The organism is Micrococcales bacterium (genome assembly GCA_016703125.1).
Classification (GTDB): Bacteria; Actinomycetota; Actinomycetes; order S36-B12; family UBA10799; genus JADKAV01.
In genome coordinates, this window is sequence record JADJCR010000004.1 from 340,661 (window position 1) to 454,635 (window position 113,975).

The 113,975-nt window shown below is 67.8% G+C and carries 111 protein-coding genes, 4 tRNA genes, 9 pseudogenes and 1 riboswitch (1 of these 125 cut by a window edge); of the genes and pseudogenes, 45 read left to right on the plus strand and 79 right to left on the minus strand.

What is annotated here, in order from left to right; genetic code table 11:
* The 3 genes and pseudogenes from groL to IPG68_08495 form a co-directional block, all read right to left on the minus strand.
* A pseudogene (gene groL, locus IPG68_08485) lies at positions 1-981 on the minus strand (chaperonin GroEL) (it extends 648 nt beyond the left edge of the window).
* A gap of 85 nt (positions 982-1,066) precedes the next feature.
* On the minus strand, positions 1,067-1,366 hold the full coding sequence (groES, locus tag IPG68_08490) for a co-chaperone GroES (GenBank protein ID MBK6763300.1): 300 nt from the start codon (positions 1,364-1,366) through the stop codon (positions 1,067-1,069).
* A gap of 161 nt (positions 1,367-1,527) precedes the next feature.
* Complete coding sequence (locus tag IPG68_08495) at positions 1,528-2,124, minus strand: hypothetical protein (protein MBK6763301.1); 597 nt, start codon at positions 2,122-2,124, stop codon at positions 1,528-1,530.
* 27 nt (positions 2,125-2,151) lie between these two features.
* Between IPG68_08495 and IPG68_08500 the strand changes: the two genes are divergently transcribed.
* Genes IPG68_08500 through IPG68_08515 form a run of 4 tightly spaced genes read left to right on the plus strand, consistent with a single transcriptional unit; the run spans position 2,152 to position 5,475 of the window.
* On the plus strand, positions 2,152-2,616 hold the full coding sequence (locus IPG68_08500; GenBank protein ID MBK6763302.1) for a hypothetical protein: 465 nt from the start codon (positions 2,152-2,154) through the stop codon (positions 2,614-2,616).
* Positions 2,617-2,647: 31 nt separating this feature from the next.
* Positions 2,648-3,757, plus strand: coding sequence for a hypothetical protein (locus IPG68_08505; GenBank protein MBK6763303.1), 1,110 nt, complete (start codon positions 2,648-2,650; stop codon positions 3,755-3,757).
* A 40-nt stretch (positions 3,758-3,797) separates the two neighbouring features.
* Positions 3,798-4,535 (plus strand): hypothetical protein, encoded by a 738-nt coding sequence (locus IPG68_08510; GenBank protein MBK6763304.1) that lies wholly within the window; start codon positions 3,798-3,800, stop codon positions 4,533-4,535.
* Complete coding sequence (locus tag IPG68_08515; GenBank protein MBK6763305.1) at positions 4,510-5,475, plus strand: hypothetical protein; 966 nt, start codon at positions 4,510-4,512, stop codon at positions 5,473-5,475. Before IPG68_08510 ends, IPG68_08515 begins: the two co-directional genes overlap by 26 nt.
* Positions 5,476-5,478: 3 nt before the next feature.
* On the opposite strand, the gene IPG68_08520 is transcribed toward IPG68_08515, so the two are convergent.
* From IPG68_08520 to alr, 7 genes and pseudogenes are all read right to left on the minus strand, one after another.
* Positions 5,479-5,841 carry a hypothetical protein gene (locus IPG68_08520; GenBank protein ID MBK6763306.1) on the minus strand — a complete coding sequence of 121 codons (363 nt, stop codon included), beginning with the start codon at positions 5,839-5,841 and terminating at the stop codon, positions 5,479-5,481.
* A 79-nt stretch (positions 5,842-5,920) separates the two neighbouring features.
* Positions 5,921-6,943 (minus strand): tRNA (adenosine(37)-N6)-threonylcarbamoyltransferase complex transferase subunit TsaD, encoded by a 1,023-nt coding sequence (gene tsaD, locus IPG68_08525; protein MBK6763307.1) that lies wholly within the window; start codon positions 6,941-6,943, stop codon positions 5,921-5,923.
* On the minus strand, positions 6,940-7,368 hold the full coding sequence (gene rimI, locus IPG68_08530; GenBank protein MBK6763308.1) for a ribosomal protein S18-alanine N-acetyltransferase: 429 nt from the start codon (positions 7,366-7,368) through the stop codon (positions 6,940-6,942). The genes tsaD and rimI overlap by 4 nt, the downstream gene beginning before the upstream one ends.
* Positions 7,365-7,918: pseudogene (gene tsaB / locus IPG68_08535) on the minus strand (tRNA (adenosine(37)-N6)-threonylcarbamoyltransferase complex dimerization subunit type 1 TsaB). The gene rimI and the pseudogene tsaB overlap by 4 nt, the downstream one beginning before the upstream one ends.
* The gene (tsaE, locus tag IPG68_08540; protein MBK6763309.1) at positions 7,915-8,373 is read right to left on the minus strand and encodes a tRNA (adenosine(37)-N6)-threonylcarbamoyltransferase complex ATPase subunit type 1 TsaE; all 459 of its coding nucleotides are present in this window, start codon (positions 8,371-8,373) and stop codon (positions 7,915-7,917) included. Before tsaE ends, tsaB begins: the two are co-directional and overlap by 4 nt.
* Positions 8,333-9,340 carry an alpha/beta hydrolase gene (locus IPG68_08545; protein ID MBK6763310.1) on the minus strand — a complete coding sequence of 336 codons (1,008 nt, stop codon included), beginning with the start codon at positions 9,338-9,340 and terminating at the stop codon, positions 8,333-8,335. The genes tsaE and IPG68_08545 overlap by 41 nt, the downstream gene beginning before the upstream one ends.
* Entirely contained in the window at positions 9,337-10,455 is a 1,119-nt protein-coding gene (alr, locus tag IPG68_08550; protein ID MBK6763311.1) for an alanine racemase, read from the minus strand. Before alr ends, IPG68_08545 begins: the two co-directional genes overlap by 4 nt.
* 92 nt (positions 10,456-10,547) lie before the next feature.
* On the opposite strand from alr, the gene IPG68_08555 reads away from it, so the two are divergent.
* Positions 10,548-11,354: an alpha/beta hydrolase gene (locus tag IPG68_08555; GenBank protein ID MBK6763312.1), complete on the plus strand. Its 807-nt coding sequence runs from the start codon at positions 10,548-10,550 to the stop codon at positions 11,352-11,354.
* Between the two features lie 2 nt (positions 11,355-11,356).
* Here IPG68_08555 and IPG68_08560 read toward each other — a convergent pair whose 3' ends face one another.
* From IPG68_08560 to rsmI, 19 genes and pseudogenes are all read right to left on the minus strand, one after another.
* Positions 11,357-12,724: an NAD(P)H-hydrate epimerase gene (locus IPG68_08560; GenBank protein ID MBK6763313.1), complete on the minus strand. Its 1,368-nt coding sequence runs from the start codon at positions 12,722-12,724 to the stop codon at positions 11,357-11,359.
* Between the two features lie 101 nt (positions 12,725-12,825).
* Positions 12,826-14,103 (minus strand): phosphopyruvate hydratase, encoded by a 1,278-nt coding sequence (gene eno, locus IPG68_08565; GenBank protein ID MBK6763314.1) that lies wholly within the window; start codon positions 14,101-14,103, stop codon positions 12,826-12,828.
* 247 nt (positions 14,104-14,350) lie between these two features.
* Complete coding sequence (locus tag IPG68_08570) at positions 14,351-14,968, minus strand: MazG family protein (protein MBK6763315.1); 618 nt, start codon at positions 14,966-14,968, stop codon at positions 14,351-14,353.
* A gap of 35 nt (positions 14,969-15,003) precedes the next feature.
* Entirely contained in the window at positions 15,004-15,324 is a 321-nt protein-coding gene (locus tag IPG68_08575) for a hypothetical protein (protein MBK6763316.1), read from the minus strand.
* Positions 15,325-15,349: 25 nt separating this feature from the next.
* The gene (locus tag IPG68_08580) at positions 15,350-15,610 is read right to left on the minus strand and encodes a hypothetical protein (protein ID MBK6763317.1); all 261 of its coding nucleotides are present in this window, start codon (positions 15,608-15,610) and stop codon (positions 15,350-15,352) included.
* Between the two features lie 66 nt (positions 15,611-15,676).
* Positions 15,677-19,119: pseudogene (gene mfd, locus IPG68_08585) on the minus strand (transcription-repair coupling factor).
* 37 nt (positions 19,120-19,156) lie between these two features.
* Positions 19,157-19,972, minus strand: coding sequence for a 3'(2'),5'-bisphosphate nucleotidase CysQ (locus IPG68_08590; GenBank protein ID MBK6763318.1), 816 nt, complete (start codon positions 19,970-19,972; stop codon positions 19,157-19,159).
* Positions 19,973-19,981: 9 nt separating this feature from the next.
* Positions 19,982-20,563, minus strand: coding sequence for an aminoacyl-tRNA hydrolase (locus IPG68_08595; protein ID MBK6763319.1), 582 nt, complete (start codon positions 20,561-20,563; stop codon positions 19,982-19,984).
* Positions 20,560-21,132 carry a 50S ribosomal protein L25 gene (locus IPG68_08600; protein MBK6763320.1) on the minus strand — a complete coding sequence of 191 codons (573 nt, stop codon included), beginning with the start codon at positions 21,130-21,132 and terminating at the stop codon, positions 20,560-20,562. Before IPG68_08600 ends, IPG68_08595 begins: the two co-directional genes overlap by 4 nt.
* Before the next feature lie 263 nt (positions 21,133-21,395).
* On the minus strand, positions 21,396-22,388 hold the full coding sequence (locus tag IPG68_08605; protein ID MBK6763321.1) for a ribose-phosphate diphosphokinase: 993 nt from the start codon (positions 22,386-22,388) through the stop codon (positions 21,396-21,398).
* 62 nt (positions 22,389-22,450) lie between these two features.
* Positions 22,451-23,830: a bifunctional UDP-N-acetylglucosamine diphosphorylase/glucosamine-1-phosphate N-acetyltransferase GlmU gene (glmU, locus tag IPG68_08610; protein MBK6763322.1), complete on the minus strand. Its 1,380-nt coding sequence runs from the start codon at positions 23,828-23,830 to the stop codon at positions 22,451-22,453.
* 108 nt (positions 23,831-23,938) lie between these two features.
* Positions 23,939-24,637: a sensor domain-containing diguanylate cyclase gene (locus IPG68_08615; protein ID MBK6763323.1), complete on the minus strand. Its 699-nt coding sequence runs from the start codon at positions 24,635-24,637 to the stop codon at positions 23,939-23,941.
* Positions 24,634-26,091 (minus strand): PAS domain S-box protein, encoded by a 1,458-nt coding sequence (locus IPG68_08620; GenBank protein MBK6763324.1) that lies wholly within the window; start codon positions 26,089-26,091, stop codon positions 24,634-24,636. Before IPG68_08620 ends, IPG68_08615 begins: the two co-directional genes overlap by 4 nt.
* A gap of 65 nt (positions 26,092-26,156) precedes the next feature.
* Positions 26,157-26,231, minus strand: a tRNA-Gln gene (locus IPG68_08625).
* Between the two features lie 25 nt (positions 26,232-26,256).
* Entirely contained in the window at positions 26,257-27,177 is a 921-nt protein-coding gene (locus tag IPG68_08630; GenBank protein MBK6763325.1) for a 4-(cytidine 5'-diphospho)-2-C-methyl-D-erythritol kinase, read from the minus strand.
* Positions 27,178-27,186: 9 nt separating this feature from the next.
* Positions 27,187-28,029: a 16S rRNA (adenine(1518)-N(6)/adenine(1519)-N(6))-dimethyltransferase RsmA gene (rsmA, locus tag IPG68_08635; GenBank protein ID MBK6763326.1), complete on the minus strand. Its 843-nt coding sequence runs from the start codon at positions 28,027-28,029 to the stop codon at positions 27,187-27,189.
* Positions 28,029-28,886: a TatD family hydrolase gene (locus IPG68_08640; GenBank protein MBK6763327.1), complete on the minus strand. Its 858-nt coding sequence runs from the start codon at positions 28,884-28,886 to the stop codon at positions 28,029-28,031. Before IPG68_08640 ends, rsmA begins: the two co-directional genes overlap by 1 nt.
* Entirely contained in the window at positions 28,883-30,421 is a 1,539-nt protein-coding gene (locus IPG68_08645; protein MBK6763328.1) for a methionine--tRNA ligase, read from the minus strand. The genes IPG68_08640 and IPG68_08645 overlap by 4 nt, the downstream gene beginning before the upstream one ends.
* An 810-nt stretch (positions 30,422-31,231) precedes the next feature.
* A complete protein-coding gene (rsmI, locus tag IPG68_08650; GenBank protein ID MBK6763329.1) occupies positions 31,232-32,062 on the minus strand; it encodes a 16S rRNA (cytidine(1402)-2'-O)-methyltransferase in 831 nt (276 codons plus the stop codon).
* A 23-nt stretch (positions 32,063-32,085) separates the two neighbouring features.
* Between rsmI and IPG68_08655 the strand changes: the two genes are divergently transcribed.
* Complete coding sequence (locus IPG68_08655) at positions 32,086-33,594, plus strand: phospholipid carrier-dependent glycosyltransferase (protein MBK6763330.1); 1,509 nt, start codon at positions 32,086-32,088, stop codon at positions 33,592-33,594.
* Positions 33,595-33,680: 86 nt separating this feature from the next.
* Here IPG68_08655 and IPG68_08660 read toward each other — a convergent pair.
* From IPG68_08660 to IPG68_08690, 7 genes are all read right to left on the minus strand, one after another.
* Positions 33,681-33,754: transfer RNA gene (locus IPG68_08660), tRNA-Ala, on the minus strand.
* Between the two features lie 24 nt (positions 33,755-33,778).
* Positions 33,779-34,564 (minus strand): hypothetical protein, encoded by a 786-nt coding sequence (locus IPG68_08665; GenBank protein MBK6763331.1) that lies wholly within the window; start codon positions 34,562-34,564, stop codon positions 33,779-33,781.
* 5 nt (positions 34,565-34,569) lie between these two features.
* The gene (locus IPG68_08670) at positions 34,570-35,232 is read right to left on the minus strand and encodes a GNAT family N-acetyltransferase (GenBank protein ID MBK6763332.1); all 663 of its coding nucleotides are present in this window, start codon (positions 35,230-35,232) and stop codon (positions 34,570-34,572) included.
* Positions 35,229-36,413: a molybdopterin molybdotransferase MoeA gene (locus IPG68_08675; GenBank protein ID MBK6763333.1), complete on the minus strand. Its 1,185-nt coding sequence runs from the start codon at positions 36,411-36,413 to the stop codon at positions 35,229-35,231. The genes IPG68_08670 and IPG68_08675 overlap by 4 nt, the downstream gene beginning before the upstream one ends.
* A complete protein-coding gene (locus IPG68_08680; GenBank protein ID MBK6763334.1) occupies positions 36,413-37,324 on the minus strand; it encodes a UTP--glucose-1-phosphate uridylyltransferase in 912 nt (303 codons plus the stop codon). Before IPG68_08680 ends, IPG68_08675 begins: the two co-directional genes overlap by 1 nt.
* A 141-nt stretch (positions 37,325-37,465) precedes the next feature.
* A complete protein-coding gene (locus IPG68_08685) occupies positions 37,466-38,203 on the minus strand; it encodes an ABC transporter permease (GenBank protein MBK6763335.1) in 738 nt (245 codons plus the stop codon).
* Positions 38,203-39,279: an ATP-binding cassette domain-containing protein gene (locus tag IPG68_08690; GenBank protein MBK6763336.1), complete on the minus strand. Its 1,077-nt coding sequence runs from the start codon at positions 39,277-39,279 to the stop codon at positions 38,203-38,205. Before IPG68_08690 ends, IPG68_08685 begins: the two co-directional genes overlap by 1 nt.
* On the opposite strand from IPG68_08690, the gene IPG68_08695 reads away from it, so the two are divergent.
* From IPG68_08695 to IPG68_08710, 4 genes are all read left to right on the plus strand, one after another.
* Positions 39,278-39,571, plus strand: a complete 294-nt coding sequence (locus IPG68_08695; GenBank protein ID MBK6763337.1) for an FmdB family transcriptional regulator — start codon at positions 39,278-39,280, stop codon at positions 39,569-39,571. The two genes, IPG68_08690 and IPG68_08695, sit on opposite strands and share 2 nt — an antisense overlap.
* 50 nt (positions 39,572-39,621) lie before the next feature.
* A complete protein-coding gene (locus IPG68_08700) occupies positions 39,622-40,209 on the plus strand; it encodes a flagella basal body P-ring formation protein FlgA (protein MBK6763338.1) in 588 nt (195 codons plus the stop codon).
* A gap of 10 nt (positions 40,210-40,219) precedes the next feature.
* Positions 40,220-40,756: a ferritin gene (locus IPG68_08705; protein ID MBK6763339.1), complete on the plus strand. Its 537-nt coding sequence runs from the start codon at positions 40,220-40,222 to the stop codon at positions 40,754-40,756.
* A 172-nt stretch (positions 40,757-40,928) separates the two neighbouring features.
* Entirely contained in the window at positions 40,929-41,759 is an 831-nt protein-coding gene (locus tag IPG68_08710; GenBank protein ID MBK6763340.1) for a DUF2817 domain-containing protein, read from the plus strand.
* Positions 41,760-41,810: 51 nt separating this feature from the next.
* Here IPG68_08710 and IPG68_08715 read toward each other — a convergent pair.
* Positions 41,811-42,576: pseudogene (locus IPG68_08715) on the minus strand (hypothetical protein).
* A gap of 184 nt (positions 42,577-42,760) precedes the next feature.
* On the opposite strand from IPG68_08715, the gene IPG68_08720 reads away from it, so the two are divergent.
* The 3 genes from IPG68_08720 to IPG68_08730 all read left to right on the plus strand — a co-directional run bounded on the left by IPG68_08720 (position 42,761) and on the right by IPG68_08730 (position 44,463).
* On the plus strand, positions 42,761-43,735 hold the full coding sequence (locus IPG68_08720; GenBank protein ID MBK6763341.1) for an alpha/beta fold hydrolase: 975 nt from the start codon (positions 42,761-42,763) through the stop codon (positions 43,733-43,735).
* Between the two features lie 53 nt (positions 43,736-43,788).
* Positions 43,789-43,864: transfer RNA gene (locus tag IPG68_08725), tRNA-Arg, on the plus strand.
* A 158-nt stretch (positions 43,865-44,022) separates the two neighbouring features.
* Positions 44,023-44,463 carry an SRPBCC family protein gene (locus tag IPG68_08730; GenBank protein ID MBK6763342.1) on the plus strand — a complete coding sequence of 147 codons (441 nt, stop codon included), beginning with the start codon at positions 44,023-44,025 and terminating at the stop codon, positions 44,461-44,463.
* Between the two features lie 8 nt (positions 44,464-44,471).
* On the opposite strand, the gene IPG68_08735 is transcribed toward IPG68_08730, so the two are convergent.
* The 4 genes and pseudogenes from IPG68_08735 to IPG68_08750 all read right to left on the minus strand — a co-directional run bounded on the left by IPG68_08735 (position 44,472) and on the right by IPG68_08750 (position 47,347).
* Complete coding sequence (locus IPG68_08735; protein ID MBK6763343.1) at positions 44,472-45,173, minus strand: FAD:protein FMN transferase; 702 nt, start codon at positions 45,171-45,173, stop codon at positions 44,472-44,474.
* Between the two features lie 26 nt (positions 45,174-45,199).
* A complete protein-coding gene (locus IPG68_08740) occupies positions 45,200-45,610 on the minus strand; it encodes an FMN-binding protein (protein MBK6763344.1) in 411 nt (136 codons plus the stop codon).
* Positions 45,611-45,613: 3 nt separating this feature from the next.
* Positions 45,614-46,934 (minus strand): annotated as a pseudogene (locus IPG68_08745) (ferric reductase-like transmembrane domain-containing protein).
* Between the two features lie 71 nt (positions 46,935-47,005).
* Positions 47,006-47,347, minus strand: coding sequence for a hypothetical protein (locus tag IPG68_08750; protein ID MBK6763345.1), 342 nt, complete (start codon positions 47,345-47,347; stop codon positions 47,006-47,008).
* Positions 47,348-47,538: 191 nt separating this feature from the next.
* Between IPG68_08750 and IPG68_08755 the strand changes: the two genes are divergently transcribed.
* The 6 genes from IPG68_08755 to IPG68_08780 all read left to right on the plus strand — a co-directional run bounded on the left by IPG68_08755 (position 47,539) and on the right by IPG68_08780 (position 51,632).
* Entirely contained in the window at positions 47,539-48,156 is a 618-nt protein-coding gene (locus IPG68_08755) for a DUF998 domain-containing protein (GenBank protein ID MBK6763346.1), read from the plus strand.
* Positions 48,153-49,055: a dihydrofolate reductase gene (locus IPG68_08760; protein ID MBK6763347.1), complete on the plus strand. Its 903-nt coding sequence runs from the start codon at positions 48,153-48,155 to the stop codon at positions 49,053-49,055. Before IPG68_08755 ends, IPG68_08760 begins: the two co-directional genes overlap by 4 nt.
* A gap of 28 nt (positions 49,056-49,083) precedes the next feature.
* Positions 49,084-49,233: a hypothetical protein gene (locus IPG68_08765; protein MBK6763348.1), complete on the plus strand. Its 150-nt coding sequence runs from the start codon at positions 49,084-49,086 to the stop codon at positions 49,231-49,233.
* Entirely contained in the window at positions 49,230-49,682 is a 453-nt protein-coding gene (locus IPG68_08770) for a hypothetical protein (GenBank protein ID MBK6763349.1), read from the plus strand. The genes IPG68_08765 and IPG68_08770 overlap by 4 nt, the downstream gene beginning before the upstream one ends.
* A gap of 445 nt (positions 49,683-50,127) precedes the next feature.
* Positions 50,128-51,234 carry a hypothetical protein gene (locus tag IPG68_08775; protein MBK6763350.1) on the plus strand — a complete coding sequence of 369 codons (1,107 nt, stop codon included), beginning with the start codon at positions 50,128-50,130 and terminating at the stop codon, positions 51,232-51,234.
* Entirely contained in the window at positions 51,231-51,632 is a 402-nt protein-coding gene (locus IPG68_08780; GenBank protein ID MBK6763351.1) for a DUF3151 domain-containing protein, read from the plus strand. The genes IPG68_08775 and IPG68_08780 overlap by 4 nt, the downstream gene beginning before the upstream one ends.
* A 15-nt stretch (positions 51,633-51,647) precedes the next feature.
* Here the strand turns inward: IPG68_08780 and IPG68_08785 are convergent, their stop codons facing one another.
* From IPG68_08785 to IPG68_08795, 3 genes are read right to left on the minus strand one after another with little or no spacing between them, the layout of a single operon-like run.
* Complete coding sequence (locus IPG68_08785; protein ID MBK6763352.1) at positions 51,648-52,007, minus strand: DoxX family protein; 360 nt, start codon at positions 52,005-52,007, stop codon at positions 51,648-51,650.
* Positions 52,008-52,009: 2 nt separating this feature from the next.
* Positions 52,010-53,272 carry a DUF445 domain-containing protein gene (locus IPG68_08790; GenBank protein ID MBK6763353.1) on the minus strand — a complete coding sequence of 421 codons (1,263 nt, stop codon included), beginning with the start codon at positions 53,270-53,272 and terminating at the stop codon, positions 52,010-52,012.
* A 28-nt stretch (positions 53,273-53,300) separates the two neighbouring features.
* Positions 53,301-54,047, minus strand: coding sequence for a DUF4184 family protein (locus tag IPG68_08795; protein ID MBK6763354.1), 747 nt, complete (start codon positions 54,045-54,047; stop codon positions 53,301-53,303).
* 220 nt (positions 54,048-54,267) lie between these two features.
* Between IPG68_08795 and IPG68_08800 the strand changes: the two genes are divergently transcribed.
* The 3 genes from IPG68_08800 (at position 54,268) to IPG68_08810 (ending at position 55,644) form a co-directional block, all read left to right on the plus strand.
* Positions 54,268-54,339: transfer RNA gene (locus IPG68_08800), tRNA-Thr, on the plus strand.
* Positions 54,340-54,447: 108 nt separating this feature from the next.
* Positions 54,448-54,855, plus strand: a complete 408-nt coding sequence (locus IPG68_08805) for a hypothetical protein (protein MBK6763355.1) — start codon at positions 54,448-54,450, stop codon at positions 54,853-54,855.
* A 150-nt stretch (positions 54,856-55,005) separates the two neighbouring features.
* Positions 55,006-55,644: a hypothetical protein gene (locus IPG68_08810; GenBank protein ID MBK6763356.1), complete on the plus strand. Its 639-nt coding sequence runs from the start codon at positions 55,006-55,008 to the stop codon at positions 55,642-55,644.
* Here the strand turns inward: IPG68_08810 and IPG68_08815 are convergent, their stop codons facing one another.
* Positions 55,645-56,541, minus strand: a complete 897-nt coding sequence (locus IPG68_08815) for a DMT family transporter (protein MBK6763357.1) — start codon at positions 56,539-56,541, stop codon at positions 55,645-55,647. It lies immediately after the preceding gene.
* A gap of 99 nt (positions 56,542-56,640) precedes the next feature.
* Here IPG68_08815 and IPG68_08820 point away from each other — a divergent pair, with 99 nt between their 5' ends.
* Together IPG68_08820 and IPG68_08825 are read left to right on the plus strand one after the other, a co-directional pair.
* Positions 56,641-57,309 (plus strand): two pore domain potassium channel family protein, encoded by a 669-nt coding sequence (locus IPG68_08820; protein MBK6763358.1) that lies wholly within the window; start codon positions 56,641-56,643, stop codon positions 57,307-57,309.
* Positions 57,310-57,552 carry a DUF3263 domain-containing protein gene (locus IPG68_08825; GenBank protein ID MBK6763359.1) on the plus strand — a complete coding sequence of 81 codons (243 nt, stop codon included), beginning with the start codon at positions 57,310-57,312 and terminating at the stop codon, positions 57,550-57,552. It begins immediately after the preceding gene.
* Here IPG68_08825 and IPG68_08830 read toward each other — a convergent pair.
* Both IPG68_08830 and IPG68_08835 read right to left on the minus strand, forming a co-directional pair.
* Entirely contained in the window at positions 57,491-57,922 is a 432-nt protein-coding gene (locus tag IPG68_08830; protein MBK6763360.1) for a hypothetical protein, read from the minus strand. The genes IPG68_08825 and IPG68_08830 overlap by 62 nt on opposite strands.
* Complete coding sequence (locus IPG68_08835; GenBank protein ID MBK6763361.1) at positions 57,922-58,848, minus strand: glucosyl-3-phosphoglycerate synthase; 927 nt, start codon at positions 58,846-58,848, stop codon at positions 57,922-57,924. Before IPG68_08835 ends, IPG68_08830 begins: the two co-directional genes overlap by 1 nt.
* Positions 58,849-58,916: 68 nt before the next feature.
* Positions 58,917-59,022, plus strand: a riboswitch (SAM riboswitch).
* Between the two features lie 9 nt (positions 59,023-59,031).
* On the opposite strand from IPG68_08835, the gene IPG68_08840 reads away from it, so the two are divergent.
* The 4 genes from IPG68_08840 to IPG68_08855 all read left to right on the plus strand — a co-directional run bounded on the left by IPG68_08840 (position 59,032) and on the right by IPG68_08855 (position 61,759).
* Positions 59,032-60,264: a threonine synthase gene (locus tag IPG68_08840; protein ID MBK6763362.1), complete on the plus strand. Its 1,233-nt coding sequence runs from the start codon at positions 59,032-59,034 to the stop codon at positions 60,262-60,264.
* A 123-nt stretch (positions 60,265-60,387) separates the two neighbouring features.
* Positions 60,388-60,600: a cold-shock protein gene (locus IPG68_08845; protein ID MBK6763363.1), complete on the plus strand. Its 213-nt coding sequence runs from the start codon at positions 60,388-60,390 to the stop codon at positions 60,598-60,600.
* Between the two features lie 137 nt (positions 60,601-60,737).
* A complete protein-coding gene (locus IPG68_08850; protein ID MBK6763364.1) occupies positions 60,738-61,007 on the plus strand; it encodes a DUF2516 family protein in 270 nt (89 codons plus the stop codon).
* Positions 61,004-61,759: a class I SAM-dependent methyltransferase gene (locus tag IPG68_08855; GenBank protein MBK6763365.1), complete on the plus strand. Its 756-nt coding sequence runs from the start codon at positions 61,004-61,006 to the stop codon at positions 61,757-61,759. The genes IPG68_08850 and IPG68_08855 overlap by 4 nt, the downstream gene beginning before the upstream one ends.
* An 80-nt stretch (positions 61,760-61,839) precedes the next feature.
* Here IPG68_08855 and IPG68_08860 read toward each other — a convergent pair whose 3' ends face one another.
* The 4 genes from IPG68_08860 to IPG68_08875 form a co-directional block, all read right to left on the minus strand.
* Complete coding sequence (locus IPG68_08860; protein MBK6763366.1) at positions 61,840-62,403, minus strand: hypothetical protein; 564 nt, start codon at positions 62,401-62,403, stop codon at positions 61,840-61,842.
* Entirely contained in the window at positions 62,404-62,844 is a 441-nt protein-coding gene (locus tag IPG68_08865) for a helix-turn-helix transcriptional regulator (protein ID MBK6763367.1), read from the minus strand.
* A 72-nt stretch (positions 62,845-62,916) separates the two neighbouring features.
* Positions 62,917-63,882, minus strand: a complete 966-nt coding sequence (locus IPG68_08870) for an asparaginase (protein MBK6763368.1) — start codon at positions 63,880-63,882, stop codon at positions 62,917-62,919.
* Entirely contained in the window at positions 63,879-64,433 is a 555-nt protein-coding gene (locus tag IPG68_08875; GenBank protein ID MBK6763369.1) for a hypothetical protein, read from the minus strand. Before IPG68_08875 ends, IPG68_08870 begins: the two co-directional genes overlap by 4 nt.
* A 782-nt stretch (positions 64,434-65,215) precedes the next feature.
* On the opposite strand from IPG68_08875, the pseudogene IPG68_08880 reads away from it, so the two are divergent.
* The 3 genes and pseudogenes from IPG68_08880 (at position 65,216) to IPG68_08890 (ending at position 67,097) form a co-directional block, all read left to right on the plus strand.
* A pseudogene (locus IPG68_08880) lies at positions 65,216-65,296 on the plus strand (DUF2497 domain-containing protein).
* 112 nt (positions 65,297-65,408) lie between these two features.
* Complete coding sequence (locus IPG68_08885) at positions 65,409-66,470, plus strand: hypothetical protein (protein ID MBK6763370.1); 1,062 nt, start codon at positions 65,409-65,411, stop codon at positions 66,468-66,470.
* A 39-nt stretch (positions 66,471-66,509) separates the two neighbouring features.
* Complete coding sequence (locus tag IPG68_08890) at positions 66,510-67,097, plus strand: malonic semialdehyde reductase (protein ID MBK6763371.1); 588 nt, start codon at positions 66,510-66,512, stop codon at positions 67,095-67,097.
* Between the two features lie 22 nt (positions 67,098-67,119).
* Here the strand turns inward: IPG68_08890 and glgA are convergent, their stop codons facing one another.
* Positions 67,120-68,259, minus strand: a complete 1,140-nt coding sequence (gene glgA / locus IPG68_08895; protein ID MBK6763372.1) for a glycogen synthase — start codon at positions 68,257-68,259, stop codon at positions 67,120-67,122.
* A gap of 62 nt (positions 68,260-68,321) precedes the next feature.
* Between glgA and glgC the strand changes: the two genes are divergently transcribed.
* Both glgC and IPG68_08905 read left to right on the plus strand, forming a co-directional pair.
* Complete coding sequence (gene glgC, locus IPG68_08900; protein MBK6763373.1) at positions 68,322-69,545, plus strand: glucose-1-phosphate adenylyltransferase; 1,224 nt, start codon at positions 68,322-68,324, stop codon at positions 69,543-69,545.
* 73 nt (positions 69,546-69,618) lie between these two features.
* On the plus strand, positions 69,619-70,218 hold the full coding sequence (locus IPG68_08905; protein ID MBK6763374.1) for a TetR family transcriptional regulator: 600 nt from the start codon (positions 69,619-69,621) through the stop codon (positions 70,216-70,218).
* Here IPG68_08905 and IPG68_08910 read toward each other — a convergent pair.
* The 4 genes from IPG68_08910 to IPG68_08925 all read right to left on the minus strand — a co-directional run bounded on the left by IPG68_08910 (position 70,196) and on the right by IPG68_08925 (position 75,026).
* A complete protein-coding gene (locus tag IPG68_08910) occupies positions 70,196-71,506 on the minus strand; it encodes an MFS transporter (GenBank protein ID MBK6763375.1) in 1,311 nt (436 codons plus the stop codon). The two genes, IPG68_08905 and IPG68_08910, sit on opposite strands and share 23 nt — an antisense overlap.
* An 82-nt stretch (positions 71,507-71,588) precedes the next feature.
* Positions 71,589-72,611, minus strand: coding sequence for a DMT family transporter (locus IPG68_08915; GenBank protein ID MBK6763376.1), 1,023 nt, complete (start codon positions 72,609-72,611; stop codon positions 71,589-71,591).
* 107 nt (positions 72,612-72,718) lie between these two features.
* Positions 72,719-73,846 (minus strand): serine/threonine protein kinase, encoded by a 1,128-nt coding sequence (locus IPG68_08920; protein ID MBK6763377.1) that lies wholly within the window; start codon positions 73,844-73,846, stop codon positions 72,719-72,721.
* Positions 73,847-74,306: 460 nt separating this feature from the next.
* A complete protein-coding gene (locus tag IPG68_08925) occupies positions 74,307-75,026 on the minus strand; it encodes a hypothetical protein (GenBank protein MBK6763378.1) in 720 nt (239 codons plus the stop codon).
* A gap of 157 nt (positions 75,027-75,183) precedes the next feature.
* On the opposite strand from IPG68_08925, the gene IPG68_08930 reads away from it, so the two are divergent.
* A complete protein-coding gene (locus IPG68_08930; GenBank protein MBK6763379.1) occupies positions 75,184-76,392 on the plus strand; it encodes a DUF222 domain-containing protein in 1,209 nt (402 codons plus the stop codon).
* A 94-nt stretch (positions 76,393-76,486) separates the two neighbouring features.
* Here the strand turns inward: IPG68_08930 and IPG68_08935 are convergent, their stop codons facing one another.
* The 12 genes from IPG68_08935 to IPG68_08990 form a co-directional block, all read right to left on the minus strand.
* A complete protein-coding gene (locus IPG68_08935; GenBank protein ID MBK6763380.1) occupies positions 76,487-77,377 on the minus strand; it encodes a hydroxymethylglutaryl-CoA lyase in 891 nt (296 codons plus the stop codon).
* Entirely contained in the window at positions 77,374-77,652 is a 279-nt protein-coding gene (locus tag IPG68_08940; protein ID MBK6763381.1) for a Dabb family protein, read from the minus strand. Before IPG68_08940 ends, IPG68_08935 begins: the two co-directional genes overlap by 4 nt.
* A gap of 41 nt (positions 77,653-77,693) precedes the next feature.
* A complete protein-coding gene (gene pstB, locus IPG68_08945) occupies positions 77,694-78,536 on the minus strand; it encodes a phosphate ABC transporter ATP-binding protein (protein ID MBK6763382.1) in 843 nt (280 codons plus the stop codon).
* Between the two features lie 20 nt (positions 78,537-78,556).
* A complete protein-coding gene (pstA, locus tag IPG68_08950; protein MBK6763383.1) occupies positions 78,557-79,456 on the minus strand; it encodes a phosphate ABC transporter permease PstA in 900 nt (299 codons plus the stop codon).
* Positions 79,453-80,391, minus strand: a complete 939-nt coding sequence (gene pstC / locus IPG68_08955) for a phosphate ABC transporter permease subunit PstC (protein ID MBK6763384.1) — start codon at positions 80,389-80,391, stop codon at positions 79,453-79,455. The genes pstA and pstC overlap by 4 nt, the downstream gene beginning before the upstream one ends.
* A gap of 4 nt (positions 80,392-80,395) precedes the next feature.
* Positions 80,396-81,358 (minus strand): PstS family phosphate ABC transporter substrate-binding protein, encoded by a 963-nt coding sequence (locus IPG68_08960; protein ID MBK6763385.1) that lies wholly within the window; start codon positions 81,356-81,358, stop codon positions 80,396-80,398.
* A gap of 225 nt (positions 81,359-81,583) precedes the next feature.
* On the minus strand, positions 81,584-82,465 hold the full coding sequence (locus IPG68_08965; GenBank protein ID MBK6763386.1) for an NUDIX hydrolase: 882 nt from the start codon (positions 82,463-82,465) through the stop codon (positions 81,584-81,586).
* Complete coding sequence (locus IPG68_08970; protein MBK6763387.1) at positions 82,465-84,192, minus strand: CYTH and CHAD domain-containing protein; 1,728 nt, start codon at positions 84,190-84,192, stop codon at positions 82,465-82,467. The genes IPG68_08965 and IPG68_08970 overlap by 1 nt, the downstream gene beginning before the upstream one ends.
* 5 nt (positions 84,193-84,197) lie before the next feature.
* Positions 84,198-86,294 (minus strand): RNA degradosome polyphosphate kinase, encoded by a 2,097-nt coding sequence (locus tag IPG68_08975; GenBank protein ID MBK6763388.1) that lies wholly within the window; start codon positions 86,292-86,294, stop codon positions 84,198-84,200.
* 33 nt (positions 86,295-86,327) lie between these two features.
* Positions 86,328-87,224, minus strand: a complete 897-nt coding sequence (gene mshD, locus IPG68_08980) for a mycothiol synthase (protein ID MBK6763389.1) — start codon at positions 87,222-87,224, stop codon at positions 86,328-86,330.
* Entirely contained in the window at positions 87,221-87,919 is a 699-nt protein-coding gene (locus tag IPG68_08985) for a response regulator transcription factor (GenBank protein MBK6763390.1), read from the minus strand. The genes mshD and IPG68_08985 overlap by 4 nt, the downstream gene beginning before the upstream one ends.
* Positions 87,920-87,981: 62 nt before the next feature.
* Positions 87,982-88,395, minus strand: coding sequence for a thioredoxin family protein (locus IPG68_08990; protein ID MBK6763391.1), 414 nt, complete (start codon positions 88,393-88,395; stop codon positions 87,982-87,984).
* A 19-nt stretch (positions 88,396-88,414) separates the two neighbouring features.
* Here IPG68_08990 and IPG68_08995 point away from each other — a divergent pair, with 19 nt between their 5' ends.
* From IPG68_08995 to IPG68_09015, 5 genes are all read left to right on the plus strand, one after another.
* A complete protein-coding gene (locus tag IPG68_08995; protein MBK6763392.1) occupies positions 88,415-89,011 on the plus strand; it encodes a DUF4395 domain-containing protein in 597 nt (198 codons plus the stop codon).
* A 1-nt stretch (position 89,012) separates the two neighbouring features.
* Positions 89,013-89,348 (plus strand): DsrE family protein, encoded by a 336-nt coding sequence (locus tag IPG68_09000; GenBank protein MBK6763393.1) that lies wholly within the window; start codon positions 89,013-89,015, stop codon positions 89,346-89,348.
* Between the two features lie 96 nt (positions 89,349-89,444).
* Positions 89,445-89,999 (plus strand): FABP family protein, encoded by a 555-nt coding sequence (locus tag IPG68_09005; protein MBK6763394.1) that lies wholly within the window; start codon positions 89,445-89,447, stop codon positions 89,997-89,999.
* A complete protein-coding gene (locus IPG68_09010; protein MBK6763395.1) occupies positions 89,996-91,390 on the plus strand; it encodes a transcriptional repressor in 1,395 nt (464 codons plus the stop codon). The genes IPG68_09005 and IPG68_09010 overlap by 4 nt, the downstream gene beginning before the upstream one ends.
* A 37-nt stretch (positions 91,391-91,427) precedes the next feature.
* On the plus strand, positions 91,428-91,658 hold the full coding sequence (locus IPG68_09015; GenBank protein MBK6763396.1) for a mycoredoxin: 231 nt from the start codon (positions 91,428-91,430) through the stop codon (positions 91,656-91,658).
* Here IPG68_09015 and IPG68_09020 read toward each other — a convergent pair.
* Positions 91,630-92,223, minus strand: a complete 594-nt coding sequence (locus IPG68_09020) for a DNA-3-methyladenine glycosylase (GenBank protein MBK6763397.1) — start codon at positions 92,221-92,223, stop codon at positions 91,630-91,632. The two genes, IPG68_09015 and IPG68_09020, sit on opposite strands and share 29 nt — an antisense overlap.
* 42 nt (positions 92,224-92,265) lie before the next feature.
* Here IPG68_09020 and IPG68_09025 point away from each other — a divergent pair, with 42 nt between their 5' ends.
* The 6 genes from IPG68_09025 (at position 92,266) to IPG68_09050 (ending at position 98,127) form a co-directional block, all read left to right on the plus strand.
* Complete coding sequence (locus IPG68_09025; protein ID MBK6763398.1) at positions 92,266-93,450, plus strand: AlkZ family DNA glycosylase; 1,185 nt, start codon at positions 92,266-92,268, stop codon at positions 93,448-93,450.
* A 63-nt stretch (positions 93,451-93,513) separates the two neighbouring features.
* Positions 93,514-94,647, plus strand: coding sequence for an AI-2E family transporter (locus tag IPG68_09030; GenBank protein MBK6763399.1), 1,134 nt, complete (start codon positions 93,514-93,516; stop codon positions 94,645-94,647).
* Positions 94,648-94,676: 29 nt separating this feature from the next.
* Entirely contained in the window at positions 94,677-95,543 is an 867-nt protein-coding gene (locus tag IPG68_09035; protein ID MBK6763400.1) for a hypothetical protein, read from the plus strand.
* Between the two features lie 69 nt (positions 95,544-95,612).
* Positions 95,613-96,590: a transglycosylase SLT domain-containing protein gene (locus tag IPG68_09040; protein ID MBK6763401.1), complete on the plus strand. Its 978-nt coding sequence runs from the start codon at positions 95,613-95,615 to the stop codon at positions 96,588-96,590.
* 92 nt (positions 96,591-96,682) lie between these two features.
* Positions 96,683-97,243 (plus strand): hypothetical protein, encoded by a 561-nt coding sequence (locus IPG68_09045; protein MBK6763402.1) that lies wholly within the window; start codon positions 96,683-96,685, stop codon positions 97,241-97,243.
* A gap of 185 nt (positions 97,244-97,428) precedes the next feature.
* Complete coding sequence (locus IPG68_09050) at positions 97,429-98,127, plus strand: hypothetical protein (GenBank protein MBK6763403.1); 699 nt, start codon at positions 97,429-97,431, stop codon at positions 98,125-98,127.
* A 161-nt stretch (positions 98,128-98,288) separates the two neighbouring features.
* Here IPG68_09050 and IPG68_09055 read toward each other — a convergent pair.
* From IPG68_09055 to IPG68_09100, 10 genes and pseudogenes are all read right to left on the minus strand, one after another.
* A pseudogene (locus IPG68_09055) lies at positions 98,289-99,216 on the minus strand (DUF91 domain-containing protein).
* A pseudogene (brxL, locus tag IPG68_09060) lies at positions 99,216-101,332 on the minus strand (BREX system Lon protease-like protein BrxL). The pseudogenes IPG68_09055 and brxL overlap by 1 nt, the downstream one beginning before the upstream one ends.
* 10 nt (positions 101,333-101,342) lie before the next feature.
* Positions 101,343-102,218, minus strand: a complete 876-nt coding sequence (locus IPG68_09065; GenBank protein MBK6763404.1) for a PglZ domain-containing protein — start codon at positions 102,216-102,218, stop codon at positions 101,343-101,345.
* Positions 102,205-103,881 (minus strand): BREX-1 system phosphatase PglZ type A, encoded by a 1,677-nt coding sequence (gene pglZ / locus IPG68_09070; GenBank protein ID MBK6763405.1) that lies wholly within the window; start codon positions 103,879-103,881, stop codon positions 102,205-102,207. The genes IPG68_09065 and pglZ overlap by 14 nt, the downstream gene beginning before the upstream one ends.
* Positions 103,874-105,262: a BREX-1 system adenine-specific DNA-methyltransferase PglX gene (pglX, locus tag IPG68_09075; GenBank protein MBK6763406.1), complete on the minus strand. Its 1,389-nt coding sequence runs from the start codon at positions 105,260-105,262 to the stop codon at positions 103,874-103,876. Before pglX (IPG68_09075) ends, pglZ begins: the two co-directional genes overlap by 8 nt.
* Positions 105,263-105,384: 122 nt before the next feature.
* A complete protein-coding gene (pglX, locus tag IPG68_09080) occupies positions 105,385-107,307 on the minus strand; it encodes a BREX-1 system adenine-specific DNA-methyltransferase PglX (protein ID MBK6763407.1) in 1,923 nt (640 codons plus the stop codon).
* Positions 107,308-107,329: 22 nt separating this feature from the next.
* Positions 107,330-110,814 (minus strand): annotated as a pseudogene (gene brxC / locus IPG68_09085) (BREX system P-loop protein BrxC).
* A gap of 14 nt (positions 110,815-110,828) precedes the next feature.
* Positions 110,829-111,440: a DUF1788 domain-containing protein gene (locus IPG68_09090; GenBank protein MBK6763408.1), complete on the minus strand. Its 612-nt coding sequence runs from the start codon at positions 111,438-111,440 to the stop codon at positions 110,829-110,831.
* A complete protein-coding gene (locus tag IPG68_09095) occupies positions 111,437-112,045 on the minus strand; it encodes a DUF1819 family protein (protein MBK6763409.1) in 609 nt (202 codons plus the stop codon). The genes IPG68_09090 and IPG68_09095 overlap by 4 nt, the downstream gene beginning before the upstream one ends.
* Positions 112,046-112,170: 125 nt before the next feature.
* Positions 112,171-112,797, minus strand: a complete 627-nt coding sequence (locus IPG68_09100; protein ID MBK6763410.1) for a site-specific integrase — start codon at positions 112,795-112,797, stop codon at positions 112,171-112,173.
* Positions 112,798-113,975: the final 1,178 nt, after the last annotated feature.

The following is a 113,975-nucleotide window of genomic DNA, read 5'->3' on the forward strand; positions in this document are numbered from 1 at the left end:
CTCGTCCTGGTGATCACGACGCGGTGAGCGGTGCCCAGCACGTCGAGGCCCACCTGGTCGAGCTTCATGCCCAGATCGGCGGTCACGACCTGGCCGCCGGTCAGGATGGCCATGTCCTCGAGCATCGCCTTGCGGCGCTCGCCGAAGGCCGGAGCCTTCACCGCCGCGGAGTTGAACGTGCCGCGGATCTTGTTGACGACCAGCGCGGACAGCGCCTCGCCCTCGACGTCCTCGGCGACGATCACCAGCGGCTTCCCGCTCTGCATGACCTTCTCCAGCAACGGGAGCAACTCCTGCAGCGACGGCGACCTTGCCCTGCACCAGCAGGATCAGCGGGTCGTCGAGAACCGCTTCCATGCGCTCGGGGTCGGTCACGAAATACGGCGAGATGTAGCCCTTGTCGAACTGCATTCCCTCGGTGAAGTCGAGCGCCAGCGCGGTGGTCGTGGCCTCCTCGACCGTGATGACACCGTCTTTGCCGACCTTCTCGAAGGCGTCGGCGATGAGCTTGCCGATCTCGGCGTCCTGCGCGGAGATCGTCGCCACCTGGGCGGTCTCCTCCGCACCCTCGACCGGGCGGGCGGCGTCGGACAGGAACTGCGACACCTGCGCCACGGCTTGGTCGATGCCACGCTTGACACCCATGGGTGAGGCGCCGGCAACGACCATCCGGATCCCTTCGGAGACCATCGCCTGCGCGAGCACGGTAGCGGTGGTCGTACCGTCTCCGGCGACGTCGTTGGTCTTGGTGGCGACCTCCTTGACCAACTGGACTCCGAGGTTCTCGTAGGGGTCGCTCACCTCGATCTCACGGGCGATGGTGACACCGTCGTTGGTGATCGTCGGGGCGCCCCAGGACTTGTCCAGCACCACGTTGCGGCCTCTGGGACCGATGGTCACGCGCACAGCGTCGGCCAGCGTGTTCACGCCGCGCTCGAGGGCCCTGCGGGCCTCGACGTCGAATTCCACAATCTTGGGCATGTTCTTCCTTCGTGATATGCACAAGCCCCCGGGACGTCCCCGGGTTCCGGGGGGTCCCAGGGGCCTGCACTGGTTTTGGGAACGACTACTTCTCCACCACTGCCAGCACGTCGCGTGCCGACAGGATCAGGTAGTCCTCACCGTCGAACTTGATCTCAGTGCCTCCGTACTTCGAGTACACGACAACATCGCCCACGCTGATGTCCAGCGGGATGCGCTTCTCGCCCTCGTCATCGAACCGACCAGGACCAACCGCGAGGACCTTGCCCTCTTGCGGCTTCTCCTTGGCCGTGTCCGGGATGACCAGGCCTGAGGCCGTGGTCTGCTCTGCGTCCAGCGGCTGCACGAGGATACGGTCCTCGAGCGGCTTAATGGCGACCGACACGGTCTACCTCCCTATTGGGATCGAAACGGACAGTGGGTACTGCGGGTCTTCCGTGATGTCCGAGCGTCGCGGTCCCGGACCTACTTCAGACCGTTAGCACTCACAGCGGGTGAGTGCTAACTCAGACAGTAATCCCTGTTAGCACTGTCGTCAAGAGAGTGCTAATCAAAGGCGTCGAGCCGGCCCGCCACCGACGCCGTGCCCAACCACGTGTGGGGGGCGCCGGCGAAACACCACCCCAGTTTCGGAGCGTTTCCGCTGATCCACAACGCCGGAACCCGCTTGTCACCGCGCGTCGAACCGGCCAGCGAGAAGCACTCGTTGCGCTGCAGGACCGAGGGGTTGTGCACGAACACACCCAGGCCCTCCTCGATGGTCACCGGCAAACGACCGCGGGCGAGGATCTGCGGCACGGCCTGCCGCGGCGGCACGTTGAGGTACTCCACCCCGGGCTCGAAACCGTGGATCAGGTAGGGGCGGTCGACCGGCACATCCGCAGCCACTGGGTGGTAGCGATCCGGATCCTCGAAGTTGCGGTCGAAGATGCCGGTCTTGCTGCCCCCGGCCAGGCGCAGGCGCGCGATCACTTCCTGTACCGGCACGAGCGCGTGCGGCAGGACCAGCACGGAGTCGCGACGCTTCACCGCTTCCAGCGGCCGCACGTCGACCGCCGCGACGTCGAAGCCGAGGTCCGCATAACGCTCCAGTTGCTCCTCTACTCCCACGCTGCGCCACAACGCAGAACGAGGGCCGTCCATTCCGACCGGCAGGCTAGCCTTACGCGCATGAGTAGAACTGTTGCGATCCTGGTCGTCACCGCGGCCGCTCTCGGCACTCCGGTGATGGCCGGTGCGGCCACCACCGACGGCACCTACAAGGGCAGCGCGCGGTCCACCGACGGCGGCACCACCTACGGCAAGGCCTCCTTCACCGTCAAGAAGGGGAAACTGGTCACGTGGGCCGTCGAGAAGGTGCCGCAGCAGTGCCAGTCGACCGAGTTCATGAACTACGGCTTCACCGTGGCGTCAAATGTGCTCAAGGCCTACGGACTGAAGTCCAAGGACGTGAAGGTCAGCAGCAAGGGTCGCTTGAAGTTCACCTACCGGCAGCCCAACCACCTCGACACCATCGCGGTCGACGTGAAGTTCACGAAGAAGAAGGCCACCGGCAGCGTGATCCAGACCGCCGGTCCCGGCGAGTCGGACACCCAGAACTGCTCCGGTTCCGCCCGTTTCACCACGAAGAAGTGATCCCGCAGGCCGCCCCCCGGGGCGGTGACTCGTGGACGTCGATTGGCTGACCAGTGACCAGGGTCGTGCCGCCGTCGCCGCCCTGCGCGACGTGGACCCGCTGCGCGCGCGTTCGGTCCAGCCGCAGCTGTCCGCACAGCAGGTCGCCGACGCACTGACACAGGTTCAGCACCGACCATCCGACTTCCCCCTCCCCCTGGTCACCGCCGAGGGCGTCCAGCAGGCCAGCCCGGTCGAGGTGGCCCGGCGCCGCGCCGCCCGCCTCGCCAGTTCCGGGATCGAGACAATCGTCGACGCCGGGTGCGGGATCGGCATGGATGCCTGGGCCTTCGCCCGAGCGGGCCTGCGAGTGATCGCCTACGAGGCGGACCCGGATACGTTCGCGGTGGCGCGGGTCAATCTCGCCGGCGCCGACGTCCGCCAGGCCGACGTGACCACTGTGGACCTGCCGCCCGGCGCCGCCCTGTACGTGGACCCGGCCAGGCGCCTCGAGCACCGGCAGACAGATGGCCGTGCGATCCGGCCGCACGACCCCCAGTTGTGGCGCCCGCCGTGGGACTGGGTGCTGACTCAGGCGCAGCAGCGGCCGGTAGTGGCGCGCATCCGGCCCGGTCATCGCGGCCTGCCCGACGGCACCGAATGGCACTGCACCTCGATCGCGCGGCACCTCGTCGATGCGACCGCCTGGTTCCCCCCGCTGGCCCAGGTGCCCCGCCGGGCGAGTGTCCTGACCGGCCCCCAGGCCCATGAACTGACCGGGCCCGCCGTCACGCCAGAGACCGGCCCAGTCGCGCGGTTCATCGTCGACCCCGACCCGGCGATCGTGCGTTCCGGACTGGTGGCCGAGGCCGCCAGCACCGCTGAAGGACACCTCATCGACGAGCACCTCGCGTTCATCACAACCACAGTCCGGCCGGACCCCTGGCTCGGGCGTTGCATGGAGATTCTGGAACCGACCTCGCTGAAGGCGGCGGTTGCGACCTGCCGGCGGCTGGGCCTGTCATCGGCGACGTTGTGGGTGCGCGGATTCCAGCGACCACCGCACCTCGCGATGCCGCAAGGCCCCGACGCAGTGGTGGTCGCCACCAGGATCGGGCCCGACCGCCGTACACATGCGTGGGTTGGGCGCCGAGTGCACTGACCGGGCGACGCCGCGACGCCCGGGGCTACCGTGGCGTGCCATGAACCGCTCGCGTGCGATCGCCGCCGGGGTCAGCGCCGGCCTGCTCCTCTCGCCCTTGATCGCCGCACCTCCGGCGAGTGCGGCCTCACAGGGCCTTCCCGCCGGTGGCGCCAAGGTCAACCGCGGCAAAGCGCCCTGCAACACCCTGCCCGACCTGAGCGGCACCAGGCCCGGCCAACTGCTCACGTACAAGGAGGTGAAGGTTGCGAAGTCACTGCTGAAAGGCGCCCGCATGTTCCGGGTCCTGTACACCACTTCCGGCGTGGACGAGCGGCACGTGCAGGCGTCGTGCGGCCTGGTGGTCCTGCCGACCAAGGCCAAGGACCGACGCAACCAGGTGATCGCCTACGCCCACGGCACCATCGGCATGCATCAGTCCTGTCAGCCGTCCAACGACCCCAAGGCGACCCTCAAAGGGCTGGGGGCGATCTCTTACGGGCAGGGCCGCCACGCCGTTCAGGGCAGTCCGCGCAAGGGTGTCCTGCAGGGGCTCATCGACCAGGGCCGCATGGTGACGGCCACGGACTACTACTCCGGCCTGGGTCAGCCCGCATCGGCGCAGCAGAACTACGTGCTCGGTTTCCCTGCTGGCGCCGCGACGCTGGACAGCGTGCGCGGGGGTGCAGTTGCAGCAGCGGCTGGGCAAGAGCCGGCCACCGGCCTCCTGGAAGCTGGCGACCTGGGGCATCTCCCAAGGTGGGCACGCTGCCATGTGGGCCGGACAGCTGGCTGGTGAGTACCTGCAAGCCACCAAGCTGCCGCAGGATCCGCAGTTCGAGCCCGTGGGCGTGGCCGCCATCGTGCCGGCAAGCTCCTTCGTGGCCACCGAGCAAACCCCGGCCGCCCTCAACGGGCGTCATCTCGGCGACTTGGAGATGCACGAACCGGCGCTGGTGGTCAACGGCAAACCTGTGGGCAACATGGGCGCGCTGCTGTTCTCGCTGGTGGTCACGTCGTGGGCGAAGTACCCGGGCAGTGGCACGCTGCAGCCGGACGCCCGCTTCCCTGGCTACCCGGCGGCGGTGCCGCTCCCCCAGATGACCGACGTCCTGACCGGCCCCGATGCCGGCAATGGCCAAGCGGTCGCCACCAGCATCGCGGCGGGTTGCCCCAACGCGGGCCTGGCGCTGCAGACCACCCCCTACAACCAGCCGGCGAAGGCGGCGTTCTTCGCACAACCGATGTGGGGCGGCCCGGGCCCGGGCGGGAAGTGGGCCGGTCAGATCGACGCCACCTGCCTGAGCCCGGGGATCGACCCCGCGTTCGACAACTGGTGCACCTGGCTGGCCTACAACCAGCCCGGACCGGATGGGCAGAACCCCTTCCCCAAGTTCCCCATGAGATCCGACGGTTCGGTCGCCGACGTGCTCATCGCGGAGGGGATGGCGGACAACGTCGTGTGGTGCATGAAGTCGGGCAAGCAGGTGCCCGCCCCGGGCGACTGCCTGGCGCGGCAGCTCTACGACTCGCTGGCACCGGCGTGTGCTGGTGCCAGCGTCAGACTCGATCTGTTCGCGCGCACGAAACGCTCCCCCGCAACTCACGGATCCACGTACATGCAACTCGCCGACAACGGCCGGGCTGCCTACAAGGGCTCGCGGCTCGACAGGTTCTTCCAGGGCGCTTTCACGGACTCGCTGTCCCCCGGCTGCAAGGCGACGGTGGTCAACCGCTAGTCGTCACCACAGGACGGCGATGACGACGTTGGCGATCGCCAGGCCACCGATGGCCGCCCAGACCGCGTTGCTGATCGCGTCCTTCTTACGGTTGGCCAGGATCAGGCCGAGCACGACGAGCAGGATGACGAACTTCACGCCGATCTTGGCGTTGTCCGGCAGCGCCCATTGATCGGGGTCGCTGTTGTGCAGGGGGTAGCGCATGCCGACCAGCAGGATGCCAGTGACCAACTGCGTCAAAGCGCCGTGCAGCATCGCGTTGTTGACCACGCGCGGACTGGTGCTGATCTGCACGAGGAAGCCACCGATCAGCGAGGCCAGACCGACGAAGTGCAGGATGACCAAGAGGTTGTAGACCAGGCTCATACCTCGATTCTCGCTGACCGGCTGCCGTCGGCAAGACGGCCCCGACCGCACCCACGCCCGGTAGGTGGTGCTAACGGCCTCACGGCAGCAGCGGCTCCATGACCGGCAGCGAGGAGTCCGCACCCAGGGACCACCCCGAGGGCGGCCGGCCACGGACCACCATCTCGGCCCCCAGCGCCGCCACCATGGCGCCGTTGTCCGTGCACAAGGCCGGGCGTGGCACGCGCAACCGGATGCCCGCCGCGTCACACCGCTGTTCGGTCAGGGCTCGCAGCCGGCTGTTGGCCGCCACCCCGCCGCCGAGGATGAGGGTGTCGATGCCGTGATCGCGGCAGGCCGCGACCGCCTTCGCCGAGAGCACGTCGGCCACGGACTCCTGGAACGACGCCGCGACGTCGGCGACCGGTGCCCCGGGGTTGGCGGCCAGCCACCGCTTCACCGCGGTCTTCAGACCCGAGAACGAGTAGTCGTACTTCGCGTCGCGCGGCCCGGTGAGCCCACGGGGGAACGCGATCGCGCGCGGATCACCCCGGCGCGCAGCGTCGTCGATGGCGGGACCGCCGGGAAATCCGAGCCCCAGCATCCGGGCCACTTTGTCGAACGCCTCCCCGGCCGCATCGTCGATCGTCGCACCGAGGGGTTCGACATCGGCAGTCACATCCCCCACCCGCAGGATGGACGAATGTCCTCCGGAGGCCAGCAATGCGACGCACCCCTGTGGAAGGGGCCCGTGCTGCAACTGGTCCACGGCAACGTGGGCCGACAGGTGATTGACCCCGTAGAGCGGCTTGTCCAGTGCCAGCGCGAGCGCCTTGGCCGCAGCCACGCCGACCACGAGCGCGCCAACGAGTCCGGGCCCGGCAGTCACCGCGAGCGCGTCGACGTCCCGCAGCGACACCCCTGCCGTCTCACACGCGCGGTGCAGGGTCGGCACCATCGCCTCCACGTGCGCCCGGCTCGCGACTTCAGGCACGACGCCACCGAACCGCACCTGCTCGGGAACGCTGCTGGCCACCGCGTCCGCCAGCAGCGTATTGCCCGAGACGATCCCGACCCCGGTCTCGTCGCAGGACGTCTCGATGCCAAGCACCAAAGGGCTCACAGGTCCAACCCCATCACGAGGGCGTCGGAGAAGTCCGGGTAGTACCGCACCCGGCGGCGCACATGCGCGAACCCAGCGCGCTCGTAGAGGCCGATGGCCGCCACGTTGTCCGCACGCACCTCCAGATGCAGGCGGCGACACCCGTGTCCGCGGGCGTGACCGATCAGATGGGCGAGCAGTTGCGCACCGAGGCCGCGGCCCTGCGCGGACGCCGCGACGGCCAGAGTCTGCACGTCGGCATCCGGGGCCAGCAGCCACAGTCCGGCATAACCGAGCACATCACCGTCGTCGGCCACCACGTAGTGGCGATCGGGTCGCGCCAACTCCCCCCAGAACGACTCCGCGGGCCAGGCCGTCGCCCCGAACACGTCGTTCTCGATGACCAGGACCCGATCGAGATCCCACCACTTCATCGCCCGGATCATGCCGGTTTCGCGTCCGGTTCCCGCAGGTACCAGGGCCGCACCGGCAGGTCGGCCGGGGCCAACAACAGATCGGCCGCGTCGAGTTCGGCGAGGGTCCCCAGCTCCGGGTACCGCTGCACACCAGGGCCCACCACCGGCACCCCGGGCCAGCGGGCGGCGACTTCCACCGGCGGGATCACCACCGGCCCGTCCACCCGAACGCCCCCTCGGCGTAGCGCGCCGCGAAGACCTCCCGGCGGCGGGCGTCGCTGACCACCACCACGTCGCCGAACCGGGCGCCGAGCCCGTCCAGCGAGCACACCCCCGACACCTGCACCCCGAGCGCGTCGCCCATGACCGCAGCGCTCACGACTCCCACCCGCAGGCCGGTGTACGGCCCGGGACCCACTCCCACGACGATCCCGGTCACCGCACCGGCGTCGGGCACCACCTCCCGGATCACCTCCGCGAGGTGTTCGGCGTGGCCCATCGGCGCCACGACACCGGCGCTGCGGCCGCCGAAGGCCGCACAGGTCCGGGCCGTGGAGGTGTCGATCGCCAGGACGCTCACAGCGGGACCCCCCTGCCGACACCGGCGATGGTGACCAAGCGGCCCTCGGGCAGGATCTCGATGTCGATCTCCAGCCGCCGGTCGGACAGCCCTTCAGCGCGGTCGCGACCCCACTCCACGCACACCACGGCGTCCTCGGCATCGACGTCGAGGTCCTCGAACTCCCCGGGACCACCCAGGCGGTAGGCGTCAGCGTGGATGAGGGCGGGCCCGCCGACTTCGGACGGATGCCGACGCGCGATGACGAAGGTGGGACTCGTGATCGGTCCGCGCACCCCGAGGCCCTCCCCGACACCGCGCATCAGGGTGGTCTTACCTGCGCCCAGATCACCTGTCAGCAGCACCACGTCGCCGGCGTGCAGGCGCATCCCGATCAGTCGGCCGAGTTCGGTCATCGCCGCCGGCGACTCGACCTCACGACGCACGATGGCCGAAGGCGAGGCGGGTGATGCCATCGGTGACCTCTTCGTGGCGCTCGAGCTGGATCATGTGCCCCGTGGCCGGCAGGATCACCCCGCGGGCATCGGGGAGCAGTTCCATCAGGGTGCGGGTGTGTGACACCGGCGTCATCACGTCGTCCTCCCCGCACACGATGTAACCCGGCACGTCGGCCATCGCCTTCAGAGCGTCGTGCAGATCGTGGGCCAGCAGTGACGGCAGGAAGTCGACGATCGTCTCCATCGGAGTCGCGTTGATCATCGCCAGCGTGAACGTGTTCAGCGAGTTGGGCGCGCCGGGACCGAAACTCGCGCGCTTGGTGAGCACGAAATTCAGATCCGTGGTGCGCACCTGCTGGACCATCGACCCCATCAGCACCTTGCTCGGCCGGATCCCCGCAGCGGCAGTACCTGCACGGTTGGCCAGCCCGGGGGGCAGTCCCAGGAAGTCCGTCGACAGGTGACCGGCGCTGGTGGCCACCAACGCGAAGCCGGCGACTCTGCCGTCGACGAACAATTCGGGGAACTGCGAACCCAGGGACATCACCGTCATCCCGCCCATGGAGTGCCCGACGAGGGTGACCGGTCCCTGGGTGAAGCCGTTGACGACCCACAGCATGTCGCGGCCCAGTTGCTCGACCGTGCTGTTCTCCATCGGTCCGCGCTCACTGCGCCCGTGGCCACGCTGGTCCCAGAGCACCAGTCGGGCCTTCCCCCGCAGCGCCTTGCGCTGGAAGTGCCAACTGTCCTGCGTCAGCGTGTAGCCGTGGGCGAACACGATCGTGGGAGCCTCCGGGTCGTCACACGGATGGACCTCCACGTACAACTGGGTGCCGTCGGAAGCCCGCAGCCAATGGGGCTCCCCGCGCACTTCGCCGAACGGCTCGTCCAGATACGGATCGGGACGCCACGGCTGGCGCACGGCCAGTTGTTCAACGACCGCTCCGGCGGCCAGGCCGGCAGCCAGTGCCAGCAGGGACCTCATGCGCCCTCCCCCACATACACGCGGGGGACGCGGGGACCGAGCCGGGTGACGATCTCGTAGCCGATGGTGCCCGTGGCCTGCGCCCAGTCCTCGGCCAGCGGCACCCCGTCGAGGCCGTCCCCGAAGAGGACCACCTCGTCCCCGGCCACTGCCGGGTCGTCGCCGAGATCGAGCACGAACTGGTCCATGCACACCCGGCCGGCGATCGTGCGCCGGCGGCCGGCTGCGAAGACCGGACCCACGTTGGTCGCATTTCGGGGGATGCCATCGGCGTATCCCAGAGGCACGACCGCCGTCGTCGCATCCGCCGGCAACCGGTACTGATGGCCGTAGGACAGTCCGGCGCCCGCGGGCAGGCGTTTGACCGTGGTCATCCGGCCCACCAATGTCATGACCGGCCGCAGGCCGAGTTGGGCGGGGGTGCCCATGCCGGCCCCGGGGGCCACGCCGTACATCGCGATTCCGGGCCGCACCAGCGTGAAGTGGGCCTCGGGCAGGCTCAGGGTCGCCGCGGAATTCGCCAGGTGCAAGTGTTCCGGCTGAACGCCGAGCGCCGCGGCGTGCTCGACCCCGCGGTGGAACCGCTCGATCTGCGCAGTGTTCAGCGGATTGTGCGGTTCGTCCGCCACCGTGAAGTGCGACCAGATCGCCACGATCTGCGCGCGGCCGGCGTCCTGCAGCGCCTTGGCCCGGGACACGAACCCCTCCCACATCCCCGGCGGGCACCCAGCCCGGCCGAGCCCGGTGTCGAGCTTCAGGTGCAGCCGTGCGAACCGGCCCGTGGCGGCCACGCACTCCAGGTGATCGGGGGTTGAGACCCCGACGTCGATCCCGGCGCCCAGCACCTCGTCCCACGGGTCCGATGGGTCAGCCAGCCACGCCAGCAGCGGCCCGCGATCACCGCTGGCACGCACCTCGAGGGCTTCCTCGAACAGGGCGACACCCAGCCATTCGGCGCCTGCCGCCCGCGCCGCCCGCGCCATGGGCAGCAGCCCGTGTCCGTACGCGTCGGCTTTGACGATGGCCATCTGCTGACTGTTCGGGGCCGCAGCCCGCAGCGTGTCGAGGTTGTGCGCGAACGCGTCAAGATCTATCCGGGCCTCGGCGCGACTCACCTCTCCATGGTAATGGCGGGATGCCAGCTTCCCGATGTTCGGCGCCCGCCGGAGCGCAGCGACTCACGCCCGCGCGGGCCTACCCTCGTCGCATGAGCCGTGAACCCGTCATCCATCGGGTGGATCTGAGTACCGGGTTGCGCACTGCGTACGTGGAACGGGGGGATCGGTCAGGTCCCACGGTCGTGATGCTGCACGCCTGGGTCGAGTCGCTTCGGTGCTTCGACCGCCTCACCGCGATGTTGCCCGACTGGCTGCACGTCCTGGCCATGGACCAGCGGGGGCACGGGCAGGCGGACGCACCCGACGACGGCTACGACGTCGCGACCCTCGCCACGGACGTGGTGGCGTTCATGGACTCGTGCGGCCTGCCGCGTGCGGTCCTCGTGGGCTCCTCCAGCGGCGGCTACGTCGCCCAGCAGGTGGCGGTCCGCAACCCCGAACGTGTCACAGGGCTGGTCCTGCTCGGATCCCCGCTGAGCCTGCACGGGCGGCCGGAGTTCGCTGACACGGTCGACGCCGTGCGCGACCCGATCGACCCGGGCTGGGTCAAGGCGTTCATCGAGGAGTTCCCGCTCTTCCACGAGGTGCCCACCTGGTACCTCGAGGACCGCATCCTGGAGGCCACTCGGGTCCCCGCCCGGGTGTGGCAGAGCGCACTGCGAGGGCTCACTACCTCACCACCACCGCTGGAAACCGGACGGATCTCGGCTCCCACGCTGATCATCCGGGGCGAGCGCGACGAGGTCCTCACGCCAGAGAGCCACGCGGCGATGGCCGACCGTGTCCCCGGCTCGACGTTGCTCACCTACGGCGGAGTCGGTCATCTGGTCCTCTGGGAGGAGCCGGAGCGCATCGCCGCCGACCTGGTCGAGTTCGTCGGACGCCTCTACGGGTGACGTCACCCGTCACCGGCGGCCCACGCCACGGCCTCTGCGACTCTGTCCGCCACGTCCACGCTGGTGGCGGGGAAACCGGCGAGTGCACCTGCCCTCCCGTGGACGAGTGCGGCGCAAGCAGCCAGGCCGGCCATTTCCACCAGATCGGGTTGCCGGCCCACGAAATGCCGGGCCAGCATTGCCCCCAACAGTCCGGACAGAACGTCACCGCTTCCAGCCGTGGCCAGGTCCGGGCTGGCCTCGGTGTTCATGAACACCCGGCCGCCCGGTTCGGCGACGACGGTGACGGCACCCTTGAGCAGGACCACCACCTGCAACTGCCGCGCCGCGGCCTGCACTCCCGCGATGCGGTCGGCGCCGGGGTGGAAACCCAGCCTCGCGAACTCACCCTCATGCGGGGTGATCACGGCATTGCCGGGGCTGATCAGCGCCAGCGCCTCCGCATCCAGCACTGCCGGGCGCCCGGACTCCAGGGCCGTGGCCACGGCTCGGGTCAGCCGGTGCTCGTCAGCCAGCCCGGGACCCACCACGTAGGCATCGGTGCGGCCGTCTGCGGCCACCACGTCGGGGAAGCCCGCCACCTGCGAGCGCACCATCCCCACGCCGGCATGGCGCGCGCCCGCGGTGCACAACTGCCCGGCGCCGGGGTATTTCTCGGAGCCGGCCGCGATGCTCACCACGCCTCGGGTGTACTTGTTGTCGGCAAGCCCCGGCCGTGGGAAATACCGGGCGGCGTCAACCCGCTCGACCACGTGGACCGTGGCGGCCGGCAGAGTCGCGTCGAGCCCGATGTCCACCAGATGCACCCGCCCGCAGACGTCCGGGCGCAGCACCACACCGGGCTTCAACGTGCCGAACGTGATCGTGTGATCGGCCCGCCACACCTCGCCAGGTACGTCGCCGGAGTCTGGCTGCAGGCCGCTGGGCAGGTCCACGGCGATGGTGAGTTCGGCGTCGACCGCGTCGCGGATGGACACCGCCCCTGCTCGCAGCGGGCCGGACCCGCCGATCCCCACGACCGCGTCCAGCACGACGTCGGCACGGCGGGGCGCGCGTACGCGGGCACCCTCCCGGCGAGCCGCCCGCAGGCCCTCGGGATGCAGCGTGTCAGCGGTGGGCAGGATGTCGACAGCCACTCCGCGCCGAGCGAGTTGGGACGCAGCGAACAGGGCATCCCCGCCGTTGTTCCCGGACCCCGCCACGACCGCCAGCCGCAGTCCGCTGACCCCACCGAACGTTTCCCGCATCAGGCGCGCCGTCCGGGCCGCCAGCCCAGTGGCCGCCCGCTGCATGAGGGCCCCGGGCGGCATCGCGGCCATGAGCGCTTCTTCAGCCGCACGGATGGTGGGGACGTCGTGGACGGGCTTCATGGTCCCATCGTGGCGCACCCGCGTACATCGTGCCGCGGTTCGGGCGCGCCCCAGTCCGTGTTGAAGGACCCCCCGGTTCCCCAATCGCAGCAGCCGGGACTTCAGCCCTGGAAGCGGGGGAAGGACTTGCGTCCGCTGTACACCGCTGCGTCGTCGAGTTCCTCCTCGATGCGCAGCAACTGGTTGTACTTGGCCACTCTCTCCGAGCGGGCCGGGGCGCCGGTCTTGATCTGGCCGCAGTCGGTGGCCACAGCGAGATCGGCGATGGTGGTGTCCTCGGTCTCACCCGAGCGATGGCTCATCGTGCAGGTGAACCCGGCGCGGTGGGCCATGGCGACCGCGTCCAGAGTCTCGGTGAGCGACCCGATCTGGTTCACCTTGACCAGCAGGGAGTTGGCGGCCTGCTTTTCGATGCCATCCGCGAGCCGGACCGGGTTGGTCACGAACAGGTCGTCGCCGACGATCTGGACTCGGTCCCCGACCGCGGCGGTGACGTCGATCCAGCCCTGCCAGTCGTCCTCGGCCATGGGGTCCTCGATGCTGACCAGCGGGTAGTCCTCGAGCAGGGATGCGTAGTACGCGGCCATCTCGTCGCTGGAACGCGAGGCGCCCTCGAACTGGTAGGCGCCGTCGGAGAAGAACTCGGTGGAGGCCACATCCAGCGCCAGCGCCACGTCGGAACCGAGCGACAGCCCGGTGGTGGCGACCGCCTCAGCGATGAGATCGAGTGCCTCGCGGTTGTTCGGCAGGTCCGGAGCAAAGCCACCCTCGTCACCGAGTCCCGTGGCCAGCCCGCGCTTCTTCAGCACCGACTTCAGCGCGTGGTAGACCTCGGCTCCCATGCGCAGGGCGGTGCTGAAGTCATCAGCGCCGATCGGGGCGATCATGAACTCCTGGATGTCCACGCCCGTGTCGGCGTGGGCACCGCCGTTGAGGATGTTCATCATCGGCACCGGCAGCACGTGGGCCGACGGCCCGCCGAGGTAGCGGAACAAGGGCAGGTCGGCCGAGTCGGCAGCCGCCCGGGCCACGGCCAGCGACACCCCGAGGATCGCGTTGGCACCCAGCTCGCTCTTGTTGGGCGTCGCGTCAAGGTCGATCATGATCTGGTCGATGAGCCGCTGCTCACTGGCCTCGATGCCCTCGACCTCACCGGCGATCCGGTCCTCGACGGCGGCCACGGCCTCGAGCACGCCCTTGCCGCCGTAGCGCTCCCCGCCGTCCCTGCGCTCGGATGCCTCGAAGGCGCCGGTGCTCGCCCCGCTTGGCACTGCGGCGCGCCCCAGGGACCCATCCTCAAGCGCGACCTCCACCTCGACGGTGGGGTTTCCGCGCGAGTCCAGGATCTCCCGTGCGATGACAGCGACGATCTCAGCCACGATTCCTCCTCAGGTCCGGCTCCTCCTGCAGCCTATCGGGCATGCTCGCCGGGCCGAACCCCGTGCGGTGACGGCCTCAGCGGAATCCGGTCAGCTGCAGCCCCTCGCGTGGTGAGCCGCGCCGGGCGAACCCGTGTGGTGAGAGATCGTTCACCTGGTTGGAGGTTCCACGCGTGGGTTCTCCAACGCCGTGCGCAACCTCCAACCACAGCGCCGGCACCAGCCGCGCTGCGCCAGGCGGTACGCGTCACCCCTGCGCCGGCCCGCCCTCGCGGCGGATCAGTTCCGCGCGCAGGCCGGCCGCAGCCCGCCTGGCGGCGGCATCGGCATCCAGGCCCCGGCTCCTCGCGGCAGCGACGATCTCCAGGATGAGTTCGCCGGCGTCATGCTCGTCGAGCAGGGCGTCCACACGCGGATCGACCGGCGGCACCAGAACCCCACCCTTGTCCGCGCGGTGCAGGAGTTTCTCGATCAGCGGCAGCGCGGGCATGGCCGCGGGCACTCCGTCCGTGACCGAGCTGCGGCCCTTCTCGCGTCGTTTGCGCTCGAACCACGCGGCTTCCACATCGTCGGCGGTCTGTGCGGTCTCATCGCCGAACACATGCGGGTGCCGGGCGACGAGTTTGTCCGCGATCCCGCCGGCAACGTCGTCGATGTCGAAAGCCTCCTCACCCTCCTGCCCGATGCGGGCGTGGAACACCACCTGCAGCAGGAGGTCGCCGAGTTCTTCGATCAACGCGTCGCGGTCGCCGGCGTCGATGGCATCGACGGTCTCGTAGGTCTCCTCGACGAGGTACTGCACGAGACTCTCGTGGGTCTGCTCGGCATCCCACGGACAGCCGCCGGGGGACCGCAGCCGGTCCATGACCGCTACGAGGTCCAGGAGGCGCTGCCCCCGGCTCACTGCTGCGGTGGGACGTCGGTCAAGGCGGTGGTGGCATCAGCCGGAACCGACAGGTCCTCCGGCAGTGCCCCGACAGCCAGTTGCTCAGCGTCCCAGGTCCCGAACCGCGGGCTCACCTTCGGATCGAGCTCGTCGCTGAGTTGCTGCACCTGGGTCAGCAGGCCGGTCTGGCCCGTTGGGTCGTCGCCGGTGATCGTGCCCTTGGTCATCGCTTCGATGAGCAACGTGGTCCGGATGACATCGGGGATCATCTCGGGCACCACCCCTGCCTGCAGAGCGCCCTCCTCCAGCGCCTGCTGACCCCCGGCGTTCTGCACCTCGTCGGCGATCGCGGAGTCGATCTCACCCCTTGGTCACGCCGATGCCTTTGCGCGCCGCGAGTTCGTCGACGAGTTCGGTCACGATCCAGCGGGAGAGGACGGCTTGGGAGACCTGCGCGCTGTCCGGGATGCCGAGCCCCTCAGTCAGTTGCGAGGTCGTCTCGGCCAGTTCGGAATCCGTCAGCCGCTGCTCACCGACCACCGCCGCGGACCCCGACAATGTCGGCCCGCAGGCGGACAGGGCGATCCCGGCCGCCACGACCACCGGCATCCAGCGCTTCATCGAGCCTCCCGAAGTCATCGCCCTCAGATTACGCGCCCGCGAGCCGCACACGCCGCACTGGTGGCATCACGACGGCAGGCGATCCAGCACCACGGACTCCAGCACCTCGCGGCACCACTGCAGCAGGGCGTGGTCGGTCAGCGGTGGCGAGCCCAGACCCCCGGCCAGGGGTCGCGGCACGAGCATCGTGCCCGACGCGGCCTTGAAGATGCTGGCCGGGTACAACCGGGACAGGCGCAGCGTCCGGCTCTCCGGCAGGTGCACCGGCGCGAAGCGCACATTGCGCCCGGCCATCACGATGTCGGCGACCCCGGCATCACGGGCGAGCAGGCGCAGGCGGGCCACGTCCACGAGGACCTTGACCGGCTCGGGCAGCGGCCCGTACCGGTCGGTCATCTCCGCGACGAACTCGTCCACGGCGTCATCGCTGCCGGCCTCCGCCAGCGTGGTGTACGCCATCAGCCGCAGCCGTTCGTCCGGAACGTAGTCGTGCGGCAGGTGGGCGTTGACCGGCAATTCAATGCGCACCTCCGGCAGTTCCTCGTCGCGCTCGCCGCGCACCGTGGCCAGCGCCTCCCCGACCATGCGCACGTACAGGTCGAATCCGATGTTCGCGATGTGCCCGGACTGCTCCCCGCCCAGCAGGTTGCCCGCGCCGCGGATCTCGAGGTCCTTCATCGCCACCGCCATGCCCGATCCGAGGTCGGTGTGCGCGGCGATGGTCGCCAGCCGGTCGTGCGCGGTCTGGGTCAGCGGTTTCTCCGGCGGGTAGAGGAAGTAGGAATACGCGCGCTCCCGGCCGCGGCCCACCCGGCCCCGCAACTGGTGAAGCTGCGACAGCCCGAAGCCGTCGGCGCGGTCCACGATCAGCGTGTTGGCGTTGGGAATGTCCATGCCCGACTCGACGATCGTGGTGCACACGAGCACGTCGATGCGGCCCTCCCAGAAGTCCACCACCGTCTGTTCCAGCGCCGCCTCGGGCATCTGGCCATGGGCGAACGCGATCCGGGCCTCGGGGACCAGTTCGGAGATCCGGGAGGTGACCCGCCCGATGGACTCCACACGGTTGTGGATGAAGAACACCTGGCCGTCGCGCAGCAGTTCCCGCCGGATGGCGGCGACGATTTGCTTGTCGTTGTAGGGACCCACGAACGTCAGCACCGGCAACCGGTCCTCCGGCGGGGTCTGGATCGTGGAGATCTCGCGGATGCCGGTCACCGCCATCTCCAAGGTGCGCGGGATGGGGGTGGCGGACATGCTCAGCACGTCCACGGTGGTGCGCAAGGCTTTGATGTGTTCCTTGTGCTCGACGCCGAACCGTTGTTCCTCGTCGACGATGAGCAGGCCCAGTTTAGGGATGCGGGTCTTGGGGCTCAGCAGCCGGTGAGTGGCGATCACCACGTCGACCGAGCCGTCGGCCAGGCCCGCCAGGATGCGCTCGGCCTCGGCGTCGGACTGGAAGCGGGACAATGCCTCCACTCGCACCGGGAAGGCGGCGAACCGCTCGCTGAACGTCTTGTGGTGCTGCTTGACGAGCAGCGTGGTGGGCACCAGGACAGCGACCTGCTGGCCGTCCTGGACCGCCTTGAACGCCGCACGCACCGCGATCTCGGTCTTGCCGAAACCCACGTCGCCGCACACGAGCCGGTCCATCGGCACCGGCTTCATCATGTCGGCCTTGACCTCGTCGATCGTCACGAGCTGGTCGGGCGTCTCCTGGTAAGGGAACGCGTCCTCGAGTTCACGCTGCCAGGGGGTGTCCGGACCGAACTCGTGGCCCCTGGTGGCCTGCCGTGCGGCATAGAGCTTGACCAGTTGCGCGGCGATCTCGCGCATCGCGCGCTTGGCCTTGGACTTTGCCTTCTGCCAATCCGCGCCACCCAGCCTGTGCACGGCCGGAGCCTCCCCCCCGACGTACCGGGTCACCTGGTCGAGTTGGTCGGTCGGGACGTACAGCCGGTCCGGCGGTTGCCCGCGCTTGCCGGCGTACTCCAGCACGAGGTACTCGCGCACCGAACCCGCCACCGCGCGCTGCGTCATTTCCACATATCGACCCACGCCGTGCTGGTTGTGGACCACGAAGTCGCCGGGCTTGAGCGTCAGCGGATCGAGGGCCTTGCGACGCTTGGCCGGCATCTTCGTGACGGCCGTGCTGACGCTTCCGGTGAGGTCGCGCTCGGTGATCAGCGCCACCCCGTCGGTGGTGAATCCGTAGGTCAGACGGGCCTTGACGATGTGGACGATGGGGTCGAGCGGGGAGTCCCCGAAGAGCCGTGCCGGGACATCCAGGGCGGCCAGTTGTTCGGCCAGCCGCTGGGCCGGGCCGGCCGCACCCATGGCCACCACCACGGGCACGCCGGTGGCGATCGCCGCCCGGGCATCGGTGGCCAGCGCGGCCACGTCCCCCCGGTAGGCCGGCGCGGGCTTCAGGCCGGGCATGACCGTGCCGAGGGTGCTGATGTCGCTGACGGGGAGTTCGCGGGCGGCAGCCTGTGCGGCCAGTTCGTCGGGGCTGCGGTACGCGGCGCGGCTGAGGTCCAGCGGCACCGTGTTGCCCACGGCGGCGTTGTGCCAGCCGGCTTGCAGGAACTCCTCGGACGTCCGCACGAGATCGACGGCGCGGGTGGCGATCCGCTCCCGGCCGATCATGACGATGGGGGTGTGCGCGGCCACCAGGTCCAGCAGCGTGATCATCCGGTCGGCGAGCACCGGCGCCAGCGACTCCATCCCCTCCACCGGTGTGCCCGCGGCGAGATCTGACAGCACATCGGCGATGTGCGGGTACTTGCTGGCCAACTCCCGCGCACGTTGCCGGACCTGCTGCGTGAGCAGCAACTCCCGGCAGACGGGGATCTCCAACGGCGCGTCCAGCACGGCGACGGTGCGCTGGTCGGAGACGGCGAATGAACGCATCTGGTCCACCTCGTCGCCGAAGAACTCGATGCGTGTCGGGTGCTCCTGGGTAGGGACGAAGATGTCGAGCAGGCCGCCGCGCACCGCGAACTGACCACGGCGTTCGACCATGGGCACCCGCTCGTACCCTGCCCGCACCAACGACTCGATGAGATGCTCGAAGCCGGGCTCGACCCCACTGGCCAGGACCAGGGGCTGCTCCTCGGCCAGTTCCGCGGCGAAGGGCTGCATCAGCGCCCGGATCGGGACGACCAGCACGTCGGGCAGATGCCCGGTAGCGATGCGGCCGATCACCGCCATGCGCTGGCCGACGGTGTCCGCCGTCGGACTCAGGCGTTCATGGGGCAGAGTCTCCCAGGCCGGGAAGACGGCGGCGTCCCTGACCGAGATCGCAGCGCGTCACGCACGTCTTCGGCCTGCCGCCCGGTGGCGGTCACGGCGAGCACCGGCCGGTCCACTCCTGCCAGCAGGAACGGTTCGGCGCCTGCGGTGACCCCGACCGTGGTGCCACCGGTGGCGACGGACGCACGCCAATCGGCGACGTCGGGGAGGGCGCCGATCACCGAAACGACGTCGCCGAGGATCACCTCACCAATCTACGTGGCGGTCCGACCGTCCCCGCGCTGGCGTTTGTCACACGCGCCCGGTGGGCCGGATGTACCCGATGACCTCCGGTCGCGCGATCACGATGTCGTCGACCCACGGCGGGCGCTTGTTGAACTCGATCGTCCGGCCGTCGAGATGGGTGCCGACCATGCCGTGATCCACCGCCACGGCCAGTGGAGCTGCGGCGTCCCACTCCCAGAAGCCGCCCTCGTTGACGTAGGCGTCCACCCTGCCGGCCAGGATCTCCCCGACCTTGGCGCCGGCCGACCCCACGTACACGAACTCCACACCGTGCGCGGTCACCCCATCGGCCGCCAGGCGGGCGGCGATCTCGTCCGTGCGGGCGACGAAGTTCTCCGGGGGGCGCGAACGCGACACCACGACCCGCAACGGCCGCTCGGACAGCGGCACGATCTGAGCAGCCACCGGGGCGCCGGTGACGTACACCTGCTCCTGGGCTGGAAGGCTGAACGCCGCAGCGATGAAGCCGCTACCCGGCACGCCTCGCTGCCACAATGAGATCTGGACGGCCCAGTCACTGCGTCCCTGGCTGAACTCGCTGGTCCCGTCCAGCGGATCGATGATCCACAGCCGGTCGGCCCGGTCACGCTCGTGGGAGTCCTTGGCCTCCTCCGACAACACCGCATCCCCGGGACGTTCCCGGCCGAGTTGCTCGGCCAGGAAGGCCTGCGAGACCGCGTCGCCGGTGTCCTTGAGTTGCTTGCGGCGGGACTTGTCCGCCGGCTCGACCGGGCCGAAGTCGTTGCGCACGTCCACCAGCAGACGACCGGCTGCCAGCGTGAGTTCCTTGGCCAGCGCGGCGTCGTCGGACAGGTTCGTCATGTGTTCCACCTAACGGTTGTAGCGGGACTGGGTGGCCTCCAGGCCGTTGCCCAGCAAGTACTCGGTGGCGTCGGCGGCCTCCGCGACCATCACAGCCACCTCGGGTCGCTCCGCGGCGCGGAAGTCCGACAGCAGGTAGTCCGCAGGCTCCTGGCGACCCTGGGGGCGGCCCACACCGCAGCGCACCCGGAAGAAGTCCCCGTGCCCCAGGGACTTGCGCAGGCTGCGCAGGCCGTTGTGCCCGTTGTCGCCGCCACCGAACTTGATGCGCAACGCGCCGAGCGGGATGTCCAGCTCGTCGTGGACCACGACCAGGTTCTCGGTCTTCGTGAAGTCCAGGGCGGCCTTGACCGGGCCGCCGCTCTCGTTCATGAAGCTGCGGGCCTTGAGCAGGACCAAGCGGCAGTGCGCGGGGGTCCCGACGAAGGCGTGCGCTTGCGCGGCATCTGCGTGCGCCCTGCGGTGGCGGGCGAACTGCACACCGAGCCGGGCGGCCAACTCCTCTACGACGAGGTAACCCACGTTGTGCCGCGTTCGGGCGTACTCCGGCCCCGGGTTTCCGAGGCCGGCCACGACCCAGGTGTCGGTCACTCCTCGGCGGTGTCTTCGCCGGGTCCGGCGGCGCCCTCTTCGGCCTCCGCAGCCTCGGCGGCATCAGCAGCGGCTGCAGCAGCCGCAGCGGATTCGGCCTGGGCCTTCATCTCGGCCTCGAGACGCTCCACCGCTGCCTCGATCACACTGTCGGCGTCGGCACCCTCCGCGATCATCTCGCTGACGATGTTCGCCAGGGCGATCGGGTCGAGCTCCTTCTCCGCAGCGACCTCTTCGGCCTTGGCGACCGCCTCGGCCTCCAGCTGCCGGGCCCTGAGTTGCGCGCGGTCGAGTGCTACGAGGTCGATGTGCTTGAGGAAGCCCTTGACGGGGTCGCGCTGGACATCGCGCGGGGCGGTGGGGACGACGTCGGAGTCGAGGTCGATCTCGAGGGTGACCTTGGGCTGCTTCAACGCCTGGGTGAGGTCGTGGTCGTCGAGGCTGAGGTGGCGCGGCGCGCCCCCGTCGCCGTAGAGGACCGCGGGCACCCGGCCCTCGCGGCGCAGGCGGCGCGAGGCGCCCTTGCCGAACTCGGTGCGTGCTTGTGCGGTCAGTCGTACTTCGGCCATGTCATCTCCCGGTCTTCGCCAACGTGCAGACCACCGGGAGGGCTCGTCGATCACGGGGCCGATGGGCCACCCTCGCCGGGCGTCCTCACCAGTGTACGTGCTCAGAGCGGCGTCACCACAAGTGGGCGGCGAGCGGCCTCGAACGCCGGGAAGCGCCCACTTGTGGTCTCACAGAATCGGACATAGCGCCCTCAAACGCCCATACTGCCCGCCACAACTGGGCGCGAACCGGACTCGTTCGCCCACTTGTGGTGAGGCAGTCGTCAGCTCTGGAAGAGGCTGGTCACCGAGCCGTCCTTGAACACCTCGTTGATGGCTCGCCCGATCATCGGCGCGATGGGCAGGACCGTGAGTTTGTCGAACCGGCGCTCGCTGGGGATGGGCAGGGTGTCTGTGACGATGACCTCGGATATCCGCGAGTTCTTCAGGCGTTCGGTGGCCGGATCACTGAGCACACCGTGCGTGGCCGTCACGACGACTTCCGCGGCCCCCTGCTCGAAGAGGGTCTCGGCTGCCTTGGTGATGGTGCCGCCGGTGTCGATCATGTCGTCGACGACCACGCAGACGCGGTCCCTCACGTCGCCGACCACCTCGAGCACGGACACCTGGTTCGGCACGTTCGGGTCGCGCCGCTTGTGGATGATGGCAAGCGGCGAGCCCAGCACGTCGGTCCAGCGCTCAGCCACTCGCACCCTGCCGGCGTCCGGCGAGACGATGGTGAGCCGCTCGCGCTCCACGTTCTTGCCCACGTACTCGGAGAGGATCGGCAGGGCGAACAGGTGATCCACGGGTCCGTCGAAGAACCCCTGGATCTGGGAGGTGTGCAGGTCCACGGCCATCAGCCGGTCGGCCCCGGCGGTGGCGAACAGGTTGGCCATCAGCCGCGCGGTGATCGGCTCCCGGCCGTTGTGCTTCTTGTCCTGCCGGGCGTAGCCGTAGAACGGCGTGACGACGGTGATGCGCTTGGCAGAGGCCCGCTTGAGCGCGTCGACCATGATCAACTGCTCCATGATCGACTTGTTCAGCGGATCGGCGTGCGACTGCACCACGAAGGCGTCGCTGCCGCGCACACTCTCCTCGAACCGCACGAAGATCTCGCCATTGGCGAAGTCGTACAGTCGCGTCCGAGACACCTCGATGCCGAGCTCGAGGGCAATCTGGTCGGTCAGCTCGGGGTGCGACCGCCCCGAGAAGAGCATCAGTTTCTTCTGGGACGGCGTGACGAGCTCAGACACTGGTGGCGACCCCTCGGGCATGTCCAACGCGGATGGCCTCAGCGTAACCACCGACACCTGCGGGCATGCGGCAAAGGTAGGGATTAGCCGGGTGAATCGTGACCTTGCGCCTGTTCGGCGGCCTCGGCGGACGCCGTGCCCCGGCGCTTGGCGACCACCCAGCCGACGATGTTGCGCTGCCGGGACCGCCCCAGCGCCAGGTCCCCTGGACCGACGTCCTCGGTGATCACGGAGCCGGCGGCGGTGTACGCACCGTCACCGATCGTCACCGGCGCCACGAGCATGCTGTCCGAGCCGATGCGCACGTGTTTGCCCACGACCGTGCGGTGCTTGGCGACCCCGTCGTAGTTGACGAAGACCGTGGCCGCCCCGATGTTGGTGCCCTCGCCGATCTCGGCATCGCCCACGTACGACAGGTGCGGCACCTTGGCGGACGCCCCGACCCGGGTGTTCTTGATCTCCACGAAGGCACCGGCTTTGGCGCTTGCGAGCAGGTGGGTGCCGGGGCGTAGGTAGGTGTAGGGCCCGACGTTGGCCCGGGGCCCGACCCGGGCCCCAAGGACATGCGACTTCAGGACGGTGGCCCCGGCCTCGACTGTGGCGTCGATCAAGGTCGTGTCCGGACCGATCACCGCGCCGGCCGCCACCCGGGTGGCTCCGGAGAGGTGAGTGTTGCGGCGCAGCACCACATCGGCCTCGAGCTGCACGTCCGCCTCGATCCAGGTGGTGGCCGGATCCTCGATCGTCACGCCCTCGCGCATCCAGCGTTCGGCGACCCGCTGCCGGAGCACCGCCCCGGCGGCCGCAAGTTGTACCCGGTCGTTGATGCCGTGGATCTCGTCGGGGTCCTTCGTCACGTGGGCTGCCACCGGGTGACCCTGCTCGACGAGCCAGCCGATGACGTCGGTCAGGTACTCCTCGCCCTGTGCGTTGTGGCTGGTCAGCCGGTCCAGCCCCGTCCGCAGGGCACCGGCGTCGAAAATGTATAGACCGCTGTTGATCTCGTCGATCGCTCGCTCGGCATCCGTGGCGTCCTTGTGCTCCACGATGCGCCGGACCCCGATGTCGTCGCGCACGATGCGCCCGTACCCGGTGGGGTCTGGCATCCGCGCGGTCAGGACGGTGGCAGCAGCGCCCGACGCGGCATGCCTGGTCACGAGGTCGGCGAGGGTACTGCCCATGAGCAGGGGCGTGTCCCCGGCCAGCACCACAATGGTGCTGGCGTCGGGCCGGACCTGGGGCATGGCCTGCCGCACCGCATCCCCGGTGCCCCGCATCGCCTCCTGGACCGCCGTCCGGGCGCCGGGTGCCACCGTGTGCAGGTACGCGGCGACCTTGTCCCGCTGGTGGCCGACGACGACCACGACATCCTCGATGCCGGCGTCGCGCAGCGCGCGCAGGACATGTCCCAGCAGGGGCTCGCCGGACACCTCGTGCAACACCTTCGCGGTGTCCGATTTCATACGCGTGCCCAGACCTGCAGCGAGCACGATCGCGACTGGTTGATCCACGCCGCGAGTCTAATGGGGTGGGCCTGCGGCCGGGCCGTCGTCACCCCGCGCTGGAGCCGATCAGGACCTGGACACCTCGCCGACCTCGAAGCGCACCATGTTCCCGCCCGCCCGCTTCGCCTCGTACATGGCATGGTCGGCGCGCGCGATGGCGTCATCGGGGGTCTCGCCCGGTTCCAGTAACGTCACACCGACACTCAGGCTCGGAGTGATGGTGATCCCCTCGAAGTCCAACGGCCGATGGGCATACGCGAGCATGTCCTCGAGGACGACGAGTCCCTGCTTCGGCTGCCGGAGTCCGGTGAGGATCATGATCATTTCGTCGCCCCCGACGCGAGCCACGCAGTCATCGGCGCGCAGCCGCTCACGGATACGGGCCGACACCACCTGGAGCAGCTCGTCACCTGCCAGGTGCCCGTGGGAGTCGTTGATCGTCTTCAGCGCGTCGACGTCGGCGAACGCCAGCATGTTGAGCGTTCCGGCGCGGGGAGGGTGGCCCAGCACGGCGGCGAGTTGACGGTACCCCGCATCCCGGCTCAGCAGGCCCGTCAAAGGATCCCTGGTGGCGCGGCGCTCCAACTCCTCGCGTTCGGCGACCTGGGCGGTGATGTCGCGCAGGCGGGCGACCCTGCCGATGCGCCGGCCCGCTTCGTCGTGCAGCGGCGTGCTGGCCAGGTCCACCCACACCGTCGAACCGTCCGGGCGCATGAGCGGCAGTTCGAAATGACCCTCCTCGTCGCTGCGGGCGAGCCGTGTCATCTCCGCGAGCACGTTCTGCCGATGCGACGGTGCCACGATGTCCAGGAGGTCGCCCCCAGCAGGTCGTGGGGTGGGCGCCCCAGCAGTTCCAGGCAGTTCGGCGACACCCACGTCACGCGTCCCTTGTCGTCGTACTGGGCCAACACGTCGGCACTGTGCTCGGCCAACTTCTGGAAACGTTCGGCGGTCTCTCGCACCATGTCCTCGCGGCGTCGCGCTTCGGTCACGTCCAGGATCTGCGAGATGAAATGCAGCACCCGCCCTTGCGTGTCGCGCACGGCGGCCACCGACAGATCCCCCCACACGATCTGCCCGTCCGGGCGCACATACCGCTTCACCAGCCGAAACGAGTCACGTCTCCCGTCGAGGAGTTCCTGCACCATCCGCCCATCCACGCCGACATCATCAGGGTGGGTCAGCGCCTGCCAGGTACTCGACAGCAATTCCTCCTCGTTGCGCTCGAGTACGTAACACAGTGCCGGGTTCACGCGCAGGAAACGCCCGTCGCGGCCCACCAAGGCCTGGCCGATGGGCGCGTTGTCCATCGTGGCTCGGAACAGGGCCTCGCTTCTTGCCAGCGCCTCCCGGTCGGCGTGAGCCGCCGAGACGTCCCGGACCCGCGCCACCCAGTGGCTGATCCCACCGTCCTCATTGCGCACGACCCTCACCGCCACCTCGGTCCAGGCGGTGCGTCCGTCTGCGCGAACGGCCGCGATCTCGGCCACTTGGTCGCCACTTCCCTTGGCGTCTGCGATCAGTTGCAGGAAGCGAGGCCGATGATCGGGGTGCACCAACTGGCCGATCCGCATCCCCACCATCTCCGCGGGTTCGTAACCGTAGATCTCCAGGACTGCCGGCGAGGCCCACTCGATGTCGCCCGATGGATGGATCTGGAACACGACATCGCCGCTGGTCTCGGCGATGAGACGGTAGGCGTCGTGCTCGCGCCGCCGGTCCTCCAGAGTGACCGCCGCCCGCAGGACGGAGGCGATGAACGCGCCGAGTCTGGTGGCGGCTGCCACGTCGGCCTCCCCGAAGGCATCCTCCTGCCGCGACGCCACGCTGAGCACCCCGGCGACCTCGTCCCCGCTGAACAGAGGCACCACGACCAGCGAACGGACCCCCGTGCGTCGCACGTAGGGGGAGAAGGCCCGGTCGTCGTCGGCCGCGTCCGGACTGATCAGAACCTCGCGACGATCGACCGCCTGCCCCGCCAGACTGCCGTGGCGGGGCAGTTGCACTTCCTCCGTGCCCTCCAGGATGCCGGCCGAGTGTGCGTGGTCGAACGCGTCGTCACGCAGCAGGCTCACCAGCGCCCCGGTGCCGTTGGTGATCTCGCACGCAGCGGCCACGATCCTGCGCATCACGTCGTGAACCGACAGCTTCTCGGTGATCATGGCGTGCTGCACGTCGATGATCGTGCGCAATGCCGCGATCTCTCCCCGGGCCGACACGCTTCCAGAGTAGGAGACTCGAACACGCCGACGCCGGACACGAAAGAGGGACGCCCGCGTCCCGATGGCTCCCCGCCCAGGACTCGAACCTGGAACGACTGGACCAAAACCAGTTGTGTTGCCGATTACACCAACGGGGAATGTGCTCCCAGGCTATCGCGGTGTTCAGTTGATGACGGCCACCGTGTGCGCACCGGAGACCGGGCCGGTGGTGATGCGGGCGCTGCGGCAGAGTCCCGTGGTCGACAAGCCCACGGCCAGTTCCAGGCCGTGCTCCGCATCGCGGGCGAGGAAGACACAGGTGGGTCCACTGCCGCTCACCATCGCGCCGAGCGCGCCGTAGTCCAGGCCAGCTTCCAGTAAGAGGTCGAGTTCCGGGCGCATGGCGATGGCGGCGGCCTGCAGGTCGTTGTGCAGGTGCTGTCCGAGGCCCACCTGATCGCCGGAACGCACCGCGGCCAGCAACTCACGCGGGACGCCCGGGGCCGGGACCTCGCGCCCGGCGCTGAGCCGGTCGAACGTGGCGTACACCTGCGGCGTCGACAAGGTGGCGAACGAGGTCGCGACGACCCAGGTGAACTCCCCGGTGGCCAGGACCGGGGTGAGCAACTCCCCGCGCGAGGCACCCAGTGCGGTTCCGCCCTGCAGGCTGAAAGGCACGTCCGAACCCAGGTCAGCGGCGATCTCGGCCAGTGCGGACATCGAACAGCCCAGACCCCACAGCACGTTGCACGCCACGAGGGCGGCGGCTGCGTCCGCGGAGCCCCCGGCCATGCCGCCAGCCACCGGTATCGACTTCGTCATCACCAGCCGGGCACCGGACTTCACCTTGTGGCGCTTCTTGAGGGCCCGGGCCGCCCGGACGGCAAGGTTGTCCGAGGCGCGGCCCGGCACCTGTTCCCCGTCGGGATCCATCTCCAGGCTGATCCCGGACTCCTGCGGCAAGGCGGTGAGTTCGTCCGCGAGGTCGAGGGCCTGGAAGACGGTGGCCAGCTCGTGGTAACCGTCCTCACGCAGCGGCCCCACCCCCAGGTAGAGGTTGATCTTGGCTGGGGCTTCCACCGAGACGGCTTTCGGAAGCGGCACCTCTCCAGGCTAGGGGCTGGACAGCCGCGACTTCGCGCCGGCGAGGGCCAAGAAGTCGTCCACGCTCAGGGATTCCCCCCGGCGGGTGGGGTCGATGCCGGCCTCCTCACAGATCGTCACCGCCGGCAGCGGCGCGGCCCACTCGCGCAGCGCGCTGCGCAGCATCTTCCGGCGCTGCCCGAACGCCGCATCCACGGCCGCGAACGTGGCCGCACGCTGTTCGGCATCGGGCTGCTCGTGCCGCACGAAGCGGACAAGGCCTGATTGCACGTTCGGGGCGGGCCAGAATACCTCCGTGCCGACCTTCCCGGCCCATGTCGCGTCGGCCCACCAGGAGGTCTTGACCGAGGGGACACCGTACTGGCGAGATCCTGGCCCGGCGGTCAGCCGCTGGGCGACCTCGGCCTGCACCATGACCACCCCGGAGGTCACTGACGCGAACCTCTCGAGGACATTCAAGAGGATGGGCACGCCGGTGTTGTACGGCAGATTCGCCACGAACGCCGTCACCTCGGCCTGGGGCTGCATCGCCACCGCGTCCTCGCACCGCACGGTCAACCGATCGGCCGCATCCGGCGAGAACTGCTTGATGGTGATCGGCAGTCGGCGCGCGAGGCGGGCGTCTATCTCGACCGCCTCCACCCGGGCGCCGGTCTCCAGCAGTGCCAGCGTCAACGACCCCAGTCCAGGTCCCACCTCCAGGACGACGTCGCCGGGACCGACGTGGGCGGCCGCAGCGATCCGGCGCACGGTGTTCGGGTCGATGACGAAGTTCTGGCCGAGTTTCTTCGTCGGTTGCAGGTCGAGTTCCCGAGCCAGGTCGCGGATCTGGGCGGGACCCAGCAGCGCCATCAGAACGCTCCGAACGCCTCGAAGGTGTTGGCCCGCACCGTCTCGCACAGCGTCCCCAGGTCCTCCTGCAGGTGCTCGGCCATGAATCGCATCGTGAGTGGGATGAGGTATGAGGCGTTCGGGTGCCCGCGGTGCGGGACCGGGGCCAGGAAGGGCGCGTCGGTCTCCACCAGCAGGCGGTCGCGCGGGACGGCGGTCAGCGCCTCTCGCAGGGGCCCCGCGTTCTTGAAGGTGACGACGCCGGCGAACGAGCAGAACCACCCGCGAGCCACGACCTCGCGGGCGAAATCGGCATCGCCGCTGAAGCAGTGCATCACCACCCGGCGCGGGGCACCTTCGTCGTCCATGACGCGCAGGATGGCGGTGTGCGCGTCCCGGTCGTGGATGACCAGGGCCTTGTCCAGTTCCTTGGCCAGCCGGATGTGGACGCGGAAGGATTCCTCCTGCGCGGCGCGCCCGGCCGCATCGGTGCGAAAGAAGTCCATCCCCGTTTCCCCGACGGCGACCACGCGCTCACCGCGAGCCAACTCCGCAATGCGTCGCCACGCCTCCTGCAGCGCCTCAGCCCCCCGGTCGGCATGGATGCGGGGCGCCTCGTTCGGGTGCAGAGCCAACGCCGCCACGATCCGGGGCCACTCACCGGCCAGCCGCACCGCCTCCTCTGAACTGGGCACGTCAACGCCGACCTGCACCACGGCATCGACGCCGGCGGCTTCGGCCGCAGCCAAGGCCGTCCCCACATCGATTCCTGCCTCACCGTCACGACCCGAGGCCCCGATGTCCAGGTGGCAGTGGCTGTCCACCACCGGTGAGGGCAGTGGCTCGGGCAGCGCGGGATAGCCCTCCGGCAGCGTCACGCGGTCTCCAGCCGCGGGAACAGCGCCGCGCCCTTGGTCACGGTCGTGCCGGGAGGCAGCTGACCCCAGATGGCCACGTCCTGAACGGACTGCGCGGCCAGGTCCTCCTGCACCCCCAAGCTGGCCCAGATCTCGGCCGTGGCCTTCGGCATCACGGCGTGGTAGAGCACGGCGATGGCGCGCAGGGACTCGCAGATCGTGTACAGGACGGTGTCCAGACGTTGAGCGTCCGCCTCGTCCTTGGCCAGCACCCAGGGCTCCTGCTCGGTGACGTACACGTTGACAGCATCGACGAAGTCCTTGACCGCCAGGATGCCGGTGCTGAAATCCAGTTGGACCATCGCCGCATCCGCACGCTCAGCGCAGGCCGCGAGCAACTCCTGCAGCGCCAGGTCTGCGTTGGCGTAGTCCCCGGGGGCGGGCAGTGAACCGGCACGGTAGCGGGCCACCATGGCCGTGGCCCGGGAGGCCAGGTTGCCCAGCCCGTTGGCCAGTTCGGCGGTATAGCGCGCAGCCATGTCCTCCCAGGAGAACGAGCCGTCCTGCCCGAACTGGATGGCCCGCAGGAAGTAGTAGCGGAAGGCGTCGGAGCCGAAGTCGTCGATGATCTGCTCCGGCGAGATCCCGGTGAGCTTGCTCTTGCTCATCTTCTCCCCACCGACCAGCAGCCAGCCGTGGGCGAAGACCTTCGCGGGCAAGGGCAGGCCGGCGGCCATCAGCATGGCCGGCCAGTAGACCGCGTGGAAGCGCAGGATGTCCTTGCCCACCAGATGCACATCAGCCGGCCAGTTCGCGGCGAACTTCCGTTCGTCGTCGCCGTAGCCGATCGCCGTGATGTAGTTCAACAGCGCGTCGAACCACACGTAGACGACCTGCTGCTCGTCCCACGGCAGCGGCACCCCCCACGACACGCTGGAGCGTGACATGGAAATGTCCTCGAGCCCGCCCTTGATGAAGGAGACGACCTCGTTGTACGCGCTGCGGGGTTCCACCGCCTGCGGATGCCGCTCGTAGTGCTCGAGCAGGGCGTCAGCGAACTGGGCGAGGCGGAAGAAGTAGTTGGTCTCGTGCAGCATCTCGACGGGGCGGTCGTGGATCGGGCACTTGCCGTCGACGAGGTCGCCGGGCCGCTTGAACTCCTCGCACCCGACGCAGTACGGCCCTTCGAAGTCGGCCTCGTACACATGGCCGTTGTCCTGCAGGGTCCGCCAGAATTTCTGCACCCCGATGCGGTGCCGGTCGCTGGTCGTGCGGATGAAATCGTCGTTCGCGGCATCGATGGTCTGCAGGACCGGCTTCCACGACTCCTCCACGAGCCGGTCGCACCACACCTGCGGCTCCACGCCGTTGTCCCGCGCGGTGCGTTCCACCTTGGTCCCGTGCTCGTCGGTGCCCGTGAGGTAGAACACCGGTTCCTGCCGCTGCCGGCGCCAGCGCGTGAGCACGTCGCCGGCCACGGTGGTGTACGCGTGGCCGATGTGTGGGGCGTCGTTGACGTAGTAGATGGGCGTCGTGACGTAGAACGCCTTAGTCATGCGGGGTCTCCTGGCTGGTCTCGCCCCAGTCTAGGCGGGGCTGTGGTCGCACCTGTCGTGCTCATCGCACTGCCGCGGGATTCACAGGCGGGAGTGATACCTACAGGCGGGAGCCAACCGTGCAGAATCGCTCCCACTGCCCGTGCTCCGCCCTGCCGGTCCCACCGGCAGCCACCCCCCGGGCCGCGGGATCCACAGGCGGGAGCGATCCAACCGCGTGTCACATCCGCCTGGCGCCAGTCCCTCCGCCGGCCACCCCTTGCGCCGCGGGATTCACAGGCGTTAGCGAAACCTCCAGGCGGGAGCGATCCAACCGTGCAGAATCGCTCCCCACTGCCCGTGTCACTCCCGCCCTGCGCTGGTCCCACCGGCAGCCACCCCCCGTGCCGCGGGATTCACAGGCGGGAGCGATCCAACCGCGTGTCACATCCGCCTGGCGCCAGTCCCTCCGCCGGCCACCCCCCGGGCCGCGGGATTCACAGGCGTTAGCGAAACCTCCAGGCGGGAGCGATCCAACCGTGCAGAATCGCTCCCCACTGCCCGTGTCACTCCCGCCCTGCGCTGGTCCCACCGGCAGCCACCCCGGGCCGCGGGATCCACAGGCGGGAGCGATACAACCGCGTGTCATCCGCCTGGCGCCAGTCCTCCGCGGCCACCTTGCGCGGGACAGGCGTTAGCGAAACCTCCAGGCGGGAGCGATCCAACCGTGCAGAATCGCTCCCCACTGCCCGTGTCACTCCCGCCCTGCGCTGGTCCGGCCGACAGCCACCCCCGGGCCGCGGGATCCACAGCCGGGAGCGATCCCGTGCTTCACCCACCCACGACCAGCGCGTACAACTCGCGGCGCGAGACTCCCGCGCCCCGGGCCACCTGCGCGACCGCCTCACTGGTCCGCATCCCGCCGGCCACCAGCGAACGCACATCGTCGACGAGATCCACGGGGTCTGGGGCCGTCTCCGGGGCGCCCGCCACCACGAGGGTGACCTCCCCGAGAAGATCCCCGGCCCGCGGCACGAGTTCTGCCGCCGTGCCCCTCAGCACCTCCTCGTAGGTCTTGGTCAGCTCGCGGCACAACGCGACCTGCCGGTCCTGGCCGAAGAACTCCGCGATGTCCGCCAGGCAGTCCTGGGTGCGTCGGGGACTCTCGAAGAAGACCATCGTCCGCGGTTCGGCGACCAGGGCCCGCAGTCGCTGGCGCCGCTGCCCGGGGCGGCGGGGCAGGAAACCCTCGAAGCAGAACCGGTCGGACGGCAGGCCGCTGAGAACCAAGGCCGTGGTCACCGCGCTCGGCCCGGGCAGGCACGTGACCGGCAACCCCCGAGCAATGCAGGCGCGAACGGCCGCCAACCCCGGGTCGCTGACCGACGGCATGCCCGCATCGGTGACCACCAGGACCCGCAACCCGTCCGCCACCTGCGCAGCGATCATCTCCGCGCGCTGGGATTCCACCGCGTCGTAGTGGGAGATGACCTTGCCGCCGATCCGGATCCCGAGGTCGGCGGCCAGCCTCCGGGCACGACGAGTGTCCTCGGCCGCCACGACGTCGGCGGTGGCCAACGCATCACGCAACCGAGCCGAGGCATCCGCCGGGTCGCCGAGCGGGGTCGCGGCTACGAGCAGGATGCCGTCTCCTCCGGACACCGCACCTCCTTATGCTGGCCCGCGTGAGCCTAACAACCGCGGCGCAACCGACGCAGGCCGCCGTGGCAGCGCCCCAGGCGGGTCCCGCCGGTGGGTGGCGCGGGTGGCTGGGGCCGGTGCTCATGGGTGTCCTGGCGGCGCTGCTGCGACTGCCCAACCTCGGCCGTCCGCACGCGCTGGTCTTCGACGAGACGTACTACGCCAAGGATGCGCTGGCCCTGCTGCTGTTCGGCCACGAGATGGACGCGAAGAAGAACGCCAACGAGACCTTGCTGGGACTGGACGGCAACCTCGATGCGGCCCGGGAGATCTTCAAGGACTCCCCCTCCTACGTGGTGCACCCACCGTTCGGCAAGTGGGTGATCGCCGCCGGCGAGAAGGTGTTCGGGGCCGATCCCTTCGGGTGGCGGATCGCCGTGTGCGTGCTGGGGATCCTCTCGGTGGTCATGCTCGCGCGGATCGTGCGCCGCATGACGGGTTCGAACCTGCTGGGCACGATCGCCGGGTTCCTGCTGGCCATCGACGGCATGGCGATCGTCATGAGCCGGACCGCCCTGCTCGATGGGGTCCTGGCGTTCCTGGTGCTGGCCGCCTTCGGCGCGCTGCTGCTGGACCGCGACCGCACCCGCCGGCTCTGGCCCAAGCACAGCCTGCGGCCGTGGCGCTGGGCAGCCGCAGTGGCGCTGGGTCTGGCCTGCGGGGTCAAGTGGAGCGGCCTGTGGTTCGTGGTGGGCTTCGGTCTGCTCACGGTCTTCTGGGACCTCGGTATGCGACGGGAGCGCGGGGAACCCAACGCCTTCGTCCGCACCCTTCTGCGCGACGCCCTGCCTGCCGCCCTGGTCATCCTGCCGATGGCCTTGCTCGCGTATCTGGCCACCTGGTACGGGTGGTTCACCAGCTCCGGATATCTGCGGACGTGGGCCGCCGACAACGGTGGCTACACCGGCGTGCAGGCCGCGCTGCGCTCCCTGGCGCACTACCACGGGGAGGCCTACAAGTTCCACACCGGACTGACCACGGCGCACTCCTACCAGGCCAACGCCTGGGGCTGGCCGGTGCTGGCACGTCCCACGAGCTTCCACTACGAGTCCGAGGGCCTGGACTGCCGGGCCGACAGTTGTGCGCAGGAGGTCATCGCGCTCGGCAACCCGGTGATCTGGTGGGCTGCGGTGCTGGCGTTGTTCCACCAGGTGTGGCGCTGGGCGGCGGTGCGCGACTGGCGCGCCGGCGCGGTGCTGTGCGGGTTCCTCGCCGGCTGGGCACCGTGGCTGCTGTTCCAGCAACGCACCGTCTTCGCCTTCTACGCGGTCGTCTTCCTGCCCTTCATGATCACCGCACTGACCATGTCGCTGGGCACCATCCTGGGCACGGCATCCGACACCCGGGAGCGCCGCGGCAACGCGGCCATCGCAGTGACCACGCTCCTGCTACTGGCGCTGGTGGCGGCCTGGTGGTTCTACCCGGTCTGGACCGCCGAGGTGATCACGTACCGGGAATGGCAGATGCGGATGTGGCTGCCGACCTGGGTGTGAGCGCCGTGGAGGTCCCGCCCGCGGGTGCGGCGTGCCACATGCGGAAGTCCCCGGCCCGCCTGCGGATGGACCGGGGACTTCTGCGGTGGAGCTGAGGGGATTCGAACCCCTGACCCCCTCGATGCGAACGAGGTGCGCTACCGGACTGCGCTACAGCCCCGCGTGCACTCAGGGTAGCAACTGGCTACTCGTTGACCGCCCGGGCGGTCTGGTACTCGTGCGGGTACGCGTACTCGTCGAGACCGAGGTCGGATTCGGCGTCTTGACCGGCACGCAGCGCAGCGGCCTGCTCCAACATGCGCTCCGCGGTCCAGGGGTCGTCGGAGTCGATCTCGCGCGGCACTGCGGTGGCGCGCGGTGCCCGCATGTACGACGGCTCCGGCGACCTGATGGGCTCCCAGGTCTCGCGCTGTCGGCTCGCCTCGGCCGGCGCGGTCCCGGACTGATCGCGGTGGCGCCGGGACTCGGCGGCCTGCGCCCGGGCACGGGACTGGGCCCTCACCAGGTACAGGTACCCGCCGAGGGCGCCGGTGGCGACGACCGCCAGCGGCAGCGGCGTGACGCCCATCATCGCGCCGGCGACCAGCAGGACGGTGACGACTGCGAGCACCGCGACGATGCGGCGCCGGCGCACGGCCGCGGCGAGGGTGGCCTGCTGGCGCATCTGCTGCACGCGGGCCCGCTGACGGTGACCGTCCTCTGCGGTGCCGACAAACGGGTCTATCCCCAGATCCAGGTGCCGGTCGATGGCGGCGTCGGCAGGCGCGGTGTCCACCCGACTGGCGCGCCGACCCGGCATGGCGGCCACGTCATGCGACCGGTGACGGCGCACGGAGACCGAACGGAGGGAGCGGCGGAAGCGCTGCGTGGTGCGGGCGTCGCGGTACTTGTCCGACGTCCCGAGCCAGCGGGGAAGGAGAACGACCGCCCACATAGCGATGACTGCGGCGTAGAGAAGGCCTGTGAGCACGGGCTTTAGCCTACGGTCCGGCCACCACCGGATCCCGGATTTGACCGGCGTGTTCGGGGGTTGATGCCCTTCGGTTCGCCGTACAGGCGCGCGAATCGGTCGGCCAGTGGTTCGTTGACCTCCTCCACGGTCAGCGCGTACGAGACGTGGTCGCGCCAGTCGCCGTCGATGTGCAGGTAGCGCTCGCGCAGGCCTTCGTAGCGGAATCCGACCTTCTCCTCGACCCGGATACTGGGACCGTTCTCGGGGCGGATGTTGATCTCGATGCGGTGCAGGCCACTGGCGAAGCAGTGGTCGGTGGTCATGGCCACGGCCATCGGCATGACACCACTGCCGGCGGCCGCCCGGTCAATCCAGTAACCGATGTGCCCGCCGCGCAGAGAGCCGAAGTGGATACTGCCGACGGTGACCTGCCCGCAGAACGCCCCGTCCACATCCAGCGCGAACGGCATCGTGGTCCCCGCCCGGGCCGACGTGCGCAGAGCGCGGACCATCCCGCGGAAAGTGGTTGCGGCGTCGGATGCTCCGGGAGGCAACGTGGCATCCCACGGTCGTAGCCAGTCGACGTTGCGGGCCCGCACTGCCTGCCATGCCTGCCGGTCGTGGTTGTTGATGGGCCGCAGGCGCACGTGTCCGCGTTCCAGCGTCGCCAGCCACAGGCGGCTCATCCGTGCTCCAACCTCATCGCCATCACAGTCTCGCCCTTGTGCAGATCCACGTGCGGTGGCGCAACCACCGCCAGGGCGTTGGCCCTGGTCAACGCCCGCACCCCCTCGCCGACCGGGGCCGCCGTGCCGTCCACGACGGCCACCGGCACCAGTGTGGTCACGTCCGGCTCACCGCTGACCGCCTCGGTCAGTTCGACCGGTTCCCGGGCCGGGAAGACCTCCGCATGCCCCATGAGGCGCCGGATGACCGGCCGGACGAACAACTCGAAGCCGACGAACGCCGCCGTGGGTTCGCCGGGCAGCGCGATCAGTGGCACGTTGGACGATCCCAGCGAGCCGGTGCCCTGCACCCGCCCCGGCGACATCGCCACGAATGCGAAGTCGACGGTGCCCATCGTGGCCAGTACCGGCCGCAGGACGTCGTCGGGCTCGGTGCCGATCCCGCCGGTGGTCACCACCATGTCGGCGCGGCCCAGTTGATCGTCGAGGATCTTGCGCAACCGCACCGGGTCATCTGCGACCGGGCCCACCCGGTAGGACAGCGCTCCGGCCTCGACCACCGCACAGGCCATCGACACCCCGTTGACGTCGGGTTTGGCGCGCGGGTCCGCGGGCATCAGGCGCACCCGACCGGTGTCGTACAACTCCGAGCCGGTCGTCAGCACAGCGATCCGGGGGCGCGGATAGGCGGGAACCTTGCCAATCCCGATCGCGGCGAGCAGTGCGACCTCCCGTGAGCCCAGCACCTGCCCCACGGACAGCAGCGTGGTGCCGCGCTTGACCTGGCTGCCGGCCAGCGCCACGTTCTCCGCCCGGACCACGGCGCGCCCCACCCGCACGATCGGCGCCCCACGATCCGTGTACTCGGCGGGGACGACGCAGTCAGAACCGTAGGGCAGCGGCGAGCCGACCCCCACCGGCACCAGGCAGCCGGGGGCCAAGGGGGCGCCCACCGGCAATTCCCGCAGCGCCAGCACCGCCTGCGGTGACGCCATGGCGATGTCCCCGGAACGCGCCGCGTACCCGACCACCGCACTGGTGTGGAACGCCGGCACGTCCGTCGGTGCGGCCACGTCCGCAGCCAGCACACAGCCATTGGCATCCAGCAATGGCAGAGCCAGTGGCTCCAGGGGCCTGACCCGGCCCATCACCATCTGCAGATGCTCGGCAAGGCTGCGCATCAGTCCTCCGCGAACTCCTTGGACGCCACGAACTCGCGCAGCCAGGCACGGAAGTCGGGGCCAAGGTCTTCACGGGCACTGGCAAGCCGCACAGTGGCCTGCAAGTAGGACTGCTTGTCGCCAGTGTCGTAGCGGCGACCTTTGAAGACGACGCCGTGGACCCCGCCGCCGTCAGCCGGGTCCATGCCGGCCAGGGTCTTCAGCGCGTCGGTGAGCTGGATCTCGTCGCCGCGGCCCGGCGGGGTCGTGCGCAGGACGTCGAACACCGCCGGATCGAGCACGTACCGGCCGATCACCGCGAGGTTGGACGGTGCCGCGGCGGTGTCGGGCTTCTCGACCAGGTCGGTGATCCGCACCGCGGCCGACCTTGGTACCGGCCTGACTGCCGCGCATCCGTAGAGGTGGATCTGGGACTCGTGCACCTCCATCAGGCACAGCACGCTGCCCCCGAGCTCCTCGCGGACCTTGAGCATCTCTGCCAACACGTAGTTGCGCGTGTCGATCAAGTCGTCGCCGAGCAGGACCGCGAAGGGCTCGTCACCGACATGCATGTCCGCGCACAGCACGGCATGCCCGAGGCCGCGCGGCTCGCCCTGCCGCGTGTAGTGCACCTGCGCGAGTTCGGCCGCCTCCATCACGGTGGCCAGGCGGTCGTGATCGTTCTTCGTGGACAGGGTGCGTTCCAGCATCGGGGCCCGATCGAAATGATCCTCCAGGGTCGACTTGTTGCGTCCCGTGATGATCAGCACATCGTCCAGCCCGGCCTCCACAGCCTCCTCCACCACGTACTGGATGGCGGGCCGGTCGACCACGGGCAGCATCTCTTTGGGGGTGGCTTTCGTGGCTGGGAGGAACCGCGTCCCCAGCCCTGCCGCCGGCACCACCGCCTTCGTCACACGATCTCTCGACATGCCACGACCCTAGTGCGAAAGGCGTGCGTCAGGAGTCATCGGCGTTGCGCAGCGTAGTCACCGCCCGGAGGCCGCGCGACCAGATGGTGGCGTCCTGCAGTTGGTGCTGGTCACTTCGCAGAAGCGGACGCGCGGACAGCCTCAGGCGTCCCGGCGACGAAGGAGCACGAACCCGAGCACCAGCAGAGCCACCATCCACGCCCCCCAGACGCCCACCGAAAGGGCCACGTCCTCGCCGCTGAACCACGTCTGCATGGACCACAGCGGAAGCACCTGCGGCAGCCATTCAACCCGCCCGCCGAGGATCGCTATCAGCGCCGTCTCCACCAAAGACAGCAGCAACGGCCCGATGATCCCCAGGGGGTGGTTGCGGGTGATCAAAGTCAGGCAGAAGGCCAAGACCGCGTAGGTGAGGACAAAGACCGGCATCTGCCAAAGGGCGTCGGGCCACGTGATCGCCGGGTCCCCGAGAGCAGCGGTGTCCGTGGAGCCCAGAGCCACGAGCAAGCCGTACGAGGCGGCCACCGCAACGGCGAGCACCAGCAGGGGGATGAACAGCGTCGTGAGCAACTTCGCGAAGAAGACCCCCGTGCGCCGGGGGAATGCCGTGAGGGTCAACCGGATCGTGCCATACCGGTACTCATGACCGAAAGCCATCGCACCGAGGCTGGCCACCAGGACCATCACGATGGGGTTGCCGAGCACCGACTGCGACACCACCTCGGCCGCCGGCACCTTCACCGGGTTCCCGTCGGCGTCGGTCCCGGCGATGCTGATCAGGTAGGAGAACCCCACGACGGACAGGATCACGAACAGCGAGGTGATCCACGTCGTGCGGATGCTGCGGGCACGACGCCATTCGTACGTCAACAGATCCATCAGGCCATCCCTCCGATCTGGAACTCCTGGCCCGACTCCGTGAGTTCGAGGAAGGCTTGCTCCAGGCTCGCGGTGCGCTTGGTGAGGTCGGCCACGGGGACCTGGTGCCGGAAGGCGATGTCGCCGATCTGGTCGGTCGACAGGCCCGTGACGGCCACGCCGTCGGGCGGTTCTGGTCGGGGCTGCAGACCGGGCACCTCCTCGGCCAGTGCCCCGACCATCTCATCGATGCGCGGAGAGCGGATCAGCACGTCGTTGCTGGTCGATCGGTTGACGAAGTCGCCGACCGATTCGTCGGCCAGCAGTCGTCCTTTGGCGATGACCACGACGTGGTCGGCCATGATCTCCATCTCGCTGAGCAAGTGGCTGGACACGAGGACGCTGCGGCCCTGCGACGCGTAATGCTTGAGGTAGTCGCGCAGCCAGTGGATCGACTGCGGGTCCAGCCCGTTGGCCGGCTCGTCGAGCAGGAGTACCTGCGGTTCGGCCAGGATCGCCGAGGCCAGACCCAGCCTCTGGCCCATTCCCAGCGAGAAGCCCTTGGGGCGCTTCTTGGCCACGGACTCGAGGCCCATCAGTGCGATGACCTCGTCGACGCGTTTGCGGCGGGTGCGACTGGCCGCGGCCAGCATCCGCAGGTGTGCTCGCGCCGAGCGGTTGGGGTGGAAGAACTTGGCGTCGAGGTGCGCACCGACCACCTTGGGTGCGTGCCTGTGCAGGTCCAGGGGTTTGCCGTCCCACAGCGTGACGCCGCGACCGTGATCCAGGCCGAGCATGAGTCGCAGGGTGGTGGACTTGCCCGAACCGTTGGGGCCCAGGAAGCCGGTGACCTGCCCTGGCCGGACCTGGAAACTCAGGTCGTCCACCGCGACCGTGCTCCCGTAGGTCTTGTGCAGATTGGACGCCGTGACGATCACGCAGCACCCCTCCCGGTCGGCGTGGACTGACGCGCTCGACGCTATCGGACACCTTCCGGAGGACTCGACGGCGAGGCCGGTGGGCGCCCCTCGTGGTGCCTGGCCAGTGGGTTCTTGCGAAGATGGTCGTGAGACGCGAAACCCCCGGAAGGTATGCATGCCCACCTACGTGTACAAATGCCGGGACTGCGAGCACCGGTTCGAAGAAGCCCATGGCTTCCACGACGATCCAGTTCAGATCTGCCCCGAATGCGGTGGACAGGTCCAGCGAGTGATCGGCAACGTCGGCGTGACGTTCAAGGGGTCGGGGTTCTACCGCACGGACTCCCGCACCGCGAAGAGTCCCTCGACGAGCGCGAAGCCTGCGGAGAAGAAGAGCACCACGGACTCGACCAAGAGCACCACGAAGGCAGCCGGGTCGACCGGCGGCGGGTCATCCACAGCATCCTGACCTGTGGATGGCGGCGGCGGGATGTCCGGTCCCGCTCCTAGGGTCGGCGCATGGTCATCTCCTCTTGGCGCCTGCAGCGCCGCTGGCGTCGTCTGCAGCGGCCGGTGGCAACGATCCTCATCGCCCTCGGTGGGGTGCTGCTGTGGGCTCGCAGCAACACCCCACCTGCGACCACGCCCACCGTGGTTGCGGTGGCGGATGTCGCGGCAGGTGAGATCGTCGAGGCCGCGGACGTGACCGTGGTCGCCTGGCCGGCAGACTCCCACCCACCGCCGGCGGCCACCAGCGTGGAGCCCATCGTGGGCCGGCGGGCGACAGCCGCCATCCGTGCCGGGGAACCCTTGACCGATCAGCGCGTCGTCGGCCCGTCCCTACTGGCCCGGGCCGGACCCGACGCGGTGGCCGTGGCCCTGCCGCCGGATCCGTTGTCCGGGTCGGGGCTGGTCCGAGCCGGGGACCGGGTGAATCTCATCGGTCGCACACAGTCCGGCACCACCCGGACCCTGGCGACGGCGGCGCCGGTGCTGACGGTCGCTGACCAGTCCGGAGCCGTCGTGGCGGTACCGGCAGCAGCGGTCGCGGACATCGTGGAGGCGGCCGCGACGGACACGATCGCGATGGTCCTGGCGCAGGCGTAGGGTATGGCTCGTGCCCGAAACCCACAAGCTGCTCCTCGAGCAGATCCAGCACGAGTTCACCGCGTCCCAGCAGTACACCGCGTTCGCAGTGTGGTTCGACCAGCAGGCACTGCCGCGCATGGCGCACCACTTCTACGCGCAGGCACTGGAAGAACGCAACCACGCCATGATGATCGTGCAGTACCTCATGGATCGGGGGATCGACGTGACGATCCCCGCTGTCCCCCAGGTCGCCGCGGTACCGGGCTCGGTGACCGGGATCCTGGCCGCCTCCGTGGAACAGGAGCAGGCCGTCACGAGGCAGTTCGAGCAGATCATGTCCGCGGCCCGTGAAGAGGGGAACTTCCTCGGCGAGCAGTTCACGCACTGGTTCCTCAAGGAGCAGATAGAAGAGGTCTCGGGCATGTCAACCCTGCTGCAGGTGGCTCAGCGCTGCGGGGACAACCTCATGCTCCTCGAGGACTACCTGGCCCGGGAGACCTCCGGTCCGCAGGCCGATCCGACCGCCCCGAGCGCAGCGGGCGGCGCCGTCGGCTTCACTGCCTGACTGTCCTCACTCGCGATCGTGGTGGGGCGGGCGTTCGGCGAGCAGATCCCGATCGGTCGACTCATGGCCACCGGCCTCATCCTGGGTAACCGACGGGTCGAGCTCCACGTCGAGATTCAGTTTGCGTCCCACCCTTCCAGCCTACGTCGGCGGCCGGGTTAACCTCGAAGGGATGCGTCGCACCTTCGTCACCCTGTGCCTGTCCCTCGCCCTGACCGGCGGCGGCGCTGCCGCGTGGGCGGAGGACACCCCGACACCGACCCCCACTCCCACCGACACGGTCACACCGACCCCCACCCCGACCCCCACGCCCACCATCACGCCCGCACCCGGACTCCCCAAACGACTGGTCCTCGGGCAGTCGCGCAAGGGTCGCCCGATCGTGGCCACCCGGCAGGGCGAGCCCGATGCCGACAGGGTGCTGCTGGTGCTGGGACAGATGCATGGCGACGAGCCCTACGGCCGGTACGTGGTGGACCGGTTGCGCAAACTCACCCCCCGCAAAGGCACTGCGATCTGGACGATCCGCACCATCAACCCCGACGGCGCTGCGATGCGCACCCGCCGCAACGCCAACCGCGTGGACCTCAACCGCAACTTCCCCGGGAACTGGCAGAAGGGTTCGCCCGGTTCCCTGTACTACTCCGGCCCGCGGCCGGCCAGCGAACCGGAGACGAAAGCGCTGATGACCGGCGTCGAGCAGATCCGTCCCGACGCTGTGGTGAGCTACCATCAGCACCTCAACGTGATCGACCGCGGGACGCACAAGAAGGTGCGCAAATGGGTGCGCCGGCTCAGCGACGACCTGCGCCTGCCGGTGAGCCGGGTCAGTTGTGTCACCAAGTGCGCAGGGACCATGACCGGGTGGTTCAACACCACCTACAAGGGCTGGGCGGTGACGGTGGAACTTCCCCGCCGGATTCCCGCGGCCCGTCAGCGATCCATGGCGCGCGCCATGGTCAACCTCGTGCCGGATCTGAAACCCACTCAGAAGCGTCCCTGACCACCGAACATGACGAAGCCCCCGGTGGATCACCGGGGCTTCGGTCGACGATCAGGCTTCGGACTTCACAGCAGTGGGGTCGTAGCCGTAGTAGGCGGTACGGGCGTCGCGGCGCTCCTGTGCCTCGACCTCCGCCTTCTGCTGCTCCTCGGCGTCGATCTCGAGGTCGTTGACGTCGAAGCGGGGGTTGTTCTCCCACATCCACTTCTCGACCTCGGGACCGGACTCGAACGAGGTGATCAGGCAGTAGCGCGGCTCGTCGCCGTTGTGCCACACCGAGTGCCACAGGCGCTCGGAGTCCACCATCAACTGGGCGCCGGCCGGCAACTTGATGCGCACCTCGGACTCGGGGTCGTTGATGTCCTCACGCAGGATCATGTAGGTGTCCTGGTCGTCGGTGAGGTTCATGAAGCACCGGATGACCCAACCCTCGCCGTCAGGGGTTCAGGCGGTTGTTGTCGTCCTGGTGGGAGTTGTACAGCGCATCGGCATAGGTGTTGGGCTGCAGTTCGATGATGCGGCAGCGACCGACGTTCGCTCCGACCTCCAGCGCACGCTTGACCAGCGTGGGGGCCTTCTCGACCTGGCTGTCGATCCAGACGCCGTCCTTGTCGGCCTTCGGCGGGTCGAAGTGCCAGAAACCGTTGCACTCGATCTCGCCGTACGCGCTGGCCAGCGGAGCGAACCGGGTGTCACCGCCCGACTTCCAGTCCACGTACTCGAGGGACATCCACTCCTTGGGATCGATCGGATCGCCGTATGCGTCGAGCACGGCGTACCCGGTCTCCTCGAGCATGGGAAGTTTGTAATGGGCCATGGAACCTCCAGACGTTCTCTCGCCACCGGGCAACAGTGGCTCAAACCATCATCCCCCATCAGTGTCCAATACACGCGTGTCCTACGTCACATGTCGCCGCTCGCCGGGAGGCCTCTTCGACGGTTGCGCGGACACGTCCGCCTCCCCGGCGGCATAGTGGACAATGCCCGTACCGGAGGTGATCATGCCGCTGTCAGCCGTTCCCGAGGTCCAGGTCGTGACGGTCCACGGCCACCGACGGGCCTTCGTCAAGGTGGGTCGCGGACCGGCACTGCTCCTCCTGCACGGCATCGGCTGCGATCACCGCACCTGGCTTCCCGTCCTGCGTCCGTTGAGCCGGCACTTCACGGTGATCGCCCCCGACCTGCTCGGCCACGGGCAGTCCGACTCCCCCCGGGCCGACTACAGCATCGGCGGGTACGCCAACGGCATGCGCGACCTGATGGCGCTCAACGGGATCACTTCGGCCACCGTCGTGGGCCACAGCCTCGGCGGCGGCATCGCGATGCAGTTCGCCTACCAGTTCCCGCAGAGCACCCAGCGCCTAGTGCTGGTCGGCTCCGGCGGGCTCGGCCGCAGCGTCAACCCCCTGCTGCGCGCGATCACCATGCCGGGCGGCAGCACGGCCCTCAAGGCCGTGGCCGTCGCCCCGGTCCGCCGCCCCACGGTGGCCGCCATGCGTGGGCTGCACCGACTGGCCCTGCCCGGCACCGTCGACTTCGGGGGCATGGCCGAGGTGTACGAGGCCCTGGGCGACCCGGGGCGACGTCGCGCATTCCACCACGTCCTGAGTGCGGCGGTGGACTGGCGCGGACAGGTCATCACGATGCTCGACCGGGCGTACCTGGCCGAGTCGATGCCGAGCCTGGTGGTGTGGGGGGAGCAGGACAGCGTCATCCCGGTAAAGCACGCCTATGCCGCGCACGCGGTGCTGCCCGGTTCGCAGTTGGAGATCATCCCGCACGCCGGGCACTTCCCGCACGAGGACGACCCGGAGCACTTCGCCTCGGCCCTGATCGACTTCATCCTGGACACCAAGCCGGCCAAGTACGACGGGCGCGCGTGGGTGCGGGCCCTGGCCGAGGGGCCCCGTCCGCGGCGATTCTGGGCGCGCCGCCCCCAGCTGGTCACGGACGAAGTCGAACCCGACGCCCAGTGACCAGCGGAGTGAGGGAACGAGCGTGACGCCCGGCTCCCTAGACTGAACCCGTCGCCCCCGTAGCTCAGGGGATAGAGCAGCGGTTTCCTAAACCGTTGGTCGCAGGTTCGATTCCTGCCGGGGGCACCAGGCGCAGTCCTCCCACGGACGCCCGCCCGCGAGCTTGACCACCAAACGATTCCCGGCCCCGGTCCCCCCTGCAGTGGGCCGGCGATAGGCTCCCCGGATCTACAATGGAAGTGACGGAGGTCACACTTCCGCCGGACTCCAGAAGGGGGTTGAGTCCCATGGCGAAACTGACGCGCAGCGTCACAATCAACGCCCCGGTCGAGGACGCGTTCGACCACGCACTGAATCTGGGCACGTTCTGGACATGCTCACCCGAAGTAGCGGTCAGGGATGTGGAGTTGACCCCTGACGGCGTCGGAACCCACGCAACCATCTGGACCCACGGCTTGGGGGTCCACTTCCAGGGGCACATGGAGTACACCGAGGTGACCCGCCCCGAGCGGATCGTCGCTCAGGTGGTCTTCGGTCCGGAGAAACCGGTCTGGGTCTTCTCCTTCGAACCGGACGACGGTGGCACGAAGCTGACCGGCGAGGGCGAGTGGCATGTGAGCGCACCGGCCGTCGGGAAGGCCCTGGAGGAGTGGATGGCGAAGAGCCACACCGGCTTCCTCGAGACCCTGCTCGACAACTTCAAGGCGCAGGTGGAGGCAGCCGCCTGAGTCAGCACTCAGGCTGCGTGCGCGCCGGGCCCCGAAACCACTTGAGGCGTGCCATCGGCCCACACCACCAGGCCGGTCCGCCGTGGGCGGGTAGTCAGCCAAGCCGCGGCCCGCTGGCCGAGCGCGTAGGCTGCAGTGGCGTCGATGTCTGCCCACGTGAGTGAAGGCCCGACCACGGTGACGCTGGCCACCCCCTGCGGGAGGCTGCCGTCGCGGGCGTCCACGACATGCTCGCCGCGGTGGGCGGTCCCGCTGGTGGCGACCGCGCCCTGCCGCACCGACACCGTGGCCACCAGTCGCCCGGGGTCGCGGGGATTCTCGATCCCCACTTTCCAGGGCACGTCGTGGGCATGACACACCATGTCCCCGCCGGCGGACAGGCAGAAGTCGGTGTCGGGCAGATCGCGCAGGTACTCTGCGGCCTGCTCCACGGCCCACCCCTTGACCACGCCGGAGGGGTCCAGCCCTGGCCGCCAGATGGAGAACGCGCCACCCGAGGCGATGCTGGCCGCGTGGCCGAGGGCGAGCACCTCGGCGACCTCCGGCGGGCACTGCGCGAGTGTCACCTCCCCGCGGTCGAGGCGACTGATGAAGGACTCCTCTCGATACGTGCTGAAGACCTCGTCGGCCCGGCGCAGGCTGTCCATGGCCCGCTGCCACGCCCGCTCATCGTCGGCGTGCCGACCACGCATGGCCAGGCTGATCGGCATGCCCATGACGTGGGCGACGTAGCGCTTCACAGCCCCACCTCGTCCAACGCGGCCTGCAGGGACTGGAGGTATCCGCTGCTGGTCACTGTGGCCCCACTGACCATGTCGATGTCTGCGTTCTGCGCCTCCAGGGTCTGGTCCACCAGGATCGGCAACGCGTAGTCGTTGATCTGCTGGTCCTTGGGGTTGTTGTAGGGGTACTGCAGCACCTGCACGTCGCTGATCTGCGAGCCGCTCACCGTGATCTGCACCTGCACCGGCCCCCACTGGGTCTGTACCGCGGGCCCGGTCACGGTGCGGGATTCGGGGGTCGCGGCGGCGTCGGCACCCGAGGCGACGACCGTCCAGGTGATCGCCCCCATCGTCGAGGTGTGGTAGCCGAAGAGCAGCACGACCACGGTCAGGGTGGTCAGTATTGCGAAGACGATGCGCTTCATGGATCACCATCCGAAGTTCTCGATGTGGAACTGATCGCCTGGCAGCCCCGCCGCCAGCGCCGCCCGGCGGACTGACTGCGTCCATGCCTCGGGGCCGCAGACGAAGACGTCCCGCTCTGCGAGGTCGGGTACGAGGTGCTGCAGTGCCGCGACATCGTCGAGGGCCCCGACGAAGGCGCTGAGCCACGAATCGGGGCTGCGCCGCGACCCGGGAAGGTACGTCACGGCGAGTCCGCGCTCCTGGGCGAGCACTGTGAACTCCTGCTGGAAGACCGGGTGCGCGGTGAACCGGTGGAGCAGAACGGCCTCACCCGGGCCGTAGTCGAGACCCTCAGCAAGGGCTCGCATGGGTGCGATACCGATGCCGGCACCGATCAGGGCCACTTTGCGCCGCGTCCGCGCGCGGCTCGACAGCCGCCCGTACGGCCCTTCGAGCGCCACCCGGGTACCCGGCTGCAGCGACGTGGTGCGCGAACTGTTGTCCCCGAGCGCTTTGACCGAGATGCGCAGGCTGCGACCGTCCGGGGCAGCGGACAGGGAATACGGGTTGCCGCGCGTCCAGCCGTCGCGGCCGAGGAACCGCCAGATGAAGAACTGGCCGGCGTCGGCGGGCAGGTGCGCCATCCGCCTTCCGGTCACGTAGACCGAGGCCACGCCGTCACCCTCGGGAACCACCGATGTCACGCGCAGCCGGTGGCGCACCGTGCGCACCACTGGCAATACCAGGCGGAACGCCAGCACGCTGCCCGCAGCCACTACCCACAACGACCACCAGTAGATCGTCGCCAGCGTCGAGTCGAGGAACTGCTGGCCCGTCCATAGTTGATGCGGAAGCGCCAGCCCGGCGCCCAAGTAGGCGTACAGGTGCAGAAGGTGCCACGACTCGTACCGCAAGCGGCGACGGGCCGCCCTCAGGCTCGTGACCGCCACCATGGCCAAACTCGATGCCCCCGCCACCGCCAGCAGCATCCCGGGGAAGGTGGTGCGTGAGATCCCAGAAGGTGCCCGGGATCGCCGCCACCGCGCCGCCCGCGTACCCCCACGTGTTCAGCACGATGTGCGCGAGCATCAGGGAAAGGGAGGTGAAGCCGATGACCCGGTGCTGGCGCAGGATGCGGTCCTGACCGAAGGCGCGCTCCAGCACCGGGTTGCGTGCGATGAGCAGGACCTGCACGAGCAGCAGATCGGACGCGACCAGGCCGGTGATCCGGCCCAGGGAGTTCAGCGCCGAATCCCACGCGGCGAGGTCCTGGACACCGCCGCCGGCGACCCACATGAAGGTGACCAGGAGCAGGCTTGCCCACAGCAGCATCACCGCGGCCATCCGCACGCGGGCGTCGAACCGGGCAGGTGGCCGAGCCGCGATGGGCTCCGTCTCGCGCTGCACCATCAGGGTCATCGGAAGCCTTCGTCGTGATCGTCGTCGAAACCGTCGTGCTGGCGGTCTGCAAACCCCGGTGCGCCGTAGGGTGTCGTCGACTGCGGACCGGGCGCCTGCTGCTGCACCGTCGACACGGGCTGCTCGGCCGTCTTGCTGCTCGCGACCGCATAGCCTGCACCCGCACCGATCAAGCCGCTGAGCACCGCTGCCGCCGTGACTGCCATGCCGGTCGGCACCCGCCGCAGGTTCTGCGGCGGCACCGGCGCAACTGCGCCCAACACGTGCGTGGGCTGCTCATCGGACCCGGGTTCCCACCTGGACCCACTGCGCCTGGAGTCGTCTGACGAGGTGTTCATGCCAGCCATGGTCGGGCGCTCACACTGGATGCGTTCGTGAGCACGGTGTGAAGCGGGTAAGAATCCGCGCCGGGCGATCAGGCGCACGCGCACGTCTCCGGGACAGACACCCCCGTCGTCGACCGCCACCGGGCAGCCGGAGAACCGGAAGCCCTCGTCATCCGGCGGTCGGCCACGCGAGACTGGGCCTCATGAAAGCGGTCCTGGCCCTGTTCGTGGGCTTCTGGGTGCTCATATTCGTCGCCGGCACGGCCAACCCTGGGTACCAGCACTACCGCTACCACGTGAGCCTGCTGGCCGCGGACGGCAGCAGGCTGGTCTGGGTGACGACTCTGGCGATCACTCTCACCGCACTGGCCCAATGGGTCGGTGCGTGGGCCTTCTGGGACGTCAACCGCGCAGTCGGCTGGTTGTTGATCGTGGCAGGCACCGCACTCGGGGCGGTGGCCGTGTTCCGCGTGCCCTGCCCCCGTCGCGCACGATTCTGCACGTACACCGTCGAGCACACTCCTGCCGAATCGATCCACAACAGCGGCGTGATCGGCTATGCCCTGGCCACGATGACCGCCATGGTCATACTGGGCGTCATCGCCATCACCCGCGGTCACCACAGCCTCGTGGGTGTCCCGGGATTGATCGCCGCCGTCGTGTTCGCCATGGGTTTCAGCGGAATCCTGCTGTTCCCCGAAGGTCTGGCGCAGCGCACATGGATCGTGGTGGGGCAGGCCTGGCTGGTCGCAGCCGTGTTCGAGGCGCAGAGGCACCGCAGTCGATTGGGTGGCCGTGCCCGCCAGGCGGTGACCGAATGACTGAAGCCATCCTCATGCCGCAGTGGCTCGATCCACCCGCGGTGCCGGCAGTGCGCTACCACTGGTGGGACCACGGCCGCCCGGAACCCACCGCCGAGGTGCTCGACCAGATCACCGTGTACGTCCCGCCGTACATGCCGGTCGATGAGGACGTTACGTTGACCCGGCGGATGCCGTGCTTGAAGGTCGTACAGGCGCTGATGGCCGGAATCGACGGCATCCGGCCGCATGTGCCCGACGGCGTCCCCGTCCTGCGGGCAGTCGGGGTGCACGACGCCAGCACGGCCGAACTCGCGGTGGGGCTGGCGATCGCCGCGCAGCGTGGCATCGATACCGCTGCCCGCGACATGCCACAGGGGTTCTGGCGGCACGCGCGACGCCCGGCACTGGCCGATTCCCGTGTGGGCATCGTGGGCTGGGGCGGCGTGGGCAGAGCCATCGGCGCCCGGCTGGCCGCCTTCGAGACCGACGTCGTGGCCTTCTCCGCGACCGGCCGGGACTGCCTGCCGGTCACTGCCTTCGATGAGTTGATCGGAGGTTTCGACATCGTCATCCTGGCCCTGCCGCTGTCCGATGAAGGGCCGTTCATGACCGCGCAGCGACTGGCCGCCATGCGCGACGGTGCACTGCTCGTGAACGTCGGGCGCGGCAGGCTGGTCGACAGCGACGCCCTGCTCGCCGAGGTGGAGTCGGGGCGACTGCGGGCGGCGCTGGACGTGACCGACCCCGAGCCGCTGCCCGCCGACCACCGGTTGTGGCGGGCACCCGGCGTGCTCATCACCCCGCACCTGGGCGGGGACAGTGAGGCGTTCGTGCCGCGAGCGAGGGCCATGATCGCCCGGCAGATGGCGCACCTTTCGGCGACTGGCTCCTTGCGCGTGGCGGGCGGTTCGCCGTAGCGTGTCCACCTCCCGGAAGGAGCCACCCATGTCCGATACTCGTCGCCGCTACCTCGCCCCTATCGCCACCATCGCCTTCGCCGGTTCCGCCGGAGCGGCCACCGCCGCCAAATTCATCACCGGCAAGGACATCAAGGACGGCAGCATCACTGCCAAGGACTTGAAGAATCAGACGTGAACAAGAAGATCAAGGACGCCACCATCACTGGCACGAAGATCAAGGACGGCTCTCTGTCACCATCCGACTTCTCGGGCTCGGTCGTCGGCCCACAGGGGCCACAAGGCCCGCAGGGGCTGCAAGGGCCGCCAGGTGCGCCAGGAGTCTCCGGTTACGAGTTGGCCTCCGAGACCTACCAGAACGTCTCCGCGGTCAACAGCGGTGGTCACCGTGGCCTCAGCGACGTGAAGACCGTGCTCTGCCCCACCGGCAAGACCGTTGTGACCGGTGGCTTCGACTTGGGCACCGACGACACCCAGAACGGCGTGCAGCGGTTCGTGCAGATCAGTTCCTCACAGCCGAACGCGAATGCCACGGGCTGGTCGGTGCAGCTGTTCAACAACTCCAACAGCGTCGACGTCAGCATCGACCTGAAAGTGACGGCCGTCTGCATGAAGACCCCGGCCTGATCACCCGGGCGCGACCCAGAACTTGCGCAGCGGTTCACTGACATGCCACACGGTGCGGGCTCCGGCGGCGAGTTCGACCACATCACCGGGGCCGATGTCGAGCGCTTCCTGCTCAGCGATCTCGATGTTGGCGGCGTCCGTGGAAACCCCGCTCGGCGATGGGCGCTTCCAAACGGCGTGGCTTCGCCCGCAGGGACCTGCTCCGGCGGCACGGGGGCGTGGGCGCGGCGGCCGGTGGAAGAGGACACGGAAAGGGACGACAGCGAGGCCTTCACCTGTAGTTTGTTGCCTGAATTTCACTTGACATATCCGGGTCCGCCCGCAAGGATAGGAGCGTGAGGGGAGTACCCCATCCACCCGTTGAGCGTCAGTACGGCGGCCACCCGGCCGCCCGGCGACGGGGGCCCTGCGGGCCGGGAGAGACCTCTGGAACCAGGAGTCTGCCGTGAGCACCGTACTTCCCACCCCCCGCCCTACTCTCGCCCGCCCGGACGCCAGCGACCTCGCCGCCCTCATGAGGGTGCGCGGGCTGTGCATCTCGATCCTCATGAACACCACCCCCGGGCCCCGCATGTCCGAAAGTGACCGGCAGCGGTTGTCGGCGCACGCTCGCGACGTTGTGCGCCGGCTGGAACTCGAGCCGGATCCTGGGCAGGCCGCCGTGCTCGAGTCCCGCCTGCGCAGGGCTTTGGAGCAGGTCGCACTCGCGCCAACCGACACCGCGCTGGCGCTGTTCGTCTCGGATGCGACCATCCGCCTGATCCATCTGCCCGTCACCGTGGAGGACCGCGTCATCATCGATCCGACGTTCGCCACCCGCGACGTCCTGCGCGCTGTCCAAGCCAACCCGAGGTTCCTCCTGCTGCACATGGACCACCGGTCCGCCAGCCTCTACCGGTACAACCAGAAGTACCTCGAGCCGCAGCTGTCCCCAGACTTCCCCGCACTGCGCGAGGGCCGGGTCCGAACCGGCCAGGACGTGGAACGGCGGCGCGGGTTCCTGCGCGAGGTCGATGCAGGACTCAGCCGACACCTGGCAGAGGCGAAGCTGCCGGTGGTCCTCGTCGGCGGTGAACGGATCCTCGGGGAGTACCTACGGGTCACCGGCAACGGAGCCGCGATCGCGGGCCTCGCCCGCGGGATCCGCAACCGGCCGCGCCTGAGCGAGCTGGAGGACATCGGGCGCTTGGTCATGGAGGACCACGTCGCCGACCTGGGGGCCGCGGCACACGACACGTTCCACGCCCGGCTGCGCACCCGCCGGGCGGTGACGGGGCTGCTCGGGTGTTGGCATGCCGCGAGCACCGGAACGCCCGAACTGCTTGTGGTCGAGCAGCACTTCGCGATGCCCGCCCGCATGGTCGCCGGCGGCCGCTACCTTGAACCGAGCGACGACGGCGAGCACCCCGACGTGATCGACGACGCGGTCGACGACCTCATCGAGAGGGTCCTGCAAAGAGGTGGCTTCGTCTCCGTGGTGCCGGACGGCACGCTCCGCGACCATGGCCGGGTGGCCCTGACCTTGGCGCAGGGACACAGAATGAACCCATGAACCTGTTGCCAGAACCGCCTGAGACCCTGCTGCCCGAGGACCCCGCGGCCCCGGCCGTGGCCACCGGCACCGACCCTGAGCAGACCGCCGCCCGCTTCCCCGCCTCCAGCCTTGCGTGGGCCTCGCTGGCCCGGCGCGCACGCGAGCAGGGACGCACCATCGAGTCGTACGCCTTCGCCCGCGTCGGGTACCACCGCGGGCTGGATTCTCTGCGGCGCAGCGGCTGGAAGGGACATGGACCGATCCCCTGGTCCCATGAGCCCAACCGCGGCTTCCTGGAGTGCCTCTATGAACTGTCCCTGGCGGCGCAGGCCATCGGGGAGACCGACGAGGCCGACCGCACCCGGAAGTTCCTGTTCGACAGTTCCCGGGAGGCCGCCGACGTCCTGGGAGTGTGACCGGTCGAGCACGGCTCAGCGCGTGGGGGACGTCCAGGCCGCCTTCAGCAACGGCACCTGCACCGGCATCCGCGCCCACACCGCCGCCTTCTGCCAGGCCGGGCGCCTGCTCCGCTGCACGTCGAGAGCCATCTTCAGGTTGCCGACCCAGATCCCGGCGAGGGTGGCGGTCGTCACTGCGGGCGCCCACCGCTGCCGCGTGGTCAGCCCCGCCGCGCAGACCAACTCCAGCACGCCGCTGCCGTACACCCATGGTCGCGGGGCTCCCAGTTGCTGCGGCACGAGCGGTTCGAACACCTGCGGGCGGACCATATGGACGACACCACTGACGGTGAACGTCGCGATGACCAGTTTCGTTCCGGTGGGCAATGTCATGGTCACACCAGTATCACGTGGCTGACCGTGTAGATCACCAAACCCGCCAGCGCACCCACCAGCGTGCCGTTGAGCCGGATGAACTGCAGGTCTCGGCCAACCTGGATCTCGATCTTGCGTGAGGTCTCCTCGGCATCCCACCGGTCGACCGTCTCGGTGATCAGGGCCGTGATCTCCTCGCGGTTGTTCGTGACGACGTGCACGGCGGCATCCTCGACCCAGGTATTCACCCGTGCGCGCGTGGCTTCGTTATCGACCAGGTTGCGCCCGAGCGAAACCAGCGAGTCGACGATTCGCACCCGCAGGTCCGAGGTGGGGTCATCGATGGCCCTCAACAGCATCTCCTTGGCTACCGTCCCGGTCGTGTTCAGCGTGCGCGCGACCTCCGGGTGGTCCAGGACGCGCATCTTCGCCTGCTCCGCGCGGAACTGCATGTCGGCGTCGAAGCGCAGATCATTCGACAGCTTCAACAACGCCTCGTCGATCGACTTGCGCAGCGGGTGGTGCCGGTTGTCGCGCACGTCCTGGGCAAAACGCACTGCCTCCCGGTGGACCTTGTTCGCCACCATGTCGTCAGCCCACTTCGGCGACCAGCCGGGAGCCTGCTGCTCAACGACGTCCACCACCCGGTTCCGGTTGTCGGCCAGCCAGTCGTGCAGCGAGCCGGCGACGAGGTCGATGAGAGGTTCGTGGGCCTTGTCGGCGACCACGTTGCCCAGCAGGTTTCCCGCCGGTTCAGCGATGGGGAACTCCTCGGCACGACGGCGCAGGAACTCGGAGACCGCCGTGCGGACCTGCTCGTCGTCGAGCAGCCCGATCCCTGCGCGGATCCCCACCGCGATCTCGGCGGAAACCCGGCGGGCGTTGCCGTAGTCGCTGATCCACCGTCCGACCCGCAGGCCCACGTCGAGGGCCCGGATGCGCTGGCGCACCACCTCCTCGGCCAGGAAGTTGGTCCCCACGAAGTCGCCGAGGTTGCGGCCGATCGCGTTCTTACGGGTCGGGATGATCGCGGTGTGGGGAATGGGCAGCCCCAACGGGCGGCGGAACAGGGCGGTGACCGCGAACCAGTCGGCCAGCGCACCCACCATGCCCGCCTCCGCAGCAGCCCGCACATAGCCGGCCCACCCGACACCTTCACCCTCGAGCACGAATGCGATCACGTAGATGACCGCCGCGGCGACCAGTGCGCCGACCGCCACCAACTTCATGCGTCGTAGGCCGCGCAGCTTCTCCTCATCGGCCGAGACTGCCAATGCACTCATACGGCGATCCTGCCCCACGAGTGGTCCGTCAGCGGTTGTCCGCCCCCACGTGCCAGATCACAGCGATGACGGCGCCCACCACGGCGAAGGCCACCACCGGGGTCACGGCCATGATGAACACCGGGGACTCGCCGGTCCGGGCCACAAGCGCCCCGGCCGTGAGGGTTGCCACGGCCGCCGAGCCCACGACCGTAGCCCGCGCCGCGATCCTGCCCAGTCGCGAGGGTTGCCGGGTCAGGGGGTAGGTCGGCGCCTCCGTGTACCACCGCATGGTCCAGGCGGCGATCAGCACGAGGCCGGCCACCGACAGCACGATCTGCAGGAAGTAGTAGGCGGGCATCCCGAGCACCGGCGTGTGGAACACGGCGAACCGGTCGGTGAGGATCGTGCCCTCGTGGGTGAACCAGTCGAGCACCTGGTGGGTGAGGCCCCCGAGGAACAGCGAAAGCAGCACCCCCAGCATCTTGCCGGGCGTGGCCAGCCGGCGGCGCAGACCGGGCTGCTGGTGTGGGGAGAGGCGGGCGCGGATCCCGGACGGGGCGAACCAGTCCATGGGTCGCGCGAAGAAGCCGTGCCACACCACGAACAGCGCGAATCCGACCAGGATGTTCGTCAGGAACGCGCCGTGCACCGTGTGGGTCGCATCGGTCGTGTATGGCAGGAAGGGCGCGAACAGCGGCAGATCTGGGGCCATGGCACCGATCACCAGCGCCGACGCGGACAGCCGACCGCCGAACGGCAGGACGGCAGCGGCATGGCTGACGGTGAACGGCATGGTTCCAGTGTCTCGGCAGAATCGACCCGATCCACAGGCATGTGCCCAACGTCACGCAAGCACGGTGAGAGTCGTATTGGCGCCACCTCGGTCCTTCAGGCCTCGCATGGGGCGAGAGTGGGCCGAGTCCCGGAGGTGGATCGGAAATCGACTCCCGTGCGTCGGCGGGATCACCGCGGGGGCATCCCGTGCCGCGCCTGCTCGGTATCGTTGACCCATCGCCCCGTTAGCTCAGTGGTAGAGCACTCGCCTTGTAAGCGAGCGGTCGTCCGTTCAATCCGGACACGGGGCTCTGTTGCGGCGGCTGCCATGCTCAGGACCGGACTCCCCGCCCGCGCCACCGACCTCGTCCTGACACCGGCACTGCACGGGCGTGAGGTCGCCCGGAAGGAGTCCTCCCATGCGGCGCACACTCAAGGCGAAGCGGGGCGTGGTCATTGCGTTCCTGCTCGGGCTGGCGCTGGCGACTGCCACCACAGCCACTGCGGCAACCATGATCACCAGCAAACAGATCAAGAACGGCACCATCACGATGAAGGACCTGTCGTCGGCGGTCCGTGCCAAGATCAACGCGCCGGGTCCTGCCGGTCCGGCCAGAGCCGATGACACCCTGGGTCAGCCCGGACCCGCCGGCATCCCCGGCGGATTCAGCACCGACAACACCTCCATCGTCACGGGCAACCAGGCGACCTTTCCGGTCCCCTTCCCGGGCGGCAATCGAACGCTGTGTGCCCGACCGGCACGGTGGCGATCGGCGGTTGGTACGAGATGGTGGGCGGCCACCAGAGCGAGCCCGTTCCGGTCGTGACGTCCTACCGCCAGGGCGGGAATCCCCGCAGGTGGTCGGTGTCCCTCATTTGGCCCGACACGTACGGCGGCGCCGACCCCACACACGTCGCCAGGGCGGTGTGCGCCGGATAACCGAACCCCGGGGCCCCGAACGCACTACCCTCCTGGCATGTCGACACGAGTGCTTCTGGAGATCTTCGGCTGGATCGGGTCCGGGCTGATCGTGCTGTCCCTGGCGCAGGCCCGGGTGTGGCGCTTCCGGGTGATGAACTTCATCGGGGCCGTCATCGCCACGTTCTACAACTTCTGGCTGGCCATCTGGCCCTTCGGCGCCATGAACCTGATCATCGCCATCATCGACGCCTACTGGCTGGTGCGACTGAGCCGGGAGCGGCGGCCGGAATCATCGGCCTACGACCTGCTCGAGGTGGGGCACGACGACGCCTACCTCCAGCACTTCCTGCACGTCCACCGCGAGGACGCCAAAGAGCATTTCCCCGACTTCGACCCGACCGACCACAGCGTGTCCAACGTCCTGGTCATGCGTGGCGACGAGGCGGTGGGCGTGGTGACCATTGCCGACATCAGCGACGGCACGGCCAGCGTGAGCCTGGACTACGTCACCGAGCGCTTCCGCGACTTCTCACCGGGCACGTTCGTCTACCAGGACTCCGGCATGTTCGAACGCCTCGGCGTCAGGCGGGTGCACGCCCCCGCGAGCGCAGGGCCCCAGTACCTGCAACGCATGGGGTTCCGCCAGGAGGGCGAGGACTGGGTGCGCGACGTGACACCCACAAGGGCGGCGTAGTCAGGGAGCCTGCCGGCGGCCGATCAGTCCCTGGACCAACGCCGCCCCGATCAGCACGATCACCGCACCGACCGGCTGGTTCCACGTCAACGCCTCACCCAGCACGACGATCCCAAGGAACGTGGAGACCAGCGGCGTCGCGTACGTGACCGATGCGCTGACCACGGAACCGGCCAGTGCGATGACCCGGAACATCCAGATGAAGGCAAGGCCGGTGGCCAGGGCGCCCAGCACCACGACGGCGAGCAGCGCACTCCAGCCCACAGCCGTCGGCGCCGGCGTCCAGATGAGGCACGCGGCCGCCATGATGGCCGTCGAGCAGATCAACTGGGCCCCCATGATCGACGCCCCGCCCTCGGGCCGCACCGCTAGGAACCGCCGCGTCCACGGCACTCCGACGCCGTAGCACAACGTCGCGCCCAGGCAGGCCAGGGAGCCGACCAGATCCCCGCTGACCCCCCGCCACACCCCCATCACCACCAGCACCCCGCCGAACCCGATGAGCAGGCCCAGCAGTCGCTGCCGGGACAGCCGCTCGGCTGGCACCAGCGCCAGGGCGAAGGCCGCCGTGAACAGTGGCGTGGCGGCGTTGAAGAGGCCGGCCAATACGCTCGACACCCGAGTCTCGGCCCAGGCGAACAACGTGAAGGGGATGACATTGGTCATCAGCCCCACGAAGGCGGCATGCCACCACACGGCACCGAACCGCGGCAGCCGCTTGCGCTGCGCAGCCATCACCAACACAACGGCCACGGCGCCGAAGAACACCCTGCCCAGGGTGATCTGCAACGGCACGAAGGAGTCCAGCGCGACCTTGATGAGGAAGAAGCTCGATCCCCACACGCCCGCCAGAGCCCACCAGTAGGGCAACCAGGACAGCCGCGTCGCATGTGGCACGCTGGCGATTCTCCCTGGTGCCCCGGCCGACCTTGCCGCGGGACCAACACCGCCGTGTCGTAACCCGGCGCCACTCCACCGACGTTCCATGCTGGAGCCGTGGCCAGTGAGCAGACGTACCAGGCCTACCGCCGACGGGCACGCTACCCGTTGTTCCTGGCCGGGCTGCTCTTCCTGGTGGGCCTCGTGCTGATCATCGACCCGGATCTGGCCACCGCCCAGCAGCACCACGTCACCGGCCGGACGCTGACCCTGTTCTCGTGGGCGATCTTCCTGGCCGACTACCTCATCTCGCTGGTACTGGCCCCGAACCGCGAACAGTACGTGCGCTCCCACGTGCCGCAGGCGATCGGGGTGATCTTCCCGCCCCTGCGGATCCTGCTGATCTTCCATGTCACCTACGAGGTGGCCCGTCAGACCCGCGGGCGGTTCGGCCACCGGGTGCGGCTCTACCTGCTGTACGTAAGCACCCTGGTGATCCTGGTGTCGTCGGTGGCCGTCATGGTCGTCGAGCGCAACGCCCCGGGTGCCACGATCACCAGTTTCGGCGACGCGCTGTGGTGGGCTGCGGAGACGGTCTCCACCGTCGGCTACGGGGACATGTACCCGGTGACACTTGCCGGCCGGGTGATCGCCGTCTCCTTGATGATCAACGGCTTCGTCATTTTGTCAGTCCTCACTGCCACAGTGGCTCAGAAGTTCATGAGCAGTCAGCTCGGGTTCGAGCCCCCCGCAGAGCCTGAGCCCCTGCCGGAGCCGGAGGTCTAGATGGAACCCCTTTCGGATCGTGATCGGGCGATCCTGCAGTTCGAGAAGACGTGGTGGCGCTTCGAGGGCGCGAAGCATGCGGCGATCCGCGAGCAGTTCCACGTGTCCGCCACGCGTTACTACCAGTTGCTCAACGCCCTGCTCGACGACCCCGCGGCGCTGGCTGCAGAACCCGTGGTGGTCAGGCGGTTGCAGCGCCAGCGGCAGTCCCGCCGTGCGGCGATCGCGTCCCGGAGCGCCTGAGCGGGTTCTCCCGGTACCCGCCGGCCACCAGCCCGGCACGACGTTCGAAGACGTTGCGCGACCACCAGTCCCCCGTGCGCAGCCACGACCACCCGCATGCCAGCAGGTACGCCGGCAGCAACGCCGGGCCCAGCACAGCGTACTGGCGCACGTGGGACTCTTCGTGCGCCCAGACGGCCTCGGGCAACCGGCGACGGCTGATGACGACGCTGCCCACGGTGAATCCCGCCGCCCGTGGGACCGTCCACCGGTAGCCGGTGGCCTCGAAGAACCTGCCTCGACGGGACACCTCGCAACCGGCGGCCCGCGCCACGAGGAAACCCGCAGCCGACGTGAGGTTGACCGTGTTGAGTGTGACGACGAGGTCCATCAGGCCCACTGTGCGATGGGCGCGGTGGCCAGCGGCGGGCGTTCGACGTCGACGATCGCGTGCCACGTACCGACGAAGTCGTGGCCGACCCGGTCGAACTGCGCCAGCGCCTGCCCCACCGAACGGGAAGCGTGCATCTGCGGGTCGAGCCGGCGTAGCGCGGTCTGCATGATCTGCGCGGCCATCAGCCCGAGCCGCCGCTCGTCGTGGTGCCTGTGCAGGCGCACGCCGAGATCGACCTGCGCGATCGCATCGACGCCGAACATCTCCGCGGTGTCCACCAGCAGCGCGAACTCCACTCCGTACCCCACCGGGAAGGGAAGGCGCGACAGCAGGCTGCGGCGCGCGGCGTACTCGCCGGCCAGCGGCTGGATGATTCCCGCGAGTTGCGGCCAATACAAGTTCAGCAGGGGCCGGGCCACAAGCTCGGTCACCCGGCCACCGCCGGCCGGGACCACCGAGTCCCCCTCGACGAGCGGCCGCTCGTACACTGCCTTCACGAGCTGGATGCCGGGGTCGGTCAGCAGGGGTCCGAGCAGCCCGGTGATGTAGGAGGCGGTGAAGGACCGCAGGTCCGCGTCCACGAACACCACCAGGTCGGCGTCCGTGGCAGCCAGGGCCCGCCACATCGCCTCCCCCTTGCCACGCATCACGGGAAGCGACGGGAACACCTCATCGAGCCGGACCACCCGCGCTCCGTGGTCGGCGGCCACCTGCGCGGTGTCGTCGGTCGACCCGGAATCCAGGACCACCAGGTCGTCCACCAGCCCGCCGTGCAGTTCCTCGTGGATGGTGGTGACGATCTCGCCGACCGTGGCAGCCTCGTTCAGCGCGGGCAGCACCACCGCGACCGTCTCCTGTTTGGCGGCCTGCAGGGCGTCGGCATGCCAGTCGGCGGCGGTCGACGTGTGGCCGTCCAGCCACATGTGCACGTGCTCGGTCACGGGCCCCCCAGGGGTCTTCGGGTCCTGTCCAGCGTGGCACAATTCCTGTGACCTCATCCAGAGGGGCAGAGGGACCGGCCCGATGAAGCCCCGGCAACCGCCCGCCAGCGCGCGGGGAAGGTGCCAACTCCGGCCGCAGTGACGGGAAGATGGGAAGGATCTCGCATGATCGACCTCGGAAGCGCCATCGGCTTGTCCTGTCGGGAGTGTTCAGCGACATACGAACTCGGGGCCGCCTACGCCTGTATCGAGTGCTTCGGCCCGCTGGAGGTCGCGTACGACTTCCCCGCGCTCACCCGAGCCGACATCGAAGCCGGCCCAACCTCCTTGTGGCGGTACAAGGACCTGCTCCCGGTGCGCCCCACCGCCGCCGCCGAACCCAACCTGGCGCCGGGGTGGACCCGCCTGCACCGCGCCGACAACCTTGCTGCCGAACTCGGCATGCGAACACTGTGGGTCAAGGACGACTCGGGCAATCCGACTCATTCGTTCAAGGACCGGGTGGTGGCCGTCGCGCAGTCGGCGGCTCGCGCACTCGGGCTCACCACGCTGGCCTGCGCATCGACCGGCAACCTCGCCCACGCCGTCGCCGCCGCCGCCGCCTGCGGCGGGCAGGGGTCGGTGGTGGTGATCCCGCACGACCTCGAGGCTGGCAAGACCATCACCACGGCGACGTACGGCGGGATCCTGCTGGCCGTCGAGGGCAACTACGACGACGTGAACCGGTTGTGCTCGGAGATCATCGGTGAGGACTTCTCCCAGACCTGGGGCTTCGTCAACGTCAACATCCGCCCCTACTACGCCGAGGGGTCGAAGTCGATGGGCTTTGAGATCGCCGAGCAACTCGGGTGGCGGACGCCGGCGCAGGTGGTGGCCCCGATCGCATCGGGCTCCCTGCTGACCAAGGTCGACAAGGCGTGGCGGGAACTGGCGAACCTGGGTCTGATCGAACAGGAGGAGTACCGGGTATTCGGGGCACAGGCGCAGGGCTGCTCACCCGTGGCCCAGGCCTTCGACGCCGGGTGGGAGGTCGTCAAGCCGGTGAAGCCGTCGACCATCGCGAAGTCGCTGGCGATCGGCAACCCGGCGGACGGACCGTACGCCATGGATGTCGTGCGCCGCACGGGTGGCTCGATCGCCGCAGTCAGCGACGAAGAGATCGTCGAGGGCATCCGGCTGCTCGCCCGCACCGAGGGCATCTTCGCCGAGACCGCCGGCGGCGTCGTGGTCGCCACCCTCCGGCACCTGCTCAAGGAGGGGAAGCTTGACCCGGGGGCCGAGACAGTCATCCTCAATACCGGCGAGGGCCTCAAAACCCTGGACGCCGTCATGGATTTCGCCCGCCCCACCGCCACGATCGCACCCGACGTCGATCAGGTCCGGGCCGCGGTCTGTTGACGATCCGGTGGGTCGTGCCTGACGTCACAGTCGCTTTCCAGTAGAGTAGAAGAGATCGCATCGCGGTCCCGGACGGCCGACCGCCGCTCGGATCTCAGAAACACAGCAAGGACAACACAACACATGAGCAGTGTCAGCGGAACCGTGAAGTGGTTCAACGCCGAGAAGGGCTACGGCTTCCTCTCCCTGGACGACCAGGAAGGCGATGTCTTCGTGCACTGGAGCGCAATCCAGGGCGACGGATACAAGTCCCTCCAAGAGGGCCAGCGAGTCGAGTTCACCATCGTGCAGGGACCGAAGGGCGCGCAGGCGGACACCGTCGTGCCGTTGTCCTGAACCTGACTTCGAGGAGGGGCCGGATGCGAAAGCGTCCGGCCCCTTTCGTTTGCCCGCAGCCCGGCACCGATTCCCGAATTCCTTCGCCGCGCCGGGGGTATCCTGCCGGATCCCCGCCGACCGCTTAGGCTGAAGCAGTGATACAGATCGTGACCTGGGCGCTCAACATCTTCTTCTTGGGCCTGGCCGTGTTCGCACTCGTCGACGTCCTGCGCCGGCCAACCGAGGCCTTCCCGGCCGTCGAGCGGCAGTCCAAGATGGCGTGGGCGGTGTTCATGGCCATTGCCGCGGGTGTCATCTTCGTCTTCGGCGCGGTCAACTTCCTCGGGATCATCGGCGTGATCGTCACGATGTTCTACTTCGTGGACGTGCGGCCTAAGGTCCGCGAGATCACCGGGAGTCGATGAGTCGCCCGTCCGGCCAGGTCACCCGCGGCACCACCGGAACGAACCGGCTGCGGCGTTTCGATCGCTGGATCGCGCACCTGGCGGGCGGGACCCTGCGATCGGCGGCCTCGCCCCTGGCCGTCGACCTGGGCTTCGGCGCCCATCCCACCACCACTGTGGAATGGCAGCGCAGCCTTCTTGCCGTCAACCCCCACACCCAGGTGGTCGGCGTGGAGATCGATCCGGCCCGGGTGGCCGCGGCGGAGGGGATGATCACCGCGGTCCACGGCGGTTTCGAGATCCCCACCGGCAGCGACCCCCTGATCATCCGGGCGGCCAACGTCCTGCGGCAGTACCCGCGCCACGCGGTGGAGCGGGCCTGGGCCCTGATGACGTCGCGCCTCACCCCTGAGGGCTGGTTGATCGACGGGACCTGTGACGAGCAGGGCCGGTTGGCTGCCATGGTGAGCATCGATGCCACGGGGAACCCGCGATGGCTGACTCTGTCCTGCCGCCTGGCCGGACTGGCACAGCCCAGCCAACTAGCAGCCCGGCTGCCCAAGGTGCTCATCCACGACAACGTGCCCGGCACCGGCATCCACCGCCTCCTGACCGATATGGACCGGGCTTGGCAGGCCGCGCCCCGCTGGGGGGCGCGTCAGCGCTGGATCGCGATGTCCGGCACGCTGCAGGAGTCGTGGCAGGTGCGCGACGGGGCCGCCAGGTGGCGGCTTGGCGAGTTCACAGTCGCGTGGGACGCGCTCACGAACTGACAGCGGGCGTTCGCAGCACCGGGTGGCCACGACAGAGGGCCCCCCGGAAACCGGGAGGCCCTCAACGTCGGTTGGGTCGGTCAGCGACCGATGGTCGCACGCACCTTCTCGACGGCGTCCTCGTACCGCTTCTTGAGGTCGGCGGCGGAGTCCTCGTAGCGCTTCTTCAGGTCAGCGGCGGAGTCCTCGTAGCGCTTCTTCAGGTCAGCGGTGGAGTCCTCGTAGCGCTTCTTCAGGTCAGCGGCGGAGTCCTCGGCCCGCTCGCGCAGGTCGACGACCATGTGCTCGGCACGCTCCTGCACCTCGGACAAGGAGGGCAGCTCGACCTTCGGCAGCTCGAAGGGCAGCTCGAACTTCGGCAGCTCGAACGGCAGCAGCGCGACGAACTGGTCCTTGTACTCGGTGGCGCGGTCGACGGCGGGCTTCACAGCCTCGGTCGCCTTGGCGATCGTCGTCTCGGGCTTGGTCACAGCCGGCTTGGCGGCCGCTGTGGCCCTCTTGGCGGCAGCAGTGGTCCGGGCCGGAGCCTTCTTCGCAGCAGTCGTGGCCTTCTTGGCCGGTGCCTTCTTCGCAGCAGTGGTCTTCGCCGGAGCCTTCTTGGCCGGCGTCTTCTTGGCAGTGGTGGTCTTGGCCGTGGTGTCCATTTACTTGTCCTTTCGTGGGCTTACGGGACGCCGGGTCTCGGCTGTTGGACGCTTCGCGGCCCGCCCCTCCTGGGCCGCGGAGCCATCCGTCCCGTGTCGTGCGCCGTTCTCGGATTGGAACGCCGCATAGATCTCCAACAGCGACTGCCGCTGACGATCTGTCAACGTCGGGTCGCTGGCCAGAGCCGCCGTCACCGACGGATCTCCTTGCCGGGGTTCAAGGATTCCCGCACGTACGTACAGGGACTCGGCGGAGATCTGAAGTGCCTTCGCGATCTGCGCCAGGATCTCGGCGCTGGGCTTGCGAAGGCCCCGTTCGACCTGGCTGAGGTAGGGATTGGACACCCCGGCAGCCTGCGACAGTTGCCGCAAGGACAACTGGGCCGCAGCGCGCTGCTCGCGGATGTATTCACCCACGCTCGCCATGTCGATCCGAGCCATACATCCAGAGTGCACCCGCTTGCTTGCAATTGCAAGCACCCAGCAAGCGGAATTCGCCGATTGCGGCGCAGATCACAGACGCAGGCCCGCAAGAGCCGTCGCGGCAGCCATGCTTCCGACTGGACGCCCGCCGCCGAGCACCGGGACGTCCGCGTGCTCGGTGAGCACCGGGGCCTGCAAGCCCAGCGCTCGCAGTACCGCCGCGGCCACGATGGGACGGGCCCGTTGCCCGCCGTCGACGATCTTCAGGGCGATGCCGAACCGGCCCCGGTCGGTGCTCACCACCATCGCCTGCACCGACTCGGCGCCATCCTTGGCCACCAGCCCGGGCACACCGCGCATGAGATGGGTGATGTCCCGGGTGGTGCCGCCGGCGTACTCCGGGTGGGTGCGCATGGCGGCGGCCACCTGGCTCCCCGCGGAATGGCCGGGTAGCGCGACCAGCGCTCGCGCCAGGCCGACCAGCGGCAAGCCCCACAACGGCGCACCGCACCCGTCCACGCTCGTCGGGCCGGGCACCGAGCCGGTCCATGCGGCGACCCGCTCGTGGATGTGGCGCTGCAGGGGGTGGCCGGGATCCAGGTAGCTGTCCAGCCGCCAGTCGTTGAGCACACAGGCGCGCAGCATCCCGGCGTGCTTGCCGGAGCAGTTCATGATGATCCGGCTCGGTTCCCCGCCGGTGGCCAGATAGTCGATGCGCGCCTGATCGCCGTACGGCAGGTCCGGCGGGCATCGCAGGTCCTCCTCCGAAAGGCCCGATGCTGCGAGCACCGCCCGGACAGCCTCCAGGTGGAACGGTTCACCGGAATGCGAGGCAGCGGCGATCGCCAGATCCGACCCGGTGAGATCCAGGCCCGCTTCGAGCATCGCAGCGGCCTGCAGCGGTTTGACCGTGGAACGGGGGTAGATCAGGGTCGCCGGGTCGCCCAGGTGGGCGCGCACCGTGCCGGACTCGTCGACGACCACGAGGTACCCGGTGTGCGCGGACTCCACCACCCCTGCTCGTCGGACTTCGACGAGGACCGGGGCTTCGGTCACGAATCGCCTTTCAGGGCGCTGTCGGCCCGTGCCTCACCCGTGCGGTACCGGCGCGCCAACTCCGCGGTCAACTGGTCCTGGACCTCGTGCACCCGCTGACGGACGTCCGAGACCTCACGCTCCATCTCGCGCAGCTCATCGAGGCGGTCATCGAGTTCGGCGTTGGTCATCGCGGAGTGCTCATCCAGACCGGCCCGCGCGATGAGTCGCTCGACGGCCCGCCGTCCGGCTCCGGGGGAATCCACCACGTCCGGACCGGGGGGTTGCGAGCCGGGACCCATGCGCGTGGCAAGCGACGCCACCAGCGCCTCGATGTCCAGATCCCCGCTGTAGGGCCGCTCACCCTCACCGCGCATGGCCACAGTCGCTTCGAGGATGTCGATTCGGCCGTGCAGCATGCGCCGGATGTAGGACAGCCAGGCCTCCTCACGGTCGGTCTGCGCCCGCCGGGAGCGCAATTCCTCCAGAGGGATCGCCGTGACGTCGGCGACGTAGTGATCGTCCAGGATGCGGTCCAGGACGCGCCTGCCCTGCTGTTTCGCCAGTGCCACGCCATCACTGTACGGGGAAACCCCACCGCGCCGGAACCCGTCAGTAACTCCGGAGGGGGTCGAGGACTCAACCACCTGCGCCCAAACGCCGAAACAACCGGTGTGGATATTTCGGCCGAACTGCGCGCGCTCGCCGCTCGTGGCGCCTCTGGCCGACTGGACGTCCGCGGTTCCGGGACTGCGGCCCACGTCGTGCTGCGCGACGGCCGCATCTGCTCGGTCCAGCGTGCTGGTGGACATCCGGCTCTGGGAATGCGCCTGGTGAGCGGCGGGTGCGTGAGTCTCACCAACCTCGGCGCCGCCCTGACCGCCCATCAGCAGCACCCCCAGATGCGCCTGGGCGACGTGTTGGTCCGCATGGGGCTGGTGCGCCGCGCGGACGTCGAGGCTGTGGCATGGGAGCAGATGAGCGACGAGGTCGCTGCCATCCTCCGATGGCCCGACGCCACCGCCAGCTTCAGCCCGATGCCGCCGGATGCACTGCCAGCCCCGGCCCGTCGGTCGAGGACCTCCTCGCCGCCGCCGGTGAACGCACGCACGCCTGGCAGCAGGTGGTGCGCCGGATCGGCGGTCCCGACACGGTGCCGAGTCTGTGCGACGACCAGCTCGGCACCCGGGATGTCGCCCTACGTGCCACGGACTGGGCCGTTCTGTGCCGGGTCGACGGTCAGCGCAGCCTGCGATCCATCGCCGACCAGGCCGGCTTCACGGTGCTGGAGGCCGCACAGGTCCTCAACGGCTTGATCGCTGCCGGCATGGTCACGGTCCCGGAGACCCACCTGCAGCCCTCTGCTACCCGCCCTGCTCCGTGGCCCGCGCCCGGGCCTGCCCCCGCGCCACCCCCACCTGCCCCCGCCGCCGACGACGAGTACGCAGACCCCGCCGACATGCTGCGCGAACTGTCCCAATTGGGCGCCGACCCGGCTACCCGGCGTCGCGGTGGGCACTGAGCACGTTGCCGCTACTCTGCTGGCTATGCCGAACGGGCACGCCACGATCGCCTCCGACCAGGCCAACGAGCAGTTGGCCAGCGCGCTGCGCGACAGTCTTGGCGCGACCGCAGCTGCTGCCGCGCCCGCCGACCTGTGCATCGGTTCCGGCCCGCCGGTGCTCACCGCTACCCACATCGTCATCGTCGGCGACCTCGACGAGCAGACCGACGCCTGGGACCGGGACGTCGCAGCTCAGTCGGTGGCGGGGGTTCTGTGGGTGCCGCCGGGCCAGGAGCCCGTCGACGTGGTGCGCGGCTGGTGGCTGCTGCGGCACGACACCCCCACCACCCCGCTCAGTGACCTGCTGGACGACAACGGCCGCGCCCTGCGGTGGTCTGTGCTGGCAGTGGCCCGGGTGGGACTGAGCGGCGCCCAGGAGGTCGAGGTGGACGATGCCCAGATCCGGGCAGGGCTGGACGACAGCGAGATCGTGCAGCGACTGGGGCGGGCGATCGACCGCCTGGGCGGCGGCGACGCCGAGTCCGTGCTCGGTTCGGTGGAATCCTTCCGGTCGGCAACAGCGGACCTGGACGGCCTGGCCGATCTGCCGCCCGCAGGCGCGACACCAGACCTCGATGCGGCCGTGGCCGAGCACTTGCGCCAGGTGCAGCGGTCCGGGTTCGGGCGCTGGCGGGGAGCGAAGGCACGGGCGGCGAGCCAGGCCGGATTGGTTGCTGCAGCCAAGGATGTCGCAGCCCAGCGGTTGCGGGAGGTCATCGCCGCCCGCACCGCCTCGCAACGGGCCGAGCAGGAGGTCGTCGCCGGCGAGCAGGCCGTCGCCCGGACCGTGGCCGCGGTGCAGGCCGCCCTCGGCGGGCTCAGCCTGCCGGTGACCCCCGACTTCGGCCGGGTCCCCCGGCCCTGGACCAACCGCGCACCGGAGCCGCGCCGCTACGTCCTGGCTCACGAGCAGCACCTGGCTTGCCTGGCCGGCATCGAATCGGCCACCGTGCGCGACACCTCCCTTCCGGACGACGAGGTCTTGTGCCTGTTGATCCAGTCCGGGTTCAGCCTGCCCGCGCTGTGGCACGCCGAAAGTAGTTGACGGTTGAAATAATTGCCCCGTGCTGGCTGTTGTATCGGCATGACCCTGACGACTGACACTGAACTGAGCCTCGAGCACCTGTTCGACGATGCCCACACCGCCTACGACTTCGCCCCTACCCCGGTCTCGGACACCGAACTGCGCGCGATCTACGACAGCGTCCGGTGGGCGCCCACCGCCATGAACGGCCAACCGCTGCGGGTGGCTTTCGTCCGCGACGCGAAGGACGATCTTGCCCGCCATGTGGGGCCCGGGAACAAGCCCAAACTGCAGTCCGCTCCGGTGACCGCCGTCCTCGCCTTCGACAGCCACTGGCACGAACACCTGCCGGCGCTGCAGCCGTTCGCTGAGGACCCGCACCTCGCGTGGCAGGACCAGGAACGCCGGGAGTCGTTCGGCAGGTTCAACGCCAGCCTGCAGGCCGGCTACTTCATCCTCGCGGTGCGCGCCCACGGCCTGGTCGCCGGGCCGATGGGCGGCTTCGACCCCGCGGGGGTGGACGCCACGTTCTTCCCGGACGGCCGCTGGCGCTCGCTGCTGCTGGTCAACATCGGCCATCCCGGCCAGGAGGCCTTCCGGCCACGCATGCCGCGGCTGGACTTCGAGCAGGCGACCGTCCTGCTGTAGGTCGCCGGCCTGCACCCGCCGGTCAGCCGCCGTGGTTCAGCTGGGCCGCGCGGTACACCTCGACCGTCCCGGCGGCGATGGCGTCCCAGCCGAAATTTGAGATGGCGCGCGCCCGGCCCGCCTCGCCCATCGCCCGCGCCCGGCCCGGGTCGGCGATCACCTCGTTGACGGCCCGCGCGAAATCGGCTTCGAACTGCGCGGTGTCATCGGCGTCGTAGTGCACGAGCAGACCGGTCTCACCATCGACGACCACCTCGGGGATGCCGCCCACATCGCTGGCCACCACGGGGGCCTCGCAGCCCATGGCCTCGAGGTTCACGATGCCCAATGGCTCGTACACGCTGGGGCACGCGAACACCAGCGCATGACTGAGCAGTTGCCGGATGTCACCGCGGTCGAGGTGGCCGTTGAGCCAGTGCACATCGGAGCGCTGCTGGCGCAGTGCGTCGATGGCTGCGGATACTTCCGCGCCGAGTTCGGGGGTGTCCGGGGACGCCGCACACAGGACCAGGGGCACGGAGTCGTCGAACTCCCGAGCCGCCCGCAGCAGGTGGGAGATGCCCTTCTGCCTCGTGATCCGTCCGACGAACAGCACGTAGGGGCGCTCCGGGTCGACGCCATGACTGACGAGCGCGTCGGCATCATCGATCTTGCGATAGGCCTCGGTGTCGATCCCGTTGTGCACCACGTGCACCCGCTGCGGGTCGACGAACGGGTAGCAGTCGAGCACGTCGTCGCGCATGCCGGCGCTGACGGCGATGATCGCGTCGGCGTTGGCGTAGCTCGTGGCCTCGACCCATGACGAGAGGGCGTACCCGCCGCCGAGTTGCTCGCGCTTCCACGGTCTGCGCGGCTCCAGGGAATGCGCGGTGATCACATGCGGGATGTCGTGCAGCAGTCCCGACATGTGCCCGGCGAGGTTGGCGTACCAGGTGTGCGAGTGCGCCACATCGGTGCCGGCGACGGCTTCAGTCATGCCCAGATCCACGCCCAGGGTCTGCAGGGCAGCGTTCGCGTCCTTCAAGTAGTCAGGCACCGGATGGGCGGCGGCATCCTCGCGGGGTTTGCCGAAACAGTGCACGTCGACGTCGATGAGTTTGCGTAGTTCCGGGACGAGGTGTTCCACGTGCACACCGGCCCCGCCGTAGATGAACGGGGCCATTCCCGCGTCAGAATCGCTGTTCGCACGGCCTAAGGCTATGGGGATTGTCTAACGTGATGCATGTGAGAGAAGGCCCCAGTGTTCTCGGTATCGTCCTGGCCGGCGGCGAAGGCAAGCGGCTGATGCCGCTGACTGCGGACCGCGCAAAACCCGCCGTTCCGTTCGGCGGCGTGTATCGCATGATCGACTTCGTCCTCTCGAACCTCGTGAACGGCGGATTCTCGCGCATCTGCGTGCTGACGCAGTACAAGTCGCATTCCCTGGACCGCCACATCACCACCACGTGGCGCATGTCCAACCTCATGGGCGACTACGTGACCCCCGTCCCGGCCCAGCAGCGACTCGGTCCGCGATGGTTCATGGGCTCGGCCGATGCCATTTATCAGTCCCTCAACCTCGTTTACGACGAGCGCCCGGACTACGTGGCCGTGTTCGGTGCCGACCACATCTATCGCATGGACCCCTGGCAGATGCTCGACCAGCACATGGAATCCGGTGCCGGGGTGACGGTGGCCGGTATCCGCATGCCGCGTTCGGAGGCCACCCCGTTCGGTGTCATCGAGACCGACGTCACCGGCCAGCGGATCACCACCTTCCATGAGAAGCCAGCCGACCCGCCAGGGATCCCGGACAGCCCGGACGAGTCCTACGTGTCCATGGGCAACTACATGTTCACCACCGACGTGCTCGTCGAGGCCTTGAAGATCGACGCCGGCGACGAAGGCTCGGTGCACGACATGGGCGGCAACATCATCCCGATGCTCACCTCGCAGGGCCTGGCCCACGTGTATGACTTCTCGGACAACGAGGTGCCCGGGACGACCGACCGCGATCGCGGCTACTGGCGCGATGTGGGGAGCCTGGATGCCTACCACGACGCCCACATGGACCTCGTCAGCGTGCACCCGGTCTTCAACCTGTACAACCGCAAGTGGCCGATCCTGACCTACCTGCCGCCACTGCCGCCGGCCAAGTTCGCCCTCGGCGGCAACGCCCACGAATCCATGGTCGGCGCCGGATCGATCATCTCCGGCGGTCATGTCCGGCAGTCGGTCCTGTCCTTCGACGTGCGGGTGGCCGAGGGGGCGTTCGTCGAGGCCGCCGTGCTCATGCCCGGCGTGCGGGTCGGGAAGAACGCGGTGATCCGCCGGGCAGTGATCGACAAGTACGTGTACATCCCTGACGGCGCCCAGATCGGCGTGGACCTCGAGCGCGACCGCGAGCGCTACACGGTCAGTGAGGGCGGCATCGTCGTGATCGGCAAGGGCACCGTCATCGAGCGGTGAGGTGGTCACCTTCGGCCAACCGTTCGGCGTGCGTGCCCGTAGGATCGGCACGGACCACGAAGAGGGGGCAAGCGTGAGCGATCCCACCGTGCCGGCGACCCACAAAGGACAGCGCCGCCGCCAGGAGATCGTCGACGGCGCAGCGGCGATCCTGCGGGAGCAGGGTCCCCGCGGCGTGTCCCATCGCAGCGTCGCCCAGCGCGTCGGGTGCTCGCTGTCCGCGACGACGTACTACTTCTCCGGGCTCGATGACCTGCTCGGTGAGGCTGGTCGGGTGAACATCGCACGCTGGGCCTCCCGCGCTGAGCGGGTCGCGGAGGCCACCGAGCGGGATCCGGTGCCGACGACGCAGGAGGGCGTGATCGACGCGATCCTGGCCGCGACCCTGCCCACCGACGAGGAGATGCTCGGGCACTACCTGCAACTGGTCGCCGCTGGTGAGTCCCCACCGGTGCGCAGGGCCTATCGCACCGGTCGTGACCGGCTCAACGCTGCGGTCACCCGCGTGCTGCAGCGCGTGGGCGTGCCGTGGTCGGCTGACCTCATCATCGCCGTGGTCGACGGCGCGTGCGTCAGCGCACTGAGCGAGGGTCGCGATGTACGCGACACGGCACGGCAGCAATTGCAGGCGCTGCTCGACCACGGCGAACTCAGTCGTCCGCAAGCTCGCTGAACGCCGTCTCCTTCGAACTCAGCATGGCGCCGAGCGCGCCGATGGCGATCAACGTCAGGTACCACGCCGGTGCCGCCGTCGAACCGGTGACGGCGATCAGCCAGGTGGCCACGAACGGCGCAGTACCACCTAGCAAGGCATTGGCGGAGTTGAACGACAACGCGAACCCGGTGTACCGCACGGACGTCGGGAAGGACTCGGCCAGATACGTGGCCAGAGTCCCGTCGTTGATGGTGAGCAGGATGCCGAACACCACCTCGACCACCACGATCAGCCAGACGATATCGCTGGCCAGCAGGCCGAACAGGGGCACTGTCAGCACCACGAACAGGACCGAGGCGATCACCAGCATGCGCCGGCGCCCGAACCGGTCGGAGACGTGGCCCATGACGAAGATGGAGACGATGTAGACGCTCAGCGCGATGGTCGAGGCGTAGAACGACACTGTCTCGTCCACGCCCAGCTCTGCCGAAAGGTACGTGGGCATGTAACTGAGCAACAGGTAGAACGCCACTGCGTTCAGGCTCGCGACGCCGAACGTCACGGCAAGTGCGCGGCGGTGGTGGGTCAGCAGGACGCGCAGGGGCGTGCGTTGCTGGGTGCGGCCCCGCGAGGCCTCGGCCAGCGCCCGGTAGTGCGGCGAGTCCTCGAGGTGGACACGGATGTAGCGCCCGACCAGGCCCAGCGGACCGGCCAGCAGGAACGGGATGCGCCAGCCCCAGGACTCCATCGCCGGGTCGCTGAGGACCTGGTGCAGCATGGCCACGAGCAACGAGCCGGCGAGCAGGCCTGTGGCTGTGCTGGCCGGCACCAGCGAGGTGAACAGGCCCCGCTTGTTCTGGGGCGCGTACTCCGACAGGAACGTCGCCGCACCCGCGTACTCCCCCGACGCGGAGAACCCCTGTACGAGGCGCAGGAGGAACAGCCCCAGTGGGGCCAGGACGCCGACCGCCGCCCAGGACGGCAGCAGGCCGATACAGAACGAGGCACCCGACATCAGCAGGATGGACCACGACAGGGCCCAGCGCCGGCCGCGACGGTCTCCCAGGCTCCCCCAGATGATGCCGCCGATCGGGCGCAACAGGAACGACAAGGCGAATACCGTGAACGTCGACAGCAGCGCGACGGTCCGGTTCTCATTGGGGAAGAACACCACGGCGATGGTCGTGGCGAGGTAGCCGTATGAGGCGTAGTCGAACCACTCGACGAAATTGCCGATGAAACTTGCGGTGGCGGCACGCCTCAGCGTGGACCGGTCAGACTCAGCAGGGACTGTCATGGTCTGCATCTCACCGCCCTCCTTTCTCCAGAGTCTCGCGTCAAGGCCGCCGGTGACCCGCTGAAAGCGGATGCCACCGGCGGCCGGACGGCTAGGACCCTACGGTTGCGGGCGCCGCATCGGCGGCGGCCGGGTCCTCGGAGGGGTTCTTGCGCTCGCGGACCATGAAGGCGATCGGTCCGATGCCGCCGATCACGATCATCGCGCCGCCGATCATCGCCAGCACGGTCATGGTCTCGCCGAAGATGAAGTAGCCGATGAACAGCGCGACCACTGTCTCCCAGTAGGCGACGACGGACAGCTCCACGGCACTGAGGTGCTTGCCGGCCACCACAAGGAAGCCGATGGCGAAGAACCCGCAGACCAGGAACAGCGCTGCAGCCCACATCCAGTTGTTCCTCGTCATGACACTCGGGGTCGAGTCGTCGAGGAAGTTGTAACGCAGGACCATCACCATCAGCGCACCGATCGCGCCGAACACGAAGTTCCAGAACCCGCGGACGCCGGATTCCATGTCACCGCGGTAGCGGTAGAAGAACAGCGCCAGACCGTAGAAGACACCCGAGCCGAGGGCGAAGAGGTCCCCGACAGCCTTCATCGGGAAATCGGGGTCGGTACCCAGTTGCAGACCGACGCTGAGCCCCGCCTCCGGGGTGTAGGTGACCAGTCCGATCGTGAGCAGCATCCCGCCGAAGACCAGCGCGAGGAACAGCCCGTTCCGCAGCGAGATCTTCTCCTTCAGGAAGATCCAGGCCAGGATCGCCGAGAACAGTGGTCCGGTGTAGATGAGGAACACGGCGTTGGCGATGGTGGTCATGAGTGTCGCCGAGACGTAAAGGGCCAGGGACATGCCGATGGCCAGGCCGCCCGCGACGACGGAGAACGACACGCGCGTGGTGCGCAGTGCCGTCCACTTGTGGGTGAAGTAGATGATGAGGAGGAATCCCAGTGCGCCGGTCAGCATACGGCCGGTGGCCAGGAAGTCGCCCAGCACGTACTTGACGGTCTCGCCGTCGACGACGTGGGTGGGAACGGCCCCGCGCGAGAGGAAGCCGACGAGGCCCATCCCGGTTGCGGAAGCGATCATCGCGCCGAAACCGAGGCGCTTGTTCATGGGGGCAGCCGTGGGGTTCACGGCGGTGGTGGTGGTCATGGTCTTCTCCAGATGCCTTCGGGCCGGTGCGGTGCCAGCGGGGTCGCCGCCGGCACCGCATATCGGGGTCAGACCAGCGTCGGGTCCGCGATCTGGTTCGGGAAGTAGTCCTGGCAGGTGCCTTCGCGGTAGACGTCCGCGGTGGCGCAGTGCAGGCCGCCGCCGAAGGCGTAGGCGTCGCGGAACGGCACCGGGATGACGTTCATCCCGAGCTTGTCCATCTGCTCGGCCTGGTGGACCTCGGACGCCTCAACGATCACCGTCTTGTGGTCGAGGACCAGGCAGTTCATGGACAGCCACACCGACGAGTAGCACAGCGGGGGCGGCGTGTCGTGCGCCGGCTGGGCGGCGTCGACGATCTCCCAGTCGTTGCTCTCGAAGATCTTGCGCTGCTCCTGCGGCAGGGGCCGGTTCGGGTTGTTGATGATCAGGCCCGGGCGCAGCGGCACGAACGTGGCGTCGATGTGGATCGGGTAGGGGTCGCCGGGGAAGTTCACCGCGTGGATGCGGAGATCCGGGTAGTACCGCTTGAACCATTCCATCGCCTTGCGGTTGGTCGTCAGACCGTGCTGGATGAACAGGTCCTTGCCCAGCCGCATCACATCTGCTGCGTCCCACATCGGCTCGACCTCGGTGGTGACGAAGTCCTTGTTGGCGGTGCGGATCAGGCGGTCTTCCAGCGAGATCTTCTCGTCGTAGTAGTTGTGCTTGTACGACCGGTCGGTCAGCCGCGGGCGCGGGGCCTGCGTCCACTTGAAGTCCGGATCGGCTTCGAAGTACTCGTTCATCAGATCCCAGTAGGCCAGGTACTCGAAGTAGCGGCAGCGGAACGAGTTGGCCGAGGCGATGATCTCGTTGCCGATGGTCAGCAGGATGTCCCGCGGCGGCATGCAGGTCATCATCGAGTCGTTACGGAAGTCCGGCGTGCCGATGGCCTGGTTCCACTGCAGCGGGGTCGGGCGGTCGACCTTCACGCCGTGCTCCTCGAGCACCTTGACGTAGTAGTCCAGCTGCGCGTTGGCCTTCTCGACGGTCTCCAGCGGCCGGGGCCCCCACATGCCGCGCATCTCGGAGTCGATCGGGACCTTCTCCGACGTCGCCGGCTCCTCCGGCGGGATGACGCTGTTGTCGGCACGCCCGACGATGGCGTGCTTCAACGGGTCGAAGTCGTTCCACGAGTTCACAATCTTCGGCATTCCAACTCACTCCTTCTCGGGGCGGTCGGCCCCGCTGTTGTGTGTGGGGCGGGTCGCCCCGGATGGGTGCCGGCACAGGTGGGCCGGCGATGGGGACAGGAGTTCCGAGGAGGCCGTGCGACGCGCCACACCTGTCCCGAGGGGGAGGCGGTGGGCCATGGTCATCATCTTCTTTCGGCCTTCTTTTGATACGACCGTACCATTCTTTATCCGGGACGTCCAGCCTAGGAATTGAATCGTGAGTAAATGATGCGGCTATGGGCGAGAACAGCCGTACTATTCTGTGTGGCTATGCGAGTCGGCGGCGCGGCTCACTCCTGGACGGCCGTCCAGGGGAATGGACCCAGTGAACCTGTCGTGCGCATGCATCCCATACCGATGAATCCCCACGAGAACGTGGCGGTTCCGTGTGCGCTGGTCGGGCTGTCGAACGCGCCCGTCCACGAACCGGACCCCCCGATCACCTGGTTCGGCTGGTACCAGGCGCCGGTACTGCCCGACGGACCGGCGAACTGGCCGTCGGAGATCGGCGTCTCAGCTCCCCGAGCGCGTACGTGCGGGAAGAACCCGAGCATTGCTGGGTGAACGGCGGCAGCATCACACCTGAGTAGGTGTAGTCGAAAGTGAAGTTGGTCAACGACTTGCCGTCCGGTGCGACGACGAACGAGATGCCGGTCACCGACACCTGGCCACCGCCTCCACTCACGCTGACGGACTTCCACGTGCCGGTCTTCGGCACGACAGCCGCGGCGGACGCGGCCGTGACCGCGAACTTGAGCGTCACCGCGTTGGCGTCGGCGGTCACCCGCACCCGATACCGGCCGGCCGAGATCGGCTTGGAGCCGAACAGACGCTTGACGGTCCTGGTGTGAGCCCCCTTGAACTTCCCCTTCTTGCTCACATTGCGCACCGTCACCCACTTCGATGCGCTCTTGCGTGACAGTCGGTACCCGAAGTGACGACTCGTGGCGGAGAACTCGTAGGCGAGCTTGACCTGGGACGCCTCGGCCTTCGTGAAACTGGTCTGCGTCAGGTGCGCGGACACCTTCGCGGAGGCCGCCGACGCAGGTGCGGTGGAACCCATCACTGCGCCCGTCGATGCGACGAGCACCACGATCGCCACCCCTGCCCCGAAACTCGTGCGCCTCGTCCTTATGCCTGCCGTGCGGATCGCGGCCATGGCGATCATCCCCTCCCGGGAGGAGCCAACTGGGCTCGATTCCACGGTACCTCCGAAGGTGCGGGCGATCACCGACTTCCCTGTCCACGGGTGTGGTTGCGGCCTCCTGCTTGTCGTACCTCTGGCGTAGATTCGTACTGTTCGAAAGGAGCGGCGGATGGCGGTGCTGGAAGTGTCCCGACCGGCGATGCGCCGCACCCGTATCCGGCAATCCCTGCCCACCGACCACCCGCCGATCCTCGACCAGATCACCGACCTGCTCAACCAACTGCCCGACCCCCTGGACCTCAGCAGCGACCAGGTCGTGGGCGCCATTACCACCACCGCCGAACTACGCAACCGCTTCGACGCCTACCTCACCGACCTGGCCGGCACCGCCGACGCCACCCACCTCTCCAAGAGCCTGCGCGCCGGCACCACCGGCATGCTCGTCGCCACCGCCACCGGCACCAACCCCGCCACCGGGTCCGCGATCGTGGGCACCGCCCGGGCGTTGCGCACCCTGCCGCACGTGGCCCAGGCCTACCGCGACGGGCAGATCAGCACCCCCCACGTCCACGCCCTGCGCGAAGCCGCCACCCGCATCACCGACTTCACCGACCTCGAACCCGCGTTGGTCGAGATGGCCACCACCATCGAACCCATCGAGTTGCGCCGCATCCTCACCCTGCTCATCGGCCAGTGCCAACCCGACCACGACCACACCACACAACGCGACAAACGCGGCCTGTCGCTCAGCGAAACCCCCAACGGCATGTACCGCCTCGACGGCTGGCTCGACGCCATCGAAGGCCGCCGGCTACGCGACACCCTCACCGCGTTCACCGACCCCGGACTCCCCGGCGACACCCGCACCCCGACCCAGGCCCGCGCCGACGCCCTCGCCGACATCCTCGCCGCCGCCAACGCCAACACCCGCCCGTTGGGCGTGTCCGGGCTGTCCGTCCTCGTCGACCTCGACACCCTGCCCGACGGCCTCGGCGCCACCCTCGACGACGGCCACCCCATCGGCCCCGACACCTTCGACCTGCTGTCCTGCGCCACCGCCTGCGCAGTCATCTTCGGGGCGAAACGCAAGGACGCTTTCGTGCCGATGGCCCTCGGCCGCGCCCACCGCCGCGCCACCCGCTGGCAATGGGCCGCCCTCATCGCCCGCGACCGCGGCTGCATCCGCTGCGGACGCGCCCCCCGCTTCTGCCAAGCCCACCACATCCTGCACTGGCGCCACGGCGGCTTAACGGACCTGTCAAATTTGTGCCTGCTCTGCACCAGATGTCACGCCGACCTCCACCACGGCCACTACACCATCACCACCACCACCCACGGCACACCCACCATCACCAGCACCCGCGCACCACCGGCATGACGCGGTCGCCGGGTTCGGCGCCGCGAGAACCGCACATGACAGGCTTTTGCGGCCACCAGGCCAGACGGGTCGCGCCGGTGCGCACCCCTCCGCGTCAGGCCGGCGGGAATCCCCCGGCCTTCGCCACCAAGCCCGGTGTCGGCCTGCCCAGGCGCTCGCCGAGCCACTCGCTGGCACGGCACAAGGCGTCGAGATCCAACCCCGTTGAGTACCCAGAACGCTCGAGGGCGTAGACGAGATCCTCGGTGGCGATGTTCCCGGTGGCCCGGGGGGCGAAGGGGCAGCCGCCGATCCCGCCCAGTGACGCGTCCAGCACCGACACTCCCGCGTCAGCCGCAGCCAGTGCGCTCGCGTAGCCGGTGTTACGGGTGTTGTGCACATGGACCCGCAGGGGCACGTCAACCGCGTCCCGCACGGCCGACAGCCTGCGGTGCACGTCCCGTGGCACGGCGACGCCGATGGTGTCCGCGATGGCCAGTTCGTCGATGCCGGCGGCCGCGACCCGGGAAGCCACGTCGACGAGCCGGGACACCGCCACCTCACCCTCGTACGGGCAGCCGAAGGACGCCGAGAGCGTGACGCTCACCGGTAGGCCGGCCGCCCTGGCCTGCGGGGCGACCACCGCCACCGCCGCAATCGCCTGCTCGGTGGTCATGCCCTGGTTCTTCAGCGAGAACGTGTCGGTGACCATGACCACCAGGTTGACCTCGTTGACCTGGGTCGCAGTCGACCGGTGGAAGCCGCGTTCGTTGAGCACCAGGCCGATGTAGGAGGCAGCACCGGGCGACAGTCGCTCGAGCACAGCCTCGGCGTCGGCCATCTGCGGCACACGCTTCGGATTGACGAAGCTGGCGACCTCGACCCGGCGGACACCGGCGGCCACGCAGCGCTTGATGAAGTCGACCTTGGTGCCGGTGTCGAACACCACCGCCTCGTTCTGCAACCCGTCCCGAGGACCGACCTCGACGATCTCGACCGCGCTCATCCGGCATCCACCACTGCCCGCTGGGCGATCCGCGGACTGAGCCAGGTCAGAACGTCCTGGTGCACCGGATGCTGCTGGTAGCCGGCCAGCCCCGCCTCATCGGCGTGTGTGGACCGCAGGACCAGGTCGTACGCCCCGGGCCGGTCGAGGGTGTCGACGAGTACCTCGATACTGCGCAAGTCCGGGATCCGGCCGGCTATGGCCAGCAATCGCTGCGCAGCATCGTGACTGTCGGCGCGGTCGTGGAGCTTCATCATGACGACATGCGTGATCACGCCTCGATCGTAGAACGGTCATCACGCAGGCCGACCGCACCTCAGCCGAAGCGGCCCGAGATGTAGTCCTCCGTGCGCCGGTCACGCGGCTTGAGGAAGATGTCCTCGGTGAGGTCGAACTCCACGAGCCGGCCGTGCCGGACGTTCTTGTCGTCCACCTCTGCGGTGAAGAACGCCGTGCGATCGGAGACCCGCGCCGCCTGCTGCATGTTGTGGGTCACGATGACGATCGTGTAGTCCTCTGCCAGTTGGCGCATGAGGTCCTCGATCTTCGAAGTGGCGATGGGGTCAAGCGATGCGCACGGCTCGTCCATGAGGATCACGTCCGGGTTGACCGCGATGCAACGGGCGATGCACAGCCTCTGCTGTTGCCCACCTGACAACGCCATGCCGCTGGTGTCGAGTTTGTCCTTGACCTCGTCCCACAGGGCCGCCCGGACCAGGGAATGCTCCACGATCTCGTCGAGTTCCTGCTTCTTGCGACCGAGGACGCGGGGGCCGTAGGCGATGTTGTCGAAGATGCTCTTCGGGAAGGGATTGGGCTTCTGGAAGACCATCCCCACCCGGCGGCGCACCTCGATCGGATCCACGTCCGATCCGTAGATGTCGACACCGTGGTAGAGGACCTCTCCCTCCACGCGCGCACCCGGGATCAGATCGTTCATGCGGTTGAACGACCGCAACAAGGTCGACTTCCCACAGCCCGACGGTCCGATGAAGGCGGTGATCTCCTTGCGCGCGATCGGCAGATCGACCTCGCGCACCGCCTCGTAGTCGCCGTAGAAGACATGGACCTTCCGCAGGTCCATCACGGGATCCTTGACGATCCGCTGGCGACCGACCGCCTGCGCCTCAGGCTCTCCCAATTGAACCGACATGCTCATTTCTCCCTCTTCTCGGGCCTTCACCAGCGTCGCTGGAATCGGTTGCGCAGGTAGATGGCGAAGGCGTTCATCACCAGCAGGATGGCCAGCAGGACCACGCACAACGCCGCGGCCAGGACCTGGAACTCCTCACGGGACTGTGAGATCCAGTTGTAGATCTGGATGGGCATGACTGTGTACGAACTCATCAGCCCATCCGGGTTGAACGTGATGAAGGTCACCGCTCCTAGCAGGAGCAGTGGGGCCGCCTCACCGATCGCGCGCGAGAGCGCGAGAATCGCGCCGGTGGCGATGCCCGGGATCGCCGCCGGCAGGACCTGCTTCCAGATGGTCTGCCACTGGGTGGCACCCAGTGCCAGCGACCCCGCCCGGATGGACTGCGGGACCGCCCGGATGGCTTCCCGGGAGGAGATGATGATCACCGGTAGCACCAGTAGGGACAACGTCAGCGCCGCGGTGATCACGGTCTGGCCGAGGGCCAGCGCCCGGGCGATCACACCCAAGCCGAGGATGCCGTAGACGATCGACGGCACAGCGGCCAGGTTCTGGATGTTGATCTCGATGAACCGGTAGAACCGGCTCTCCTCGTTGCCGTACTCCTCCAGGTAGATGGCCGCCATGATGCCCACCGGCAGGCAGATCAGCGCGGTCGTCACGATGACCCAGATCGAGCCCATGATGGCCGACTGCGCGCCCGCTTTCTCGGGGAAGCGGATGCTGGGCATCTCCTGCCACAAGGTCGGCGTGAGGCGCGGATACCCTTCCCACACGACGAAGACGAGCAATGCCACCAGCGTGATGATGCCGACGGACAGCGCTGCGAACAACGTCCAGCGGAAGCTCCGGTCCTGCAGGGGCGGGCCGGTGTCCTGCAGGTCCTTCTTGACCTGGTCGCCCAGGGGGGTCAACAAGGCACTCATTCGTACACCTCGCGGTATTTGCGCACCATTCGGATGCTGAAGAGGTTCATGACCAGGGTCATGAGGAACAGCAGGGCACCCACGGCGAAGATCGTCTGATAGCCGATCGACCCGGTGGGCTGGTCGCCGGAACCGGCGGCGGCGATGGACGAGGTCATCGTCTGCATGCCCTCGAAGACGTTGAGACTGAGGTTCGGCTGCAGGCCGGCGGCGACCGCGACGATCATGGTCTCACCGATTGCACGCGACACCCCCAGCACGAACGCGGCGACGATCCCCGACAGTGCAGCAGGCACCACGACCCGCAGCGTGACCTGACGCTTGCTGGATCCCAGGGCGTAGGCGCCCTCGCGCAGTGCGCGCGGCACGGCGGACATCGCGTCCTCGGACAGCGACGCGACCGTGGGGATGATCATCACACCCATGACCAGTCCCGCGGACAGCGCGTTGAAGACCTCGGTCTGCGGCCAGATGCTCTTCAGGAGGATCCCCGACACGAACTCCAGGGCGAAGAACCCGAAGATCACCGTGGGAATGCCGGCAAGCACTTCCAGGATCGGCTTGAGTGTCCGGCGCGTCCTGTCGGCCGCGTACTCGGACAGGTACATGGCGGTCAGCAGACCGATGGGTAGGGCCACCAGACAGGCGATCCCGGTGATGACCAGGGTCCCGGACACCAGCGGCAGGACCCCGAACTCGGGATCCGCGAACAACGGCGACCACTGCGTGCCGAACAGGAAGTCGGTCACCGGCACGGTCTGGAAGAACTGGAACGCCGGGACGAACAGCGCCCAGACGATGCCGACGGTCGTGGCGACGGAAACGGCGGCAGAGGCGATCAGGAACGCCTTGATCACCCGCTCGCCGTAGCGCGGACTTGACCGTTGCAGGGAGAACTTGGGTCCCCCTGGCACGGTCGAGTTGGTGGTGGACAGTGTCCTAGGACAGACCCGCAGCCGACTTGGCGTCCGCGTACGCGCTCTGCAGCTCCGCAGCCTGCTCGTCGTTCAGCGGGATGAACAGCGCCTGCTCCGCGATCTGCGCGTCGTTCTCCACGTAGTACTGAAGGAACGATGCGAACGCGGGGTTGGAGCCCAGGGCCTGGACCGACGGGTAGATGAACAGCGGCCGGCCCAGCGGGGCGTAGGAACCGTCCTGCACCGTCTCCGGGCTCGGGGTCACGCAGCCGTCGCCGTTGTCGATCTGCACCGCCTTGACCTTGTCCTGGTTCTCCTCGTAGTAGGTGTACCCGAAGTACCCCATGCCGCCGGTCGAGCCGGAGACACCGGTCACGATGACGTTGTCGTCCTCCGAGGGGGTGTAGTCGGTCCGGCTGGCACCCTCCTCACCGTTAATGGCATCGGTGAAGTAGTCGAACGTGCCGGAGTCGGTACCCGGACCGAAGAGCTTGATCTCCTCATCGGGGAAGCTCGGGTCGACCTGGTTCCAGTTGTTGACCTCGCTCTTGGGCTCCCAGATCCTATTGAGCTGCTCGACGGTCAGGCACTGGACGAAGTCGTTGGCCGGGTTGACCACCACGGTGAGCGCGTCGTTGGCGACCACCATCTCCTGGAAGTCGACGCCCGCGTCCTTGCAGTTGGCGGCCTCGTCGTCCTCGATCTCACGAGAGGCGTCGTTCATGTCCGTCTCGCCGCGGCAGAACTTCTCGAAGCCACCGCCAGTGCCCGAGGTGCCCACCGTCACGTTGATGTCGGAGTTCGTCTCCTTGAACAGCTCCGCGGCTGCCGACGTCAGCGGCGCGACCGTTGAGCTCCCGTCGACGCGCACCGAACCGGAGGTGTTGCCCCCCTCGGCGGGTGTCGACTCCGTCGACGAGTTGTTGCTGCCGCCACATGCGGCGAGCGTGAGGGCGCCAGCGCACACCACGCCGGCGACCTTGATAGAACGGGCGATTCGCACCGTTTCCCTCCCAATCTGTGAGTGTCATGTCTGACGTCTGTGACGCTAGGCAGGGCCGGTGACGTGGGGCTGAGTCCGTGGTGACGCGCCGGTGAACAGCCGACGACGCCACGGCGAAAGATTCCGGTTGTCGCCGCGTGTTCACCAGGATGTTCCGGCAGCGTGAGCATTCCGTGATGGAACGTGGCAAAATTCGCCGGCACTGCCTCAGAAGGCGGCGATGTGCTCCACGACGCCAATGCCGCGATGGAAGACCAGTGCCGCACCGGGGGCCAGTGCCCGCGACGGCATCCGGATGCCGAGCCGCTCGGCCACGTGCTTGATGACCGGCGGGAGGACCGGCCGGTGGGTGCACACCACCACGGGCGCGGCGTCGGCCAGGATCTGGTCGACGCGCATGAATGCGGCGGTCTGGGAGGACGTGAAGCCCTCCTCGCTCAGCAGCGGTTCGTGGGCAACGGTGGCATGACGGCGGTGCGCGAACGGGCGCACGGTGTCCAGGCAGCGCGCAGAATCCGACGAGTGCACCTTGCGCACGCCGAAGGCCACCAGGACATCTGCGAGCCGCTCGGCGTGCGCGGCACCCGCGGCGGTCAGCGGGCGCTCGGCATCAACGGGACCGCGGTAGTCGCCGCGCCGCATCGCCTCGGTGTGCCGGAGCAGGACGAACGGTGACGTGAGCGGTTGTGCCAGCGCCTCCCGCACCAGATCGCCGTCGCGGGGGTAGCTGAGCATGGCCATCGCCGGCTCCGGCGGCAACCACCGGATCTCGTCGATCTCCTTGTTGGGCGTGAAACCCGGGCCGCCAGGATGCTCCCGGCCGACCCAGTAGTGCACCGACTTGGGGCGGGCCTCCACGCGGTAGTGCTGGGTGGCCAGGGGGGCGCCGAGCACCACGTCGCTGCCGGTCTCCTCGATGGTCTCCCGCCGGGCGGCGACCACTTCGTTCTCCCCCGGGTCGAGTTTGCCCTTCGGCAGCGACCAGTCGTTCTGGCGCGGCCGGTGCAACACGCAGACCAGCGGACCCTCCGCCCCGTCGCGCAGCAGCACGACACCGGCGGCCCGGATGGGCCCGGTGGACTTGGCCATCAGCCGAGCCCGGCCTTCTTGTGCGCCTTGCGCACTCCCGGCCAGATCTCCACGAAGTCGTTGCGGGCGAACAACTCCTGCTCGAACTCGAACTCGTGCAGCAGACCCAGGCTGAAACCGGACAGACCGTCGATGCCGGAGCCGGCCGCCAGCGTCTTGAGGGTCTGCTGTGCCACCCAGGCGTCCTGGTGCTCCCCCAGCACCTCGGTGACCCCGGACAGCGCCTTCGCGAACCGCTTCACGTGCTCACCCATCACCGGCGCCACCGCCTCCGCGGCATACCGGGCCTTCTTGGCGCGGATGCGTGCCTCGTGCCAGTCGTCAGAGGGCCCGTCGAGACGCAGGTGCTTGACCTCCTTGGCCAGTTTGTTCCAGGCCTTGTCGACCAATGGCGGCAGGACCTCCCCGGCAGGTGCCTGCGCGGTGGGATTCAGCCGCGGGGCCCGTGCCGCGTCGACCAGGTCGTCGAGGAACAGCCGGTAACGTTTCGAGAGCATCGCGTTCAAGGCATGGTCGCGGGCGTCGTGCCACTGACCCGACAGCGCGGGATCGACGACGGCCCGGATCAAGCCGGCGAAGTCCTCCCCCACCTCGTCGGCGTGCAGGTCGATGCGTGCCTGCAGCACCTCGGTGTCCCGGCTGACGCCGAGTTCCCCGGCGATCCAGCCGAGTTCGGTGCGTAGCGCCTCGGCCCATTCCACGTCGAGCATGGGCTCGAACACCTTCAGGCCACTGCGCAGGCGGCGTGCAGCCACCCGCATCTGATGCACGCTGTCGGGAAGATCGCGGCGCACGCGCACGTCCTGCAGCAGGAAGGCCCGGGCGTGCCGGCGGATGTGCGCGGTGACTGCCGCGCCCGCTGGATCCTCGGGGCCCACGATCTGCGGCTCGGGGACGTCCGGCGGCTCCTGGATCACCGGGCCCAGCACCGCGATGGTGCGCGCCGTGGTGCCAGGCACAGCACCGCCGGCCACCAGCGCGTCGACGACGGGCGCCAGCGGGGCGCCCTCCACCCGCGGTTCGATCTCGATCTCCCGGAAGCGTGCGGCCACGTGTTCGCCGTCCAGGACAGAGACCGTGTCGTCGATGACCTGGCCGAAGACCTTCCCGTCGGCCCCGGTCAGCGAATACGGCGTGCGCTCCAGGCGCAGGGTGGCGACCGCTTTCAGCGGCCCGCGGCGTGAGAACGCGAGGACCAGGTCGGCGAGCTCACCGGGCACCTCGCCGGCGGCTCCCGCGGACAGCGGCAGGCGCACCTGCTCGGGCTGACCGTCCATGCCGTCGACCGGCAGACTGAGGTGCCAACCCGCGTCCGCCCCCCCTTCGCGGCGCAGCAGTGTGGCGCCCCAACGGGCCAGCCGCAGGTCGTCGGTGTCGTGGTACACGGCGGTGAGGGTGCGCGTGGCCTGCCGCTTGGTCCGCGTGACCACCGTGGTGGCCGCCGTCAGGTCTGGCAGCCGGAACAACCCGTGCACCCGCAGGGTCCGCTGATCTGCCGGGAGTGGCTCCGGTGCGTTCTCGGGCTGTCCGCCGTCCTCGTCGTCCACCTGCGGCGGCTCCAGTCCGGCCTCCGCGTGGTCGATGGTCACCACGTCCACCGGCGGAGAGACCTCGACCTTCTGCTCCGGCGGCGGGAACACCTCGTCCTCGGGATCGTCGGGCAACTGCGCCACGCGCGTGTCCGGCGGCGTCGGATCCTCCAGCGTCTCGTCGTCCCCCTCGCCCATATGCGTCACCCTCCGCGCAGATGCTTGCGCCGGATCATGTAGGCCTGGAAATCCTCCAGCGACCCGCCATCCGGCGCCGTGTTGTGCATCCATTGTCCGTCAGGCCCAAGATCCCACGCCGAGGTCCCCGGGTCGAAGGCCTTGTCCAGAATTTCCCCCACGTACGTGATCTGGTCAGGAGCCTGCAATGAGACCAGGGTCTCGACCCGGCGGTCGAGGTTGCGGTGCATGAGATCCGCAGACCCGATCCACACCTCGGGGTCGCCGCCGTTGCGGAACTCATAGGCCCGCGAGTGCTCGAGGAAACGCCCGAGGATGCTGCGCACCCGCAGGTTCTCGCTCATGCCGGGAACCTGGGGGCGGATGGCACAGATACCGCGGACGAGAACGTCGACCGGCACCCCGGCCCCGGAGGCGCGGTACAGCGCGTCGATGACCTTCTCGTCGACGATGGAGTTGCACTTGAACCGGATGCGAGCGGGGAGTCCCGCAGCATGGTTGGCCACCTCCCGCTCGATGCGCTCGAGGAGTCCGGAGCGGATCGAGTGCGGGGCGACGAGCAGCCGATGGTACTCGGTGTTCATCGAGTACCCGGACAACTGGTTGAACAGGTTCGCCACGTCCTGGCCGACCTGGTCGTCGGTGGTCAGCAGCCCGAAGTCCTCGTAGAGCCGCGCGGTCTTCGGGTGGTAGTTGCCAGTGCCGAGGTGGCAGTACCGCCGCAGCCGGTCACCGTCGTCGCGCACCACCATGGACAACTTGCAGTGCGTCTTCAGCCCCACCAGGCCGTAGACCACGTGCACCCCGGCGCGCTCGAGCTTGCGGGCCCACTTGATATTGGCGCTCTCGTCGAAGCGGGCCTTGATCTCCACCAGCGCCAGCACCTGCTTGCCGGACTCCGCAGCGTCGATAAGCGCATCGATGATCGGCGAATCACCGGAGGTGCGGTAGAGCGTCTGCTTGATGGCGAGCACCTTGGGATCGGCAGCGGCCTGCTCCAGGAAGCGCTGCACACTGGTGGAGAACGAGTCGTAGGGGTGGTGCAGCAGCACATCCCCGCGCCGCATCGCCTCCAGCACGTTGGGCGCGCTGGCGCTCTCCTTGTTCTCCGCGAGGCTGCGGTTGGTCTTGGGCAGGAACGCCCGGTCCGACAGGTCCTCCCGGTTCAGCGCCACGAACGCCCACAGACCGCGCAGGTCCAGCGGGCCAGGGAGCATGAAGACCTCGTTCTCCGCGACGCCGAGCTCGCGCACCAGCAGGTCCAGGACGTGCGGCGCGAACGTCTGCTCGACCTCCAGGCGCACGGGCGGACCGAAGCGGCGTTTGCTGAGCTCGCGTTCCAGTGCCTTCAGGAGGTTCTCGGCGTCGTCCTCCTCCACCTCGAGGTCCTCATTGCGAGTGACCCGGAACAGGTGGTGCTCGATGATGTTCATCCCGGGGAACAACAGGTCGAGGTGCTCGGCGATGACATCCTCGAGGGGGACGAACCGGGAGTCACCGAGGGTCAGGAACCGGTCGAGGCTGGGGGGTACCTTCACCCGCGCGAACAGCTCGGTGCCGGTACCGGGGTTGCGCACGACCACCGCGAGGTTCAGCGACAGCCCCGAGATGTACGGGAAGGGGTGGGCCGGGTCCACAGCCAGTGGCGTGAGAACCGGGTAGATCTTGTCCCGGAACAAGTTGGCCAGATGCTGTCGCTCGTCATCACTGAGTTCGGACCAGCGGGTCAAGATGATGCCCTCGTCCACCAGTCCTGGGCGCACGTGCTGGCTCCAGCACACCGACTGCCGGCGCATCAGGTCGTGGGCGTGCATGAGCACGGCGTCGTGGACCTCGCGTGGCAACAGGCCGCTGGCGGCCTTGACGGCGATGCCCGCAGCGATCCGGCGTTTGAGCCCGGCGACCCGGACCATGAAGAACTCGTCGAGGTTCGAGGCGAAGATGGCCAGGAACTTGGCACGCTCCAGCAGGGGGAGATCCGGGTTCTCAGCGAGCTCGAGGACCCGCTGGTTGAAGGCCAGCCAACTCAGTTCCCGGTCGATGAACCGGTTCTCGGGCAGGTCCTGGGCCACAACGGCGGATTCGGATGCGGCAGCGGTCATGCCCCAAGGTTGCCAGAAGAAGGCCCGTTCGCGTCAGTGAGAGCCGAACGCGTACTGAACGTCGCAGTCCGCGCGGGTGAAGCCGAGGCGCTCGTACATCGCCACCGCGGCATGATTGTCGACGTCCACGTAGAGCATCACCGTGCGCAGACCCAGACCCTGCAGATGGTGCAGTCCCGCCGCGGTCAGCGCGCGGCCCAGGCCGGTGCCCCGAGCGCGATCCGCCACGGCCAGCACATACACCTCTCCGGTGCGCTCGTGCGCGTGACCCTCGCCGCCGTGCACCTTGGTCCAGTGGAAGCCGGCCAGTCCCTCGTCGTCGAATGCCAGCAGGAAACCCCGGGGGTCGAACCAGGGCTGGGCCAGGCGTTGTGCCAGATCGGCGGCGGTCCATGAACCCTGGTCGGGGAGGTCGGCGAAGGCCTGTGCATTCAGGCTCAACCAGTCGGCCTCGTCGCCGGCGCGGAATGCTCGCACCGTGATCCCCGCCGGTGGGGACACGTCAGGCACGTCGTGCAACGGGCGGGTGTACCGGCACAAGCCACGCACCGCGACCATCCCCGCCTCCCGTGCCAGGGCGGCCGCGGCGGCCAGTTCCCCGTGCGCCCAGATCCGGACCCCGGGCCCGGCTTGCGCGAGTACCTCGGCGAGCAGCTGCCTGCCGAGACCCTGGCCGCGAGCAGCGGGATCCACGAGGAACTCCGCCACGGGCTGCTCGTCGCCGGACACGTAGGCATACCCGACGATGTCGCCCTGGGAGCGTGCGAGCCCGTGCCGGTCCCGCTGGCCGCCGCCGGAACGCAGGTGGAGGTAGGTGTGCTCCGACAGCGCGGACACCCCGTCGGTGGCGAGCGCCCGGTCCAGGATCGCGTCGACCTCCTCGATGTCCTTCGCTGACACCCGGGAGGACCACCGGATGGCACAGTTCACTCGCTGAACTCCGGCTCGCGGTCGGCGCGTGGTGGGACCAGGCGGTAGCCGACGTTGCGCACCGTGCCGATCAGCCCCTCATACTCCGGGCCGAGCTTGGCCCGCAGTCGCCGCACGTGCACATCGACGGTGCGGGTGCCGCCGAAGTAGTCGTATCCCCAGACCTCCTGCAGCAGTTGCTGGCGGGTGAACACCCGGCCCGGATGCTGGGACAGGTACTTCAACAACTCGAATTCCTTGTAGGTGAGGTCCAGCAGCCGGCCCCGGACCGTCGCCGTGTAACTGCTCTCATTGATGAGCAGCTCGCCGTGCTGGATCTCCGGGCCGGTCTCCTGGTCGGTCTGGGCCTGCCGGCCCACCGCCAGCCGGAAACGGGCTTCAACCTCACCCGGACCCGCCGTGTCGAGCACGATGTCGTCCACGCCCCAGTCTGCGGACACCGCTGCGAGGCCGCCTTCGGTGACGATGAGTAGTACCGGCAGGTCCGATCCCGTGGCGCGGATGACACGGCACAGGCTGCGGACCCCGGGTAGGTCCCGGCGACCGTCGACGAGCAGCAGATCGGCCGCTGGGGCGTTCAGCAGGGCCCCGGCGTCGGCGGGCAGAATCCGGATCTGATGGGCCAGCAGACCGAGCGCGGGCAGCACGTGATCGCTGGGCTCGACCGCGTCGGTCATCAGCAGGACACTGCTCACTGGCCACCTCCGACCGTTCCCACGATATTCCAGGGGGGCTGTGCTGTGGCGCGCGGCAGTGCTCAGGCCGGGATGACCTGGCCGAGTGCAGCGATGACGTCGGCTTTGCGGGGCTGCCCGGCGGCCCGGGTCACGATTGCCCCTTCGGCGTCGAGCACCAGCACAGTGGGGGTGCGCGAGACGTTCAGCTCCCGGGCCAGCTCCAGGTGCTCCTCCACATCGAGGTCGAGGTGTCGCACGCCCGGGATCATCTGCGCGACCTCACCGAGGATCCTGCGCGTGGCCCGGCACGGGGCACAGAAGGCCGACGTGAACTGCACCAGGGTGGCGCGTTCCCCCAGGTCAGCTCCGACCCGTTCCGCAGTCAGCCGACCGGACTCACCTCGCTGACTCATTCGGCCATCCACCTTCGCGCGCCATAGGCCGAAGGCGGCGAGCAGCACCGCCACCGCGACCAGAATCCACACACCCGACATGTTGGGCGAAACACCTCCCATGACCAGGACATTCCACCGACCCGCGTACATTGGACCCAGATCATGCGTGGGAATACCTGTTGTTCACTGCCAGGTTCCTTACATTACCCCGATACCTGTGAGCGAGGGACTCGTGATCGATCCCCGCGGCACCCGGTTCTCCGCCGCCATCACCGCCATCGTCCTGGCCGTCGTCCTGCTCACGTACCCCGGGCCGGTGGCCGCGGTTCTGCTGAGCGTGCAGACGCTTGTGTTCGCGTTCTCGGCCATCCTCGGCCCGAACGCGCAGCCCTACGGCTGGGTGTTCCGCAAGGCGGTCCGCCCGCGCCTGTCCGCCCCCAAGCATCTCGAGGACCCCCTGCCGCCGCAGTTCGCACAGGCGGTGGGCCTCGTCTTCGCCCTGGCGGCGAGCATCAGCATGTTGCTGGCCTGGCAGCCCGGGGTGTACGTCTTCACCGGCTTCGCGCTGTTCGCCGCCTCCCTCAACGCCATCTTCGGCTTCTGCCTCGGCTGCGAGATCTACCTGCGGATCCGCAAGCTCATCCCCAGCAAGGCCATGCCCGCTCCCAGCGGCGAGCGCGTGCTGAACCTGACCGACCTGCGCACCCGGGCCTGACATGCCGCGCCTGGTGGTGCAGTTGACCACCGACGACGCGGAGAAGGTCGCGACCGCACTCACCATCGCCATGACCGCGGCGGCGGCCGGCGCGCAGGTGGACCTCTGGTTGTCCGGCCCAGCGACGCTGCTGGCGGTGCCTGACCGGGAGCCCGACGTCGGCCTGGACCACGCGCCGGACGCGCAGCAGGGGCTCGATGCGGTGGCCGGGGTCCACGTCTGCAGCCAGTGTGCAGCCCGCAGGGGCCTCACCGCCGCGGACCTGCGGCCGGGGGCCGACATCGCCGGCGCCACATCGCTGGTGGAGCAGCTGCTGGCCGGTGACACCGCACCGTGACCTACTGAGGCGCGGACCCGCAAGCAACGACTAGGCTGTACCCATGACCGAGCTCTTCTTCACGTCCCTGCTCGTGCTGGTGGCGGTGTTCATCGGATGGTTCGCCGTCTACGTCATCTACCGGCTGGTCAAGAGCGAATAGTGGATGTGCCCGAGGAACTCCTGCCCCTGTCGTGGCTGATCGGCCAGTGGGTGGGGGTGGGCACCGGCCAGTATCCGACGAGCGAGGACTTCCGGTTCGGCCAGGAGATCTGGTGCAGTTGTGACGGCCGGCCGTTCCTGGCGATGCACTCGCGGGCGTGGATCCTTGACGAGCAGGGCGACCGGGTCCGGCCCAGCGCGATGGAGTCGGCGTTCTTCCGGCCCCGCCCGGACAACGAGTTCGAGGCGCTGTTCACCCACCCGACTGGCTACGCCGAGGTCTGGCACGGCAAGGTCACGGTCTCGGACATCCGGGACGCGAAGATCACCCGGGCCAGCTTGGAGATGACCACCGACTCGGTCATGCGCACCGCCAGCGCCAAGGAGTACGTCGGCGGCCAACGGCTGTACGGCCTGGTTGCCGACGGGGACCTGGCCTGGACGTTCGACATGTCAGCCGTGGGCCAGCCACTGGGCAACCATCTGGCCGCCAAACTCAAGCGCGTGTGAGCGAGCAGTTCGAGTCCCGGCTGCGGGACCACGGGTACCGCCTCACCGGCCAGCGCCGGGAGGTCTGGGAGGCCGTGGAGCGCCTGCGGCACGCCACCCCGGACCAGATCGCCGCGGAACTGGCTGACGTCGACACCTCTACGGTGTACCGCGCCCTGGATGTTCTCGTGGAGGTGGGCCTGATCACCCACACCCACATCGGCCACGGACCGCCCGTCTACCACGCCGTGGACCCCACCCCACACTTGCATCTGGTCTGCCAGCGGTGCGGGGCGCAGGACAAAGCGCGGACATCGCCCTGGCGGCCGGGCTGCTGGCGGCCCTGCAGGCCGAGCACGGTTTCGCCGCCGACCTGGACTACATGGCGCTGCCCGGGTGGTGCGCGCAGTGCCGCGCTGAACACGATGCGACCTGACGGAAACATCATGGGGCCCGTCGGCGTTGTACAGGGCATGACCCATTTCGGCGATCCCTTCACCGAGCAGAAGCTGCTCGTGGCCGGCGAGGGCTGGGTGGGTCTGGACCGCGCGGTCCTGACCCTCACCGGTGGCGACCGGGTGACGTGGCTGGACTCACTGACCTCCCACCGCATCGAGGCGGGCACGAGCACGCAGGCCCTGATCCTCGACCCGCACGGCCACATCGAGCACGACCTGCACGTAGTCGACGATGGCACGACGACGTGGTTGATCGTCGCCGCCGACACCTCCGAGGCCTTGCGCGACCACCTCGACCGGATGCGGTTCCTGGCAGACGTGGTCGTCAGCGATGTCAGTGACACCTTCGACGTGGTGTGGATCCCCCGCCGCGAGCCATTCGGGGAACACCCCACCTGGCTGGTGCCGCTGGAGTACGCCGGGCTCGGCTGGACGCCGGCGGGTTCGGATCGCGGTGGCTCGGCGAGCAAGTACGTACCCTCCCGCCCGGACCGCTTGATCGGCGCCGAGGTCGTGATGGCCCGCGGCGAGCGTCCGCAGGGTCCGGAGTGCGGGACCTGGGCGCTGGAGGCGTTGCGGATCGCCGCCGGCGTGCCCCGGGTCGGGGCCGACACCGACCACAAGTCACTGCCGCACGAACTGGGGCTCATCGGTCCCGCGGTGCACCTGGCCAAAGGGTGCTACCGCGGCCAGGAGACCGTGGCCCGGTTGCACAACATGGGCCGGCCGCCGCGGCGACTGGTGCTCCTGCACTTCGACGGGGCCCTGCCGGATGCGGGGGCGGACCTCATGGCCGATGATCGAGTAGTCGGACGTGTCGGCTCGGTGGCCCAGCACTACGAACTCGGGCCGATCGGACTCGGTGTCGTCAAGCGCTCAGTGGATGTGAGCACCACGCTGCGCGCCGAGGGCATCGCCGCGTCCCAGGAACCGGTGGTCGCAGCAACGTTGTGAACCCTCGAGCACAACGCGAAGGAACAGGAAGGCACGCATGATCACGATGTACACGACCACCTGGTGTGGCTACTGCACCCGATTGAAGGCGCAGATGGCCCGGCAGGGCCTGGAGTTCACCGAGGTGAACATCGAGGAGAACCCGGCGGCCGCGGATTTCGTGGGTAGCGTCAACGGCGGCAACCACGTCGTCCCCACCGTGGTGCTGCCGGACGGCACCCCTCTGACCAACCCCGGCATCAACGAGTTGCTGGCGGCGGTGCAGTAGCCCGGCTGCTGCGCCGGTAGGCGCTGACGAACGGATCCCCCTCGATCCAGAACCGCCAGTGCCGGTTCGCCGCCCGGCTGACGCCCACGCGCGGACCGCTCACCACCGGCACGGCTGCGTCTGCGGCCGCAAGTCGCAACCGACCCGTGCGCAGGTCCGCCCCGTTGTCCGCCGCGGACACGGCCAACGCCTGGCCGAGGCGCCCGGGACCCCGGGCGAGGTCCCCGCGGCCGCCGCGCCGGCCCCGCGCGACGTCCGTTCCCCACACCACTTCCCCGGCGCGCAGCAGGATCCCGCCACCCACCCCAGCGGGGTGGCAGACGACGTTGAGGCACCAGTGCATGCCGTAGCTCAGATAGACGTAGGCGTGCCCCGGCGGGCCGAACATGACTGCGTTGCGGGCGCTGGGACCGCGGTGGGCGTGACTGGCGGGGTCACGCTGTCCGGCGTAGGCCTCCACCTCGACGATGCGCACGGAAACCAGGTCGTCGCGGATGACCGCCCCGAGCAACTGCGGTGCGACCTCCTCCGCCGGTCCGGCGAGCGCATCGATGAGGTCGGGCATGCCGCCATTGTCCCGCCGGCCGGGGGTCCGGCGGCGAGGTGCATGGGGTCAGGGTTGCGCGGTCGAGGTCGCGAGGGTGGAGTTCGTTCATTCTCCAACCTCACGCGGAAAGCGCAGTGCCGGGCTCCGGGGACACCTCGGCCACGCCATGATGGACCAGTGGAACTCACCGGCGAACAAGCCGTGGCCGCCCGACTGGGCAACCTGCGGCTGAGCACGCCCGGCGCCAGCGCGGCGGACGTCGCCGACTGGTGCGGCGCTCTGCAGGCCCAGGATCTGACCAGCGGCAAGTGGTCGCTGGGAGTCCGCCTGCCGGGTGTCACGGAAGCCGACATCGATGCCGCGCTGGCCGCCGGCGAAGTACTGCGGACATGGCCGATGCGCGGCACGATCCACCTCGTCCACCCCCGCAATGCGCGCTGGCTGGTGGAGCTCACCGGCCGCCGCGCCCTGCTGGGCCTGAAAGCCCGTTGGGACTACCTGGGCCTGGACCGGGCCACTGTCGACAAGGCCGCCGAGGTCCTGGGAGCTACGCTGCAGGGGCGCCGCCTCACGCGCACCGCATGCCTGCAGGCCCTCGAGGACGCCGGGATCGACACCTCCGGCCAGCGGTCGTACCACCTGCTGTGGCACACCGCGCAGCTCGGGATCACCTGCATCGGGCCCAACGAGGGCACCGAGCAGACCTTCGTGCGGCTGGACGATTGGGCCCCTGACCCGCTCACGCCGTCCCGCGATGAGGCCCTTGCGCTGCTGGCCACGATGTACTTCCGCAGCCACGGTCCGGCCACCCGCGAGGACTTCCAGCGCTGGACCGGGCTGACGGCCACCGACAGCAAGCAGGCGATCGCCGAGGCCGGACTCGACAGCGTCACCGTCGCCGGCCAGCCGATGTACACGGTCGCCAGCCAGGTATCAGACGTGCCACCGGCGCTGCTGCTCCCCGGCTTCGACGAGTACATGCTCGGTTACAAGGACCGTTCGTTGTACATGCAGCCCGAGCACTTGCGCCGCGTCGTCCCCGGCGGCAACGGCATGTTCAAGGCCACCGTGGTGGAGCACGGCCGGATCGTCGGGATCTGGCACCGCAAGGTACTAGCCCGTAGCGTGCGCGTGACGGTCACGGGCTTCGGCGGCCTGTCGGCGCGCAGCAGGACCGCGATCGAGACCCCCGCGGCGCGGTACGCGGCGTACCTCGACAAGCCCCTGGACCTGCGGTTCGACTGACGCCCGCCGCGCCTCCCGGGAGGGCCCCGGCATCACCGCTACCGTCGGGGTCTGTGAGGCGCCATGTCCAAGCCGGATGACACCCAGACCCAGTCGCTGGAGCCCGGCGCCCTGAGCGGGCCGCTGGGGGCGTGGTTCAAGCGTCCGCTGTCGCCCTGGAGCGCGCACGCCTTCACGGTCGCCATCGTGCTGGTGCTGGTGGCGTGGGCGGCGACGACCATGCTCGGCAGGGTCTGGTATCTGCTCTGGTGGTTCATCATCGCCGCCTTCCTGTATTTCGCACTCGCTCCCGCGGTCGACTGGCTGGTCGGGAAGGGGCTGAAACGGGGGCTGGCCACGGCACTGGTCATGCTCGGGCTGATCGTCAGCATCCTGGTCCTGCTCATCGCGATGACCCCGCTGATCGTGGGGGAGATCCAGGCGATGATCAAGGACCTGCCCCTGCTGCTCACCAATCTGAAGGACTTCGCGTCCCGCTTCGGCGTCAACATCGACATGCTGTCCAACACCAGCCAGGCCCAGCAGGCGTTGTCGTCGCTGCAGGGGCACCTGCCGGACATCGCCGGCGGCGCAGTCAGCATCACCAGTGCGCTGGTGGGCGGATTGTTCGAGTTCTTCGTGATCCTGCTGTTCACGTTCTTCCTGCTCGCCAATCAGGACCGGTTCCGCCGGTTCGTGCTGTCATTCCTCACCCCCGGCACTCAGACCGTCGTCGGGCAGGCATGGGACATCGCGGTGTACAAGACCGGCGGGTACCTGTACTCCCGGATCCTCACGTCGCTGCTGGCCGGCAGCGTGGTCGGGGTCGCGCTGTGGCTGCTGGACTGCCCGTACGCGGTGGCGCTGGCCATCTGGTACGGCCTGGTCTCGCAGTTCCTGCCGACGATCGGCACCTACGTCGCCGCCGTGCTCCCGTTGATCATCCTCGTGACCCGCAACCCCATGGATGCCCTGATCTTCCTCGCCGTGCTGGCCGCCTGGATCCCCTTCCAGGACTACATCATCAGCCCTCGCGTCTCAGCCCGGACGATGGCGCTGGCGCCGGCAAGCGCGCTCATCGCCCTGCTGGCCGGCGGTGCGTTGTTCGGTCCGCTGGGGGCGTTCCTGGCCCTGCCGGCCGCGGCGGTGATCCAGAGTGTGGCGACCGCCTTCTTCCCGCGGCATGCGGTGGTCGAGGAGGCTGCAACCCGGGGCTAGCGCCAGCGGCGGATGTTCCGGCGGTCGATGTGAGCACCGTGGCATGGCAGGGAACCCTGCTGCCGGTCAGCGCCATGGCCGGACCGTACGAGTTCAGCGCGACCCGCTCGGCGGGTTTCGCCCCCACTGCGGTGGGTGCCGCGTTGGCGGCGGTGCACCTGTCCGCGCGGATCGACGCCTACACCGGCCCGGCGGTGTTCACCGCGACCATCGGCGACCAGGTCGCCGGTGACACCGCCACCTTGTTGCAGGCCACCACCGCGGCGTACACGGCGCTGGCCGCCGAGGCCGGCGTCACCAACGGTGACCCCGTGCCGGCCCCGACCGGGCAGGTCACCGGCTGGCACATCGCCGGCTTCGACCCCTCGTCGCTCACCGAGGTGCAGCTGCTGGTGGACACCCCCGACGGTGCCAGCAGCGTGTTCACCGTCGCGGTCCAGTGGGTGGACGGTGACTGTAAAACTCGCCCCGCCAATCACACCGGCCGGCGTCGAGTTCACCGTCACCGCCCCCGACCCGAGCCTCACCTACACGCCGTTCGTCACCGCGGGGCAGGACAGCCCGTGAACCGGCCCGCAACATCGGGTGCGGTGCTGGCCCTGCTGGTCGCGCTGGCCCCGGCAGCGCACGCCGATGACACCATCGGCACCCCGCAGCCCCAGCCCCGCAGCCCCCCGCCGTCCCGGCGCCGCAGACCACACCGCAGCCCCCAGCCTCGCCGGTCGGCAGCGCGCCCACGCCCGTACCCGTCTTTGCCTGGACCGTGTTCGGGCCGGCCCGCCGGCTGGCACCGCCGGAGGGCCTCACCCCGCTGCGCCCAGCACCCGCAGCCCTGCAGGACCCCGGCGACCAGCTGGGCATCGCGACCAACCGGACCCCGCTGCACCCGGACCTGACCGCCGGCCCGCCCGCACACCCGACGCCGGTGCCGGGTTCACCGGTGCCGCGGTGGTCAGGAGCAGTCGGTGAAAGGACTCGCGGCAGGGGCGCTGGCGGTCGTGCTCGGGATTCCCGCGCTGCTGCTGGTCGTGCTGATCGGGGTGTCCCCGGGCGCGGCGGGTGCCACCGCGCTGGGCCCGGCCGTCCCTGCCGCATACCACCTGGCCATCCTGGCCGCCTCGGCGTCCTGCCCGGGGCTACCCGCCCCGGTCCTGGCCGCGCAGATCGACACCGAATCGGGTTTCAACCCGCGGGCTGTGTCCCCGGCCGGGGCCCAAGGCATCGCCCAGTTCATGCCAGGAACCTGGGAAACCTGGGGCACCGACGGCAACGGCGACGGGTTCAAGGACCCCTTCGACCCCGACGATGCGATCGCCGCGCAAGGCAAGTTCATGTGCGCACTGCTCGAACAATTCACGACGATGAAGGGAACCCCGGTCATCGAACTGGCCCTGGCCGCCTACAACGCCGGGCCCGGCGCGGTGGACACCTACCACGGCATCCCGCCCTATCCGGAAACCCGCACCTACGTCACCACCATCATGACCAAAGCCGCATCACCGGACTTCGCGGTAGCACCGGCGGCAGGGGGGGCCAACGGCAAGGTCGACACGATGATGCCCAAAGGCGTCACCAACCCCCGCACCTCCGAACAAGCCGTCCAGTGGGCCCTGAACATGGTCGGTGAATACCAGTACTCCGGCCACTGCCTGCGATTCGTCACCCTCGCCTACGGCTACAGCGCAGGCCTACCCCGCGCCTACCAGGTGTGGGAAAGCTCCCCGGAATACCTGCACCATCCCAAAGACCTCAACCCCCCACGCGGGGCAGTCCTGGTGTGGGACCCGCGCACCGGCGACGGCGCCGGCCACATCGCGATCGCCCTCGGAGACGGCCGGATGGTCACCACCACCGGCGGGGCGATCAGCATCATGAAGATCGACGCCTACATCGACATGACCTACTACTACGGCTGGATGCCCCCCTACATCCAGGGCACATAGACGTGCTCGAGTCGCCGTCGTCAGCAGATTCACCGTGGACTACCTGCTGAATGCTGTAACAAGGTTCTGAGGCCGTGTTCGACAATGGCAGCGTGGACGAGGAACAGCCTGCTGCGCAGGTGCGAAACGCAGACGTCTTCGCAGGCGCCGTCACCCATGTTTTGAGTTCTCATCTGTCACGCAGTGCCGCATTCGAGAAGCGAGCGGTGGCGCTGCTATCCACCATCACTGCAGTCCTCACGTTTCTGCTTGCGGCACTAACCATCGGTGACATGGGCCCGATGAACTTGGCCGTAAAGATTGCCGGATCGTTATCCCTGCTCGGTCTGGTCGCTTCGGCGGTGTTCGCGGTGCTGACTCTTCGGCCACTCAACGTGCAGTTGATCGCCCCGGCCAGGCTGACTGAGATGTGGGTCGAGCAGACTTCCCAGCCCGATGCCATCGTCCAAGTCACGGCACAACTGGTCAGGGATGCACCAGAAGAATCCAGTGGTAAAGACGGCATGAACAAGCCAGGGGTGTTGCAATCAGCACACGACGAAGCCCAGACTCGGGCCAAGTGGCTTTCTTGGTCGGTGTGGACACTTCTGGCAGCCTTGGTCTGCCTTGCTTTCGCGGCAGGGGCGGTCTTGTGGGGGACAATGTCCACGTGAGTGACAAACCCCATCCCCCGCCGAAGCCCGTGCCGGCCCCGAAGGTGCTGCCGTTGAAGCCTGCCAAGACCATCAGCGGCAAACGCGGATCTGATCCATCAGGAACCCAGACGCGCTGACGCAAAGCCAGGACATTGAACAGGAGGATCCGAAAGGCGGGTTACACAGTGGATCAGGATTGGGTCTTGCAGCAACTGGATGTGTTCATAGAGCAGACCGCGCCTATCAACAACAGCGGCGTCTTTCATTTCAGCGCTACCGGTAGGCCCTCGGTATCTCGTGAGAACGTGTTGGGTCAGTGGGTGATAGTCAAGCGCGTCCTCGCCGAGGTCTACCCCGATTGGCAGCAGCACGAACACGGCAGCAAGTCATACGAGTTCCGGGCTCAACGGGACGCGGCCATAGCTGCCCGATCCATGATCGCCCGACGCGCCGAAATCGAAGAGAACCTCAAACCCTCCGGGCCGCAGTTGGCCGCAGAACAGTTCCGCCCGTGGGTATGGACCGATGCGGTTCGCACAAGATGGGCCCGAGCAGGGTACGACGACGCCGTGCTAGCGGCCTCCCGGGATCTGAACGAACAACTCCGCCTACTGGCCCGACGTGACGATCTTGGCGAGGTCAAGCTAATCCAGGACCTGCTCGGTGAAGCCGAACCGAACCCTGGGCAAGTACGGCTCCGACCTCCTGCCGACCTCGACGCCGATACGAGGACGAGCCTGCGTCGGGGGACCATGGACTTGGGTAGAGCATGCTTCATGCTGGCCCGTAACCCCCGGGCGCACCGCACCGAAGAGACCGGCGTGCAAGAAGCACTGGAGCACCTGGCCATGATGTCGGCGTTCGCCCGCAGCATCGAGCAGTTCGAGGTCGCTCTCGGCTGATCCTCCGTTGGCCTGGGCAATGCTGCCGCGTACTGGACTGCGGGAGGATCATTGTTGGTGTTCTGCTCGTCGGCGAGGGGGAGGATACGGACTCGGCGATCGTGGTTTCGCTGGTTGCGGCGTAAGCCTCGCCTGCGGTTGCAGGGGAACTGGGTGTTCCGTCAGCTGGTGGCGTAACTCGTGCGGATCAACGGGAGGGCCCTCTCCAGGTCGGCATTCGTCGTGATCTTGATTTCTAGGTCGCCGGTGCCGAAGTGACCTATGGTCCGCACGTCACGCGTGAAGCCCGCCGCGAGTTCGATGGTGTCGGGATTGACCTTCACGTACACCAAGAGCGTGGCCGAGCTCGGGTGGACTTCCACGCACGCGAAGTTCTTGATGCGCCGGTATGCGAAGTAGAGCTTACGGGTCGTCATCGTCACGTCATCGCCGAGCGCTAGGAGTTGAGCGTCCAAGTCCGCGTAGAGACTCTTGAGCGAAGCCGAGGCTTTGGCGAGCAGCTCGGTTACAGTTGCGGCCGACTGGGCTTTGCCCTTCTTCCGCCCTGAGGACAACGTTGCCTGGGCCAGCGGTGGGAGCCGCTGCCCGCCGTCGATGCGACAAGGTCCAGGGTGAGGAACCCTTCGTCGAAGTCCCGATAGCGGACCAGCTCGATGGACCGGCCCATCTGAGCGATGGCATGTTCGTCGTACCGTGTGAAGTCGCTGGCCACACAGACCAGGCGTGGCGCGGTCCAGTCAATGTCTGAGAACGCGTCGCTTCCAAGGCGGGTCTGGACCAACACGGTGAAGTCGCCGCGGTGATCCATCAACCAGTCCAGGTAGAACAACCCTTGGTTGATGACGTTCTCGTTCACCGCCCTCTTGTATTCGAAGATGACGGGGCTGCCGTTCTCGTCAAGTCCGAGGCTGTCGATGCGACCTCCATGCTTGGGGCCGGTGGAGAACTCGCTGGCGAGGAACCGCACACCGAAGAGGGTCTCCATGTTGCTCTCGATGACTGTCTGCAGGGTCTTCTCCAGGGCTACGGCACCCCGGTGAGCTCCTCGGCTTGCCCGTTGACCAGGCGGAACAGTTTGAGATCACTCATCACTGCCCCTGGGCAGGATCGGGGATCGCCTCATGCCGAACGTACGTCACCGAGAAGGCCTTGACCCGCCGGAAGTCCTGAACCCGGCTGGCCATGTCGAAGGCGTCGCTGGAGACGTACTGGTAGACGTCCAGGCCTCGACCCAGGAGGATCTTCCATCCGGTGTCGGTAACGATGTCCCGGTCATGGATGGTGCGGGTTTTGTCGGGGTCCACGGTGAACTTGATGCCGGCGGCTGCGGCGGCCTGCATGATCTGGGCGAGGAATTCCAGTTGCCTGCGCGCACGTTCCGGGTCCTCGTCTTCGATCGTGATCAGCTTGACGGTGACTTCTGCGTCATCGGCTTTGAGTTTGGCAACGGTCTCGATTAACTCCATCAGGTTGCGGGCCTGGTGGAACATGCGCACGTAGGGGTCGGTGATCGTGATCTCGGTTGCGCCGGCCAGGTACGGGCCGAAGAGCCGATCGTAGGAGACGCCTTTCTGGTTCTCCTGGAACTGCAGCTGACCGGCCTGCGGGCCAGGCTCGGTGCTCTCCGCCGCACCCTCGGGCTCTGGAGTCTCAGCCTCGGCTGGCGCAGCAACGGGCGGGCCGGTCAGGGGATCCGCGCCATCATCCTGGCTTTCGTCCCCATCGACACTGCTGCGCCGGCGGCGGTAGTAGGTGGGGTACTCGTCCTCTTCAAGAGTCGTGACAGTGCGGGTCTGTCCGGACATGTCTGTGTAGGCGAACTGGACCTCGGTGATGGTGGCGTCCATGCGGACGAGTTGATCCTTGACCCGCTTGCGTCCCTCAATCGATAGGCGCAGGATCTCTTCGATCTCCTCCGTGGTGGCTTCCGCAGCAGGGTAGAGGATCTTCATCAGCCCCGAGAACGTCTTGTGGACCCCGTCCCGGTCGCGGGTCGAAATGTCGGATGACAAGGTGAAGTCCGATTGGTACCGGTCGGAGAAGTCGAGAACTCGCATGGATTTGAGGATTTCGGCGATGTAGTCCACGACGAAGCCGTAGCCGTCGGAGAACATTTCACCGCGGATGATGTCCATCTCCCAGCCGGGGATGTAGTGGTGCAGCCGGTCCAGGAACGCCGAGTCGTGGTACGCGGTAGGCAGTTCGTCGAACAGGTCGGAGTGTTTGAGCATGAAGGGCACGGTGTGCTGGGTGTTGCCGACGAACACCATCGACGCCTCCGCACCGAGGGTCTCGATCCCACGCGAGAAGGTCTTGTTGGCCATGTAGTTCTTCATGATGTCGACCAGCGCCTTGTCCGGGCGTTTGCCTTTGCCAGCAAACTCGTCGAAGGCGACACAGTCCCAGTAGCCGACCAGACCGAGGCGGCCGTTGGCGTTGTTGACGAACAGCTTGGCCACGGTGACCTCGCCCCCGGAGATCAGCATGCCGTGGGGGGAGAACTCGGAGTAGATGTGGGACTTGCCGGTGCCCTTGGGTCCCAGTTCGATGAGGTTGTAGTTGCGTTCGCAGTAGGGGATCAGTCGCACGAGCTGGATGAGTTTGTCGCGTCGGCCGAACATGGCCGGGTTGAACCCGATCGACTGGATGAGCAGGTCGATCCACTCATCGGTGCTGAACTCCCGGCGGGCAGCCAGGTAGGCGTCGTTGTCGAAGTTGGACAGTTGGATCGGCTTCAACGATCCGAGCACCCAGGGCACGGACGTGGCGTCGAGTTGGTGGTCGTATTCGACGTCACAGATGCACCACACCCGCCGACGAGCAGTTTGGGGTGGGTCTTGACGGTGCCCGGCTCGACCAGGACCTTTTTGATGCCGAGGTTGGCGAACTCGGCCTCGTACACGTCGTCCTTGTCGTTGAGGGCCACCGAGATTTTGTCGATCACCTTGTGGCGGCCCTTCTCCCGAATGGTGGAGCGGATCAGGCCCGCCTCGTTGCGGTTGACGTAGTGCCGGGCCAGGATCTGGCGCACCGTTTCAATGCCGGTGGCGATAGTGGCCTCATCGTCGGTGGCGCAGTACTGACCCAGCAGGTACTCCAGCACGTAGGAGGGCACGATGGCGTTGCCCTTGACGGCCTTGACCAGGTCCTTGCGCACGACCGATCCGGGGAACGCCGCGTTGATCTTGCGGTCGATGTCTTCCATAGCGCGTCTCCTAGAAATCGAAATCGGCCGTGAACGAGCGGCGCAGCGTGTAGGTGGCCCTGGTGTAGGTCGTGAAGTGCGTTGTCTTGGGTACCGGGGCTTCCAGGCGCAGCTCGACCTGTTGGCCGTCGTGGGCATCGGCGGCCGTGGTCAGCAGCAGTTTCACCGTCACGGTTCGGTCGCGTGGGTCGGCGGCCTGCAGGTCGAAGGTGTGGCTGACCTGGTCGGAGATCAGCTCGTCGCCGGCGTACAGGCCGACGCGAAGGGTTCGGGGTTGCACCTTGTCCCCGACAGCGGTGGCCTGGTACATCTCCACCAGGATCTGGCCCGTCGTGATGGTCGTGGACCTGACCACCAGCTCGACGTCCACGATGCGCACGTCGCTGCTGCGTTTCTTGTTCACGGCGAGCACGGGGATCACGATCTCCTGCAGTGCGGCCCCGCCGTGCACGTACCGGGTGCCGGATCCTGGCCGGCGTAGCCGACCGATGGACTTCGGGATCAGCACCTCGAGGTCGCCTGCCAGGTCGAGGTCCCGGGCACTGAACTTGGTGAATGCATTCGTGACTTTGAGGTCGCGGCCGAACACGAACCGGCTGCTGCGATGCACCAGGGTATCGCCGTGCGGTGGTTCGGAAATGAACTCGCTGTCGTCGATGGGGGTGTCTTGGTAGATGAACCCGTGGTCGGCGGTGATCAGGATGTTGTTGGCGTTGGCGTTGGCCAGCTTCCGGAGCAAGCCCAACAGTTCGGTGAAGGTCTCCTCGGCTGCTGTGAAGACTTGAGCCTCGGTGGCCTTGGCGTCACCGCGCTTATCGATACGGTCGTGATACACGTACAGGACCTGCACCGACTTCAGCAGGTCGCGGGCCTCATCCTTGGTCATGCTGAGGAAGGTCTCCGCCTGGATCGCTGTCCCGCCTACCGGTTCCAGAAGCTTGGCCCGGTTCTCCGTACCTGCGGACGGTTCGCCGTCGACGTGCACGAACCCCTTGTCGTCGGGCTGCAGCGTCGCGTGCGGTAACAGGGCAGCCATGCCGAGCCTGGGTGTAACTGGGCAGGACGCCGAGCATGTAATCGAGGTCGGCGTCGAATCGATCCTGCTGTCGGATCCGCGTCCGCAGCTCGTCGGCAACCTCATACCGGAGGCCATCGGAGATGATGACGACCACCTTGTTCCGGCCGCCCTTGAGAACGGGAGCGACGCGGGTGTCGAAGAATCGTTGCTGGGACCGCACCGTCGCGGCTCGCCACGGGTGAGCAGTGTCAACGTGGTGCTGCCACGCGTCGCCTAGTGGGCGTAGGAACTTGTTGGAGTAGAACTTCTCCACCTTGTCTCGCAGGCCTTCGAGGACAGGATGATTGTCGGCTGCTCGGGTGTGGAAGGTGAACTGACGGTAGTGCTGATCGATGTGGAACCACGACCCGGCGTACTTGGACAGCCCGTCATCGAAGGAGTCGATGGACGGGCTGAAGGACTCCACCGCGGCAAGGAAATCCGCGGCGGCGCCGATCGCTTGGTACAGGTGGTCGAGGATGTGTTGGTCGTCGCCGGGATCGTTGACCCAGAATGTGCGTCGACGTTCCCGGACCCAGTCGGCGACCTCGCGGCTGGGCATGCTGCGCTCGGTGACCCCTGTACTCAGTGCGGTGAGGATCTTCTCGTCGAAGGCTCGGAAGGCATCCGATTGTTGCAGGGTCCGGACGTCCTGGGCGGCGATCTTGTTCTTGACGTCCAGCGCCTGGGCCGCAGCCGTGGACAGCGCCCGGAAGCCGGGGGAGTACTTCACGCTGTCCTGCCAGCCACGGAAGAACACCGCCGCCGCGGCTGCCTTTCGCCCCTCGGCGTCAGTGCCTCGGGAGGGCTTGACGCCTGTCAGCGACATCTCGAACAGCCACAATGAGAAGTCCTCGATCGTCGGTGTTTCCGGCGCGTAGCCGTACTGAGCGGCGTTGGCATTCCAGAGGTATCTGTCCAGCCGGCACTGGCTGATCAGATCCGCGGCCCCATCCTCACCGTCGGCGGCCTCCTGGAGCAGCGCCCGCAGCACCGAGTCCAGGGCGTTGTCATCGGTCCGGACGATGACCGCCAGCATCTTCAACCGCACCGTGTCGGGGGAGTCGTCATCGGACAGCCGCTTGGCTAAGGCCGTGCGCCGCTTGGCGGTGGTGAAGAACTTGCCATGCTCGGACGCGAGGTGTCCGGCGCCTTCCGGGAGTCCGACGTCTTGGGCGAGCAGGGTTTCCCGGTCGGCCACGAAACTGCCGTATGCCAGTTCGACGTCCAGCAACCAGTTGTGCCGCTCTTCTGGCGGTTCACCCGGCCGGTACAGCAGGAACCGGGCGGTTGGTTCGTCACGGAGGATGCGGTGTTTGAGCCCGAACTCGTTGTTGGCCACGGTGAGGACAGTCACGTCGTCCAGGGCAACCGCCGTGGAATCATCACCGAACTGTGTTTCGGGGTCGGACCACACCACGATCCGGTGGCGCACGAAGAGCCGTTCGAGCGCCCGCGTGATCTGATCGGTGGTCGGGGAAATGTCACTCATCGGCGGTCAGTCCGGGGATCTTCTTCAGCGCCGCCCCGAACTTGGGGTAGTTGGCCTTGACCCCGTCATCGAGGTCGATGGTGATCTGTTGGGCGGCCAGGGGGTACAGCACGTCGTGCTCGTAGTCCGATAGTTCGGTGAGCATCTTGCGGATCTGATCAGCCTCTTTACGTGCGGCGGTCTTCTCCTTGGTGGAGGCTGCCTCCGATACCTCGGTGGCCGAGAGGGTGGCGAGCCGGGCAGTGAGCTTGGCCTGGAACTCCCGCAGGTACTTGTTCAACACCACACTGACCGTGTCGGGGCGGTAGCGATGCATGTAGATCAGGGCGTTGAAGCTCCCCTTGGGAGAGGAGAACATCCAGTAGATCGGTCGTTTCTTGTACCGCTGCACGTGGTCCTTGTAGAAGTCGCGCACGAAGAATGTGCGGATGTCCTTGCCAAGGGAGTCCTCTAAGAAGCGCAGGTTCTCCTGGAGATGCTGCTCACCCAGCGACGCCTTCAGGAACTCCCGAAATCGCCCGACAATGTCGTCAGGAAACCACTCTTCCGCCAAAATCGGCATGACGTTGTCCTCATCCGGAACGAACGTCGGAGCCGGCACCCGCGCCAAGTACTCCGCCAGCGTTCCCCCCTGACTCGCAAGAATGAGGCCGGGCGTATCGAGGCTGTAGCGACCCAGCATGCAACCGACCGCATAGGAGACCAACTCCCGCATCGTGTCCTGACGGAACCTCGTCCAGCGCTCATCTTCTGTCAGTCGTACGTCATACCGATAGGCAGGATTCACCGTGAGGGTAATCTGCTCAATCGGCACATCCGGGCCCATCTCGACGGAAAGTCCGTAGGCATCGATGAGAAGGCGATTGTTCTCCTCCTCAAGGCGCTTCACGTCCGCGACGGTGTCCCGGTTCCGGGAAGTCCATGCGGCATACATGGACTCCAGTGTTGGCGTCACATCAGAGGATGCCGCCAAGATCGGAAGGGCCTGAAAGTCCCACGATCGTTCATAGGCGTCCCAATCGTCACGTGTTTTCGCGATGCAGGTAGCCGCGTTCAATTCGAGGACCTGGCTATTCTCCGCAACCGGGATCACGGGGAGAGTACCAACATGGCCGCTCTGGAAATCAAGAGTCGGCGCCACGAGCCTGAGGAACTCCGGCGTCAACTTGGAGTTCAGGAGCGCGGCGAGCTGGTTGTTACTGAAGCTGTGAGTGAAGATGCAAGGCCCTGTGGATTCGAATATGAAGCCTTCGTCGAATGAGCGGAACGCGGGCAACGAACTTGACACCCTCGTCCAAGTCAGGCCCGGACGGAAGTAGTTGTGGACGTTCCTGAGGTTTGAGCCCGAGGATTCCTGAGTGCTCGCCCGTTGTCCCGCCAATCGATCACGTAGTCGTGATTCCCGTACCACTTTCTGTACGGACCGCCCTTCTGGCAGGGTACCATCTCGGTCCCCAACCGTCTCGAACCAGAGCCTGAGGTAATGCTCATTGTCGCCGGTGTCTAGGCCTTTCCCGACATCTGCCAAGTCTTCCAGGGGTGTCGACTCGTCAAAGATGGTTCGACGGGGGCTGGCCCAATAGGCCAGCGGACTCCCGGTAATCTGCCGAACTCGCGAGCGCCAATCGCGTATCGATTGCGTGGGTCTCGCTCAAGGAAGACCCGGTCCTTAGATGCCGACTGGGGTGCGCTGTTCAGATCGAAGAAAGTGCCCTCGAAATCTACGATCTTATGGTTAGCAAGCGAGAAGACCGTTGCCTGAGCAATCTTCGAATTCATCGATGGGAAGCTGTTGTATCCAATTTGCGCCATCGTTGTGATGGTCTTCTCTCGAAGCAGTCGCTCACGCATCCTCTGGTATGAAGAGAGGAACATCCAACTCTGCATGGTGACCATCGCGATGTTGCCGAGATTCTTAGCCAGGCTGTAGCTGCGTTCGATGAAGCAAGCGAAGAGGTCGCTCCTGGCACTTGGAAAGTGATCTTTGGCGAACTTCTTCAAGAGCGCGTTCATGCTCCCGCTGCCCATGTAAGGCGGATTCATTACCACAACGTCGTAGTGTGCGGCCAACAACTCACCCTGGCGCACCAACAGCCCGATTTGTCTCAGAACTTCGGCCAAGAAGAGGTCTTGGCTAGTCACCTCACTGAGCTGTTTAAGCGCCGGTAGTTTCGCGGCCAGTTGCTCGGGCACCTCAATCAGTGAGCCAAACGTTGTGGCGTGCTCAAAGAGCGCCTTCAGGTCTGTGAGGTCGCCCGCCTCAAGCCCATAGTCCGCGAGCGTTACTCCCTGCGCGCAGTATTCCGAGTCGAAGCCTGCGCTATCGACTATCGTCGTGATGTTGAGTTTCACACCGCGTTTGAACAGCCCTCGGTCATCTGCGCGGCCTTTCATCATCAGAGCGAAGCCCGTCAGTTGCGCTGCGCGAGAGTCGATGTCTAGGCCCCAAAGGTTCTTTTCCAAGATCAGGCGAGCCACGTCGCGTTGTTGGTAGCCGCGTTCCAGGTAGATGGCCTTGAATAGGTCATAGGCCTCCACGAGGACATGTCCTGAGCCACTGGCCGGGTCAACAAGAGTCAGACCCTCGGGGTTGAGTGACTTAGGGGTGAGTGTGTCCAGGTTGGCCTGCACTTGATCCGTCTGTTTGGCAGGCTCGACGTAGTAGTCCATCTGCTGCCGTAGTGAAGAACTCGGGAAGGTGTTCAGCCACATCGCTCCCAGCGAGTTCTGGACCATGTACTTGACGATCCAATCCGGCGTGAAGAGCTGGGTGGCAGCCGGGATATCCTCAGACGCTACGACCCCGCCCATGACCTGGTCCTTCTTGTCTGAGATGTAGAACTGGTACAACCAGCCGATTACCTCGACATCCGCGCACGCCTCGACACTCAACGCGGCCGCGGTCTTTGCGACGATGGAGTTCTCCGACAACAGGTCAGCTGGCAGCAACAGTTCGGTCTCGTCACCGATGCGTTCAAACATGAACGGCATAGACGCATACAAGTGGTTGCAGTGGGCGGTGAGCAAAAGCCGGTATGCCTCCTGCTGCGGGTCCGAGCTTGACACCCGACCGGCTAGTAGGTCGATGACCCGCTCAGCTTTGGCCCCGAGTACCTGGGCGTCGACGCTGCCGGCTTTGGCCTCGGCCAGCACCTCCGGCTGCCCGATCGCCTGTCCGGAGGCGGGTGACACCACTGCGACCGGGTTGTAGCGGTTGGCGTCCATGAACCGTAACGCCACGATCCGGTTGAACCAGGTGTACGCGACTCGGTCGACAACAGCCTGCCGGCCCTCCTGGCCGACTGCCTTATCGAGCCGGGCGACCGTCGCGGCGGATTCGCGCCGCTGGGGCTTGCGGGATCCAGCACCCCGTCCAGACGCGAGGCCACCTCCTGCAGCAACTGGCTGCGTGCGCCGGTAGCGAATGACTTCAGGGCGGTAGTGTCCATCAGCGCGACACCCTCTTCCCGGCGCGGATCTGCTGCACCAGGGTCTCGCGCAAGGCCTCCAGGTACTCCTCGATGTCGCTCTCGCTCTGCAGTAGGGTCCTGTCGAAGGGAATGGTGAGCGCGTTCAGGGCCACCGTCACGGCCGGTGGGGTGGGACCGTCCTGACCAAGGTAGGTTGACGGGATGAGGGCGTCGAGCAGAATGGGGTATTCGACACTCACGAAGGCGTCGTGCGCCTGGTGAATGGCGGCTGCATTGTCGAGGCGCTCGAGGGATGCCAGGAGGGTTTCGGCTTCTCTTCCACCGCACTCTGGGTCTCTTCGAGGACTTTGCCCATTCGGGGGAGAGCTCGTAGTTCCTCTGAGCGCTGCCGGAGGGCTTCCTGAGCGGTGGCGCGTGCCTGTTCGACCTGGTGGTCCAAGGTAGCGGCGAGGTCGTCCGAGGCTGTCTTGAGTTGGATGATCTTCCCGCCGGACAGAAGGTTGCTGTCACCCAGGAGGGCGCTGATCTGCACCGCCGAGGGAAGGTCGGCCGCACCGCTGCTGTGGGCGCGGTTCAACGCGGCGGCAGCGGTGTCGAAGATCCGCTTCTGGGGCCGGCGAAGAAGCTGACGATCGGGTCAATGGTCAGGTCTTTGGTGTCCAGCAGACCGGTGGCGTGGCCAGGGAGGTCTTCCACCAGCCATTTCTCGGGCTTGGTTGCGTAGTCCTTCAGGGTGGTCACGATTGGTGCGAGTGCGGCGGTGAAGGGGTAGCGATCCGTGTCGATGCGGGCTTCTAGTGTCCCCGCGAGGGTGGCGAACCCTTCAGCGCATGCTTTGGCAATGTCGCCTGCGTCGCGGGGGGATGCTGCGTCGTCGAAGAAGTCGCGGTGGAAGTTGCGCAGTGCACGGGTTTGCCCAGCGGTGTACTGCTGCTGGACAGAGACGATGGTCGATGACTGGCGTTGCGTGTTGCGCAGGGCCGCTGCGACCTCGGTGCGTTTCAACCTGTTGGAGTCCAAGGTCAAGGTCACTCGACCCAGGGAAGCCATGCGGGCCAGTTGGGTCAGGGTCGCCGGCATGGACCAGCCGTAGGGCTTCGCCTGGCACGTCGCAACGATGGAGGCGACGGTGACGCGTTCACCGTTGGTCTCCTTCAACCTGATTTGGTCGAAGAGTTCCTGCTCGGCGACTGACAGTGGTGCGGTGGCGTCATCGTCCAGGGTGGCGCCGGTGGCTGCGAGGGCAGTGGCGATGTCCGTCTCGGTGTATGGCTTGATGCCGAGCAGTTTCAGTTGGGGGTAGGTGCGGGAGACGAGGTCTTGGAAGCCTTGCTCAATGCGGGCGCCGCCGTCGGTGCTGGAGATGCTGAGATCGCCCCGAACACCATGAGCGTGGACTTTCCGAGCAGGTCCCGGAGTCGGTTGACGAGTTCCCGGTGCCGGTCGTCGTTCTGGCTGCTCTTGGACTGCAGGATCCGGCGGTGCGAGTCGGTCATCGTGATGCTCTGGGCTTGGCGCACGTACTTGGCGGTGCGCAGGTAGTTGAGGACGTCGGAGATGAGTCGAGCGTCTTCGGGCAGGACGGCCCGCAGTTCGTCCTTGCCGGTGGTGTGAGCGCGCAGGATGTCGAGCACTCCGGCGTACTCGTACTCGGGGTGATGACGTTAATGGATAGTTCTTGAGGGCGCCCGACAGGCACGTCGTCGATCCTCAGGCAGTAGCCGAAGTCCTGCCCGTTGCGGGTGTACCGGATCTTGGGGGACTTCAGAATGTCCTGGACCATCTTGCCGAGTTCGGAGGTGAGAGCAGAGGAGTCGACATCGACGCTCTTGATCTCTTCCTCGATGTCCTTCTCGTCGTTGGTGAGGTACTCGTACAGGGTGCCGTTGCGTTGGATGTAGGTCTGTTGCTCGAGCAGGTTGAGTGCCTCCTGCACATCGGTGGCGAGGCTGTGGAGGTCTTGTCCGAACGCCCCGTATAGCAGGACGGTGATGTTGCGGGGGGTGGCTTTGAAGTCGCGCACGTACTTGACCAGGAACAGGGCTTTGAGCACGCGCACCGCGAGCGGGTTCTGGCCGGTCAGATTGTCTTCGGCGGTGATGATGGACTGCTGCGCGGCGGACTTCAGAGTGGCGCGGATGCCTTCGAACATGGCGTCGAAAGTGGCCAGGCCCCCGATCGTGGTGGCGCTGAGGTTGCGGGCGACGTGCTGGAAGACCTCGAGCATGGACCGCTCGCCGACCGAGGAGTGGCGGCCCTCGAATCCGTTGTGCTCGGAGATGCCGGAGATGGCGGCCTGGAACAGCGGGAATTGGTAGGTGACGAAGGGGTAGGACGCGATGAAGTGGTCCTCGTCGCTGAAGTTGCGGTAGGTGCGCGACCCGTCGGTGAAGCCGAACAGGGTGGCGAAGTTGTTGACCTCCTCCGCGTAGATCCCCGCGAGGGTGGACTCACCGGCGGTGTTCTTTTGCAGCAGTCGCTTCTGGATGACTTCTTCGACATCGGCGCTGGTCAGTTTCAGGCGGTTGGCGAACCGGGCCTGGATCTTGGAGAAGTCGTTGCCCTGCTGTTTGGTGCGGTCACCGAGGACGGAGTCCATGTCCTCCTGGGAGGTGACCATCACCCACGCGCGACCGTTGCAGCGGCTGGCCAGTGTCTCCGCGACGGTCTGCAGGTTGAGCATCAGTTTGACGTTGCCAGCGATGAACTGGCCGACCTCGTCGACGTAGAAGTTCAACCGCACACCGGAGTCCTGGCTGTCGAGCCAGGTGTTGACGTTGTCGGCGAAGTCCTCGATGGACAGCTGGTACTCGTCGCGGTACTTGGCAAGGATTCCCTGCGGGGACGCTGCGGTGTCACCGATCAATCGGGCGTAGGCGGTGTCGACGTTGCCTTCTTCGAGGATGGACAGTTCGCGGCCTTCTTCCCACGGGAGGCCGGCGATTCCAGCGTAGGACTCCTTGAACGACTCCAGCTGGTGCTTGCGGTCGAGGTCGCGCTCGAACTGCGCGACGTGCGCCATCGACCCGAAGTAGCCGCAGGCTTCATCGAAGACCTTGACGAACACCTTGACGAGGGCATCGGTTTGGTCCTTGCTGACAACGGTGGCTTTCTGGTCGATGTTGAACAGCAGGCTCTTCGCGGGGATCGTGGTGGCCTTGCGGATCAGGGCGGCCAGGATGGCGTTGTCGCCGGCTTTGGCCAGGAAGGCCTCGATGACCTCATCGCGGGTAATGCCTGAACCCTCGACTTCTCCGAGCAGGTGGGCCAGCATCTTGAGCATGTGGGACTTGCCGGAGCCGAAGAACCCTGAGACCCATGCTCCGTTGGCTGTGTTGGTCGGGCTGGTGTAGGCCTCCAGGAGCGCTTCAAGGCCTTTGGAGGCTTCATTGGTGAGGACATACTCGTCGACCTCCACGCCGATGTGGGAGTCGTCGTCTGCCTTGATGACGCCCTCGATGGTCCGGGTGATGTCTTTGGCGAAGATCTCGTTGAGTTGCATGGTGTCTCCCCGTTTCAGACGGCGTAGTCATAGATGTTGAAGGCCCGGTAGTACTGGTCGTCGTGCAGGCGTCCGAACAGTTCCAGAGATGAGCCCAGGGTGACGGATTGCCGGTACTCGCCGGGGAAGAACATGACCAGCGGGGTGTCCTTGGCCACGGTCTGCAGGTTGTTCAAGACGGTGTGCGAGCGGATGTAGGGGAAGACTTCGCCGACTCCGGTGATGAACACCATGTCGTGCGTCTCAGCCGCGATGCGCGCCTTGATCTCCGGCGCCAGCTTGGTTTGGGGATCCAGAAGGCTTTGCAGCATCTCCAGCAGATCCTTCTTGTCCTGCGCCGGTTCCACGGCGATGATCCGGTCCCACACGCCGCGCTGTTTCAGTAGATCCACCACCAGGTCGTACAAGTCGACGTGCAGGACGGTGACTCCCCGCCTTTTCAGGTTGTTCATCAGACGGTGGCGCACGTGCTCCATCGCTACCGACTCGGCCGGGTAAAAGGGACAGATGAAGAAGGGCACCTCGTTTCCGAGGCCCTGCATCTTCCGAAAGCGGTCGCTGGACAGTACCTGCAGGAGGTGTTCTTCGCGCTGGGCCAGTGGAGCGGTGTGGAGTTGACCGGTCATCGCAGGGCCCTTGATATCTGGTCATCAGTCATGGGGAACACCTCGAGGCCTTCGCGACCATGGGGTCGCAGTACGTCGGTGAGTTGAGCGCTGAGGAGAGCCGGGATGATTCCGCCCGCGGGCGACATGAGATCGGCTTCGCGCATCATGCGGAAAAGGTTCTGTCGCAGTTTCCGACGCGTGCTGTCGGTCAGGTCCGCGATCTCCGGCGACCACGCTGCTTTCCCCACGAGGAACGTGTCGAAGTGGCTCAACTCGATTGTCGGGGTCATTCCCACGAACCGATCGCGCAGCACCTCGGTTGCGAACTCGTGAATCAGTCGGTATTGGCGGGTGACCGCGACCCACATGATCGCGTTACGGTCCGCCGCTGATCCGTGCTCCACGATGCCGAGCTCCTCACCGTTCAGGGTCTGAAGTCGATCGACTATCTCCCTGCTCACCCGGGTAACCGCGGCGGCGGTTCGAATGCCCAGCGGATTGCTGTCTCTGAGTTGGGCGCGAGTTTGCAGCCAGTCTCTAGTCTGCCTGTGGATTGGAGCCGTGATACGCGCCTCGGTCGCCAGCAGGCCACCAGTGGTGAAGGACAGTTTGTAGCGCGTCACCCCGTTCTCATTCCTTCTCTGCGGACCCCACGCCCCGATCTCGACTCCACTGAGCGTAGAGCGACGGTCCGACACCATGCGCGGGAACGCCGACACCAAAAGTGACGATCCGGTCCACGTGGTGTTCATAGTTGTCCGTAGGCGGGGTTCGCGGCCACGGCCGATCTCAGATGATCCGGTCGGGTGGCTATGTAGCGTTGGGTGGTTTGTAGTGAGGCATGCCCGAGGAGTCCCATGACCTCGACGGCGGAGACGCCGTTCTCGACCAGGCGGGTGGCGAAGGTGTGCCGCAGGGCGTGAATCAGGGCACCAGGAGGTCGGTGGCTGTTGATGCCGGCCGTCGAGTAGGCCTTGCGCACGAAGTATTCCAGCTGCCCGACGGTCAACGGTTCGCCGTGGCCGTCTGCCCAGAGCGGGGTGTTGGGCGGCGACTGGACCCAGGGGTCATCTGTGGGGAGGATGGTTACCGCCGGGAGCACGAATCGTGGCCACCGGTCGGTCAGGTAGGCGGTCAGGACCGTCTCAAGGCGAGGGTCGATCGGGATCGCTCGGTACTTGTCGCCCTTGCCGTGGCGGACCGCGATCTGCCGCTGGCCGGGCAGACCTTCCACATCTCCCACGCTCAGCTCGAGCAGCTCAGAAGCCCGAAGTCCGGTGACTGCCAGGGTGGTGATGATGGCGTAGTCCCGGATCGGCCACGGCCGTCGGGCCGGGACCTTTCCGTCCTTGAGGACCTGCAGCAGCCAGTTCATGTCGTCCTCGGTGAACGCGTGCGGCGCTGAGCGAGCGACGCACCGTGTGCGGCGACGGTTTCCCGGCCCGCAGGGCGACCAGGAAGTCGTCGAACGCCGCGGTCAGGGGCAGCGGGGAAGCGGTCGCTGGCACGCTCGGACACTACCGAAGTTTTCCATGATGTCAGGAGTTATCATTTACTGATAAGGTTACCCGGTAACGCTTCGGAGTCTCACCCCGACCCTTGCGGGGTCCGGTTGTCACGCGGGGCGGTCGACTCCACGACGTGAAACTGCCCGCCACCACTCCTTACAACCAACCGCGAGCCGTGGAATGCGGATGAGACCGCCGCCGGCGGGATCGTCGAACAGCCCCACCCCGACGACTACATCGACTGTCACGGCGACCCGTTCCCGGACGGACCGCGCGACCCCGCAGCGGCCTGCATGTGTCTACAAGTAACCCACCACGGCGAGGCCCTTCTGCCTTTGACAGGCACCCGTGCTCGCGCTAGCCCACTGTTCCTTGTTGGCGCTACCACCCGGGGGGACCGCGCATGCCCACCACTAGAGCAAGGCGCAACTTGATGTGCGCCACAGGCTGGGCGTCGCCCGGCCCCTCTTCGGTTCACCACACCAGCTCAAGTCCCCGACGTCCACCGGGACGGCGGACCCGATGTCCGGGGTGTGGCGCAGTCGCCGTTTCGTGAGCATCGTCACTGTTCTTGCCCTGACGTTGGGGGTGTCCGCTTTGGGTGTTGTCGACGGCGGTGCCCCCCCTGCGGCGGCGGCGGCGGCGGGTGATGGGTATCGGATCGTTGACGGGCAGATCCAAGTTGTCAACAACTCTTCCGAAATTTTCGGGCCTTTCCTCTATGACGGCGGATGGGATCAATCGGGCGGGAGAGTGGACTTGTCGTCGACGGCAGTTTTCTCTGTGCATTCTCCGGGAGAGCTCGTCGTCGGTGGGGATGAGCAGGAGCTCCGGGCGCCGCTGCGTATCGACAAGTGGGACTACGAACGAACCGAAGTTCAGAACTACTCCTCGACGCCGTGCGGATCTGGGGTGAATCAGACCTATCGGGACTCGGATGTGCAGTATCCAGTCAACGACCCGTCCGCCTACCAGATTTCTGTCGCGCTGACCCCCGGGGACCCCTCGGAGAATTTCACAGTGGCGTTGACTCCAGAGCGCTCCG

Excerpts from the sequence above, each read along its gene's own strand:
- IPG68_08510 (MBK6763304.1), top strand. The coding sequence starts at position 3,798 with ATGAACCGCTCGCGTGCGATCGCCGCCGGGGTCAGCGCCGGCCTGCTC.
- IPG68_08750 (MBK6763345.1), bottom strand. The coding sequence starts at position 47,347 with ATGAACACCTCGTCAGACGACTCCAGGCGCAGTGGGTCCAGGTGGGAA.
- IPG68_08990 (MBK6763391.1), bottom strand. The coding sequence starts at position 88,395 with ATGTCGGGTGTGTGGATTCTGGTCGCGGTGGCGGTGCTGCTCGCCGCC.
- IPG68_08845 (MBK6763363.1), top strand. The coding sequence starts at position 60,388 with ATGAGCAGTGTCAGCGGAACCGTGAAGTGGTTCAACGCCGAGAAGGGC.
- IPG68_08685 (MBK6763335.1), bottom strand. The coding sequence starts at position 38,203 with ATGGATCTGTTGACGTACGAATGGCGTCGTGCCCGCAGCATCCGCACG.
- IPG68_08925 (MBK6763378.1), bottom strand. The coding sequence starts at position 75,026 with ATGGCCGCGATCCGCACGGCAGGCATAAGGACGAGGCGCACGAGTTTC.
- IPG68_08860 (MBK6763366.1), bottom strand. The coding sequence starts at position 62,403 with ATGGACACCACGGCCAAGACCACCACTGCCAAGAAGACGCCGGCCAAG.
- rsmA (MBK6763326.1), bottom strand. The coding sequence starts at position 28,029 with ATGGCGCTGCTGGGTCCCGCCCAGATCCGCGACCTGGCTCGGGAACTC.
- IPG68_08785 (MBK6763352.1), bottom strand. The coding sequence starts at position 52,007 with ATGACATTGCCCACCGGAACGAAACTGGTCATCGCGACGTTCACCGTC.
- IPG68_08695 (MBK6763337.1), top strand. The coding sequence starts at position 39,278 with ATGCCCACCTACGTGTACAAATGCCGGGACTGCGAGCACCGGTTCGAA.
- IPG68_08710 (MBK6763340.1), top strand. The coding sequence starts at position 40,929 with ATGCGTCGCACCTTCGTCACCCTGTGCCTGTCCCTCGCCCTGACCGGC.
- IPG68_08680 (MBK6763334.1), bottom strand. The coding sequence starts at position 37,324 with ATGTCGAGAGATCGTGTGACGAAGGCGGTGGTGCCGGCGGCAGGGCTG.
- IPG68_08600 (MBK6763320.1), bottom strand. The coding sequence starts at position 21,132 with ATGGCCGAAGTACGACTGACCGCACAAGCACGCACCGAGTTCGGCAAG.
- IPG68_08590 (MBK6763318.1), bottom strand. The coding sequence starts at position 19,972 with ATGACGAACCTGTCCGACGACGCCGCGCTGGCCAAGGAACTCACGCTG.
- IPG68_09030 (MBK6763399.1), top strand. The coding sequence starts at position 93,514 with ATGTCCAAGCCGGATGACACCCAGACCCAGTCGCTGGAGCCCGGCGCC.
- IPG68_09005 (MBK6763394.1), top strand. The coding sequence starts at position 89,445 with ATGGTTCGCCGTCTACGTCATCTACCGGCTGGTCAAGAGCGAATAGTG.
- glgA (MBK6763372.1), bottom strand. The coding sequence starts at position 68,259 with ATGGCCCCGTTCATCTACGGCGGGGCCGGTGTGCACGTGGAACACCTC.
- IPG68_08580 (MBK6763317.1), bottom strand. The coding sequence starts at position 15,610 with ATGAAGCGCTGGATGCCGGTGGTCGTGGCGGCCGGGATCGCCCTGTCC.
- IPG68_08830 (MBK6763360.1), bottom strand. The coding sequence starts at position 57,922 with ATGGACCTCGTCGTCACACTCAACACGGTCAACCTCACGTCGGCTGCG.
- pglZ (MBK6763405.1), bottom strand. The coding sequence starts at position 103,881 with ATGAGTGACATTTCCCCGACCACCGATCAGATCACGCGGGCGCTCGAA.
- IPG68_08605 (MBK6763321.1), bottom strand. The coding sequence starts at position 22,388 with ATGCCCGAGGGGTCGCCACCAGTGTCTGAGCTCGTCACGCCGTCCCAG.
- IPG68_09000 (MBK6763393.1), top strand. The coding sequence starts at position 89,013 with ATGCCGCGCCTGGTGGTGCAGTTGACCACCGACGACGCGGAGAAGGTC.
- IPG68_08670 (MBK6763332.1), bottom strand. The coding sequence starts at position 35,232 with ATGAGCCGCCTGTGGCTGGCGACGCTGGAACGCGGACACGTGCGCCTG.
- IPG68_08700 (MBK6763338.1), top strand. The coding sequence starts at position 39,622 with ATGGTCATCTCCTCTTGGCGCCTGCAGCGCCGCTGGCGTCGTCTGCAG.
- IPG68_08615 (MBK6763323.1), bottom strand. The coding sequence starts at position 24,637 with ATGACACGGCTCGCCCGCAGCGACGAGGAGGGTCATTTCGAACTGCCG.
- IPG68_08920 (MBK6763377.1), bottom strand. The coding sequence starts at position 73,846 with ATGCCGAAGATTGTGAACTCGTGGAACGACTTCGACCCGTTGAAGCAC.
- IPG68_08520 (MBK6763306.1), bottom strand. The coding sequence starts at position 5,841 with ATGAGCCTGGTCTACAACCTCTTGGTCATCCTGCACTTCGTCGGTCTG.
- IPG68_08790 (MBK6763353.1), bottom strand. The coding sequence starts at position 53,272 with ATGAGTGCATTGGCAGTCTCGGCCGATGAGGAGAAGCTGCGCGGCCTA.
- IPG68_08740 (MBK6763344.1), bottom strand. The coding sequence starts at position 45,610 with ATGAAGCGCATCGTCTTCGCAATACTGACCACCCTGACCGTGGTCGTG.
- IPG68_08720 (MBK6763341.1), top strand. The coding sequence starts at position 42,761 with ATGCCGCTGTCAGCCGTTCCCGAGGTCCAGGTCGTGACGGTCCACGGC.
- IPG68_09020 (MBK6763397.1), bottom strand. The coding sequence starts at position 92,223 with ATGCCCGACCTCATCGATGCGCTCGCCGGACCGGCGGAGGAGGTCGCA.
- IPG68_08825 (MBK6763359.1), top strand. The coding sequence starts at position 57,310 with ATGGAACCCCTTTCGGATCGTGATCGGGCGATCCTGCAGTTCGAGAAG.
- IPG68_08975 (MBK6763388.1), bottom strand. The coding sequence starts at position 86,294 with ATGACCGCTGCCGCATCCGAATCCGCCGTTGTGGCCCAGGACCTGCCC.
- IPG68_08970 (MBK6763387.1), bottom strand. The coding sequence starts at position 84,192 with ATGGGCGAGGGGGACGACGAGACGCTGGAGGATCCGACGCCGCCGGAC.
- IPG68_08995 (MBK6763392.1), top strand. The coding sequence starts at position 88,415 with ATGACCAGGACATTCCACCGACCCGCGTACATTGGACCCAGATCATGC.
- IPG68_08780 (MBK6763351.1), top strand. The coding sequence starts at position 51,231 with ATGAACCTGTTGCCAGAACCGCCTGAGACCCTGCTGCCCGAGGACCCC.
- IPG68_08730 (MBK6763342.1), top strand. The coding sequence starts at position 44,023 with ATGGCGAAACTGACGCGCAGCGTCACAATCAACGCCCCGGTCGAGGAC.
- IPG68_09015 (MBK6763396.1), top strand. The coding sequence starts at position 91,428 with ATGATCACGATGTACACGACCACCTGGTGTGGCTACTGCACCCGATTG.
- IPG68_08555 (MBK6763312.1), top strand. The coding sequence starts at position 10,548 with ATGAGCCGTGAACCCGTCATCCATCGGGTGGATCTGAGTACCGGGTTG.
- IPG68_08755 (MBK6763346.1), top strand. The coding sequence starts at position 47,539 with ATGAAAGCGGTCCTGGCCCTGTTCGTGGGCTTCTGGGTGCTCATATTC.
- IPG68_08810 (MBK6763356.1), top strand. The coding sequence starts at position 55,006 with ATGTCGACACGAGTGCTTCTGGAGATCTTCGGCTGGATCGGGTCCGGG.
- glmU (MBK6763322.1), bottom strand. The coding sequence starts at position 23,830 with ATGAAATCGGACACCGCGAAGGTGTTGCACGAGGTGTCCGGCGAGCCC.
- IPG68_08515 (MBK6763305.1), top strand. The coding sequence starts at position 4,510 with ATGTGGGCCGGACAGCTGGCTGGTGAGTACCTGCAAGCCACCAAGCTG.
- IPG68_08935 (MBK6763380.1), bottom strand. The coding sequence starts at position 77,377 with ATGAGCGCGGTCGAGATCGTCGAGGTCGGTCCTCGGGACGGGTTGCAG.
- IPG68_08885 (MBK6763370.1), top strand. The coding sequence starts at position 65,409 with ATGCCGAACGGGCACGCCACGATCGCCTCCGACCAGGCCAACGAGCAG.
- IPG68_08545 (MBK6763310.1), bottom strand. The coding sequence starts at position 9,340 with ATGAGGTCCCTGCTGGCACTGGCTGCCGGCCTGGCCGCCGGAGCGGTC.
- IPG68_08795 (MBK6763354.1), bottom strand. The coding sequence starts at position 54,047 with ATGCCGTTCACCGTCAGCCATGCCGCTGCCGTCCTGCCGTTCGGCGGT.
- IPG68_09065 (MBK6763404.1), bottom strand. The coding sequence starts at position 102,218 with ATGACCAAGGATGAGGCCCGCGACCTGCTGAAGTCGGTGCAGGTCCTG.
- IPG68_08735 (MBK6763343.1), bottom strand. The coding sequence starts at position 45,173 with ATGCCGATCAGCCTGGCCATGCGTGGTCGGCACGCCGACGATGAGCGG.
- IPG68_08915 (MBK6763376.1), bottom strand. The coding sequence starts at position 72,611 with ATGAACAAGCGCCTCGGTTTCGGCGCGATGATCGCTTCCGCAACCGGG.
- IPG68_08560 (MBK6763313.1), bottom strand. The coding sequence starts at position 12,724 with ATGAAGCCCGTCCACGACGTCCCCACCATCCGTGCGGCTGAAGAAGCG.
- IPG68_08930 (MBK6763379.1), top strand. The coding sequence starts at position 75,184 with ATGGCGGTGCTGGAAGTGTCCCGACCGGCGATGCGCCGCACCCGTATC.
- IPG68_08805 (MBK6763355.1), top strand. The coding sequence starts at position 54,448 with ATGCGGCGCACACTCAAGGCGAAGCGGGGCGTGGTCATTGCGTTCCTG.
- IPG68_08675 (MBK6763333.1), bottom strand. The coding sequence starts at position 36,413 with ATGCGCAGCCTTGCCGAGCATCTGCAGATGGTGATGGGCCGGGTCAGG.
- IPG68_09100 (MBK6763410.1), bottom strand. The coding sequence starts at position 112,797 with ATGAACTGGCTGCTGCAGGTCCTCAAGGACGGAAAGGTCCCGGCCCGA.
- tsaE (MBK6763309.1), bottom strand. The coding sequence starts at position 8,373 with ATGGCATCACCCGCCTCGCCTTCGGCCATCGTGCGTCGTGAGGTCGAG.
- rimI (MBK6763308.1), bottom strand. The coding sequence starts at position 7,368 with ATGATCCGGGCGATGAAGTGGTGGGATCTCGATCGGGTCCTGGTCATC.
- IPG68_08840 (MBK6763362.1), top strand. The coding sequence starts at position 59,032 with ATGATCGACCTCGGAAGCGCCATCGGCTTGTCCTGTCGGGAGTGTTCA.
- IPG68_08890 (MBK6763371.1), top strand. The coding sequence starts at position 66,510 with ATGACCCTGACGACTGACACTGAACTGAGCCTCGAGCACCTGTTCGAC.
- IPG68_08855 (MBK6763365.1), top strand. The coding sequence starts at position 61,004 with ATGAGTCGCCCGTCCGGCCAGGTCACCCGCGGCACCACCGGAACGAAC.
- IPG68_08910 (MBK6763375.1), bottom strand. The coding sequence starts at position 71,506 with ATGCAGACCATGACAGTCCCTGCTGAGTCTGACCGGTCCACGCTGAGG.
- IPG68_08495 (MBK6763301.1), bottom strand. The coding sequence starts at position 2,124 with ATGGACGGCCCTCGTTCTGCGTTGTGGCGCAGCGTGGGAGTAGAGGAG.
- IPG68_08760 (MBK6763347.1), top strand. The coding sequence starts at position 48,153 with ATGACTGAAGCCATCCTCATGCCGCAGTGGCTCGATCCACCCGCGGTG.
- IPG68_09090 (MBK6763408.1), bottom strand. The coding sequence starts at position 111,440 with ATGACCGGTCAACTCCACACCGCTCCACTGGCCCAGCGCGAAGAACAC.
- IPG68_08500 (MBK6763302.1), top strand. The coding sequence starts at position 2,152 with ATGAGTAGAACTGTTGCGATCCTGGTCGTCACCGCGGCCGCTCTCGGC.
- pstB (MBK6763382.1), bottom strand. The coding sequence starts at position 78,536 with ATGAGCATGTCGGTTCAATTGGGAGAGCCTGAGGCGCAGGCGGTCGGT.
- IPG68_08835 (MBK6763361.1), bottom strand. The coding sequence starts at position 58,848 with ATGTGGCTGGACGGCCACACGTCGACCGCCGCCGACTGGCATGCCGAC.
- IPG68_08865 (MBK6763367.1), bottom strand. The coding sequence starts at position 62,844 with ATGGCTCGGATCGACATGGCGAGCGTGGGTGAATACATCCGCGAGCAG.
- IPG68_08965 (MBK6763386.1), bottom strand. The coding sequence starts at position 82,465 with ATGGCCAAGTCCACCGGGCCCATCCGGGCCGCCGGTGTCGTGCTGCTG.
- IPG68_08645 (MBK6763328.1), bottom strand. The coding sequence starts at position 30,421 with ATGACTAAGGCGTTCTACGTCACGACGCCCATCTACTACGTCAACGAC.
- IPG68_08570 (MBK6763315.1), bottom strand. The coding sequence starts at position 14,968 with ATGGACCGGCTGCGGTCCCCCGGCGGCTGTCCGTGGGATGCCGAGCAG.
- IPG68_08765 (MBK6763348.1), top strand. The coding sequence starts at position 49,084 with ATGTCCGATACTCGTCGCCGCTACCTCGCCCCTATCGCCACCATCGCC.
- pstA (MBK6763383.1), bottom strand. The coding sequence starts at position 79,456 with ATGAGTGCCTTGTTGACCCCCCTGGGCGACCAGGTCAAGAAGGACCTG.
- IPG68_09025 (MBK6763398.1), top strand. The coding sequence starts at position 92,266 with ATGGGGTCAGGGTTGCGCGGTCGAGGTCGCGAGGGTGGAGTTCGTTCA.
- IPG68_08690 (MBK6763336.1), bottom strand. The coding sequence starts at position 39,279 with ATGCATACCTTCCGGGGGTTTCGCGTCTCACGACCATCTTCGCAAGAA.